Genomic DNA, 88,856 nt, shown 5'->3' on the forward strand with positions numbered 1-88,856 from the left:
TGAAAAAGGCGTTCAGAAAAACATTGGTTCCAAGAGCAATAAAAGTAAGCGCTGTGGCGATTTTAACTTTTTCTACGCTTTTGAAGGTGGCGCAGAAGGTCTGTGTTATGGACATGAAAATATAGGAGAAGCCAACCACGCGAAGGTATATGACGCCAGTTTCAATCAGGTTAGGATCAGAAGTAAAAATCTTCATTAAAAAATGGGGCGTAAACATGGCAGCCAGACCAAAAACTACGCCGACAGTCAAAGAAATTCTCAGGGCAATTCCTGTAAGGGTTCGGATTGAATCAAGATCCTTTTTTCCCCAGTACTGGGCGCAGAGCATTCCTAGTCCAGAAGAAAGGCCGACTGTAATCATAAAGAGGATAAAAACAATCTGTCCGGCCAGGGAACTTGCGGCAATTGCAGTCTGTCCGACAGAGCCCAGCATGATTACGTCCACGGAACTTACGGCAGCGGAGATAAGGTTTTGAATCGCAATCGGCGCAACAATTCTTGCCAGCGACTTATAAAAATCTTTTGCTTCTGTATTCATAAATATGATACCCTTTTTCTTCATTTTGATGTAAAATTAAAGTTATGACAATTGCTTTATTTTCAGACAGTTATTTACCCACAAAGTCAGGTATCGTTACAGTGGTTGTTCAGCTGAGAGAGCAGCTTATCAAAATGGGTCACCGCGTAATTCTGGTGACAGTAAACACTACAGAAGAATATTCTACAGATGACCCGGATATTTACCGCGTTCATTCGGTTCCGCTTGGACTTGGCACGGATCAGTTTCTGGCCCTTCCGGCAATGCATCCTCTTGTTCATTATTTGAAAGCGCAGAATGTAGAAATCATTCACTGCCATACTGAATTCGGAGTTGGAAAGGCTGGCCTGCGCGCTGCCCGCATCCTTAAAATTCCTGCAATCTGTACAACTCACACAATGTGGGTTGATTTCTATAAATACTATCTTCCTCATGTTCAGAAAATTATGCGTCCTTCCATGGTCGTAGGTTTTATGAATCACTTTTACAAGAAATTCCACGCCCTTATCGGTGTTTCTGTAAAAGCCAGAAATTACTACAAGCAGCCGGATATGATTCCTCAGGTGCCGTCAGTAATTATCCCGAATTCAATCGACAGCTCAAAGTTTATGGCAGAGCACGCAAGTGAAGAAGAAAAACTGGCCCTCCGCACACAGCTTGGCATTGAAAAAGACGACATTATGCTTTTGTTTGTCGGCCGCGTGGGAGAAGAAAAGCGCGTAATCGAACTTGTAAAGGTTTTCCAGCACGTAACGGCAAAAAATCCTAATATCAAGGCTGTGATTGTCGGATACGGCCCTGCCTACGAAGAGCTTGTTTACGCAGCCCGCAATGAAATCTTAGAGAAAAAAATCATCTTTACAGGCTTTGTTGACTGGCAGAAGGTTCACACCTACTACGAAACTGCAAATATTTTTGTTACCTGCTCGCTTTCTGAAATGCATTCCATGACAATTCTTGAAGCCCAGATGACAGGCCTTCCTCTTGTTCTCCGCCGCGACGACAGCTATCTTGATTCAGTTTACCAGGGACAAAACGGCTACCTTTGCGACAACGAGCGCGAAATGGAAAAGCACATCCTTGAACTTGCAAAAGACAAGCACAAGCGGGAACAGTTTTCACGCAGAAGCCTTGATATAACCAAAAAGTTTACTATTGAAACTCACGTAAAAAAGACAATCAAAGTTTACGAAGAAGTCATTAAGGCTTATCCGAAAAAAATTGACGAAAACAAAGTGATGAAGATGCTCGAAAAAATCTAGGTTATGAAACCCTTAGTAATCTGCACCACCCTTTTAGTAGAAAAATCTCCTCAGGCCCTGCCCCTTGGCGCCGCATGCATTGCTTCGGCAATTAAACAGAGCCAGCTTACCCGCGAACTCTGCGAAGTAAAGCTGACAGCCTTTTCCATGGAAGACAAGGTTTGCACAGCAGACTCAATTTATCGCATTTTAATAGAAGAAAAACCTGCGATTGTCTGCTTTTCGGTTTTCGTGTGGAACCGCCTGCTGCTGGAAGAAGTTTCTGAAAAACTGCGGGCAGAGGGCATAATCACAATTGCGGGCGGTCCCGAAATTACGGCTCACCCGGAAGTTTTTACAAGCTTTGACTACACCGTTTCCGGCGAGGGGGAAATTAAAGTTCCTGAACTTGTGGCAAAGCTGATAAGCGGGGCGGAAGATAAGACCAAGCCGGCCAAAGACGGCAATCCTCTATCATGTATCCTTACAACATCTCAAATCGACCTTGCAAGCCTCAGTTCCCCCTACCTGGACGGAACAATCGATCCTTCAGAATACGGCGGGGCCCTCTGGGAACTTGCCCGCGGCTGTCCCTTCAAATGCTCCTACTGTTACGAATCAAAGGGCTCAAAAACTGTCCGCCTTTTCCCAATGGAAAGAATCCGCGCCGAACTCGAACTTTTTGCCGCAAAAAAAATCCCTCAGGTTTTCGTGCTGGATCCAACCTACAATGCAAACAAGGAACGCGCCCTTCAAATCCTCAAGCTTATGGCGCAAAAAACACCCGATACCTTCTATTATTTTGAAGCCCGCGCCGAGTTCATCACACCGGAGCTTGCCCGCGCCTTTACGAAAATCCCCTGCGCCGTGCAGATTGGCCTTCAGAGCGCAAATCCCGACGTACTCGCTCTGGTTCACCGCCCCTTCAACAAGAAGCAGTTCACAAAAAATATCGCAATTCTCAACCGCGAAGGGGTAATTTTCGGTTTTGACCTGATTTACGGACTTCCCGGCGAAACCTTGCGGGGCTTTAAAGAGGGAATCGACTTTGCAATTTCCCTCTACCCTAACAATCTGGAGCTTTTCTGCCTTTCAGTGCTGCCCGGAACCGATCTTTTTGACCGCGCCGGCGACCTTCACCTGACTTTTGAGCCCCAACCGCCATACCACATCATCCACACAGATTTATTTTCAAAAGAAGATATTTCCCGCGCCGCATCGCTTTCCGCTGCCTGCGACCTTTTCTACAATCAGGGCCGGGCCGTTCCCTGGTTCAACACAATCTGCCATGCTGCAAAAATCCGCCCTTCTCAGTTTTTCGCCCAGTTTGCAGACCATCTCAACGCCAGCAATTCAGGCGCCGCGGGAAACGGCCCCCTTCCAAATCTTACAAATCTGCAGCATCCCCAGATAGAAAAACTGCAGCTGGACTTTATAAAAAAACTCTTCGACCGTGCCGGCCTTCAGCGCCTCTTCAGCGCGGCAAAAGACCTTATCAGTTTAAACGGCGCCCTGGCGCGTACCCAGGAAAGCGGCCGCCAGGAAACTCTCCGCCTCTCCTACAACGCCGAATACCTCTTCAGCGAATACGCCGGCGACCTCAAATTCTTCTGCCAGAACGTCAAACCCCAGCCCTGCAAAATCCAGACCTTCATGAACGGGCACCTAGCGGATTTCAGGGTTATAAAGTAAAAATCACACCTTATTTTCACATCTGATGATTTTCTGTATAATAGAACGCTATGAGTAACAATAACGAAAATAATAAGAAAGACCCTTTACTTTGCCACTGGGCTGATCAGATGGCTGACAAAATTATTCGTGAAAAGGGTGATTTGGATTCTTACACCTGCGCGTCGGGAATTACACCTTCGGGAACAGTTCACCTTGGAAACTTCCGCGAAATTATTACTGTAGATCTGGTTGTACGCGCACTTCGCGACCGCGGCAAGAAGGTTCGCTTTATTTATTCATGGGATGATTATGACGTATTCCGCAAGGTTCCTGCAAACATGCCGAACCCGGAAATCCTTGAAAAATACCTTCGCTATCCTATTACTGAAGTTCCTGATACAACTAAACGTAACGAAAACTACGCACGCCATCACGAGGTTGATATTGAACAGCAGCTTCCCCGCGTTGGTATTGCTCCGGAGTTCCTTTATCAGGCAAGCCGCTACCGTGCAAACCGCTATGCTGAAGGTATGCGCAAGGCTATGCAGAACCGAGACGTTATCAAGGCTTGTTTGAACGAATACCGTGATGACGCTCACAAAATGAAGGACAGCGATGTTTACTGGCCAGTTGCTATTTTCTGCGGTAAATGTTCTAAAGATACTACTGAGATTACCGGCTACGATGGAGAATACGGCATTTCTTACAAATGTGAATGCGGTAACTGCGAAACTGCTGATATCCGCACTTTTAAGGGTGCTAAGCTCGGCTGGCGTGTTGACTGGCCTATGCGCTGGAACGAAGAAAAAGTTGTATTCGAGCCGGGTGGAAAAGACCACATCAGCCCGGGCGGAAGCTACGACACAGCTAAACTTGTTTCTAAGAAAATTTACGGCTGGGACGCACCAATTACTATGCGTTACGACTTTGTAAACCTTAAGGGTGTTCCTGGAAAGATGTCTTCTTCTAAGGGTAAGGTTATTGCTTTGCCTGATGCTCTTGATGTTTATCAGGCTGAAGTTCTCCGCTACATTTTTGCGGGAACTCGTCCTAACACAGAATTTGCCATCAGTTTTGATATGGATGTTCTTAAGGTTTATGAGGACTACGACAAAACTGAACGCATTGTTTACGGAATTGACAAGGCTAAGAGCGAAGACCACTTTAACAAAGAAAAGCGCATTTACATGCTCAGCCAGATTGATGGAAAGATTCCTGAGACAATGCCTTACCAGATTACCTTCCGTATGCTGACAACCCTTCTTCAGATTTATTCTGGAGATGCTGATAAAGTTATTGCTTCTCTTGGTGATGTTAAACCTGAACAGGAAGAAAGACTTCGCCGCCGTATTGCATGTGCATGGTTCTGGATTAAACATTCTGCTCCGGACTGTGCTCCTGAATTCTGCTTTGAACTCCGTTCTGAAGGAAGTAAAACAAAACTTTCTATTCAGATGGCAGACGCAATTAAGCGCGTAAAGGAGCAGGTTCTTCCAAAGCTTTCTTCATTCCAGACTGATAAGGAGTGTCAGGAAGCAATTTATGCTGTTGCAACTGAACTTGGACTTGACGCAAAGGCTTTGTTCACTGCTTTGTACCAGGCTTTGATTGCAAAAGAGCAGGGGCCTCGTCTTGGAAGCTTTATGAGAATTATCGGTCAGGAACGTCTTGAAAAACTTTTGGGAAGTGTAGAAGGCGTAAGTGAAGAAGAGCTCAAAAAAGCTGCTTCAGAAAAGAAGCTTACTCCGGCAGAAATCGACAAGCTCCCGCTTGCAGAACGATTCAGCCGCCGTGTAATTCTTAAGGTCAGCAAAATTGAAAAAGTAGAGCAGCATCCGGGAGGAAGCTTCCTTTACATTCTGACTTTGAACTGCGGCGAAGAAGAGCCTCGCCAGATTGTAAGTTCAATTGTTAAGTTCTATAAGCCGGAAGAACTTTTGAACCGCAATATCGTTCTTGTTTACAACCTTAAGCCTGCAAACTTCCGCGGTGTACGCAGTAACGGTATGCTGCTTGCTGTAAGCGAAGGCGGAGCTGATGATCATGACACCTGCGAAGTTATTTTTGCTGATGATTTTGAAGTTGGAACAATTCTTGAACCGGAAGGATTTGATGTTCCAGCAGACGTTGCAGAAATGTGCTTTGTAAAACCAGAAAAGTTTGCTGAAATGTCTCTTTGTACAAAAGACGGTTTTGTAGAAATTGACGGCAAAAAGATTGGTGCTAACGGCAAATTTGTAAGCGTTGAAAAATATAAGAACGGCGCTATTCATTAATATTGCAAAGGTCGTAGTGCAAATTACAGTTTGCAGCGACACAAACCTTTGCTTAACATTTTGCTTTTAGCAAAATGTTGTGGCAATTTTTTCTAGCAACCATAACAAAAAGGGGAAGTTCTCAGCTTCCCCTTTTCTATTTAACCTTATAATTTTGGCTTACTTACCAGCGGCTTTATCCTGTTTAATCAGAATGCGCAGGGCCTCTACCGCGGTTTTAATGGCAAGCTCGGTGTCGTGGGCCTGCTTGTTTTCAAGGCCTTTTTTAGCGCGTTCCTGGTTGGCTACTACCAAGAAGCAGGAACCTACGCGAACGCGGAGGAAGCTTCCGGCTACGAAGAGGGCGGCACTTTCCATTTCGCTTGCAAGACAGCCCAAACGGAGCCAGGCTTCCCACTTATTCTGAAGTTCATAACTTACCGGCATAATTTCCGGCTCGTGCTGACCAAAGAAAGAATCTTTACACTGAACAACTCCTGCGTGATTGCGGATTCCAAGATTTTTTGCAGCCTGAACCAGGGCATTTGTAACGTCCAGATTTGGAACGGCAGGAAATTCAATCGGAGCAAACTCGCGGCTTGTTCCTTCCATACGGATAGCACCGGTTGCAATAACAATGTCACCGCCCATTACATCTTCCTGCATACCGCCGCAGGTTCCAACTCGGATAAAAGTCTTAGCACCACATTTAGCAAGCTCATCAATCGCGATTGAAGCTGAAGGGCCACCGATACCTGTAGAAGTTACGCTTACCTTAACTCCGTCCAGCGTTCCTGTGTATGTGACGTATTCGCGTACATCTGCAACCAATTTTGCATTGTCAAAATGTTCTGCAATTTTTGCACAGCGTTTCGGGTCACCCGGCATAATTACATATTCGCCAATGTCAGCAGGCCCTACACCTGTGTGATACTGTTTTCCAGAACCTTCTGTATAATCTACCATAATTTTTTTCTCCTTGTGGTTTTCAAACTAAATATATTTTTCCAAAATCAGGCGTAAAAGTCCCTTACCGCGGCCGGTCTGGTCTTCGCGAACCTGATTAAGTATTATGCACAATGCTTTCATGGCTGCAGCATTTTTTGCCTTTTTCATAGAAGGCTTTTCTACTTCTACGACTACCGTCTTGTCTTCCGAACGTTCAACAATGCAGGTACAAGTCCAGAGTGATTTTTCAAGCTGACTACATTCGTATTTTGCACTCAAAATCCACTTATTCTGTCTGAGCGAATTCAGCTGGCTCACAGGATTTTCTATCCATTCTTCTGCCGGCTGATAAAGCCAGAACTTTTTGATAAAAAGATAAGCCGTTCTTGCAACACTCAGCTTAGCACCGATTTCCGTCTTTGCCTTCTGGCTGAATTTCTTTACATCACCGTCGCATTCAAGAGTCAGCTTTGAAGTATAGGTGTTATCCTTATTTGCGCTTATCTGAAAATTCGTAATCTGAATTGCATATTTTTTGCAGAGCTTTTTCAAAAGGATTATAAAACTTTCCTTTTCATAATCATTCTTTTCAAAATCAGAAGAAGGATTTAAAAGCGCGTCCACAACCTTCTGTATTGCTTCAACATTCCATTCCGAATCAACTGCAACAGCGCCAAGAATTGATTCAAGTAAATCACCTTCCCTCTTTCCGACAATTCTTTCAAAGGGAAGCTTTTTTGCAAATTTAGTAAATCCCGCAATTTCAATTTTTTCAGCAAGATTTTCATTCTTAATCAGCTCTGAATTTCGCTGGGTAAGGGAACATTCAGTTTCCCTGGAAGCCAGCTGCTTTTTCTTAATCTTACAGAAATATTCAGCAAATTCCTTGGCAAGAACAAAAGACAAAACCTTATCGCCAAAATATTCCAGAAGTTCATAATCCATATGCTCAGGATTTTTTCTTGAGAAAGCCTTTGTCGTAAAAGCCTGCTCAAGAAGTTTGGGATTTGAGAAAGTGTAATTAATCTTTTGCTGAATCAATTCCAGATCTGATTTTGTCATAAACTATTTCATTATATCACAGCGCGATAAAATGCACACTCAAATTTACAACAATATTTTTTTCACTTTTTCCGCCACCTCGTTTATAATTTTTCTATGGATAAGAACACTAACGTAAAAGAAATTTTGAACGGTCTGACTCTTAAAGAGAAAATCAGACTTTTGAACGGCGTTGGCGGCTGGTACACCTCTGACGCAAACGGAAAATTACCAAAAATCATGATGACAGACGGACCTCACGGACTTAGAAAGCAGGGTGCAGGTCAGGTTGATATTAACGACTCTATTCCTTCAACCTGCTTCCCTACCGCAAGCTGCGTTGCAAACTCCTGGGATCTTAATTTAATAAAAGAAATGGCCGGCGCAATTGCTGACCAGGCCTTACAGGAGGAAGTTGGCATTGTTCTTGGCTGCGGAATGAATATCAAACGCTCGCCAATGTGCGGACGAAACTTTGAATATTTTTCTGAAGACCCTCTTCTGGCAGGTTCTCTTGCAACTGCTTATGTTGACGCAATGCAAAAGAGAAACGTAGGAACTTCCATCAAGCATTTTGCCTGCAATAATCAGGAAACCCGCCGCCAGTCTTCGGATTCCATTGTTGACGAACGAGCCCTCCGAGAAATCTATCTGCGTCCTTTTGAGATTGCTGTCCGCAATGCCCAGCCTTCTACAATCATGGCTTCCTACAACAAAATCAACGGAAAGTACACCTGCCAGAATAAAAAGATTATCAAAGACATTCTGCGCGATGAATGGGGATTTAAAGGTGCCCTGATTTCTGACTGGGGTGCCGCCGTTGACTTCCCGGCCTGCATAAAAGCGGGATTAAATCTTGCAATGCCTGATTCTGGCGGCTATCAGCCTGGCCAGCTTGAAAAGGCATTTAAACGTGGTGAAATCACAGAAGAAGAAATTGACCGCGCATGCGAAAAGGTAATTGAAATCGTTCTTCGCTTTGCAAACAATCAGAAAATAAAGGCTGATTACAAAAAGGCTCATTTGACCGCAAAAAAAATTGCAGAAAACTCGGCAGTTCTTCTAAAAAATGACGGCGCCCTGCCTCTCAAGCCTCAGAAAATCATCATTCTGGGACAAATGGCAGAAGACATGCGTATTCAGGGAGGAGGTTCCAGCCATATCAACGCAACTCAAGGTCCGAATGTAATTGAATGCCTCAAGAACAAGGGCTTTGAAATTGAATACGAACCAGCATATCCGGCTGATGATAAGGTGGAAAGCACTTCTGACCAGGAACGAAAGGCTCTGGCAGAAAAAGCAGTAGCTCTTGCAAAAAAAGGCGCAGAAGAAAATATCCCTATTCTACTTTTCTGCGGTCTTACAAACCGAACAGAAGGAGAAGGCTTTGACCGCCACGATATGGCACTTCCTGACGAGCAGCTCAAAGTCATCAATAAGATTTTTACAGTTAACACAAAAGTGATTGCAGTTACCTTTGGCGGTTCGCCATTTGCCCTTCCTTTTTATGACGATTTGAGCGCCATCCTTCATATGGCACTGGCAGGCGAGTCTTGCGGAGAAGCCTGTGCGGCACTTCTTTCAGGAGAAGTTAATCCAGGTGGGAAACTTTCTGAAAGCTTCCCATATTCAGAAAGAGACGTTCCATCGCGCGCAACCTGGGGCAAAGAAGAAAGTGCAATTGAATACCGCGAAAGCATTTTCACAGGTTACCGCTATTACGACACTTTCAAAGTACCGGTTCGCTTTGATTTCGGCTTCGGACTTTCCTACACAAGCTTTGAATATTCAAATCTGAAAGTTTCTGCTTCTGACTTTGATGCCTCTGATGCTAACGAGGCAATTGGAAACGTAGGTGCCAGCTGCGGCTACGGTGACACAGCAAATGCTAAAAACAAGCTGACTGTAACTTTCAGCCTGAAAAACACAGGAAAGTTTGCCGGTTCAGAAGTTGTTCAGCTTTACGTAAAAAATCCTGAATGCGATTATCTTCGTGCAAACAAGGAACTTCGAGCCTTTACAAAAGTTTTCCTCGAAGCAGGCGAAGAAAAAGAAGTTAGCCTTGAACTTGACGCTAAAGCCTTCAGCCTCTTTGACGTTGAAAGCAAAAAATATATTGCGCCTTCGGGAGTTTACGAAATCCAGATTGCAGCATCACTGTCTGATGTAAAACTGTCTGAAAAAATCACCGTAAAGGGAATAGACTACAAGGCAAATGACAAAGAGCGCCTTCCTTCATACTTTAATGCCGTTGACGGCGAAATCTTCAGACACAAGGATTTTGCAAGCCTCTACAAAGAGCCTCTTCCGGACGACAGCGCCCCGGTTCCAGGAACCTTTACAATTTACAATTCCCTTGCCGAAGGAGCTACTATCAGTAAGTACTGTAAAAAGCAGCTTGATAAGATTGTAAACGGAATTATAGAAGACAACAAAAAAATGGGCCGCAACGAAAACGACCCAGCCGTAAAAATCGCCGTCTGCGGTATGAGTGAAAACCCGATTGAAAGCATCATCCTTCTGACCGCCTGTAAGTTCAAGCCAAAGTTCGCCAGGGCCCTGGTACACCTTGTAAACCGCAGGTTCTTAGCCGCATGCAGGGAACTTATATTTGGAAGGTAAAGTTAAAAAAAAATCAGCGCGAGTGAGCAGGGTGTGGGACAAAAACATTCTATTTTTGGTGCCGCGCTAGCGGCTGTTTGATAGTTTCAAACCAAAAATAGCCATGTAGCGAGGTACCGAGCGGTTTTGGCTCACACCCTGTGACCGGGAGCTGATTTTTTTTAGGAAGTTTATCTGCTCAACTTTCTATACTGCACGCGCTTAGGAACCCCGGCATCCTCACCAAACTGTTCCTTCTTCCATGCAGCGTATTCAGACCAGTTGCCTTCAAAGAAACGAACTTCTGAATTATTTTCAAATGCAAGAATATGAGTACAGATACGGTCCAGGAACCAGCGGTCATGGCTTACAACCATTGCACAACCGGCAAAGTCCTCAAGTGCTTCTTCAAGGGCACGAACTGTCTGAACATCAAGGTCGTTTGTAGGTTCGTCGAACAAAAGTACATTTCCACTCTCTTTGAGCATCATACCAAGGTTCAGGCGGTTCTTTTCTCCACCGGAAAGTACGCTTACCTTTTTGTTCTGGTCAGGTCCTGCAAAGTTAAACCAGCCGCAGTAGGCATGGGCATTTACTTCACGAACGCCGCCTTCAAGAGCGCGGCCTTTTTCATCAACAGCACCAAGTTTTACAAGGTCTCCGCCACCACCCAAAGTTTCGTAAACAGTCTTGTTTTCATCAAGACCAGTACGCATCTGATCAACGTAAACGAGTTTTACAGTCTGTCCAACCTTAATACTTCCTGCATCAGGCTTTTCTCCACCAGGAAGACCAGCAGCATCAGCAATCATCTTGAAAAGTGTTGTTTTACCGGCACCGTTAGGACCAACAATACCAACAATTGCACCGGCAGGAATATGAAGGTCAAGCTTTTCAAACAAGAGCTTATCGCCGAATGATTTAGAAACACCTTCAAAATCAATTACCTGACCGCCCAAGCGAGGACCAGCCGGAATAGAAATCTGTGTATCTTTAAGCTGTTTCTTGCTTTCCTGAGCCATAAGCTCGTTATAGCGTGTAATGTGTTCCTTATGCTTTGCCTGGCGGCCTTTTGCACCCATGTGGATCCATTCAAGCTCGCGCTGAATTTCCTTCTGTCGTGCAGATTCATTTTTATTTTCAAGAGCAAGGCGCTGATTTTTCTGTTCAAGCCAGCTTGAGTAGTTTCCTTTGAACGGATAACCTTCTCCGCGGTCAAGCTCAAGAATCCAGCCGGCAACTTCATCAAGGAAGTAGCGGTCATGAGTAATCGCAATTACAGTTCCAGGATAGTCGTGCAGATGTTTTTCTAGCCATGCAACAGTTTCGGCATCCAAGTGGTTTGTAGGTTCGTCCAAAAGAAGAATGTCCGGTTTCTGAAGCAGAAGTCGGCAAAGGGCAACTCGGCGGCGTTCACCACCGGAAAGTACGTCAACAACCTGATCTCCCGGCGGGCAGCGCAAAGCATCCATGGCAAGTTCAAGGTTGTTATCAAGATTCCATGCATCAAGCATATCAAGCTTTTCCTGAACCTCAGCCTGACGAGCCGCAAGCTTATCAAAATCAGCATCTGGGTCGCCGTAAGCTTCTCCAATCTTATCAAATTCTTCAAGAAGGTCAGTAATTTCCTTTACGCCCTCTCTTACAACTTCCATTACAGTTTTTCCAGGCTCAAGATAAGGCTCCTGTTCAAGATAGCCGATTGTATAGCCCGGTGCCAGAGTAGTCTCACCCGCAAAATCCTTATCAACACCGGCAAGAATCTTAAAAAGCGAAGATTTACCCGAACCGTTGGCACCAATTACGCCGATTTTTGCGCCATAGTAATATGAAATACTCACATCCTTCAGAACAACCTTAGTTCCGTAGCTGCGAGTAACTCTGTCCATAGTGTATATAATCTTCTTGTCATCAAAGGTCTTTGCCATCTTATACATCCTATCTAAAAATTTATGACTCACAAGCACAGCTTGTTCGGTACCCTTTTATCGATAATCCTAAAATGACCCTTTCGGCTCATTTTTTAACGGATTTTCGATTATCGGGCATCGAAAGTTTTAGCCATGAGTATAGAATATAGGAAATTGAATATTTTAGAAAGGGGGAAGCCTCCCCCTCGCTTCAGCCTGTTTGCTGCGCAAACAATCTTCCGCTACCCTCTCTGCGGGGACACCCCGCAACGCCCCCTTATGCAAGCACAGATTGACGAATCTCAGCATAATGTTCACCCGTAATGCCAAAATCCATCTCTTTGTAACTCCAGAGGGCGCGACCAATTCCATGCGCCGCAAGCGCCTTGTGAATATCCTTATACCAGCGGGCTGAATCTTCAGCAGGAGCGCGGTCAATTACGCCATACTCTCCGCAGTAAAGCGGAAGATCAAGCTTTTCAGCCTTTTTCAGGGCTGGAGCAAAAAGTGTGGTAAAGAAAGTATCATCAATCTTAAGTTTATCCATATTTTTTGCAAAAATTGCTCCGTGGCAGGCCTGAGGAATCTGACGGCTCTTTTCACGAATATATTCAATGGAAGTTCCCGGATATGAAACTTCAAAATCAGCAGGCATATCAATAACCCAAGGGGCCTTCTGATGAGTAAATACCAGAGGCTCATAGCAGTGGAAGGTCAGAACAGTCTTGGTGTCAAATGGAATTTCAATTCCCGGAACGGCAGAAACACTGTTGTAATCAACGCCGCCTACAATAATCCAGCTATCCGGTGCAATAGCGCGAACAGCCTTAAAGGCACGTGTTGCAATCTCATTCCATTCTTTTTCAAATTCAGGATTTACAATTTCATTCAAAAGTTCAAAGGCAACTCTATCAGAATATTTTCCATATCTGATTGCAAAAGTTTCCCAAATTCTCACAAAAGTATTCTGAAGATCCTTATCCTGAAAGAATGCATCCGGGTTAGGAACAGCATTTGTATCAAACATATAACCCGCAGTCTTGTGAAGGTCTAGAACCACATTCAAATCATTATTTTTTGCCCAGCTGATGCAGTTATCAATGTAAGAAAAACCTTCTTCCAGAAAATCACCCTGGTCGTTCATAAAAACATTGTAATCTACCGGAAGACGTACGTGGTCACAGCCCCAGCTTCTGATTGTTTTCAAATCACCTTCGCTGATAAAGCTGTCATAATGCGCTTTTGTATACTCGCGGCACTGTGAAATCCAGCCGCCCAAATTAATTCCCTTTTCAAATCCTGTAAATTTTCTCATAGCATTGTTATAGAACAGAAAACCAGAGATAAATATCATTTATTTATCTTTTATATCATAATTAAACTGATTTTATGCCTTATTGGTGCTACAATTTACCTATGGGAATAAAGGAAGAACTTGCCAAAACTGAATTTTATAACCGGGAATACTCGCTCAACCACATTCCTTACGATAAGGAAATGGCCTTTTACCAGAGTATCCGTAACGGAGATATGGAAGAAATGCACAGGCTTTTTACCCCCCTCTGCATTGAAGGCTTCGGAAAGCTTAGTGAAAATCCACTTCGAAACTTAAAATATCACCTTATAATTACAGTCGCCTTTATAACCCGCTACTGCATCGAGGGCGGTCTTGAAATGGAAAGCGCCTATAACCTCAGCGACGTTTACATCAGAAAAATCGACAGCTGCAATTCTGAGGAAGAAATCCATCAGATTCACAAGGAACTCTGCCAGGCCTATGTCCTCAGAATGCAGAAAGCCCGCCTGCCCTTCAGATATTCAAAGCCGGTCCAGCTTGCAATCGACTACATTTACGACAATCTTCACAATAAAATCTATCTGGCAGATATTGCAAAAGCTGCAGTCCTCAGCGAAACTTATCTTTCAAGGCTTTTTCATAAGGAAACAGGGACAAGCATTACAGACTACATTATCTCAAAACGAATTGATGCTGCAAAAAATCTTCTTATATTTACAGAATATTCCACTTCCGAAATATCAAACTTTTTGAACTTTTCAAGCGAAAGTCACTTTATCGCAACCTTCAAAAAACTGACAGGACTTACCCCTAAAAAATTCCGTCTTTATAATTTCAGAAACAAAGAAGGCTCTGCCGAATAAAAAAAGGCAGCCGCGGGCAATTTTTTTTCTAGGAGGATACCGGCAGCTGCCAAAATAAGGGAGGTTTTTATTCGCAGTCCGCTTGCGCGGACTTAACTTACATTATGCGAACGGATTCTGTCGCACGCTAACGCGTGCTACCAAACTCCGCTTGTGGCGGAGTTTGCACGTGCCCTTTATTAGTTAAAAGGATTTTCATCCTTGTACAAGGTTCCTTTAGGCTGGTTGTAAGCAATGTCTCCAATGTTGAGGTACTGGAAGATTGTGTACAATGCCTTTCCAACGTGACCGAATGCAACTGCACCGTGGTGTGGATAGTGCTTGCTGATCAATACGTGGCGGTAGAAGCGGCCCATTTCTGGGATTGCAAATACACCGATACCACCGAATGAGCGAGTTGCAACCGGGAGGATTTCACCCTGTGCAATGTATGCCTGAAGTTTTGTATCTGGAGTTGTCTGCAAGCGGAAGAATGTGATGTCGCCTGGCATAATGTCTCCTTCCAAAGTTCCGCGTGTGAAATCTGGAGTTCCACCGTTTTCAAGCAAGCGGTTCTGGATAAGCTGGAACTTAACAGCTGGCTTTGATTTTGGTGAAAGGCAGCAGAATGGAGTGTTTCCACAGTGGAATGCCATGAATGTATCCTGCAATGTATATGGATACTGGAATTTGCCCTTAATGCTCTGTTCGTACATATCAGCTGGAACAGAGTTGTTGATGTCGAGCAATGTTACTGGAGCACCAGTTACACAAGTTCCGATGTATTCAGAAAGTGCACCAAAGATATCTACTTCGCAGGCAACCGGAATACCACGGCTTGCAAGGCGACTGTTTACATAGCAAGGTTCAAAACCGAATTCCTTAGGGAATGCTGGCCAGCATTTGTCTGCCAATACAACGTATTTTTTGCTTCCTTTGTTTGCTTCAATCCAGTCAAGGAGAGTAAGTTCAAACTGAGCCATACGTGGAAGCATATCAGGGAACTGGTTTCCTTCTGTTCCAAGTTCAGCAGCCATGTCTTTTACAACATCAGCAATGCGTTTGTCATCCTTGTGTTTGCGGTATTCTACGAGCAAATCAAGCTCTGAGTTTTCCTGAATTTCAACACCAATGTCATAAAGACCCTTGATTGGTGCGTTACAAGCAAAGAAGTCTTGTGGACGTGGACCGAATGTGATGATTTTAAGGTTCTTAAGACCGATGATTGTGCGTGCAACTGGGATGAATTCTTCAATCATCTTAACGATGTCTTCTGCAGTTCCTACAGGATATTCTGGGATAACAGCAGGGATTTTGCGAAGGCTCAAGTTGTATGAACAGTTGAGCATACCACAGTAAGCGTCACCACGGCCGTTAATCAAGTCGTTCTGTGTTTCTTCTGCAGCTGCAACGAACATACAAGGACCGTCAAAGTTCTGTGCAATCTGAGTTTCTGGAGTTTCAGGACCAAAGTTTCCGAGGAATACAACCAGAGCGTTACAGCCGGCCTTCTTTACCTCTTCAACTGCCTTAAGCATGTCCTTTTCGTTTTCTACAGTGGTTTTTGCTTCGTAAAGCTCACCCTTTCCTGCAAATGCCTTAACAATTGCAGCCCGTCTTTTTTCTGAAAGCGAGATTACAAAACAGTCTCGGCTAACAGCGATAATTCCCAATTTTACGTCTGGAATGTTTTCAAATTTTGCCATTTTTTTCACCTCTTATTTAAACTATTACAGTTTCTATTTTGCTAAGTCAATATTCTTTCCGGTCAAGCCAACATAAGCTCCCTGGCCTGCTTCTGATGAAGAAGGATGTGCCAAAAGCCACTTGTTTCTGGCCCATAAAAGCTTGTCTTCAAAATCGCGCTCTTTAATCTCAGGTTTTGCAGTGTTAGTGTCTTTTGGCAAAACAATTGCCACGCGGAAACCTTCACTTACCTTACCGTCAGCCTTTACATCACAGCATGGTGCATAGTGCAAGGTTGTTCCATAAACCTGAACTACAACTCCTGCAGGAACACGGAATGCTTCAACTTTCTTTGTGCTGAGTTTTCCGTTTTCAATATCTGCTACGTTTGCTACAAGCAGAATAATATCTGTAGTAGGAATATTAAGTTCCATACCACGGTGATATTCAAGACAGTTGAGTTTTGTGTTATAGCCGTTGCAGTAACCAATCTGAATTGGCATTCCGCCGTAAGCGCCGTCAGCAAATTCCTGCATGATTGCAAGTTTTTCCAGTACAGGCTCACCAGGCTTGTAAACTGTTGCGTCAGTCGGGCAAGGAGTAGAATCATCCAATTTTTTTACCAGTTCAGAAACATCATAACCTTCCAGAACCTTACCGTACTTTGCAAACGATTTAGAAAAAACACTTTTAATTTTCATAGTTTCCTCGTTTTTTTCCTTTTTTAGATCTTTTTATAGCCTATTACAGATGCGCAAGCTTACCGTAGCTTTCTTTCAAAGCTGGATAAAGCTGTGTGTACATCTTGTAGAATTTTTCGTATTCCTTAGAATTTTCTGCAATCGGATTCTGAGCAGGATTTGTCTTGATAACCTGTTTACAGGCTTCCTGTACCGAACCGTAAATGCCGGTTCCAACGGCAGCCAGAATTGCAACACCAAGAGCAGGACCTTCCTTACTTACAACAGTCTTAACAGGACAGCCGTAAACATCAGCAAGCATCTGACGCCAGAGAGGACTTGTTCCGCCACCACCGCAGGCAAGCATATCGTTGATTTTTACGCCCATTCCACGAAGAACTTCAACAGAATCTCGCTGGCTGTAAACAACACCTTCCATTACAGCGCGGAGCATGTGCTGGCGGGTATGCATTGCAGAAAGACCGATGAAGGCGCCGCGGCAGTCAGGGTCAAGATGAGGAGTACGTTCACCCATCAAATATGGAAGATAGAGGAGACGTTCTGCACCGATTGGAATTCCTTCTGCCTGTTTATCCATAAGGTAGTAAGGATCTTTTCCCATTCCCTTCGCAGTTACCATTTCTGCATCGCAGAAGTTGTCTCTGAACCATTTAAGGGAAAGACCGGCAGCCTGAGTAACACCCATTACGTGCCATGCACCTGGAACGGCGCAGCAGAAGGTATGTACGCGGCCTTTAGGGTCAATTGAAAGTTTATCTGTGTGAGCAAATACAACACCACTTGTACCAAGAGTTGTAAATGCAATTCCATCCTGAACAGTACCAGTTCCTACAGCGGCAGCGGCATTGTCTCCTGCACCACCAACAACAGGAGTTCCCTCAGGCACACCGCAAAGTTCTGCAGCCTGCTTAGAAACTTTACCAGTTACTTCCGGCGATTCATAAACCTTTGCCAGAAGTGATTTATCAATTCCAAGCTTAGAAAGAACTTCGTCAGACCAGCAGCGGTTTGGAACATCCAGAAGCTGCATTCCCGAAGCATCGCTTACTTCAGTAGCGAACTCGCCTGTAAGCATGTAGCGGACATAGTCTTTTGGAAGAAGGATGTGAGCGCATTTTGCATAAACTTCAGGCTCGTGATTGCGAACCCATAAAATCTTACTTGCTGTAAAGCCAGTCAAAGCAGGGTTAGCAGTAAGCTCAATAAGACGGCCTGCGCCAACTTTTGATGTAATTTCTTCACATTCAGCGGCAGTACGCTGGTCACACCAGATAATAGAACGGCGGAGTACGTTTCCAGCCTTATCAAGCATTACAAGACCGTGCATCTGTCCGCTGATACCAATACCCTTAATGTCTTTTGGATTAATTCCGCTCTTAGCAATGACTTCTTTCATACTCTTGCTGGCAGCATTCCACCAGTCAAGCGGCTCCTGCTCTGCCCAACCGTTCTGAGGCTGGTAGAGAGGATATTCTATTGTCTTTGAAGCAATCGGTTGCCCGTCAGTTGAAAACAAAACGGTTTTTGTACCGCTTGTACCCAAGTCAACTCCAATTACATATTCCATCTTCTTTTTCCCCTATTTTTTAGATATATCAATTACAGAATCACGTTCAATAAATTCACAAGGCAGATGAATCAGTTTGTTTGGAACCGGTAAACCTACCATATGCTGCAAAAGCAAATCCGCTGCCAGAGACGCAATTCCTTCTGAATCCTGGCGGAAAGTTGTAAGGCGCGGTGTTGTATACTCAGAAACACGGTCATCATCAAAACCAAGAATCGATAAATCATCTGGAATCGAAAGACCGTTTTCCCTGGCATAACTCATCGCACCCATAGCAATCAAATCTGATACGGCAAAAATTGCTGTCATATCAGAATGACGCTGATACAGTTTTTTAAAAGCCTCTTTTCCGCTTGGAACAGTCCAGTATTCACTTTCCTCATAATAAGAATTATCAAAAGGAATGCCGGCTTCGGTTAAATACTGGCAGAAACCTTCAAGTCGTTCTTTTGAAGCCGGAAGATATTCGTCGTTTGGAGCCGAAAGAAAGCCGATTTTCTTATGTCCTTTTGACACAAGATATTCAGCAGCCTTGTAGCCCGCCTTTTTGTTGTCAGTTACAATTGTGCAGATTCCCGGAATGCTGGCGTTGGTAGAAACACAAGGAATACCAATCTCACTCAAAGCACTCATTTCCTTATTAAGTCTGGAATCTGCATTTATAATTGCAATGCCTTCTACATTACGGAATTTGGCATGCGCTTTATAGGAAAGTTTTGTATGGCATGACAAAAAAATGATATCGTAGCCGGCAGCTTCAACACTTTCGCGGAACTTGTTCAAAACACCCGAGAATACCGGGTGATTAAAACCACGCTGCATGCTAGGGTCATCATAAATAACTCCAATCAGGTAAGTCCGCTTTGTGGCAAGACTCCTTGCAGCGCTGTTCGGCTCGTAACCCATTTCCCGGGCTTTTTCAAGAATTGCAGAACGGGTCTTTTCAAGAAGATGTCCTGTATCATTCAAAGCCTTGGAAACAGTGGGTGCAGAGAAGCCTGTGGCTTTTGCAATATCATAAATTGTAACCATTACAATTCCTATTCTCTATCCATTCCGTGATAGTCAAAGTATTCAAAGTCGGCAGCCTTTTTATAGAACTCTGTATCAACACAGAACATTCCCACAAAAGCGCCTGTAAAGCCCATTCCACAATATTCATCAGAAAGCTTTGCAGGTTCGCAAATCGGTCTGATTTTATGGAATACTTTACCGTCCTGTGACCAGCTGAACCAGCCAATCTTGCCATCTACTTCCAGTCTCATCCATACAGGACCTTTTTTAAGTTCAATTTCCATGCCCTGCTGCCATGAAGCTAAACCAGTCTGAGGAGGCATGATTGTATTTACCTGAAGAATCTTTCCGCGGGTCTCGCTGTAACCAACTGAAAGAAGATACTGTGTCTCTTCATCATAGCGGTATACCATTCCTGCGTACTGCTGGAAATAATCAGGTTCAAAGTCGATTTTTGTTTCTGCTACAAATTTGAAATCTGTCTGGCGGCGGCAGAAAATGCTCTGCTCGTAGAATGACCAAGGTGACTGTCCACCATACATTCTGAGCCAGCCTTTGCGCTCTGTAGTTGAATAACGTCCTTCAGCAGGAGTTCGCAGGGTCTTAAAATCAACTGGAATGCCCTTTTCAAAGGTATAATGATTTTTACCCCAGCCAGGAGCTGACTGAACACCGTCATTATCTGCGCTTACAGGAACATCAACATAATCTGGCGGAACATTATCCAAAGTTCCATCAGGTTCTTTTACATATGGCCAGTCATCCTTCCATTCAATTTCTGCAAGGGCAGTTTCGCGTCCAAGAACGCAGTCTGTTGTACCAGGAAGAGGGCGTCCGCACAAATAAACAAGATATGTGCGTTTTCCGTCAATAGAAGGGCACCAGCTTCCGTGTCCAGCCTTGTGAATGGAAATGTGATCGTCATGTCCCCAGCCGGAAATTAACGGATTGTTCGGATGAACCTCGTAAGGGCCGGTTACTGAACGAGAACGTCCAACTGTAAGGGCATGAAGATAATCAGTTCCACCTTCCGCAGCTGCAATATAATACCAGCCGTTGCGTTTATAAAGATGAGGACCTTCAACACCACCGATATCAGTTCCCTTAAAAATCTTATGGCGCTCTGCTCCCAAAGTTTTAGTTTTTGGGTCATATTCGCGCATTACGATTCCAGAAAACTGGCGGTAACCTGTTTCGCGGTAGTCCCATTCCATGTTGATGTACCAGTGACGGCCGTCATCATCATGGAACATAGAAACGTCAAATCCGCTTGCATTAAGGAAAACAGGATCTGACCAAGGACCTTCAATAGAAGGCGCTGTTGTCAAATAGTTAGGGCAATCTTTATGAGGGCCGACATTCCAGTTGCGTACATTTGTATAAATCAACCAGAAAAGTCCGTCTGAATAAGAAAGACAAGGTGCCCAGATACCGCATGAGAATTTTTCGCCGTTCATATCAAGAAGGCGTTTTTCGCTGAGCGGAGAAGGCACAGAAGTCCAGTGAACTAAATCTTTAGAACGGCTGATTTCTACACCCGGATACCACTCAAAAGTAGAATTCGCAATAAAATATTCACCGTTAGCCATGCAGATAGATGGATCTGCATGAAATCCTGTAAGAATTGGATTACTAACGCGGACAATTTTTTCTTTTTCCATAGTTTTTTCCTAAAACGTATTCGTTTACTTACTCTTTTACAGAACCCATTGTCAAACCGCTGATGATGTAGCGAGACATGAATGCGTAGAAGATGATGATTGGAATAAGTGAAACTGCAATACCAACGTAGATTGCACCGTACTCTGTTCGGTAAATATCACCGCGGAGCATCTGTACAAGCATTGGAAGTGTATACATATCAGTTTTAGAAAGCAAAACGAATGGAGTCATGAAGTTGTTCCATGAACCAACGAAAGCAAAGATTGCCTGTGTTGCAAGAGCCGGCTTAAGAACAGGAAGAATGATTCTGTTGAAAATCATAAACTCGCCTGCACCGTCAATACGAGAAGCTTCAATCAATTCAAAAGAAAGAACTGAATCCATATACTGCTTCATAAAGAGAACTGTACCTGCAGATGCAATACTTGGAATGATAAGAGGAATAAAGTTATCACGCAAATGAAGCTGAGAGATGAACTGACAGAAACCGATGAATGACAAAGATGCAGGAAGCATAATCAACATCATGATAAGGTTCCAGAGAATTGCTCTTCCCTTAAAGCGGTATACGTGAATACCGTAAGCAACTAGAGATGAGAAATATACACAAAGAACTGTTACGCAGGCAGAAATTGTAAGAGAGTTTCTGAAACCTACGGCAATCTTAAATCCACGACCAGTAAGAATGTGCCAGTTGGCAATTGAATACTTACTTGGCAGCATAGAAATACCGGCATTAATTTCCGGAGTAGAACGTGTTGCGTTTACAAGCATCAGCCATACAGGAACGATAGCGATGAGTGTAAATACAATCATGAAAACATATATAATAGTACTTAAAATTACTTTCTGTGATTTGTAACTTGTTGTTTCCTTAGCCATTATTTTTTACCTCCGTTATAGATTTTTGGAGTACGTTCCTGAGTAATCTTGTTTATGAAGAGAGCAAGAATAATTGTGATGATGAACATTCCAATTGAAATTGCAGCGGCATAAGAGTAGTCGTTACGTCCCTGGAAGGCAATGTTGTACATGTAAACTGCAGTTGTTCGGATCTTGAAGTCCGGTTCACCGTGCATACCTGTAATAAGGAACGGAATATCAAACATCTGCATACCACCAACCATAGAAGTGATAAGGAGATAGAACATCATTGGGCGCAGCATAGGAACTGTAATTTTCCAGGTGCACTGCCATTCGTTAGCACCGTCGATAACGGCGGATTCATACAATGAAGGAGAAATAGCAGTAATAGCAGCCATCAAAAGAATCAATGTCTGTCCACACCACATCCACCACTGAATGAAGGCAACAATAAGACGAGAAGCTGGAACGCTACGGAAGAAGTTGAATGCTTCAGTAACAAGTCCGAACTTCAAAAGAAGCTGATTTACAGGTCCAACAGGATAAGCGAACAAACTGCGGTAAAGAATAGCTACAGATGTTGCTGTCAAAAGGTTTGGCATATAGAACAATGCACGGAAAGCGTTCTTTCCACGCAGGTTTAATTTCGTATTTGTAAGCCATACTGCAAAAAGCAGGGCAAGGCCGAGCTGAGGAGCGAAGTTCAATCCCCAGATGATAAAGGTGTTTCCTACAGCACCCCAGAAGTATTTATCAGAAAACAGTTTAGCAAAATTAGCAAAACCAATAATTTGAAAGTCTGATTTTAATCCTTTAAGGTTTCCAAAAGAAAGAAGGAAAGTATAAATTGTAGGCCAAAGATTAAAAATCAAAAATACAATTAGAAATGGCAATGTAAACAGATAACCATAAACAGAAAGTCTTTTTTGTGTTCCCGAATTATTCATTTTTAATTCTCCTCATAAAAAAGGGGCGTTTCCGACTTTTGCCGTAAATACCGCATAATCATCAGAAAGCGCCCCAGTTTTACGGTGCTACTGCACTAACAGATTAAATTAGTATTAGTATCCCATTGTTGAAGAAACCTGATCTTTGAAATCTTTCAAAGCCTGTTCCTTTGTCTTTTCACCGTTTGCATAAGCAGCTGTTGCTTCTGTGAACAAAGCTTCAATCTGCTGGTCAGAACCCTGGATCAAGCTACCGTCGATACCTTTAGCCATTTCACAGAATTCAGCATAGTGGTTCTGTCCTGCAAGGTAAGGATCAGCGAATGTATCCTTAAGTTTGTTCTGAACGTTCAAGTTACCAACTGTATCACCAGATGCTTTTGCATATGATTCAAGGAATGCATCATCTGTAGCAAGGTATTTGATCATTTCTTTAGCAGCGTTAGGGTTCTTAGTTCCCTTATAAGCAGCGATCCAGGTACCACCCCAGTAGTAGTTAGCAGGACCAGCACACATTGCCCAGTCACCAGCTGTATCTGGAGCGTTCTGTTTAAGAACATAGTGAAGACCCCATGTTGGGAGGAGGTAGCTGAATACTTCGATTGGGTTACCTTTTTCGTCTTTCAAAGAACCTTTCATACCAGCGAACCAACCTTCTGACCACTGTGCAACGCGGCCTTCCCAGTTGTTGTCGTGAAGGATCTTACACATATCCATGTATTTTTCCATAGCTGGGTCGATAACCAATTTGTCATTTACAACCCATGGAGATTTGCGGGCACCTTTGTAAGGCATGAACATATCACCTGTTGATGATACGATATCACATTTTCCGTTAGACTTGTCGCTCAAGAGCTTAGCTGTCTTAAGGAATGTATCCAGATCTTTTACGTATTCCTGTACTTTTGCTGGATCATCTGTTCCAAGATATTTTTTAGCAAGGCTTCTGCGGTAGAACAATGCACCAGGACATACCTGCCATGCCATACCGTATACGTGACCATTGTAAGAACCTATCTTCATTGGATAGTCAGCCATCTTTCCTTTAACTTCTGCGTAAACATCATCAAGTGGAAGAAGAAGGTCAGATTCAATGTACTTGCGTACGAATGCATTTTCCAAAGCGAAAACATCTGGAGTACCAGAACCGCTCTGAAGAACTGGGTCAAGTTTGTTAGGGAACTGATCAGTTGGAGTCATTGAGTACTCAACTGTCATATCTGGGTGAGCTGGTTTGTAGAAATCATTAATCATTCCTTCCAATTCATCTGTAAATGACCATACAACCAATTTTTTGCTTGCATCCTTTCCGCCTGCTTTAGCGCCTTCTTTTTTTCCACCACAGCTTGTAGAAAGCAAAGCAGCTGCACAAAGCAACGAACCTAAAACTACACTTTTTTTCATAAATCCTCCTAAATCGATTAGAAAAAAGCTTTTTTGATTATTTTCCTAGGTAACCGATTGCCTTTATCTTCTAAAAAAATATAGGCAATCGGTTACCTATATTTCTAGATTAAATCCACCTCTAAAAATTGTCAAGGAAATTCTTAGCAAATTCTACAACGTTTTCGTAAAATTCGGGGATATAACAAAAATTTACACTTAAATAAGGCTTGCGGTCGCGCCTCCGCCCTTTTTAGTATTAATTATTAGATTTCCAGGAATTTAAGAACTCAATCATAAACTGCTGAACATCGCTGAACCATTTTTTCTGGAAGCGGCAGGCTTCAACTCCAATATAGCGGAAATGCCAGCATTCCCAGCGGAAGCCGGTTACATCTTCATACCCCTGAGGAAAACTGAGGCTCCAGCCGTATTCTGCAGCGTGCTTGTAAACCCACTGACCGCCCGGAGTCTTGTCAAAAGCGTCGTCTACCGGCGCAAAGTCCAAAGCCATGCCCAGCTGATGCTGACTTGTTCCTTCGCGGGCACTTTCACGTTCAGCTTCTTCAAGACCGTCCACGCTTACCCAATACTGAAAAAGATTTTTCTGATATTCGTAAGAGCGGTAAGTTGAACTTACAGTCAAAGTTACGCCGTCATTTTTTGCAGCCTGTCCAAGCTTTTCAAGGGCAGCAAAGGCTTCCGGGCGCAGACTCAGATTATTTTTGTTGATTTCGTAATAGGGATTTTTTTCAAGATGAATAAGTCCTTTTGGAACGTAGTCGGCACCAACATAATGCTTTTTATCAATAAGATAGAAAGGACTTAAATCTGATGAAGAACATTCTTTTTCTGAGTCCAGAACCTTGTATAAATCTGCAAGGAATTCTTCTGCATCTCCGTTGGGAATTGCATCCTTGCATTTCTGACTCATGCCGGCAAGAACCCGGTTTAATTTTTCTATATCCGGGTTAGAATCCTTTTTTACAATTGATTTAGCACAGGCATTTCCAAACAATAAAGAAGTTAAAATCAAAGCGACAGTCAGTTTTTTCATAATACAATAGCTCCAGTTTCCAGAATTGTTTTTTGAGTTCCATCTTTATAGATCAAAGTAATTGTAGGATTTCTCACAACTCCGTCAAGATGAATAAGAGATGAAGCGTCATTATCATAATTTTCGCCGATTGCAAAGTGACAGGTATGGAAGGCTTTTTCATCTTCCAGCATATTTCCCGTAATGCGGGCAGCAGGATTCAAGCCGATTCCAAGTTCACCGATATTGCGGGCATTCTTTTTATAGATTACGCCCTGCCCTGCCTTCAGTTTTCCTTCCTTTTCCATCTGCAAGGCACGATTTTCTGCCTCTGTGATTGTTTTAACAAGACGTTCTGCCTCGGCGCCGCCTGTAATTTCCTTTACATAACCGCCGTCAACCTTACAGGTAATAGGAGTTTCAAGAATCGAATCTCCGTCACTGAAGGTCATGGAACCGTCGTAAACAATAACGCCCTGACAGCCTGAACTTGTCATCTGAGGCTCAAATTCATTTTTTCCAACCAGAGGACTGATAAATACTTCACCAGCCGGGATATTTCCGCCGCTTCCAGGCTTTGTAAAATCACCATCATCAAACATAAGGGCACGGCCTTCAACAGGAACCATTAAATCAGTTCCGCCCGGAGCAGTAACGTGTACAGTCACAGCCCCCTTAAAAAGGCCTTCCAGTTTTTTACAGCGGGCGCGAAGCTCTCCGTAATCAATATTTGCAGTGCGCTCCATCATGTCCACGGTAATTCCAGGAGTCCATACACCACGCATAGTCTTTTGGCCGTCCAGAAGGAAGTCAAAAATATGAGAATATTCCTGTCCGTCTTCAGTTTTGTAAGGCTTGGCAGTTGCTTCCGGGTCTTTTCCAAGCTTAATTCCCGAAATTGAAAAGCAGACATCAGGATTTGCTGCAATTGCCGCAAGTACTTCTTTGTTTGCATTGTCAAAGCTTGTTTTTTCACGCTGATAAATAAGGGAAGTCTGGGCACCGCAAGCCTCAGAAGCCTCATAAAAGTTCTGGGCAATTTCCGAAGTAGACGGATTTGCAATAATAAGAACACGCTCGTCTTTTTTTATTTTGCAGACATCCTCACAGACAACCGCATAAGGATTTCTTTCTTTTTTATTAAACATATTTCCCCCGCTTACACAAGCACAAGATTTCTTTCGCTGTCTTCAAGTCCCGGAACGTGCAGCTGGATAACCTTATATTCCGGCACCAGTTTTTTAATTCCTTCCATTTCAGCCCTAATATTTTCCATTTTTGCCTTGTAGGCCGCAAGAATACCACCGTCCTTACGAAGTCTCAGCAGTTTTTTTGTCATTTTCAAATCAAGCGGACGGAAGGCGCGGAAAGTTACCAGGTCAAAGCTCTTCTGAGGAACAAATTCTGCCTGCTCTTCAAGAACAGTAACATTAGAAAGCCCCAGAAGCGACGCTGTTTTTTCAAGAAAGCCGCAGCGCTTGCTCATGCGTTCAACAAGGGTAAAAGAATATTGGGGAAAAGCTGCCGCCAGAGGAATGCCCGGAAGCCCGCCGCCAGAACCGATGTCGCCGACGGTAACTGCACCGCTGCCGTCAGACGAAGTTTCAGTACCGTTAACTACACTCGCATCGCCGTCACCAACACTCGCAGCGCCGTTAACCGCCCCTTCAGCCCGCCCCTTCAAAAAATTCCGCACAGGAACATAAGCCGCCAGCGAATCCAGAATATGCCGCGTAACCAGCTCGTCGTGGTCACTCGTATTTGTAAGATTAAAAGCCGAATTACAAAGCGCAATTTCGGCGATGTATTTTTCCATTTTTTCAGCAAGGACAGGGATTTTTTCTTCTTCTATGCCAACTGCCTTTAAGCCGTCTTCCAAGAGTGCCATTATTTATCTCCGTCAATATCCAGAAGCAGATCCACGTTCAGGCTTCCGTCAGAAGAATGAAGAGCCACAAGATTTCCTGTTTTTTCAGCCCTAAGACCCTTCATTTCTGCAAAACGATAAACAAAGGAATTCTGATTTTCAAAATCCTGAACCACGCAAGGACGAACATCATAAGTTACGGCAGAACCGTTACCCCGGATTACCTTAAAAAGAATATAGAAGGTTTCGCTTCTGGCCTGATGATTTACGTAATAAGTGCGGTCGCCCGTAAGCATAAAAGTGCCGTCAGATTCCGAATCGCTGAAAAATGCCTTAGTAACAGAATCATTAATATTGTAGCCGTTAATCTTAAAGCGAAGGATTTTCGGTTCCCGCTTTTTAAAAGTCTGGGCATCAAGCTGATAATTTGAAAGTTCCTGCTTTTCTTCAGGAGTCAGATTTTTCTGAGCCTCTTTAAGCTCTTCAAGGCTTGCAAGAATTTTTTCAAGGATTGAAAGGGTTGCCGCATCACCAGAGCCTGTTGCCCCGGAAATATTTTTTACCCCCGCAAGAGAAGAAAGATTTCCGAAAAGTCCCGAATCATAAAGGGAAGAAATATCTCCGGCAGTCAAAAGCTCTTTTTTCAAAGCAGTCGCAAGATTTGTCTTTGCTTCCACCTCTGATTTTGCAGCCGAAGCCGTACTTTCACTTGTCCCAGTCTCGCCCGAAGAAGAATTTTTCTGCGACGCCGCAGGACTCTGAAAACTTGGAATATAAAAGCTGCCGCTTCCGTTTGGATTTACAGGAGTAGCAGGCATTGAAATACTTGGAGTGGTGACTGTAGTTGAAACCGACGGCATGGAAGGCCTTCGCGGCATGTCAGGCATAGGCGGCATTTGAAGGCCGGAAGATGCGCCAGTCTCCCCTGCCGGGCCGGAAACGGCACTGCCAGACTGGGAGTTTGCACTGCTACCACGGGAACTTGCACTGTCCCCCGCCTGAGAAAAAGCTGCAAAAACTGTAAACAAAACGGCAAAAACCGCTGCAATCCGCTTACATGCTCGCAAGACTTTCCTCCACCACTTCAAGCCGCTGAGTCAAAGAGGCAATTGTCTTTTCCAGACGCGACTTTTCCTTTTCAAGGCGGGATTTTTTATCATCAGTCTTAACCTGACCAGCCTTCTGCTTCATAAGCTCACGAACCGTTGCCGGGCTCTTTCCGCCGTCCAGGAAGTCTTTTTCAATTTCCGCGCGTGCGTCAGCCTTTTTCACAGAGGCAACAGTCTTCATATTTTCAAAACCGATAGCCGGGTTCACAGGCACAGCGCCCACCTTACGGATATCTTTTTCCGCATTGCGGGGCAGACAGAGAACTCGGTCGATATAATCTTCATAGCGAATATCAGCTTCCTTACAAAGTTCCCAGGCCCGGCTGAGTTTTTTGCCAAACTCTTGCATGAGCTGACCGTTTTTTGCAAGGTAGTTAGTCTTAATGTCTTCAGTAAGTTCCTTAAGTTCAGGATTATTTTCCCAGCCAAGCGAATAATAGCCCTTATCCTCAGCAATCTTCAAAAGCTCTCCAAAACGAGCCCAGAATTCCTGAGTGTGCACCTTTGAATTGCAGACATAAGCCGGATCCTCTTCCAGCTTGCGCTCAGTAATCAGGTGGTGAGTATATTCATGCACCGCAGTATAAACCAGCATGTTGTCCGATTTGAAATTCAAATTGTGCAAAAAAATCTCGTGGGTATCAGGCTTATAAAAACCGTTCACCCTCTTACTTTCTTTTCCAGTCTGAATCACGCTGAATTCAATCTGAGTTTCTGCAATATCTAAAAGTATATCCTTAATTTTCTGATTATCCATAATTCTTCCTATATTATACCAAGTTGAGACAAAATAATCGAACCTGCCACAGTGGCAGCCGTCTCAGTTCGTAAAATGCGCTCTCCCATTCCGCACAAGGTAAAGCCTTTTTCTTCCAAAAAGTCACGTTCCCTGTCCGTCCATCCGCGCTCGCTTCCTATGGCCGCCACTACAAAAGGATGAGATTCCGCACCCTCCATCAATTGCCCAAGGCTACAGACAGGTCGTCGGTTATCAAGGGCAGCCAGTAAAGGAGAAGGCTGGTCGGGTGCGGAACGGTCTTCTTCCAAAATTTTTGCCACGCATTCGTCCAGTGACTTATGCAAGAATAATTCCGGCACGTGAGTGCTTCCCGCCTGAACAGTGCCGTCCAAAAGCATTTTGTAGGCTGCACCCTTTTCTACCAGAGTCGACTGCATGTAGGATTTCTCACCAAGTTCAGTCCCGGTAAGGTGAACTTCGCATACGCCAAGCCCCGCAATATCACGTAAAAGTCTTTTGAGCTGAATAGGACGCGGAAATCCGATAATCATCTTAAGCTTTGTAAGAGGCTTTCCGTCAGCTTCAGGCTTAAAGTCAAAGAAAAGTCTGCCGCCTTCCTTAAAACTGCCTTCAATTTTTATAATGGTCGCAGTTCCGGCCTGGCCGCCAATTATTCCCGCAGTAAAAGTTTCACCTTCCTTTTTATGAAGGATTTTTACGATATGTTCGCCCCTCTCATCACGCAAATCAAGAGGCCTGGAAATTTCATCTTCGTTAAATAAACAGATATTCATTAAAAAATCCCGGCGTCTGGCCAGCCTTAGATAATACTGATTTTCAAAAGCATTTTAGAAAGCTGCTCTTTTTCAATCAAATCAATAGGGCGGCCTTCAATAAATTTATGGGCGCTTTCAGAAAAAGATCCAAGGGTTACGCAGATGGCCTTATCACATTTATCATCGCGCATTTTTCCATGGCATTCGCGGACAGAAATATCGCTCAATGCAGACTGGGTGCGGTAAAAACGGAAAAGCTGTTTTGCAGACCACTTCGGATGTTCAATTTCGCAGACAATATCAACACAGTCAGTTCCGACATTCTGGTCACCAACCTTAACAAAAGCATCCTTGTAAAAGCTGGAAATGAATTTACGGCAAAGAGCAATAAACTCACTTGTTCCCGCCATCATGTAAACCTGAAGGTTCTTGTTCTGATTAAGCTCAGAATAGCGGGCAATAAGGGCTTCAACATCCTTGTAATTTGCCTTAAGAGTCTGAATCTGCTTGAGCATTACAAGGGCCTGAGGAATGTTGTTCATTGCAATATAAGTAAGGGCTGCGCGGTACTTAATCTGAATCATAATTGCGTCAGGAACACTAGGAAGCTTGAGGGCAATTTCGTAATCGTGAATTGCAGAAGCATAATCCTTTACTTTTTCGTGCATCTTTCCCGCTTCAAGACAAGACTGAGGTCCAAAAAGCGGATCAGGACGAAGATGAATAAATACCTTAAGGGCCTTTTCTCCCATGCCGCATTCCAGCATTGCAAGCGCCATATTGTAAAGGATTTCCTTGTTGTCAGGAGTTTCTTCAAGGGCAGCCTTCAAAAACGGAAGACATTCGCGGTATTTCTGCAATTTAAATAAACTGAAGCCAAGCAGCTGATTTGCTTCACTGCTTTCCGGGCGGAGAGTTTTTACCTTTTTAAGGCAGACAATGGCCTTATCATAAATTTCCTTCTGATAAAGAGCCTTTCCCAAATAAAGGTTTGCTTCATAAGATTCCGGATTTTTCTTTACGGCAAGAATGAGGACGCTCAAAGCATCATCTATCTTTCCAAGATTATAGGCTGCAATTCCGGTTTTAAGTCCTGCTTCTGCAGCATTAATATCAATATGTGAAGTAGAAAGATCCAGCAGGGTTTTATAAACCGCATAGCCCTTTTCCCAGTTTTTGTCAGAAAAATAAATATTTCCAAGTTCGCGGAGTGCTGTTATATCATGCGGGTTATGAGAAAGCTTTTTCTGAGCTTCCTTAATAATCGCTGCCTTACCTTTTTTTTGAATTCTGCCGGAAACATCCTTTTTCGTATCTTTTTTCAGGCTGGAAACAGCCATAATAAGACCAACTAAAAGAGCAGCAAAAATTACAATTAACAAAAAAGCTATAAGCATTATATATAACAGACTCCCCTTAGAAAATTTATTTCTTTATCTCCTGCAAAAATTCTGCGATTTTTGCCATGGCAATCTTAATTTTATTTATGTCAGTTGCATAGCAGCAGCGGATAAAGCCTTCACCGGCATCACCAAAGGCAGTTCCAGGAACTACGGCAACCTTTTTCTTTTCAAGCAGGGCCTTTGCAAACTCTTCAGATTCCATTCCTGTGGAACGGATATCCGGGAACATGTAGAAGGCACCTTCCGGCTCAACACAAGGAAGTCCCATATCTAAGAAAGCCTTGTGCATAAGGTTACGGCGCTGCTGGTAGCTTACGCGCATTTTTTCAACTTCACTCCAGGCATTGCGAAGTCCTTCTGCGGCAGCATACTGGCTGAAAATTGGAGGACAGATTGAGTTGTAACCGTGAAGCTTACAGCAGTTCACAAGAAGGTCAGCAGGAGCGGCAATATAACCGATACGCCAGCCTGTCATTGCAAAGGCTTTTGAGAAACCGTTCAAAATGATTGCGTAATCCTTCATACCTGGGAAAGAACCGATTGAAACGTGCTTGCGGCCGTCGTAAATCAGTTCACAGTAGATTTCATCACTGATACACCAGATTTCGTGCTTTTTTACAACCTCTGCAATTTTTGCAAGCTCTTCTGCAGGAATTGTCTTTCCTGTAGGGTTACTTGGAGAGCAGATCATAATTGCCTTGGTTTTTGCTGTGATTACACTTTCAACAAGTTCAGCTGTCGGAATAAAGTTTGTCTTACTTGTATCAAGGTGAATTACTTTTGCATCACAAAGATCTGCAAGCGGCTGATAAGAAACATAGCAAGGTTCGCAGACAATAATTTCATCACCAGGATTAAGAATTGAGCGCAAAACCAAATCTACGGCTTCTGAAGCGCCGACTGTAGGCAGAATCTCGTTTTTAGGATTGTAATCCATTCCAAAGCGGGCAAGATACTTGCTTACTTCTTCGCGAAGTTCAATCAAGCCCCAGTTTGAAGTGTAGGAAGTGTGGCCTTTTTCCAGATGGTAAAAAGCTTCCTCGCGGATAATCCATGGAGTCGGAAAGTCAGGCTCACCTACACCCAAAGAAATAATATCATCATGTCCGATACAGAGTTCAAAAAACTTACGGATTTTTGAGCCCTGTGTATTCATTATTTTTGTAGAAAATTTATCTGTTCGACTGTTCATTGTTTATATCCATTTGGACGGTTTTCCCGCCCTCTTTATTAAGCTTGAATACCTTCTCTTCGGTCGCGCTCATCTTCAACATAAACAACGTCGTTTTCTTTATATTTTTTCAAAACAAAATTAGTCTTAGTCGAGCGAACGCCTTCCAAAGTAGAAAGCTTTTCTGAAACGAAGAGAGCAACGTCTTTCAAAGAGTCGCCTTCGATTGTAACGCGCAGATCGTAGCCGCCGCTCATAAGGTAAAGTGATTTTACCTGAGGGAAACGGTAAATGCGGTCAGCAATCATATCAAATCCGTGTTCGCGCTGAGGCTGAACCTGAATCTGAATTTCTGCAAGAACCTTGTCGCGGTTTTCCTTATCTTTTTCTGGATTTACAATGGCCGCGTATTTCAGAATAACTCCGTCATCTTCCAGTTTTTTGATAATCGCACAAACCTCTTCCTCTGTCTTTTTTGTGAGCGCGGCGATATCCGCGGCAGAAAGTCGTGCATTCTGGCGAAGTAAATCTAAAATTTCTTCCATAATAAAACCCCATAAATTAAAGATATACTATTCTATATATTTGCAATGGTTTTGTCATTACAGAAAATTAGCCACAGACGATTATACAACCTGCGCTTTAGCGCAGGTTAAGCAATGGTCCGGAGCATTCAGAAATTAACAGTTAGATTACGACCATTGCACATCTGTGTTTATCTGCGTCCCATCTGTGGCTATTTTTGCTATTTATTATAAACGACACTCTGTGGTTCAGTGCTGGCACCGATAAAATCTGTATGAACTTCAATTTTTACAGTGTTGGCGTGATATTTCATCCACCATTCAAGCTCTTCTGCATTTGTAGAAGCTTCCTGGGTCTTAAAGTCTTCATCAATAATCGTAATCAGATTTTTAAGGTTGATAACGGCATCCGCAATGCAAGGCTCAAAGTGCAGGCCTTTAGATCTTTCAAAAACTTCCATTGCTTCTTCAACCGGCATAGGATCTTTATAAAGACGCTGGCTTATAAGGGCATCAAGAACATCGGCAGCCGCCATAATTCTTGCGCACAAAGGAATTTCTTTTCCTTTCAAGCCGTTAGGATAGCCGCTTCCGTCCCATTTTTCGTGGTGACAATAAGCCATCTGTTTTGCAATTTCATTAAATGAACCGTCTTCAATCTGAGGAAGATATTCAAGCAGCTTTTTTCCCTCTTCCGGGTGAATCTTCATCAGCTGATATTCTTCCGGCGTAAACTTACCGATTTTATTAAGCACGCCTTCCGGGATATGAATCTTTCCAATATCATGCAGGAAAGCCGCAGTAGAATAAAGCTCGATATTTTCATCAGTCAGCTCTTTCTGATAGTAGCCGCCTTTTTTCAGCTCTTTTGAAATAATTTCTACATATTTACGGGTGTGCATAACGTGGCGGCCGGTAAACAAATCGTGGCTGCCCAAAACTTCAGAAACAAACTGAATGATTTTATACTGGGTATTCTTTAAATTATGGTTAGTTCCTTCTATTTCATTGTTAATCTTTACTATATAAGCATTGCGCTTTTTAAGTTCTTCTATTGCTTCGTTTCTTTCTTCAGAGCTTTTTATCATCCTGTCGAGAGTTTTGTTTGTACGCTTGGCAAGAGAAACAGTGATAAGATAAACAAAGATTGATTCAACAAGGGTTCCAAGTCCGTTTTCCAAAAACCAGGATTCAGAGCTCTGATTAGGACGGTCAAGCCAGATAAAACTTTCAAGAATAGTCTGAGAACGCAGCCAGCTTACAAATACAATAGAAAGAAAATTAACAAGATTTGTAATTCTGGTGAGTTTTACGTTGTAATAAAGACAGGTCAGAAAAGGGGCAAAACCATAAGAAATAGTAACGTTGATTACACTTTTGGCGCCAAGTAAATCTACAAAAACCATAGCGGCAAAAATGCTGGCATACATTGTAAGGCGCTGAAGGGCCGGGAACCTGTTAAAGATTTGAAGGAGAATACTGGCAAAAAGACAATAAATCAGCATTCCCACCGAATAAGTGTGAGGAACATTCCATACACCTACAACAGTGAAAACAATAAAGGAGGTTGGAACAATAGCCGTAAAAGCCATAATTTTCAAAATCATCGCATTTACGTTATTGATATTCTCATCAAAAATATGAGAGCGTGTAATGTTAATCAAAAAAATCCTCCAGAGCCCGCTTTTAAAAATCGAACTCTTTTGTTATTAATCACCCCACCTCAATAACTTTTTGATATATTTATTATAACTCACCTTCAAATAGAATGATAGAGAAGAATTTCAAAAATTCATGTTTTTTTTTATAAATTCCTGGGTTATAATTACATTATGAGCAACAAAATTTTCGTAATCGGAGCGGGAATTTCGGGCTTAAGCGCAGGTATCTACGCAGCCCGCAGCGGATTTGATGTAACAATTTACGAGCAGCACATGACTTTCGGTGGACTCAGCACAAGCTGGAGCCGCAAAGGTTACTATTTTGAAGGCGGTATGCACTGGCTTACCGGCTCATCTCCAAAAATGCCACTTTACCAGATCTGGAAAGAAACTGGCGCGCTTAAAGAAAATAATCCAATAGAAAATAGAGACCCATATTACGTTTATATCAACGGTGGCAAAAAACTCTGCATGTACCGTGATTTAGACAAGCTCTGCAATCAGCTGAGGGATTTTGCCCCTGAAGACAAAAAGATGATTGCTAAATTTTATAAGGACGTAAAGGCACTTATAAACGTACACCTTGTTGTAAATGACATAATGGGATTAAAGGCAAAAAATCCCCGTCATCCAAAGCTGGGAGAACTTTTGAAAATGGTTCCTGCCGGCTTGAAGTACAGCAAGCTTGTAAACATGAGTTACGAAGAGTATGTAAATCAGTTTAAGAATGAAGACATCCGCCATCTTTTGATGGGTTCAATCGGTTACCGCTACAATGCGATGAGTTTTATCTATACTATTGCAAGTTTTGCCAGCGGCGACTGCGGTTACCCGGAAGGCGGTTCAGTAACAATGGGACAGAACATGCTGGATACCTTCAAGTCTCTGGGCGGAAAAATTGAATTCAAAAAGAAGATTGAAAATATCGAACTTAATGTTAAAGGCAAAGTAACCGGAGTGAAGATTAACGGAGAAACTATCCCTTGCGATGGTGTTATCGTAACTCAGGATATGAGAAACGCAATCGACACCCTTTTTGACACAATGGTTGATAATCATGTTGCCAACAAGATGCGTAAAGACGTCGTTTCCGAGCAGAATGTCTTTATCTGCGCCGGAGTAAAGGCAGATTTAAGTCACCTTCCAAAGGCGATTGTATTTCCGCTTAAAAAGCCATTTGAAATTGCAGGCGTTAACTTCAATGAATTCAGAATCTACAACTACGCAAGCTTTAAGGGACGAGCCCCGGAAGGCGGAACAGCCCTTACAAGTCTTTTCCTGGGTCCAAGCTACTATTACTGGAAGCAGGCAAAGGAAGACGGCACTTACAAGCAGAAGAAGGAAGAGCTTGCAAACCGCTTTATAGAACTTCTGGAAGAATATATTCCTGAAACAAAAGGCAAGGTTGAAGTAACTGACGTTGCAACACCTTGCACTTACGAGCGCTACTGCTCAAGTTTTGAAGGTTCCTGGATGAGTGTCTGGGAAAAAGGCGGCAAGCAGACAAATTATCCGCAGAAGCTTCCGGGCATAGAAGGAGTTTATTTTGCAGGTCAGCGAACGATGATGCCGGGCGGACTTCCGATTGCTGTTTATTCAGGAAGAATTGCGGTCCAGCTTTTGTGCCGCGACACAAAAAGACTTTTTGTTTAAATATAACAAAAAATAAGTTTTTGCTTTTTAAAATGCTGTGATATAATTTAAAACAATAAGAAACGGAGTAAAAAAAATGGGAAAGAAAATATTTAATTCAAACATTATCTATTTTATCGGCATGGCTTTGGTTATTGTCGGACTTCTCTGCCCGATTGTAAAAATTCTGGGACAAACCCCAAATGCTTTCAAATTCATTGACTTAAAAAACTTTGGAACATCTACTGTAGGTATTCTTTTGGTTTGTATTGGCGCAGTTCTTGGAGTTCTTTTTTCACTTTTAGCAGGCTTTAATAAAACTCATAGACTTATTGCTCTTGCAATTACACTTGCAGGCGGAGTAATTCTTTTGCTTCTTTTGACTGGAGTTTTGAGCGACAGTTCATTTGGCGGAAAAATCTGGCGAGCTGTTGGTGAAAGCTTCATCAAACGCGCTTACATCGGATTTTATTTAATTCTTGCCGGCTGGCTTTGCGCTATTTTCGGCTGGTTAAAAGACTAATTTGATAATTCATTAGAAATCAGTGCTAGCTGTTTTCTTGGCGGACTAGTTCCGCGAATTAGGAGGTTTAGGCTGTCGGGTAATTCCCGATAGCCTTTTTTATTAGCCACAGATTTTCACAGATAATAAATTTCAATCTGTGTTTATCTGTGTGTATCTGTGGCTATTTATTTTGGATGCAGCCTCTAAAGTCGGCAAGAGACTTATAGCCCTTGCGTTTCATGAAGGCTGCAAGACCGTCAATAATTTCTACCATGGCGTATGGGTTGGCAAAGGTTGCAGTGCCAACTTGCAGCGCATGTGCCCCTGCCATAATAAACTCAACGGCATCCTGCCAGGTGGCAATTCCACCGATGGCAATTACAGGCACGCGTTCAGCTTCCGGCAGTTTATTGATTGCTTCTACCAGTTCGTAAACCAGTCGCACTGCAATAGGGCGAACGGCAGGACCGCCTACCCCGGCTTTTACCTTCTCAAAAACTGGAACTCCGCGTTCAATATCAACAGCAATGCCCTGGAAGGAATTACAAAGGCTGATTCCCTGTGCGCCAGATTTAATGCATTCCATTGCAACGCCAATTAAATCAGCTGCCTGAGGTGTAAGTTTTACAACAAGAGGCTTAGAAGTTGCGGCGCGAACGGCACGGACAACATCCCCGGCTGCAGAACAGGTCATGCCAAAAGCTGCGCCGCCGGCACTGACGTTAGGGCAGGAAATGTTCAACTCAATCATCGGAACATCTGTTTTATCAAGAAGCTTGGCTCCTTCTACATAAGTTTCCAGAGAAGACCCCGAAAGGTTTGCAATTGCAACAGGCTTAAGGGCCATCATCTGAGGAAGTTCTTCCTTTATAAAATGAGGAATTCCAGGATTCTGCAGTCCGATAGAATTCATCAAACCGCTCGGAGTTTCCCAAAGTCGGATTCCGTCGTTACCCTGGCGAGGCTCCAAAGTTAAGCCCTTGCTTGAAATGCCGCCAAGTCTGTTTACATCAAAAACCGACTGATATTCAGTTCCAAAACCAAAGGCGCCTGAACTTCCGATTACAGGATTTTCAAAATGCACGCCCGCAATATCTACGCTCAAATCAGGCTGAACATTGTCTGCAAGAGGTTCGCGGCGAGGCTGAATCTTTACACCGCCAACACTGTCCTTCTTTTCAAAAATCAGCTTGCTGCCTTCAAAAATAGGACCTTCCTTACAGCAGCGTTTTTTGCCCTCAGTCGTATCGATTACACAGCCAAGACAAACTCCCACACCGCAGGCCATGTGAGCTTCCATGCTCAACCAGCATTTTGTGCCACTTTCCGCGCAGACTTTCTGGATGTAGGCAAGCATTGGTGTCGGACCGCAGGCGTAAACTGCATCATATTTTTTTGACTGAAGAAGTTCTGCTGTAAATGCCACCGAAAGCATTCCCTTTTCCCCCACAGAACCGTCATCAGTTGTAATAGTGAGCTTTGCGGGTTTTATGTAATCCAGCGCGTAAGAGCCGCTCTTAAAGCTGGCAAAAAAGTCGTATGACGCTTCAGGAAGAGATTCTGCAAGGCCCGCTACCGGCGCCACACCAATTCCTCCGCCCACGATGCAGATTCTGCCACCCGCATTCACTTCAAAGCGGTTTCCGCAAGGGCCCAAAAGACTTACCAGGTCACCTGGCTGCAGGGATGTAAGTTCTACAGTTCCCTTTCCTTTAACTAAAATTAAAAACTGGATTTCGACGCTGCCGTCAGCCTTCTTTTCTGAATGATAAACGCTGATCGGGCGAGGCAAAAGAACGTCGCTTCGCTTTGCATGAAGCATGTAAAACTGCCCCGCAAGAGGAAGTTCAGAACCCGCCGGCAGGCTGATTTTAAGATTTTTTACAGAACCAGAAGGATTTGCTCCTTCAACCACACTTACATTAACAACTTTTCCATCCGCAAAAACTGGAAGCGGAACTCCCTGGCAATCTTTAATCATGGCGACATTTTAGCAGATTTTCAAAAACTGGACAAACAAATAAATTATAATATTTCTAAATCAAGGCTACCGGGGGAAGAGGGTGAGTCAAAACCGCTCGTTACCTCGCTACATGCTATTTTTGGTTGGAAACTATTGAACAGGCCGCTAGCGCGGCACCCAAAAATAGAATGTTTTTGCCTCACCCTCTTCCCCCTCCCGCCAGTTTTACCTGTATAATTTTATACTGCCCTGTGATTGAAACTTTTACTATTTTCTACTATTATTAAAACCACTTGCCGGGATGGCGGAACTGGTAGACGCCCAGGACTTAAAATCCTGTGTCAAGCAATTGACGTGCCGGTTCGACCCCGGTTCCCGGCAAGACGGACTTTTTCGGCAACGAAAAAGTCTTTTTTTTTATTTGGAGACCTTCTATGCAGTTTCATTCGTATTCATCTCAATGTGCATTTTCATCAATTGAAGATATAAAGGGCAAGCACGTAACCGTTATGGGACTGGGCTTGAACGGAGGCGGACTTGCGGCAGTGCGTTTCTTTTTGAAAAAGGGCGCTTACGTTATTTCTACCGACATGAAGACTGCCGAGCAGCTTAAGCCTTCTGTGGACGCGCTGATGGCGGACAAATCGCTGCCACTTAAAAACCTGACCTTCCACCTGGGCGAGCATCGCATTGAAGACTTTGAAAATGCCGACTGCGTTATTAAAAATCCGGGAATTAAATACGAGGGCAACAAATATCTGGCAGCGGCCCGCGCCATTGAAACTGATTTGAGCATTTTCCTGCGTTTTACAGACTGCCCGATTATTGCGGTTACCGGCAGCAAGGGAAAATCTTCTACTGTTAGCGCAATTCACTACGGTCTGACTCAGGCCGGCTACAAGAGTTTTTTGGGCGGAAACATCACCGTTAGCCCGCTGACTTTTATTGATGAAGTTTCCAGCGACACTCCGGTTGTAATTGAATTTTCTTCATGGCAGCTGGCTGACCTGCGGGGACGAGGAGTCCTGCGCCCTTATATTTCCGTAATTACAAAAATCGTGCCGGATCACCAGAACTGGTACGGTAATATGGAAGATTACGTTGCAGACAAGCGCCTGATTTACGCAAACCAGAGCCGGGGTGACTATTCGATTTTTGATTTTGGCGGCGATGAACCTGGAACAGGTCCTGCATGTGGCGGCACCTGGGGAAATCTTTTTGCAGGAGAAACAAAGGCCACCGTACTCCGCTACAGCGCAGAAAAACCAAAAGATTCAGATTCAAAGTTCTTCGGCGTATGGCAGGAAAAGGATGAAAGCGGACACTTTACTGGAAAGCTTTTCCTTCCACAGATGGAAAAGCCGGAAGTTATTTTGAGAGGTCTTTCAGTACCGGGCGAGCACATGCGCACCAACGTTTTGAACGCGGCTCTTGTAATGTACCTTATGCACGTGCCGGCAGAAAAAATCATTTCTATTCTTGGAAACTGGCAGGGAATTACCCACCGCCTTCAGTATTTTTATTCATGGAAGTGCGGTTCAAAAGAATACAAGTTCTACAACGATTCCTGCGCGACAGTTCCAGAGGCAGCCGCTGCAGCAACTCAGGCATTCGGAAAGCCGGTTACACTGGTTACAGGCGGAACCGACAAGGGCCTGGAGCTTGATCCGCTGGTAAAAGTCCTTGCAAAACCTGAAGAGGGCGAACACCCGGTAAAGGACATTTACTTTTTAAGCGGCACTGCAACAGACAAGATTTTGCCGGCCCTTGATGATAAAGGCAAAACTTATTACGGAGATTTTGATTCTCTGGAAGAACTTCTTACCTGCCTTAAAGCAAACCTTGTAAAACAGGCAGAAAAGGCCGCAAAAGCGGGAGCAGATTCTCCTTCTGATGCAACTTCCGAAGTAATCGTTTTCTCTCCGGGAGCAACATCATTCGGAATGTTCAACAACGAGTTTGACCGCGGCGAAAAGTTCATGGCTGCTGTAAAGAAATTATTTTAACATAATTGCAACACCATTCTGCTGAGCAGAATGGTTCAGGCGGTTACATGCACTGCAAATTTTTAAGAAAAATTTTTAACCGCCGCATTACTTACGTCGCTCAAAAGCAAGAGTATTTTCGCCCTCTTTTTCTATGATAATAAGAGGAACGCTAACTTCCTTATCGGTCAGGCCGCCACAAGCGCACATCTTTGACGGAGAATTTTCGTCCCAGATAAAGGCTTTATTACTTGTGGAAATGGCAATAAAATCACCAATTCCGGTAACGTTCTTATTAGGCTCTCCGTTACCGAAAAGATTTTTCTTTTCAATATCTTCCTTAGAATAAAGAATAAAATCGTTTCCGTATTTGTCTTCAAACTTCTGGCGGAAGGCATCCTTGCACTCAGGCTTTATATAAAAACTTACAGCGCGGCTTTCCATGGAAATCGGGAACTGCAGCATTTCTGCAATTTCGCTGTCTTTTGAAAGCATGATATTTTCAACATCCGAAATTCCGTGGGTAGAAGTAATCAAAACAAGAGAATCATTAAGACTGTTGCAGAGAACTTCCATTTTTTCATTCAGGATTTTTATCAGCTGAGTATTATCAGGATGATAGGCGCCCTTTTCCCTCATTGTGCAGAAAGGCTCATCACAGTAGGCAAAAGTAAAACTCTTCCACTTAGACTGGCAGACACGCTTTACCCTCGCGCTGATGCTGTCTATTTTTGCAAAAGGATTTTTTCCCATCGGAGAAATGCGGTTTACCTGCACCCTTCCGATTTTCGCAAGCTTTTCATCAAGCTTTTCATTTGGAAGATAATAGTCGGCAAGATAGAAGAAGCCTGCAGGTTCCGAAGAATCCTTAAGAGTGTTGTCAAAACAGTTTACGATTTTATATTCCTGGCGGAAGAACATTGTTTCACCAAGCCAGCCGTGTTCAATCGGCATCTGGGCAGTTTCAAATGAAGTAAGCCCCGGAGTTGTAGAAGACGGAAAAACTGAAGTAATTCCTGCCTTAAGGTTGCGGCGTAAAAAATCATCGGGCTGAAGATGATGATTTAAAGCATCCATTCCAAGCCCGTCAAGAATTATTACGACCACGTTTTTGTAGTTTTTAGAAAGAACACGGTCTACAGCCGTCATTGTAGAATGCCCAGGCTTTAGACCATAATATTTCAGGATAGAATTAGAGAAGTTTACAATACAATTGTTATAGTCTGGAGTTGTAATCATTCTTTAATTCTATCACTGGAATTCAAAATCTGCAAAAATATTTGCTAAAAGTTGAGGGCGCTTACCACAGCGGCAATACCGGCGCGGCCAACGTTAGAGCTCTTTCCTACACCCCATACCTGATTTCCGTCTTCCTTGGTAATCTGAACATAAGCAATAGCCTTTGTGTCAGAACCTTTACCAATAGAATGCTCGTGGAAGCTTGTGATGTTGAAACGAGGGGCAGGAGTCTGCTTCATGGCATTTACAAAGGCATCAAGAGGTCCGTTTCCATTAGCAGCGATTGCATAATTTTTGCCTTCCCAGGCAACAGTTGCCATACATGCTACCTGTTCATGCTCGTTATCACCGCGTTCACCTTCAATATGACGTTCTGAGATTTCGATAACGTTGAGAGGTGATTTTGTATTGAGCCAGCGGGCTGCAAACTCTGCGTAAAGTTCATCGGCCTTAAGTTCGCGCTGAGCCTTGTCTGCGGCAGTTTTGATAACTTCGCCGATTGCAGGGTGCATAGCCTTTGGCGCAACAATTCCAAAATCCTGTTCCAGAATGTAAGCAGCACCACCCTTTCCACTCTGACTGTTGATTCGGATAATACCTTCGTACTGGCGTCCGATGTCGTGCGGGTCAATAGGAAGATATGGAACATCCCAAACAGCATTGTCTTCCATCTTTGTGCGGGCAGCCATACCCTTGCGGATTGCATCCTGATGTGAACCAGAGAAAGCTGTAAATACAAGTTCACCGGCATAAGGAGTACGAGGGTGAATTGACATGCCTGTCAGGCGCATATAGTCATTTGCAATGTGTTCGATATTGCTGAAGTCCAGCTGAGGATCAACACCCTGTGTGTACATGTTCAAGGCAACAGTTACAATGTCCAGGTTTCCTGTGCGTTCACCGTTTCCAAAGAGACAGCCTTCCACGCGGTCAGCGCCGGCAAGAAGTCCAAGTTCACACTGAGCTACACCCTCGCCGCGGTCATTGTGGTTGTGAAGGGAAATAATGCAGGAGTTGCGGTCAGAAATCTTCTGGCAGAAGTATTCAATCTGGTCTGCAAACTGGTTAGGCAAAGCACATTCAACAGTTGTTGGCAGGTTCAAAATGATTTTATTTTCCGGACTTGCTCCCCATTCCTTCATTACAGCTTCGCACACTTCAACAGCGTAATCGATTTCTGTGTTAGAAAAACTTTCCGGCGAGTATTCCAGACGGATATCTGTGTCGCCGGCATCTTTCAGGCAGTTTTTTACGCATTTTACGCCGTCAATTGCAATCTGTTTGATTTCTTCTTTTGATTTATTAAAGGTGTACTTGCGCTGAGCCGGTGAAGTTGAATTATAAATATGGAAAATTGCCTTTTTTACGCCTTTAAGCGCTTCAAAAGTGCGGATTACAAGATGCTCGCGGGCCTGACAGAGAACCTGAAGGGTAACATCTTCCGGCACGTGATTTTCTTCGATAAGGCGGCGCATAAAATTAAACTCAGTATCAGAAGCAGAAGGGAAACCAACTTCGATTTCCTTAAAGCCAAGTTTTACAAGAATGTCAAAAAATTCAAGTTTCTGTTCAACGCCCATAGGGTTAATTAGAGCCTGGTTTCCGTCACGCAAATCTACAGACACCCAGGTTGGAGCCTTTGTGATTGTCTTTGCAGGCCAGGTTCTGTTTGTGATTGGAATCGGCTGGAATGGCTTGTACTTTTCAACATTTTTCATAAAACACCTCGCAGTTTAGTTTGAAAAAAAAAAGACCCGTCGCAAGGACAGGTCTTTGTTATTTGCAATTTAATCTGAATATGAATAAATCACACCACCTATCGCTTGCAGCAAAAAAGAGAAGATAGAGATAGTAGTAGCAATTTCTTATTCATGGCTCAAGAATATGATATTTATAAGTTTATGTCAATTGAAGTGGGACTAAAATCAGTAAAGTATTACTAAATATGGAAGTTCAGTTTAAGCCCTACGCTTATTATCATTCCCTGTGCACCCTCTCCGGCGAAAAGAGAGCCCAGCGGCAGATAAGTGTGGAATACAGGTCCCAGACGCAGATGAGGAACTAAATCATAAAGCCAGGAAGCGCCAAATGACAGATAGAGAAAGCGGGCATTATCCCAGAAGTACGAATTAATCTTATCCATATCAGAGCCGGCAGAACCAGTGTAGCCCGAATCAGTTTCCTTTACGCCGCCCGCAAGAATTCCAAATCGCATCAAAAAGGCAAGCCCAGTAGAAAACTGAAAGCGTGATTTTTCGTTAGGGTAAAGAGAAAAAACAGCCGGGATATCCAGCAAAAGGCTTACGGTCTGCGAAGTGCGGTTTTCTATTTCAGCAGGAAGAGCCTGCCCGTCGTACCAGAGGTGATACATAGTAAAAAAGCTGAGTGTCGGCTGAAGGGCAATCTTTGTATAATTAGGCCAGAGAAAGCCGATGCTTATCGGGTAGATAACAGGACTCGGAGCGCTTACAAGAGAACTTTCCGGGTTAACGTAAACCGCAGGAGAAAACTCCGCCGTTAAATCAGCAGAAGAAAAAAAGCCTTCTGCATGAAGAGAAAAAAGCGAAAAAGATAAAACTGTCAGAATAAAAAGTTTTTTCAAATGCACCGCATTCTATTATAACTTAGAATACAAACTTTTGTTCAAATTTATTTCAACAAATCCTGCGCGACCTGTTTTATAGAAGGAAGATTCTTCCCATGCCGCATACAAGGTTGTACCCGAAATTACAAAATCAGAGTAAACGTAATCCATAGGAAGCTTTGGAAGGCGGATTGCAACAGGCTTTCCGCCACGAAGGATATGCTTGCCAGGAAGAGCCCCCTCTAAAAAGAGAGTTCCGTCCTCAAATAAAGCAGCGGACCAGGTCTGTGCGATAATGGCCGTTGCGTAAAGTTCCTTGCCGGCGCCAGCACTTCCTGCATTTCCCTCAGTGCCGCCTGCCCCTCCCGCAGGAGCCCAGCCCGTCTGTGCTATGTTTTTATAATTTCTCCACGAAGAACCGCCCGAAGTTTTTACGTCAATTGAAAAATTAGTCTTCTTTGAAAAGCCAGCCAGCAGTTTTTTAATTCTCTCCGGCGCAAACTTATATTCCAGCTGCTCTTTTTTGGCGCGGAATTCGTCCTGTGAACTTTCCGTAACAGAAATATTTGAGTTGGCATTTACCGGGCTCAAAGTCAAAAGTGAAGGAACCGGCTTCCAGTTAATGTAGGTAAAATCAGTTTTTACGTCAGAAATGGTCTTAACGCAGCAGGTCCAGTTAATTCCGTCCCAGTAATAATCAATCACTTCAGAATTAGAAAGCTTTACCAGGTTATTGCAGTTGATAATTGGATATGAAATACGCGACTGAGGATCAAACTGAATCAAAAAAAGGTGCTGGGCATCTGCCGCAGAATATTTATAATCCTTAATCGTATCATTAAAAAAGGCGCTCTTAAAAACAGAAAAAATCGGAGTTTCATTCAAAAAAATAAGGTTTCCAGCAGTACGGTCAGTAAAAATATTTTCATCCTTTGAAAGCTGCTTTTCTTCGCCATTAAAGCTGATGATTCCCAGGCGATTCACCACTGCAAAGGCCTTATTTTCCCCCTCGCTGGTTGCGCAGTTGGCGCTGGAAATACGCACAGCCTCGGTCCAGGGAGTAAGAGGACTAAAAGGAACATTCTGAATCTTATCAATCGGCTTATAATCGGTTCGCGTAAAATAATACCAGGTGTGGCTTCCGTTTTTTGCCTTCATGGAAAGTTCTGGAATCTGACTTTCATTTTCATAAGGGCTAACCTTTTCCTTACAGCCAAAAAATCCCAGAGAAAGAATTACAAAAGTGATGCAAATAAATTTAGTCCGAATGCTCATAATCTTCTGTTAATATCGGCAAGTAGGACAAGTCGGCTGAGACCTTTTTTGCAGTGCTTGCAGAAAGCGTAACTGCATAAGTATTTTCTACTATATAAGCTTGAGCAGTATTTTTTTTCAGTGTAAGAAGATGATATTTCTGAATGATTTGATTTTCAGGAAGAAAAGATGAAAGAAGGTTTTTATCTTGCTGCAGTCCCACCAGTTCCTCTTCTACAGTAAAAACATAGGATGTATTCAAGTATCTGGATTCAAAAATCGCAGAGCTAAGCTTTTCCAAAAGAAGAGCGGAATCTATCTGCCAGGGATTATAAAATTTAGGCTTTGACTCACCCTGGCTTTCAAAAGAAAGAATTGACTGCTCAATATTCTGATTAATTTTTTCCTGCATCTTTTTCCAGTTAAACTGCATCAAAAATCTTTTCAGTTCTTCAGAAGAGAGGCCGTTTTCTTTTCTATTCCTGATGATTTTCTGCATCGCATCTGCAGTAAAGCCCCCTTCCCAGGAAATCCGGCAGCACACTTTTCCCGAATAAAAATCTCCTCCTGCAAAATAGGGATAAAGCGCCCCCGCCGGCTTAAAAAAAGAAACTTCCCCGCCGTCACTAAGGCGAGTAAGGGGAAAAGCCGTAAGAGAAAAAGGTTCGTTTAACTTCAGGGTAAATGAAAAAGATTTTTCTTCACCAGCAAGAAAAAAGACCTTTTCAAAATCGGCAGAACGGGCGCAGATTTTCCAGCGGGAAAGTTGCGGCAATTCTGCCCCAGCCTTCCATTCAGGCAGAATAAATTCAACTTCTTCTTCATCAGAAATCAAAGAATTCTGACAGCCTGCAAAAGTTGCAGACAGCCCCGCAAAAAGCCAGCAGAAAGCAAAAATCCGCATCAAAGTATAAATAATTCTTTTCATACTATAATATATCCGCAGACAATAAAAATTCGGAAACAATAGAGAAAAAAAAATTGCAAAATTGCTATAATCACCGCGGAGTTTGTTTATAGTTATGGGAGCCTCGCCTGACATGTAGCAATTAACGTATAAATATGATAAAATATTGCATATTTATACAAAATTAAGGACATAGATATGGAAAAACTTAAAATCCTTCTTGCAAAGGGAAGAATCTACGAATCAGTTTACTCACTTTTGAGCGACGTAGGAATTTCAATTTACCTTCCTGACCGCACTTATTTTCCAATCACAAATCAGGATGACCTTGCTTTTCAGGTTGTAAAGCCTCAGATTACAAGTGCCCTTCTGGCTCAGAACAAGGCAGATGTAGGCTTCAGCGGAAAAGACTGGGTTTACGAAAACGGAGTTCAGGACGACGTTGTAGAAATCATGGATCTTGGCTTTGACCCTGTCCGCATCGTTGCCGCTATCCCTGACACAGTTGATTACGACAAGCTTCTTAAAGGTCACGTTACAATCGCAACCGAATATCAGGCCCTTACAAAGAAATACATCGAAGACAAAAAAATCGACGGAACAATTTTCCGCACCTGGGGAACCAGCGAAGGCTTTGTTCAGGATAACGACGAAGCTCTTGCCCAGATTCTTGTAGACAACACTTCAACAGGCTCAAGCCTGCGCGCAAACCGCCTCAAGATTGTAGACACTCTGATGGAATCTTCTACCAGAATGTACGCTTCTAAAAAGGCAATGGAAGACCCGGAGAAAAAGCAGAAAATCATGGAGCTCAAAATGCTCTTTGAAACCGTTTTGAACGCCCGCAACCGCGTAATGCTCGAAATGAACTGCTCAAACGAAGATTTTGACACCCTCATCAAGGGAATCCCTTCAATGAAGAGCCCAACCGTTTCTCCTCTTTTCGGCGGCAACGGTTACGCTATCAAAATCGCCGTTAAAAAAAGCGAAGTACCGACCCTTCTGCCAAAACTCCAGAAGCTCGGTGCCACAGACATTGTAGAGTACGAACTTAGAAAGGTTATGTTGTAAGAGGTTACAGGTTATAGGAGTGGAGGGGAAAGCCTTCCCCTGGGTTCAGCCCTGCGGTCTTCACCCACCCCTTCGCCTAGGGGGACGCAAAGCTTACCCCCTAAAACCCCTATCACCTATCACCTAGAACCTAGAACCTAAAACCGGAGGTTAATATGCGAACTGCAACTATAACAAGAAAAACTGGCGAAACACAAATATCACTTACCCTGAACTTAGACGGCAGCGGTAAATGCGACGTAAAAAATCCAATCGGTTTTTTTGACCATATGCTTAAATCTTTCTGCAAGCACGGGCTTTTTGATTTGTCCGGCAGCATTTCTGGCGACCTTGAAGTTGACCAGCACCATACAATCGAAGATACAGGAATTGTTCTTGGTGAATGCTTTAAAAAGGCTCTGGGCGACTGCGCTGGCATTTTCCGCTCAGGATTTTTCATCTACCCTATGGACGAAAGTCTTGTTCAGGCAGCCGTAGACTTTGGCGGCCGTCCATACCTTGTAAATAACGCAAACCTCACAGGAATTCCTCTTGTTTCAGTTCAGAACGGCAAGGAAGGCACCTTCCAGACCGACTGCTTTGAAGACTTCTGGCAGGGCTTCGTAAACGCCGCTTGCTGCAACCTCCACATCGACGTAATCCGCGGCCGCAGCGACCACCACAAAATTGAAGGCGCTTTTAAGGCAGTTTCCCGCGCCATCCGCGCCGCAGTAGAAATCGACGAGCGCCGCGGCGGAACAGTACCTAGTACGAAAGGCGTAATTTAGATAAAATATTTTCATAATATATTACTTACAGGTAAAAAATGCTCCCGGTCAGTAAGTGAGGTTCAAAACCGCGCGATATCGCGCTACATGCTGTTTGTGGATAAGTAACTATAATAATTGCCGCTTTCGCGGCACTCCACAAACAGAATGTTTTTGCCCCTCGCTTCCTTCCCTCGCGCATTTTTTACAGGGAGTGTTACCAATGAAAATCTTAGTTATCGGTGACTCAATCTTAAAAGGCGCCGTAACCGGTACAGCCAGCGGCCATCTTTTTGATATTATAGAAGATTCCAGCCTGAACCTTGCCCAGAAGGCTCTGGGTTTTGAAATGGACAACCAGTCAGTTTTTGGCAACGTTATTTCCAAAGGTCAGCGCAAACTCAACAAAATGCTTGAACGTGGCGAAACTGCCGATTTTTGCATCGTAGAATTCTGCGGCAACGACAGCGATTACGACTGGGCTCTCGTCAGCGAAAATCCAAATGAAGCTCACCAGATGCGAACTCCCTTTGAAGATTACCTTCGCATCTACGACGAAATGATTAAAACACTCCGCGAGCACAAAATCACACCGGTAATTATGATTAGCCCTGCCTTGTGTGCAGAACGCTGGTTCAATCACATTACAAACGGACACAACAAAGAAAACATTCTCAACTTCCTTGGCGGCGACATCGAAAAGCCTTTCAAAAATCAGAAGAGTTACGATGATGCCCTTGCGGAATACGCAAAAAAGAACAATGTTCAGACAGTAAATATGCGTGAGCCTATGCTTGCCACAGGTCATTTTGACGACCTCATGTGTCAGGACGGAATCCATCCGAATGAAGAGGGCTACCGCTTTATGTCAGAAATCTGGATTAAAGAAATCCCAAATCTCAAAAAAGAATTCTAGGAAAATTAAATGAACGAAATCGTAATTTATACAGATGGCGGCTGCCATGGAAACCCAGGACCTGGCGGCTGGGGAATCGTCGTTATTGCTGACGGCGTAGCAAAACAGCTGAGCGGCGGCGAAAAGCTTACCACAAACAACCGCATGGAACTCTGCGCCGCAATCGCAGCGCTTAGCGTCGTAAAAAACACACCGACCTTTGCAGGCCGCCCGATAACCGTAAACATCGACAGCCAGTATGTAAAAAACGGCATCACTACCTGGATAAAATCCTGGAAGGCAAAGGGCTGGAAAACGGCAGACAAAAAGCCTGTAAAAAATCAGGACTTATGGGAGCAGCTGGACGCCCTTAATTCCCAGCTGACAGTCACCTGGAACTGGGTAAAAGGCCACGCAGGCATCCAGTACAACGAAGTCTGCGATCAGCTCTGCCAGTCAGAAATCGCAAAATTCGAGTAAATTATAAGGCAGAGCTTTTGCTTTACAAGTCAGTCTTGGCCTTGAGTAAGTCTTCCTTACTGAAAAGGCTGGCTCTTACAGCTGCTTCAACAATGTCTTCCATTGTAAGTTTTCCTGCATCGCGGGCAGAAGCAATTTTTTCATCCTTTTTCCATGCGCACAAAATACCGCGGGAAGAGTTTACAGCGCCGCCTGCCTTATCAAGAAGGGTTGCCGCAATACGTGCAGCGCCGCCCTGTGCTCCGTAACCTGGAATCAAGAAGAAAATCTCCGGGTACTTATCGCGAATCCATCTTGCATCGCTTTCCTGGGTAGCGCCGACTACAGCACCCATTACACCACAGGTCTGGTCTGGATAGAAAGCCTTAAACTCATCACTTATTCTGGCAAGTTCATCACCTACTCTTTCAAGCAAAAGTCCGCCTTCACTAAGCTTCTGATGTTCAATATCAACCATACCAGGGTTAGAAGTACACAATAAAACAAATCCGCCTTTTCCACCTTTTTCCGGACTGCACCATTCAGTAAAAGGCTTAAGGGTATCAAAGCCCATATAAGGGTTTACAGTAATCAAATCAGTTTCAAAATCACCAGAAAAATGAGCGCGGGCATAAGCACCGGCAGTAGCCGCAATGTCACCGCGTTTAATATCAGAAATGGCAGCAAGACCAGACTGGCGGACAGCCTTCAAAGTCTCTGAGAAAACCTTCATTCCCTCAATTCCCATTGCCTCATAATATGCAATCTGAACCTTAAAGCAGCAGGCAGCATTTTCTTCTGCCACGCGTTTAATCAAAGCCTTGTTGAAAGCAAGAACAGCCGAGGCCGGCGAATCATACTGACTAAGGATATTTTCCGGAATGTAAGAAGGATCGGTATCCAGACCAACGCAAAGTGGACCATTTTTAAGCGCAAGTTCCTGAAGGCGCTGCATATTGTGTTTATTCATGCGCTAAATATATCAATTATATAGAAAAAATTGAATAGAAAAATTTCTTCAGGCCGATAATATAAAATATGAACTTTAAGAAAATCAGAAAGCCTTTAATAATCACGCTGAGCGTAATTTTAGTATTAAATATCCTTCTTCAGCTTTTATGCGTCTACTTTACTCATACAGCCTTCCGCCAGCTTCCGCCGGAAAATGCGCCTGATTCTCCTCTTTTTGTGCAGGAACGTCATCCGCCTTACACTGGAACTAACCAGGCAGAAATATTAAATCAGAAAGAAAAAGACCGCTGCTATCCTCTTTTAAAGGCGGTTTCGGAAGTGGTGGAAATTACAAGCTTTGACGGCCTGCAGCTAAAAGCCTATCTTGCACTAAAAGAAAACAATCATAACTACGCAATTCTCATGCACGGCTTTAAAGACAGCCCAAAATGTGTATCTCCATATGCAGAGCACTTTTATAAAAATGGCTTCAACACTCTTGTTCCAGGTCAGCGCGGCCACGGATGGAGCCAGGGCAATTTTATTGATATGTCTGCCTTTACACCACAGGATGTAAAAAGCTGGATTGAATATATCTGCAAGCTGGACAGCCAGGCCAGAATTGTCTTGTGGGGCATTTCCATGGGCGGCTCAACTGTTATGAGGGCAACAGGCCTTGATTTACCTGAGAACGTAATCTGCTGTATTGAAGACTGCGGTTTTTCTTCTGCCTGGGATGAATTTGTCTATCAGATGAATACCTTTTACAAACTGCCGGGTAAGCTTTTGATGCCTTACTTCAATCTTTACATAAAAAGAAAGCTGGGTTTTGACTGCCGCAAGGTTTCTGCAAAAGATGATTTGAAAAATTCTTCTATTCCAACCCTCTTTATTCACGGGCAGGCTGATACTTACGTGCCTTACTATATGCTGGATGTGGTTTATAAAACTGCTGCCTGCCCGAAAGAAGCGCTTGCAGTTGAAGAGGCCCAGCACGCAAGGGCAGCTTTTACAGCCCCACTTGCCTACTGGCTTACAGTTGATAATTTTCTGAAAAAATATTTCCTTTAAATTTTTCTGACAGTTTCGTGTTCTTCAAGGGAAAGGTCACAGACAATTCGTTTTTCTGTAATTTCTTCCTTTTTAATTGCCTTGAGCAAAAGCTCAACCGCAGCCCTTCCTTTGTGAGAAATATCCTGAGAAATTGTAGTCAGACGTGGAGAAACGAAACGGCACAAGGAAAGATTATCAAAGCCCACAACAGATAAATCCTGAGGAACAGAAAGTCCGCCCTGTCTGGCGCCTTCCACCAGCCCCAATGCAAACAAATCGGCAGTTGCAAAGACAGCAGTAAGGTCCATTTCCTTTCTGGCAAGAGCCGCTCCCCATGAAATTCCATCTTCATAGCCGGTAGCGGTCTGAATCTGCTTTATGAATTTCTTGAGCCCCGATTCCTGCATGGCCTTTACATAGCCCTTATAGCGTTCCTTGATAACAGAATCCTTCTGGTCCAGAAAGCCTGCAAAGCCGATTTTCTTGTGCCCGTTTTCAATCAAATATTTTGTGGCAAGATAGCCGCCCTTTTTGTCATCGATTTCAACAGTCATATAATCGGCGCCGGAAGTATTCATGCTGTCAATAAAAACCAGCGGGCACTGGCAGTATTCCGTGTAATACTTCATGTCATCAATGTTCTGATCCGAAATAAAAATTGCCCCGTCTGCCTGCCAGTTCTGCAGCAGATTTATTGCATGCTGGCGGTCATCGACTGTCTGAATAATTGTATAGTAGCCGTTTTCGTGAATTGCGCTTTCAATTTCACCAAAAAGGTCGCTGACATAAGGGTCTTTGAATACATTTTCTGCGGAAACATAAGTACTCACAAAAACTGCAATCAGGCGGGATTCGTGCTTGGCAAGGGAACGCGCGTTGAGGTTTGGTGTGTAATGCATATCCTTAATGATTTTCTGAACGCGCTCTATTGTCTCTTTTGAAACCTTTGATTTTTTTCCGTTGATGACGTTAGAAACCGTCATAACACTTACGCCGGCTTCCTTTGCAATGTCTTTGAGAGTGAGCATACTTTTTCCTTAGTTTATCGTTACATTTAATTGTAAACGTAATATTGCAAAAAGTAAAATAATTTTTTTTTAACTATTTCCGATTTTGACTTCCGAATTTTCACAGTCGGCGACTATATTATACGTGGGCTAAAAAAGATTTTTACAATGTAAATTTCCCTAGCCCACTAGCACTCTTTGCAAGGCAAAGAGTATTTTAAGAATATTTTGAGAGGAAAAATGAAGCGGATTTATTTTGGACTTTTTATATGGATGACGTTTATTTCATGCGGATTGAATGAATGCGATGAGGGGAAGAGGGCGGCGACAGGCGGCAGTGAAGCAAGATTTTCCATTGTAAACTGGAATGTTCAGACCTTTTTTGACGGCAAGACGGACGGAAACGAATACAAGGAATATAAATCTTCAGAAAAATGGTCAAACGACAAATATATTGCAAGACTTACAAGACTCTGCGATGTTCTTACCAGCATAAATGCAGACATCTGTGTACTGGAAGAAATTGAAAACGAAGGCGTGATTTATGACATTTCAAATCAGCTGGCAGGAAAATCCTGGGATTCCCGTAATAACTGGACCTACAGCTGTTTTTCAAAAGAAGAAGAAAGTGCAATAGGCTGTGCAGTTCTTTCACGTTTTCCCCTCTTCGGAATTAAAAGTCATTCAATCGATATCAGAAGTCAGAGTAAAAAGCAGCCTTCCGTCCGCCCCCTTATGGAAGTTTCCGCTGATATTAACGGGCAGGAAGTTACGATTTTTGTAAACCACTGGAAATCAAAATCTGGCGGGGAATATGAATCTGAAATCTGGCGGGACTGGCAGGAATCTGTACTTGCAGGCAGGCTTGAAGTCCTGAGGGCTCGCGGCGGCAGGGCTGTAATCTGCGGAGATTTTAACCGAAATGCAGATGAGTTCATTCTGGATTTTTCAGGAGGCAAAGACAGCGCCAATACAATTTTCAGAAATGCCAGTCTTTCAGGCTCCCCTTCCCACGTAAAAGCCCGCTCTCCCTGGTTCAAAGCGGACGGCGGCTACGCGACACCAATCGGAAGCTATTTTTACAAAGGCAGCTGGGGGAGAATCGATCATATTTTCACTTTGGGTCAGGCAAGGTTTATAAGTTTCGCCCCGAAAGCAGAAGAGCCCTGGGCAGACCAGGACAAAATACCTGTCGCCTATAAAATCTACAGTGGCAGCGGCTACTCAGACCATCTTCCGGTCCTAGCAAATATTCTTCTTTATTAAAAAGAGGTATTCCTTTACGTGAATATCGCGGGCTTTAAGGTTGCGGCTGCCCCGGAAAGTATTGTAGTCAGATTCCAGCACGCGAACAGAACCGCACTGATTCATCAGCTCAATCATTTCGTCACGGCCGATAAAGCCCTCTGAATTAAAGGAAATGAGCACATAGCGGGCGCGGACATTTTTTACCAGCTCCAGGAAGGCCTGGGCAACCTGACGCTTTTTATTGTAAGACGAACGGTTCCAGCCGGAAGGAATTCCAGAAACCCGGCTGATGCAGTCTGTATCTGGTTCCTTGTAAGAGGCAACCAAATTAAGCATAAAATAATTGGAGCCGTAAGGATGCTGATTATATGGCGGATCAAAATAGGCAAGATCAAAAGTGCCGTCAAAATTACCGCTTGCCCCAGCCTCATAGAGTTCCGGCAGTGTCACCAGTTCATTTGCATTCATGTTAAAAACACGGGACGGACACTCAAACTCGCTGAAGACAGGAAGCTTTAATTCAATATCGCCAAGAATGCGGGAAAGGGCGTTTTTTCCGTTTCCACCAAACTGTCCGATTCCTGTCTTTGAGTTTTTGTAAAAGCCCTTAAAAACGCCCGAAGTATTTGCGTGAATGCTGGCCTCAGAAAGCAGGGGCGCAATAAAAAAGTGGCGGACATCCTCTGGCACCTCAGAGTCTATCAGCTGGCGGGCAAGGTCCAGATAATTTGCATTCCGGGTTGTATAAAAACAGCGGTCATTCTTCTGAATGTTGTTTTCGTCCGCAGGGGAATAGAGCCTTGTAATAAAGCCTGGCACAGGATGATTTCCTGCCGCCCGCATCCCCTGGAGCCTTGCAAGTTCTGACTCAAGTTTTTGGGTCAAGCCGTCATGTATTTGAGCCAATCGGGCGGCAGGAACTTCAGATTTATCAGCTAAATAACATCGGTTAATGATGCAGGAATAATTTTCAAGGTCATTAACCGCAATATAACTTGCAAACTGCTTCAAATAACGGGCAACAATTCCGCTGCCTGAAAAAAGGTCAAGGCAGGAAAGCTTCTTGCGGCCAAGCTCACTCTGAACAATAGAAATGCCCTGCCCGATAAAAGGCAGAAGGGCACGCTTGTTTCCAAGGTATGTGATAAGCTGTTCTGTAAGGTAAGCCTGGCTTTCAGCCTTATTTTCCGACATTAGAGAACCTTAAAGCCTGCACCAATTGAATTCATAACTTCAAAGAAGCCTGGGAAGGAAACACTGCAGCATTCAGCATCGTTGATGATTACACTTTCGCCGGCAGGGAGCCCCAGTCCAAGACAGGCAAGGCTCATTGCAATACGGTGATCTTTAAATGATTCAACTTCTCCGCCGTGAAGTCCTTTTCCGCCTTCGTGGCCGTGAATAATCAGACAGTCCTCGCCTTCTTCCACGTCAGCGCCAAGCTTGCGGAGTTCAGTCTTCATTGCTTCAATGCGGTCAGTTTCCTTTTTGCGGCAGATTTCAACGTCAGTGATAATAGTAGTGCCTTCTATAAAGCAGGCAATTACCGCAAGGGCGCAGATTGCATCCGGGAATGGAGAAATTGTAACGCGGAACTGGCCGTTCGGGCAGTTCTTTGTAGATAAAACTTTTCCGCCCTGCTTTCCGCGAACTGTAAGAGTGCAGTCTTTTTTATTCCATTCAATGTCAGCCCCAATCTGCTGCAAAACTTCTACGATTTTGTCGTCACCCTGGCTGCCAGAACCGTCAATTTCTTCAATTACAATTTCGCTTCCGCTGATAAGGGCAGCTACCAGAGGAAAGGCAACGGCTTCCCAATCAGATGGAACAGTTTTATCAAAAGCCTTAATATCAACAGGGCCGGTAACTGTGATTTTCTTGAAATCCTCGCTGATTGTACAAGGCACTCCGACGCTTTCAAGCCACATTTTTGTCATTGTAAGGTAAGGAGTTTCTTTCGGGTCAGTCAAATTAATATGAAGAGTGCCTTTCAAGCGGCTTGTTGCCATCATAAAACCGCTGATGTACTGGGAAAGTTTTCCGTCAGTTGTAAGAGTTTTGTTCACATCAATCGGACCTGCAAACTTAAAGGGAGGAGTTACCGAGCCCGGCTGCAGGCAGGCTGCATTTCCTCCAAGCTGATTAAGGGCGTCAATCAGATGATTTACAGGACGCTTGCAGATTGATTCGTCTCCGGTAAAAGTACAGTCACCGGCCAAGGTTGATAAAACAGGACACAAAAAATACATAAGGGAGCCTGAGTTGCCGACATCAATCACATCTTTTGGCAGATGAAGATTTTTTCCGGCTCCGCGTACAGTCCAGACAGCAGGCTGACTTGATTTATTGTCCGATGCTTCAGGAACTATAACTTCGGCACCGATCTGCTTTACGGCCTGTACGGTAGAAAGGCAGTCATTACTTGGAAGTGGATTTTTAATATGCGAAGTGCCGTCTGCCAGAGTTGCCAGAATCAAGGCACGGATTGTATGACTTTTTGAACCAGGAACGCTTACGTGTCCTGAAAGAGACGATTTTTGAGAACTAATTTTCATAGTGCCCATTGTAACAAAAACTTTCAAAATTTCCTATTATTTGATAGAATTATTACATGACAAAAAGAGCATTAATTCACGTGGAAGACACTGACGGTATTGTAGAATTTGCACAGTATCTTGCTGCGTCCGGCTGGACAATTATGACTGCCAATAAAACTGAGGAACTGCTCAGAAAAAACCACATCCCGGTAACACGTGAAATGGCGCTTTCGGCTGATATTGCCTATGCTCACGACATTTCAAAAGTAATCACAAACATTGTAAGTACAAGCCTTGATTCAGACACTGCAATTAACCAGCAGACAGATATGAACGAAAACAACATCTACATTGTCTGCATCAACATGGAACCTTTCTATTATATGGGCGCCCAGCGTTTTGACATCAAAACCTGTGATTACCGCATTTCTTCTATATTAAGATATGCCTTTTACAACCACGAAAACGTTCTTGTTCTTACAGATCCTGCCGACTACAAGGAAGCAATGATTCAGCTCAAAACTGACAACATCACTTCAGACTTCAGAGCTTATATTGCACAGAAGGCCTTGAATCTTGTTGCTGCTTACGATTCGGGAGTTGCAGGCTCTCTTATGCATAACACCAAGCATAAAAAATCCTTCCCTATGTATGCCTGCTACCCGCTTAAGTTCCAGGCCCTTTTGAAACACGGAACCAACAGACAGCAGGCCGCCGCTTTTTACAAACTTCCGGAAGAAAAAGAATATTCAAGCTTTGCAAACTGTAATTTCCCGGACCTGGATTACGCGCTTTTCAAGGACATTTCTTTAAGCTGGGAAATTCTTAATAACCTTTATTCAAATCTTAAAACTCAGTTTACAGTTCCTTCTACCAACGTTGATAATTATGATTTTACAACTCAGTTTACCCCTCTTGCGGGAACTGTCTTTACCTTTGCAATAAAATTCGGAAACATTCTGGGCGCTTCAATTGCTACAAACATAATTGATTCTTATGCCAAAACTTACATTTACGATACCCAGCATGTTGAAGACGCAATTTTGGGCTGTTCGGCAGTCATCGATCAGAATGCCGCAACAAAAATTATGGAAGGCAAATTCATAGCCATAGTTGCCCCTGATTTTACAGATGACGCAAAAAAGATTTTTGCACAGAATAAAAATCTGAAATTAATCTATTCTACAAAACAGAACCGTTCAGATTTTGAGGCGCGTTTCGTTTTCGGAGGATTTTTGATTCAGACAAACGAAAGCTCACTTTTTGACCACTGGTATATCAAAACTAAAAACCGACCTTCTCAAATTAAATCTGATGAACTGGCTTTTGGTATGCTGCTGGCTCTTAAAACACGTTCCTACAGTGCAATTCTTATCAAGCAGAATGCTGTTGTTGGTATTTCGCAGGGTTGTCCTTCAATGGAAAAGGCGCTGGGAGAAGTTCATTACCACGTTACATCTACAACAATCATGCACAACGGTAATGCAGACTTTAATCCGACAGACAACCCTATTGCGGACGTTCTGGTTTGTGATGAAAAAATCCGTTTTGGAGAAGAGATTATCCGACTTGTAAATCTTGGACTTTCTACAATCATAGAAACCGGCGGTTCTGTTGATGACAAAGAACTGATTGATTTCTGTGAAGAACATAATGTTTCCCTGATTTTTACAGGAATGTCTCACATAAGTATATAATTCAATTTCTTAATTTTTTATAGAAGGTTTTTTATGTTTTATTATTTGGGTCAGTATTTAAAAGAATTTTTTGGACCGGCAAGACTTTTTACATCCTACACAGTCCTGATTGTTCTTGCGCTTTACCTGGGATTCTTTCTTTCGATGACTCTCATTCCGCATTTTTACAATATTCTGCCGCACGATCGCGGACGTGAATTCACAATCAAGGAAAATGCAGAAGCCGCAAAGGGAAAACCGACTGGGGCCGGCAGCGTATTCATTACAATTTTTGTTATCCTTTGCTTCCTTCTTATTCCTATGTCCTTTGCCCAGACAGCAATAATTCTTTTGACCTGGCTTACAATGCTTACAGGTTTCCTGGATGACAGAAGCATTTCTTCCTGGGGTGAATATCTTAAGGGTGCCCTTGATTTGGTAATTGGTATTGCAGCTTCACTTGTAATTTATGATGCTCTCAAGCTTACAAGTCAGGACGGCATTGTACGCTTCTGGCTTCCTTTCCTGACAAATCAGGTTGCAGTAAACAAAGTTGTATTTGTAATTGTTTCAACAGTTCTTATCTGGGCTTCCATCAACACTACAAACTGTACGGACGGAATTGACGGTCTTTCCGGAACTCTTGTTCTTACAGCCCTTTTGACCTTAGGCTGCGTTTTCTACTTTGTTCTTGGACACAAGGATATTGCAGATTACCTTCTGGTTCCTCACTTTGCCTTTGGCGCACGCTGGGCTGTTATGATTTTTGCCCTTGCAGGTGTTGTAATGGGCTATCTCTGGCACAATGCCTTCCCAAGTCAGTGCCTTATGGGTGATGCAGGAAGCCGCGCTTTAGGCTTCTTTATCGGCGCCTGCGTTATGGCAAGCTGCAATCCTTTCCTGATTCTTGCAACTTCTTTCATCATCTTCATAAATGGCGGTATGGGACTTTTAAAAGTATTCCTTCTCCGCTTCTTTAAGATTAAGATTTTCTCTACAATCCGCTTCCCTCTTCACGACCACATGAGAAAGAATCACGGCTGGTCACCGACCCAGGTTCTCCTGAAATTCATGATGATGCAGATACTTATTTCTATTATCTTATTAGGAATGTTCTTTAAGATCAGGTAGTAGAAAAGAACTTAGTGGGAAACTCTGTTTTGTGCAGCATAGAAACGCTAGCAGAACGTTACCCATAAAAAAAACGCGGTAACGAATAAGGCTTTCTTATTCATACCGCGTCCCTGCATTTCTCGGCGGAACAAAACAGAGTTCCCCACGAAAGCATTTTTATTTTACCTACCTGAACATTTCTACCAGTGTCATTGCATCTGCCAGCAGATTTTCAACCTTGCAGTATTCATTAGGCTGATGTGCCTGATCATCAAGGGTACTCCAAACGGCAGCGTCAATTCCTTCGCGGCGAAGTTCAGCCGCAACTGTTCCGCCACCAATACCGATGCACTTGGCATCAATTCCGTGAACCTTTTTAAGGGCTTCAGAAAGTTTCTTTACGACAGGAGCATCAGAAGAAGTTGCCGGAGATTCTGATTTCTGAGGAACTTCGTATTCCACTCTTACACCATATTTCTTTTCAACTTCAGAACAGATTTCATCTACCTTTTCCTTTACCTGGGCAAGTGTGTAACATGGCAGGATTCGGCAGTCAAAACAGCTTACGTCTTCACCCGGAATGATGTTGATGCCGTCTACATTCTTAAGGCGCATTGTAGGCTGGAAGGTTGAATATGGCGGCTCAAAAAGAGGATCGCGTTTATCAAAAACCTTTTCAAGACCGTTAATTTTGAGTGCAAGTTCACTTGCAGCAAGGCAGGCATTTGCACCGCTGTCAGGACGTGAACCGTGAGTCTGTTTTCCCAGAACGTGAACGCGCAGCCACATAAGGTTCTTTTCTGCAATTTCGATTGTTTCACCTTTAGGGTCACCGCCATCAGGAATCAAAATCAAATCCTGCTTTTTGAAGAGGTCTGTATTTTTCAAAAGCCAAACCATACCAAGGTCGCTTCCGCACTCTTCATCAGCGGCAAAAAGAAGTTTTACTGTATAAGCCGGAGTAATTTTATTCTGAATAAAATAAAGGGCAGCAAGAACGCCAGACACTAATCCCTGCTGATTATCTTCTACACCGCGTCCGTACAAAACTCCGTCTTTTTCAACACATTCCCAAGGATTTGTATTCCAGAGTTTAAGGTCGCCTGTAGGAACAACGTCCATGTGGGCAATAGACCATACAGTGTGTTCGTCGCTCTGACCTGGAATTGTTGCAACAAGGTTAGGACGAACGCCCGAAGTTACGCGGCTGTCAGGAGCGTCAAACTGTTCAAGATGCTCAAAGCCGTGTAAAAAGAGCCATTTTTTCAGGGCAGCGCATTTTTCACTTTCGCCGTCACCACCATTCTGTGGAGCCATTGCTTTAATAGAAGTAAGAAGTTTTTCAAGTTCAATCGCGAGACCGCGGTTTTCATTCATAAAAGTACGTATGTCTGTCATTAATATCCCTTCATTTTAAGTATTTTCAAAACACTCTCGTTAAGTCTTTTCTCCGAAATTCTACCGTCTTTTGCAGCTGCTACCATACCGTCCCAGGCATTGTAGAAGTCAGCCGGCATAAGGATAACGTCGTTTCCGGCATTAAAGGCCATTATAGCAGCACTGGCAGAACCATAATGCTTCTTAATTGCACCCATTCCCAAAGCATCAGTAAGAATGAGTCCTTTATAGCCAAGTTCATTGCGAAGTTTTCCTGTAATCATCTCTTTAGAAAGTGATGCAGGAACTTCTTCACCAGAAACGGCAGGAACCGTAACGTGAGCAATCATTACGCTGTCAGCATTTTTAAATGTATTTACAAATGGAATAAGTTCACACTTTTTAAGTTCTTCCCAGTTTTTGGCAACATAAACAAAATCTTCGTGAGTATCATCCTTTGTGTCGCCGTGTCCCGGGAAATGTTTAATGCAGCCCATAACATTATGAGCGTGAAGTCCTTCAAGATAGGCATTTGCCATGTCAACAACAAGTTTGGGGTCGCTTCCAAATGCCCGGTTTCCTATTACCCGGTTTTCAGGATTTGTATTTACGTCAGTTACAGGAGCATAATCCCAGTTAAAACCGTATTCACTAAGGTAACTTCCGATATATTCGCCAGCCTGATAGGCTTTTTTTACATCGCCTGTGGCACCGATATCTTCCATGGAAGGAAGTCTTTTGAGCCCCAGAGCCTTAGTATTTCCAAGACGGGCAACACGTCCGCCTTCTTCATCAACTGCCATAAAAGGAGTGATTTTGCAGGCAGCCTTAAGCTGAGCATTCAGGGCTTTCAGCTGTTTTTCTGATTTAATATTCATTCCAAAAATGATAAAGCCGCCGACAGGATATTTCTTAAGATTTTTTTTCTGTGATGATGGTAAAGATTTCCAGTATTTATATGCCTTTACGTTACCGAATTTCAAATCCAGCTGATCGGGCTGAATCACAAAAAGCTGACCAACTTTTTCTTCCAGAGTCATTTCTGAAAGAAGCTGCTCAGCTTTTTTTGTAATTTTTGTATCTGAGGAATTTTCTATGTCTGTTTTTAAGGTTGCACAAGCGGTAAAAAAGAAAAGAACAGAAGATATAAGAAGAACTATATGTTTTTTCATATATGCTTTCTATTAATATCCTTCTTTTTTAGTGATTTTATTTTCAGGAATCTTATCAAGACCAATCTGGGCTAATTTTTTGTAAGCGCCGGGAAGATTTCCCTGTGAATATCCGTAAATATCCAGAAGTTCTGTAAAGGTATCATAAGCCTGCTGATATCTCTTTGACTTGTAATAAACATTACCAAGCTCATATTTTGCTTCTACATAAACAGCAGCATCTGTTCCAAAGCGTTCAAGAACTGTCATGTAACAAAGTTCTGATGATTTATAATCACCTGTATCAAGATAATTCTGGCCCTTCTGAATAATCTGAGCTGCAGTTAAATCCTGTGGAACACTTTTAAGTGATGCGCATGAAAATAAAACAAAAAGTGATGCAATGCATGTAACGATAAATATTTTTTTCATAATTTCAGTCTACCCTAAATTTAAACTTTTTTAAACTGTTATGGTTACAGAATTAAAATTATCGGTAACACTTTTGAGGATAGTATGGTGCAATTTTGAGTTTTATCTAAAATCGCATTAACAAGTCATTTTTTGTATGTTATTATAAAAGCGATGAAAAAATATATTGCTGCTACATTGATTTTACTTAGCCTGACTTTACTTGGCTGTGCTTCTACGACTGGTACTACAAAATCATCAGAAGCAAATTCCAAAAGCGAAAAGCCTGTAAAAAACACAGCCCGATTTGATGACTGGAAGTACAAGGGCTTTGGAATGCCATTACCTGAATGGGTAGAAGCAGCAATTGACGGCAAAACAGAAAAGCTTTCCAAGGCATTCGGGCGCTCAGCAGACCAGCTTGAAGTTCTTACTGGCAGCGGAATAAATGTTGACCACTCGGAAGAACAATTGAAATCAAAAATTCCGGAAGGAAAAGATTTAATAGAAGGATTCTGGGTTCGTTTGAACACAGAAGTAAAAAAGACTAACGAGCCGTATATTACGGTTTTGATATATGAGAAATAAGGTAAAGCTAAAAAATTGCTGCATCGCAATTTTTTTTCACAAGGAGGCATAATAATGAAAGTTTTGGTAATTGGTGGCGCAGGTTACATCGGAAGCCACGTTGTAAAAGAGTTGATGGCTGCAGGCCACAAGGTAACAGTATTTGATAACCTTTCTTCAGGATTGCGAGTAAATCTTTTCCCTGAAAATGACTTTATTTATGGAAACATTTTGATTCCGTCAGATCTGGATGCCGCATTTGCACGCGGATTTGACGCTTTTGTTCACCTTGCCGCATTTAAGGCTGCCGGTGAATCTATGGTTGCTCCGGAAAAATATTCTGTAAACAACATCACAGGTACTTTGAACATCATGAATGCCGCTGTTGCCCACAACTGTAAAAAGATGATTTTCTCTTCTTCTGCGGCAACCTTCGGTGAACCACAGTATCTTCCAATGGATGAAAATCATCCTCAGAATCCAATCAACTACTACGGATTCACAAAACTCGAAATTGAACGCTTTATGGGCTGGTATGATCAGCTTAAGGGAATGCGCTTTGCAGCCCTCCGCTACTTCAATGCCGCTGGTTATGATCCTGAAGGAAAAATCCGCGGTCTTGAACAGAAGCCAGAAAACCTTCTTCCACGCATTATGGAAGCAGCTCTTGGACAGCGCGAACTCAAGGTATTCGGAACTGACTACGACACACGCGACGGAACCTGTATCCGTGACTATGTTCATGTAACAGACCTTGCACGTGCCCACGTAATGGCTTTGGACTACATTGCAAAGAATGACAAGAGCCTTAAGCTCAACCTGGGAACTGAAAAGGGAACAACAGTAAAAGAGCTTTTGGACGCTGCACGCAAAATCACAGGAAAGCCAATTCCTGCAGAAGACGCTCCACGCCGCCCTGGTGACCCTGCAAGCCTTTACGCTACTTCAAAGCTTGCAAAAGAGCTTCTCGGCTGGGAACCAAAATACAGCGACGTAGATACTCTCGTAAAAACAACTTGGGAAGTATACAAATAGTATAAACTTTAACTAAAAGTTAGCTCCCGGACAGATAGCATGTGGCAAAACCGCTCGGTACCTCGCTACATGCTATTTTTGTTATGAAACTATTGAAGGCGCCGCTAGCGCGGCAGACAAAAATAGAATGTTTTTGCCCCACGCTATCTGCCCTCGCGCCAGTTTCATCTAAACTTTCTAATTCGACGGCAACAGAATTGTATGCACCTTGATACCTTTCTTTTCTGCCACACCCATTACATATTCCTTGGAATACTTGCCGCTCATTCTAGGGTAAGGATGCGGTTCGGCATCACCAATCAAAAGAATCTGACGGTCTGAGTCAGGTCTCCATTCAAAGAATTCTGCGCTGGCATAAAGCGCCTCATAAACAGCTTCAGGAACATCTCCGCCTTCGCGGCCGTTCATGCTGATAGACTTCAAGTTGGCGCTGAAGTTTTCATAATTCTGAGTAAAGGCAAAAAGCTTTACAGGAAGATTCATATACTTGTAGTTGTCTCCGTAGTCGCGGTAGAAAAGGAGACCAAAGCGGGCATCAGGGCTTTCACCAAAAACCTTGCGTAGTTCAGGTTCAAGACGAGCCTTAAGCTCATCAATATCATCTTTCATACTTCCTGTCGCATCAACTGCAAGAACCAAATCAAGAGGCTTTGTTTTATCAAATCCATCGATAACGCCCATAATGTCTTCAACAATTGTCGCAGGTCCCTTAGAATAAATCATTCCGTTATCAATTTCCTTAAATGCCTCACTGGCAACAGGGTTGTAATCATTTGTAAGGATAACTTCCGGTTCCGGCTCAGGTTCAGGAAGAGGAGCCGGCTTTGGACGCTTTTTGGTAACAAGGTCAAACATATAAGGGTTATCCATATAATCACCGGTGTAATCGGCATAAGGTTTTTCGTAGGTACGAATATTGATGAAAGTGCCCTTTCCAATTTCAACTTCCCCGTGACGAGACCAGGGGTATCCGTAAACGATTTTTGGCGGAATATAGATATGGAAAGCCTGCCCAAAGAAATCTGTCTCTTCCGGAGTGGAATCTACAAGACTGTAGCGGGCATAATCTGTATCAAGCTTTTTGCCGTCCAGAATACGGATTTCATCACCATTTACAGGATTATATTCAGGAGCTCGGTAAGCATAGTTATCAATTTTTCCTGTCGGATCCTTTGTAGTTTCCGTAAGCAAAATTGAACCTACGAAAGGAGACGCTTTGACGTAAAGATGGAAGCCGCCTTTTGTTTCATCAGCTTCTTTTATAAGCCTGATATTTTCCGGAGAAAGCATCAGCTGCTGCTGTCGTTCCGTGTAAATAATTTTCTGACCGTCACCAAGATTCTGAGCAGAAAGAGCGGTCACTGAAAATCCAACTGAAATAAACAGACAAAATAACAATTTCTTTATCATCATATATATTTTATCGGTTGAAAATCCTAAAAAATGATTTATAATTTATAATAAGCGTTAATAAATACTTATTTTATTAAATCTACTTTAAAAAACACTGATATTTGACTAAAATAATAGTCTATCGTTAAAGATATGGAAGAGTTAAACGCTCAGGAATTTGAGCAGGTAGACATAAGTTCATTTTTCGACTCAGAAGCTGAAGTCAGCCAGGAAGACTCCAAGGTCGTCATTTTTACTAAAAAGCAGAATGACCTTGTAAATGAAATTATACCTATCGTACAGAAAAACAACAAAACCACCGCAGAAAGCTTTATCAACCGAATTGTCGATCTGGAAGCGCTTGCTTCGGCAATTAACCGCTTCCCTTCCCTGCTCGAACGCCACTCAATAATTGGTGACGTAAGAACACCAACTTCGCTGATTGACTCTTTGATTGACCACATGAACAACGGTGACTCAACTCTTCAGCTTCCTTCAAAGGCAAACCTTGGAAAAGGACTTTTGATTGCAAAAATGCATACACTTTCCCGCCTGGGCCGTGAAGCAAAATTCCTGGGCGAAGAAAAGCTTGCAAAAGAACTTGAAACGGAAACAATTTCGTCCATGTTCTCGCTTCTGGTAGAAGACGTTTACTTGAACCTTATAAACGACACAAGCCAGCCGCTTGAATTCCGCCGCGAATGGGCCATGTCACTTCTTCTGCTTTGGGAACACTGGAGCGACCAGAATATCGAAGACGTTGCTCCCGTTTTGCAGGCAGTTTGGACAGCCCGCCGCCGACTTGCGCCAGCCTTTGGTACAATGATGGGAACCAGTGAGCTTATGATGATTTCCATGCAGATGGACGATCAGTGGATTCACTTTATTAAAGAAAAAATGGGAGATCCGGGCGTTACCCAGGCAATGGAAGAATTCCTCTTTGGAATTTCTTACGAGCAGATTAAAACGCTTAAAAATACACTTAAAACACAGGGAATTTCGGCAATCGGACGAGATGAAGTTTCAAAATTTCTTGGCGAACACGTAAAAGCCGATGCCGGACTGGACTACCGAGACTTCTACTCTCTGTATACAGTACGCCGCGATAATGCGCGCTCACGTGCACGATTTAAGGTAGAAGGCCCTTATAAAACTCTGGAAGACTATTATATCCAGTTTGTAACAGAACAGAACAAGGAGAAACAGAAAAATGACACCTTTGCAAAATGATGTAAACACAGACAATTCACTTCACCCAAAAAAGGTGCCCTATCACTTTGGCGAAAAACTCCGCCAGGTGCGCGAACACAAGGGCTACACCCTCAAGGTGGTTGCACAGCAGGCCGGCGTAAGCGAAAGCCTTGTTTCACAGATTGAACGCAACCACGTTTCACCGGCAATTGATACTTTGCTTGCTCTGGCAGACGTTCTGGACATCAATCTGGAATTTTTGTTTGAAGAATACCGCAAGGAGCGCCCTGTAAAAATTATCCGCAGCGGCGAACGCCCTACTCTGAACGAAGAAGAAATTATTTACGAAGAAATTTCCAAGCCGGATGACGTAGACAAGCAGAACTCTTTTGAATCTTACATGGTCCGCATTCCTGCAAAGTCACACACTCACCGCGGTTCTTACGGTCATATCGGAAAGGAAATGGGTTACATTCTTCACGGAAAGGCAAAACTCACCTACGAAAACAAGGAATACATTCTTGATGAAGGCGACAGCGCAACATTCTCTTCCGGGGTTCCACACACTCTGGAAAACATCGGCGAAGACGAACTCAAGGCCATCTGGATTGTTACACCGCCACAGCGTTTCGTAAACTAAAATGTCATCATCGGGCCTGACCCAATAATCTAAGACAGTAATTCAAGTTCTTCATCACTAAGCTTCCGGTACTCGCCGGGAGCTAATTTTTTATCTAACAGCAGCTGCCCCATGGCAAGACGTTTAAGGAAGACGACCTTATTTCCCGCAGCAGTAAACATTCTTTTTACCTGGTGGTACTTTCCTTCATAAATAGTAAGAATTGCAAAGCGGGCAGGACGACGCAGCATTTCAGCGTCACCTTCCCAGAGGCGGTCGCAGACTTCACCCACAGAAGATTTTTCTAAAGCAGCATCAATTTCTTCCTGAGAAGGAAATCGCACGCGGGCAGGCTCGCAGGTAAAGCCCGGATCGTTGTCATCAGGCCCGACCGCAATACCTTCTTCAAAGCGGCGGCTTACATCAGCCTGCTCCTGCTCGGAAAACTCCCGCTCCAGCATTACAAAATAAGTTTTATCAATATGAGATTTTGGTGAAATAAGGCGGTGAGTAAGGGCGCCGTCGGTAGTAAATAGAAGGAGACCTTCGGTATCCATATCCAGGCGGCCTACAAGGTGCAGCTTGTCCTGCAAATAAGGTGTACGATATTCAGGCGCCAGCAGGTCAAATACAGTCTGGTGCTCGCCATCCTTGTTGGCGCTGACAGTGTGGGCAATCTTATTCATCATAAGAGTTATGTTTTTTACGATTGTCACAGGCTCGCCGTCAACGCTGAGTTCGTCGCTGTCAGGGTCAATTCCCAGGCTTGGGTCATAAATGCGTTTGCCGTTCAAAAGCACCTCTGCCGAGCGGAGGAGACGTTTTATGTCCTTACGGGAACCAAAGCCCTGGTGAGAAAGAAGCTTGTCTATACGTTCTTTTGGCATAAGTTAAAATTAATTCAAAAAATGCAAATAGCAAAAATGTCTTCCGGTCGCATAGCGGTAGCCAAAACCGCGCGATATCGCGCTACACGCTGATTGTTGCAAAGGAACTATAGAATTGACCGCTCACGCGGTCACAACAATCAGAGTGTTTTTGTCCACCGCTATACTCCCTCACGGCATTTTTGCCCTAAGTAAATTCACATTACTTTTTACTTTGATAAAAGTCTAGCCTCGCTCTGCAATAGGCACAAAAGGACGTTCTTCTGAAACGTTCTTGTATGCAGGACGGTAGATTCGGCCTCCGCTGACAACTTCCTCAATACGGTGAGCAGACCATCCGGCAATTCGCGAAATTGCGAAAATCGGAGTAAAGAGCTCGCGAGGAATATTGAGCATTGAATATACAAAACCAGAATAAAGGTCGACGTTAGCGCAAACCTTCTTGTCTGAATGATGAACGTCACAGATAATGCCGGGAGCCACACGTTCGATGATGTCGTAAAGTCCGAACTCATCCATACAGCCCTTTTCTTTAGCCAGCTGTTTAGCCTTTGCCTTCAAAAGCTTTTCACGAGGGTCGCTGATTGTATAAACTGCGTGTCCCATACCGTAAATCAAACCGCTGTGGTCAAAAGCGTCCTTCTGGGCAATTTTTCTAAGGTAAGCAGAAACTTCCTGCTCACTGCCCCAGTCTTTTACGTTTGCCTTGATTTCGTCCATCATCTCAACTACGCGGATGTTGGCACCACCATGACGGCTTCCCTTCAAGGAACCGATTGCGGCTGCCATTGAAGAATAAGTATCTGTATCGGCAGAAGAAACAACGTGAACTGTCAAAGAAGAGTTGTTACCACCACCATGCTCTGCGTGAATGATAAGGGCAAGGTCAAGAACCTGAGCCTCAAGCGCGCTGAATTCCTTATTTGAACGGATAAGACGGAGGAAGTTTTCTGCAGTAGAAAGCTCCGGCTTTGGATTGTGGATATACATACTTTCACCGTCGTAATAGCGGCGCTTTGCCTGATAACCGTAAGCGGCAAAAGTAGAAAAGCGTGCAATCAGCTGAACGCTCTGCTTGATGATATTTCCAAGGCTGCGGTTTTCAGGATCTTCATCATAAGAATAGCTTGCGAGTACACAACGAGCCATCTTATTCATGATGTCCTTAGAAGGCGCCTTCATAATCATATCTTCTGTAAAGCTTGGAGGAAGGTTTCGGATTTCACCGATGTAGTTTGCAAAACGGTCAAGCTGCTCCTGACTTGGAAGCTCACCAAAAAGAAGAAGGTAAGCGCACTGCTCATATCCAAACTGATGATTTTTTTCAGCATCGGCAATCAGGTCTTCAACGTTGTAGCCGCGGTAAACAAGACGGCCAGGAACTGCAACCTTTTCGCCGTCACGCATTTCATAACCGACTACATCACCAATGCGGGTAAGACCTACAAGTACACCAGTACCGTTTGCATTACGGAGACCGCGTTTGACATCAAACTTAGAATATAAATCCGGGTTAATCGGGTCATTGTGAACAGCAAGACTTTCGAACTTTTTCAGGATTTCTGATTCGTCTTTGTAATCAATCATTTTGCGCTCCGTAAACTTTTAATGTGCTTTTATGCCACAATTTTGCATAAATATACAATTTCTTTGATTAGAAATTACATAATTATACAGATTTTACCCTTCGTGTGCAATTATTACGGGAAAATTTAGTTTACAAACTGATTTTTATATTCTCGTGGAGAAAGTCCTGTTGTCTTTTTGAAGATAAAACTGAAGTAATGAGGATCTCCAAAGCCGCATTCGTAGGCGATGTCGGAGCCCTTCATATCTGTTTCTTTAAGGAATTTTTTTGCGGCCTCAACGCGGACATTTGTCAAAAATTCAATGAAGGTTATGCCGCATTCCTGAGAGAAAATTGTACTGAAGTGGTTAGGGCTGAGGTGAACTTCATCTGCAACGGTGGAAAGACAGGTATCCTGGCTGGCGTAGTTCTTTTCGATGTAGGCCTTTGCCTTGATGATAACATCGCCGTAACGGCCCTGAATGCGGGAATCGCGGTAGTCCAGAAGTCTTGTAAGAATATCGCGGACATTTTCTATGAAAATTCCTTCGTTCTGCACGGATTTTTCTACAAAGCTTCGCTGCAGGATTTCCGGCATAATTTCCTTTACATCGCCGTCCAGCTCTTCAATCAGCTTTGTAACGGCCATGATTACGTCTACCAGCAGGTAAGATGCAATTACCGTAAAGCTCTGAGAGTTGTCATTCAAAATGTCGCAGTAATGAGTGATGATTGTATCAATTTCGTTTTTGCCCGCATACTTTAAGTTGTCTACAAGCGGATCCTTATCCTGAAGGGAAATCTGACCGTCGCTGGAATTTTTAACGTCGTCAGAGCTCAAAATGCGGCTCTTGTTCCAGATTCGGGTCATCTGCAAAATCTTGTCTGCATCGTTGTAGCATTCCGGCAGCTGAGAAAAATGATCAACAGTTTTACTGATGGAAGAAATTACGTTGCAGTCCAGACGCTGGCTTACAATGTGTTCGATGGCCTCTGCATAATCAAAGCTTGTGTTATCAATATCGTCGATTGAATTGCCCTTAAGAATACAAACGTTCCTTTCCGGCCCGATAAAGAAGGAAATCACGTCCGTCCAGTTTTTTACCAGGGAAATAAGACGGCCCTTGGCTTCCTGAATGGCGTTTCTGTTTTGATTTTCACTTCTAAGTTCGTTAATGATTATCTTGTAGTAATGGGAAATAAAATCCAGCCCCAGAGTTTCTGCCTTCTGCATTGCAGCGGCGTGAGGAAGGTTTCCGAGCACAAGGTCTGACAAAAACTTATTTTTCAAAAGCGCCGCGTTCGACTCCAGCTCTTCCTTAAGCTGAGAAATATCCGAAAGCTGCTTCTTTTCCTTATCCAGATTTGCCGCAACCTTATTAAGGCTCTTTAATAAATCATCGTGAGTAAATGGCTTTAGGATATAATCTTCTACACCAATAGAAATGGCGGCCTTAGCATATTCAAATTCATCGTGTCCTGAAAGAATAATTATGCGTATCCAGGGCTGAATTTTCTTCAAAATCCGGGCAAGTTCCAGACCATCCATAAAAGGCATTTTGATGTCAGTAATCAGGATATCCGGCTTCATTTCGTGAATCATGGAAAGGGCAAGCTCTCCGTCACTAGCCTCGCCCGCAAAGGTAAACTGCGAATTTTCCCAATCGATTGTACTTCTTATTCCTTCAAGAACAATATGCTCGTCATCAACAATAAAAACGCTGTACATGGGTTTCTTAGTTCTCCTTTACATCAACCAGGCAGGGAATTGTAAAACTGACATTTGTGCCCTGCATTTTTTCGCTTGAAATCTCAAGACCGCAGCTTTTATCATTATAATACAGAATCAATCTTTTATTAACATTATAAAGGCCATAAACTGAAGCAAGATTTTGTCCTTTTTCCTTAGAAAGCTCTTCGCGAACCTGTTCCAGTCTTTCCGGGGTAAAGCCGGCGCCGTCATCAATTACGCAGATGCGGATTTTTGTGTGACTTTCATCGCTGAACTGAGCCGTAATATTAATATGACCGCGTCCCCGCTTGTTTTTAATTCCATGGTAAATTGCGTTTTCAATCAGAGGCTGAAGACTGAGCTTGAGAATCATGTAATTATTGAGCCGCTCGTCCACAGTAAACTGATAGTTCAAAATTTCGCCGTAACGAAGCTTCTGGATTGTAAGGTAGTTCTTTACGTGCTCAATTTCCTGTTCAAGGGTAATCCAGTCGTGGCCGCGGCTTAGGGAAATGCGCATGAAGTTGGAAAAAGCCCGGGTAATCTGAATAACGTCGTCTTTTTTTCCGGCTTCTGCCAGCCAGATGATTGTATCAAATGTGTTGTACAAAAAGTGAGGAGTAATCTGAGCCTGAAGCTTTGAAAGCTCCTCCTTCTGAAGGTTTATCTGCTCTTCAATATTCTGCTTCATCAAAAGGTCAATCTGCCGCGCCATGGAGTTGAGGTTTTCTACAAGGTGGTTGAACTCTGTAATTTTTGGCGAATCGATATGTGCCTGCAGGTTTCCGGCCGCCAGCTGGGTAGAAAAGTCTTCCATTTTGGAAATCGGCACACGGATTTTTTTTGAAAGAGTCTTGAAGTTTGTAAAAATAAGGGCCGCAACTCCAATAAAAATAAGGGCCATAAAAGAGAAGATGAAGACCGGCGAGTTTTGAATGTAATTGTTGGTACGCTCAGCCGATTCAATTTCCGAAAGGATATAATCCTGCATAATCTGGGCAAAAAGATTTGCAATACTCCGGATTTCGTCCAGCATATGCTCTGTCTGTTCTACATCTGCGGTGCTCTGGGCAATCTGCAGCTCAAAAAATCCTATGTTTCTGGAAAGAGTCTGGCAGGTGCGGTAAGCAAGTTCCAGCTTGGCAGTAGAATTATAATCATCACTTTTCTGAATGAGTTCCAGAACGCTGTCATTTATAATAGAAAGAAATACCTTATGACGGCTCTGATTTACATTGTTTCGTCCAGATACGATGCTCCAGAGTTCATCAGGAATATCGTCGCGGGCAATTTTCATGATTGCATTGGCATGACTTACGTTTTTGATGATATTGTTGTAGCGGGAACGGTTGTACTGCCACATAATCATTGTGTAAATTGTCGGAATCATCATAATCAAGATGATTACGGCATAGGAACGCATGATATAATGATAGAGACTTTCTTTCCCGAAGCGTTTTTTGAGTTTGGAAATCATTTAAAAGCCCTTGCCTGCAAATTTAGTAAAGCTGTCGAACTCTGTGAAAACTTCGCCGTCAACATAAGTAATAGGCGGAATAGGCTTTCCTTCATGCAGCATTTTTACAAGCTCACAGAGTTTTGGACCTGTATTGGGGTTGCATTCTACAACGCAGTTGATGGCGCCGTAAGTCAGAGCTTCAATAGATTTACGTTCGCCGTCAATAGTAACAATTGTAACGGTAGTTGCATGGATATTATTTTCCCGCAGGGCATCCAGAACGCCCCAGGTCATGGCATCGTTGTGTGAAAAAATAATGTCGATTGGATTCTGTCCGATTGAAAGGCCGCCGTTAAAAGAAATGATTTTACTTGCAATTTCGTGGCCTTTTGAACGCAAGAAATCACCGCTTTCAGAATGAATTATGCGGAATTTTGGTTCTTTTTGAATTACACTCCTGAAGCCGCGGGCCCGCTCATAAGCAGGAGAAGAATTTTCCGTACCGGAAATCTCCAGAATGTTCAGAGGTTCATCAGGTTTTGAAGAATTATATTTTTTTACAAGGAATTCTGCCGCTTTTCTTCCTTCTGTAAAACTGTCCTCACCAATCAAGCCTGCGTAAAGTGATTTATCTGCAGTTTTAATCATACGGTCAACGACAATTACAGGAATTCCTGCGTCCTTTGCTTCCTGCAAAACGTTATCCCAGCCGGTTTCTACAATTGGAACAAAAGCAATTACATCAACCTGGGAAATTATGAATGAATGAATGGCCTGAAGCTGATTTTCCTGTTTCTGACGGGCATTTTCATAAAGAATCTGGATTCCGTTTTCTGCCGCCGCCTCAAGGATGGACTCGGTGTTACGAATTCTCCACTCACTTTCAGCCCCAATCTGAGAAAAGCCCAGAATAATCTGACTGTTATCTTCTTCTGCTTCTGCCTTTTTTTTACAGCCTGCAAGACTAGTGCAAAGTACAGCCGACACAAGGATTATTTTGCCTAACTTTTTTATGCGAGGTCGTTCACTCATTCTTTTATTATAAACCGCATCTGTTAAAACTGCCAAGAATGTATTGTTATAGAGACAAAAAAAGGCTGCCGTAAAAACGGCAGCCGGAAGAAGGTTTATGAAAAAATTACATTAGTTTCTGTTACGATTCTTAATGATTACGAATACACTCTGCAATACGATGAAGAAACAAAGGATTGCAGAAAGTACGATTCTTGCCCACCAGCTTGAAAGTGTACCCTGGAAGCGGATCAAACTTTCGATGGTTGCCTTAATCAGAACACCGAATACAGTTCCCACTACAGTACCAACACCGCCGGTAAGCATGGTTCCACCTATGACGGCGGACGAAATTGCTTCCATTTCAAAGCCTCGTGCCTGCTCAACGAAGCCCGAAGTTGTGTTCAGACAGAATACAAGTCCACCAAGTGATGCAAGGAAGCCTTCCAGCATGTAAGCAATGAACTTAGTCTTTTTAACGTTGATACCCATCAAAAGTGCCGACTGTTCGTTTCCACCGATAGCAAAAAGGTTACGGCCGAATCTTGTATATTTAAGCATCCACCAGATAATCACAACTGTAATCAAAGCGATGATTACACTTGGGTGAACAAACGGGAACATCAAAACGCCGCGCTTGTTGTGGTAAGGCGCAAACAATACACGAATATCTTTGTTGGCAAGACCAAGGAAGAACTTACTCTTTGTAATGGCAATCTGCTGTGAGCTGATAATAGCTGTCAAACCACGGCAGAAGAAGAGTCCTGCAAGAGTGATTACGAAAGGCTGCAATTCCATGTATGAAATAAGCCATCCCTGAGCGGCGCCAAAAAGAACTCCGAATGCAAGAACAATCAGAATTGCAATGCCGGCAGGCATACCCATTTTTTCCATGTAATAAGCCAGAATCATACAGTCAAGACCAACTACAGAACCAACCGAAATATCAATACCACCGGTAATCATTACGACAGTCATACCTGAAGCAACAATCAAAAGACCTGCGTTATCAATAAGCATGTTAAGGAAAGTCTGCATCTTATTAAAGCCCTGTTCGCTGTAAAGAATAAGACCAACGATATACATAAGGGCAAAAAGACCGATAGTTACCATCAAAAGGAAGTTACTTGAATCAATCTTAAATCGTTTCTTAAAAGAAGCTGCAAATCCGCTTTTTTCAATTTTGTTTTCCATTTCTCCCCTCCTTATTTAGCAGTAACAGTACCCATAGCTGTGTTTGCAGCCTTGAGTTTTCTCTGAGCCATCCATTTTTTGAATGCCGGAGACTGGAATACAACAATCAGAACAACAACTACGGCCTTGTAAACCGGAAGCTGGTCTGCGCTAACACCTACTGCATACAAACTTGTTGTAAGAGCCTGAATTGTAATCGCACCGATTACAGAACCTGCAAGATTAAACTTACCGCCGCCAAGGCTGTTTCCACCAAGGGCAACCGCAAGGATAGCATCAAGTTCCATGTTCAAACCGATGTTGTTAGCATCACAAGAATAGATACGGCTTGAAGCAATCAAACCAGTTACACCAGAACAAAGTCCTGAGAATACATAACAGAAGAAAATAACCATTACAGAATTGATACCAACAAGGCGTCCTGCCTTAGGGTTAATTCCGACTGTCTGAATGTAAGTACTCATGGCAGTTTTTGTTGTAACAAGATAAGTAATTGCAACAAAGGCAACCGCAATAAAGATTGGGGTTGGGATAATACATCCAGGGATAAATCCACCGATGTATTTGTATGATTCCATACGAACATACAGAATTACACCAGTTGCAAGCTCAGTAGAAGAGATAAGCTGGGCAATACCACGACCTGCAGTATACATAATCAAGGTTGCAACCATTGGCTGAATGTTGAGGCCTGCTACAAGGAAACCGTTTACGGCACCACAAGCAACGCCCAAAAGCAAACCAAAGAAGATTGCCAGAGCAGGATTCATCAAATATCCGTCATAGCTTGAACCAAGAAGGCGTACAATCAATGCAGCTGAAACTGCGGCTATTGTACCAACCGAAATATCGGTACCTCGAGAGCTGGCAGCAACAAAGGTCATACCAACTGCAAGGATAATAAGTTCGCTTGAACGGTTCAGAATATCAATCAAGAAGCCGTACAAAACGCCGTTATTAATAGAAATCTTAAAAAATCCCGGAGTAATGATTGCGTTAATTATCAGCATTAAAATCAACGCAGTAATCGGCAGCATAAGCTGACTTTTTCGGGCTTTATTCCACAACTGATACAAATTAGCCATTTGCTTTTCCTCCCGCAATTGCAACCATTACATCCTGCTGAGTAAGATTGTCGTTCTTAAGTTCTCCAACCTTTTCACCATCACGCATTACGCAAAGACGGTTTACAGTACGGAGCATTTCATCAATTTCAGAACTGATGAAGACAACAGTCAAACCTTCTTTTGCAAGCTGAATTACAAGCTTCTGGATTTCTGTCTTAGTACCAACGTCAATACCGCGGGTAGGTTCGTCCAGAATCAGGAATTCAGGGTTGGTTACGAGCCAGCGTCCGATAATAACCTTCTGCTGGTTTCCGCCCGAAAGCGCCTTAATAGGAGTTTCCATAGAAACAGTCTTTACATTCAAAGCCTTGATGTATTTTTCAGTAAGCTCAATCTGCTTAGACATAGGAAGCTTTTTGAAAACACCAGTCTTTGCCTGCAGTGCAATCATCATATTATCGCGGATAGAAAGATCAGCAATGATACTTTCAGCCTTGCGGTCTTCCGGAAGATATGCCATACCGCGTTTAATAGAATCAAGCGGAGAAAGCGCATTAAGAGGCTTTCCGTTGAATTCCAGGGTACCAGCATCAGGGTGGTCAGCGCCATAAAGTGTACGAACAAGTTCAGAACGACCTGAACCGAGCAAACCTGTCAAACCGATAACCTCACCTTTTTTAATGGTAAGTTCAAACGGCTTGATTGTACCTTTGTGAGTAAGACCAACGGCCTTCAAAATTACAGGAACATCGTCGCGCTCTTCAATAGAGTTATCAGCATGCAGGTTATCAAGTTCTGCAACTTCATGACCAAGCATGGCCTGAACAAGCTCAAGACGAGGAAGTTCATCAACAGTGTACTGACCTTCAAGCTCACCGTTTCGCAAAACAGTAATCTTATCGCAGACAGCATAAACCTGTTCAAGGAAGTGAGTAACGAAGATAATACCAACGCCCTTAGACTTAAGGCGGTTCATTACCTTAAAGAGTTCTTCAACTTCCTTATCATCCAAAGAAGATGTAGGTTCATCAAGAATAAGAACCTTACAGTTAAAGTTTACGGCTCGCGCAATGGCAACCATCTGCTGAATGGCAACTGAATAGTCACCAAGACTCTTTGTTACATCTATATCGCCAAGACCTACTTCGCTAAGTACAACCTTGGCCTGTTCATTCATTAATTTCCAGTCAATTGCAAAATGTCTTTTCGGCTCGTGACCTGCAAAAATATTTTCTGCAACAGAAATATTCGGACACAAGTTTACTTCCTGATACACAGTACTGATTCCGTTCAGCTGTGATTCCTCAGGCGAATGGTTATTGATTTCCTTTCCTTCAAGAAAAATCTCACCAGAATCTCTGGTATGAATACCAGTCAAAACTTTAATCAATGTTGATTTTCCGGCACCGTTTTCACCCATCAAAGCATGAATTTCACCCTTACAAAGAGTAAAATCAACGTTCTGAAGCGCTTTTACACCCGGAAATATCATTGTAATGTTTTTCATTTGAAGCAAAACATCATTTGCCATTTTCTTTTTTCCCTAAGTAAAAAAATTCTTAAAAAAAAGGCTGGAGAGTGCAGGTTTAATTTCTAACCCTGTGCAAGTCCAGCCTTTCCAGCTAAATTACTAACTTATAATTAGTATTTACGTGTTGGAAGTTTTGCAGCAGCATTTTCCTGATCAAATACTTCCTCTACAACGTACTGTTTCTTGTCTTTAACTTTCTTTCCAGCTTCCAAAGTCTTGATGATTTCATCAACACGTGGACCGTGAAGTGGGTTACATTCAACAGCACAGTTGATTTCGCCAGCCATCATCTTGTTGAATGTTTCGTGTACAGCATCGAAACAGATGATGATGATGTCTTTTCCAGGTTTTTTACCAGCAGCTTTGATAGCGTCGATTGCACCCCAAGCCATGTTGTCGTTTTCTGCAAATACTACATCGATTTTTGGAGTAGATTTGAGGATAGACTCCATAACTTCCTGTCCTTTAGACTGTGTGAATTCACCTGTCTGCTGAGCAACAAGTTTCCAGTTTTTGTGAGCAGCAATACCTTCTTCGATACCCTGTGTACGTCCGATCTGAGCAGAAGCACCAATTGTACCCTGGAGGTCTACGATATTGATTTCGTCCTTATCACGGCCGATCTTCTTAAGGTAAGATTCAAGCCATTTAACGCCGTCGCGTCCTTCCTGAAGGAAGTTACCGCCTACCCAGCAGAGATACAAATCATCTACACCAGTCATCAAGCGGTCAGAAAGAATTACAGGAATACCAGCTTTTTTAGCTTCCTGAAGAACTGTTTCCCAACCTGTTTCTACTACAGGAGCTACTACGATGTAGTCAACATCCTGCTGAATAAAGCTGCGGATAGCCTTGATCTGATTTTCCTGCTTCTGCTGAGCATCATCAAAAATCAATTTGTAGCCGTTAGCTTCTGTGAATGTCTCTTTGAAAGAAGTTGTGTTAGCAAGACGCCAGTCAGATTCAGCACCTACCTGTGCATAACCAACTGTAATGAGCTTCTTAGCTGGAGCCTTCTTTTTTGCTGCGAACATACTGCTTGCAGCTGCAACCATAAGACCTGCGGCAATCAAAGTCTTAACTGTTTTTTTCATATCCATTTCCTCCTAACGATTTGGACAAGTTTTTATGATAGTTTAATACTACCCCCGCCAATGTCAGAAGTACATAGATTTTTTTACGGAGTTTGTTCAATTTTTTGGGTATTTTATTTGAAAAAAGGAAGGAATAATTGAACTTTCGCCAGAAAAGTTAAGGTTTTTTCTGACGAAAGTTAAGATTTTTTACTACAAACTGAATCTCAAGCTGAAAGCGCCGCCCCAGATGTTAGAGCCAAGGTCGTAGCTTCCGCTGAATGTAAGGTCAATAACTGCAAAGTCGAATGCAAATCCACCCTGTACAACCGGACGAACTTTAAATCCTTCTGCAGTACCGCCAAAACTTCTTGGGAAGAGACCATCACGAATAGCGTTCTGCATATCATCATTGCTATCATTAAGAATCTTTGTCCAGTCAAGATTTCTTACGCCCCATTCAACCTTAGAGTTTGTAAACATAAGTCTAAAGCCTGCAAATGGTCTGAAGAAGAGAAGCTTAGCAGAAATCTGAGTATTCAAAGTAAAGTTAGTAGATTTGTAATCAAGGTTTGCGCTTACATTGTCACCGTCATTAGAGCCGATTTTTCCAGAAGTATAATAGAAGCCTGCTCCTACAATAAATTTTGTATCAAGAACCTTTGGCTTCCAGAGACAGTAACGAACGTCAAATCCAATAGAAAAGAGGTCAAAATAAACAGGTTTAATAAGCTTATCAAGACCAAACATTTTTGATGAATCAAGAGTACAGAGTGTAAAACCAATATCAAATGGAAGTTCAAAATCATTTACTTTTACACCACCAAGACGGGCATCAAAAGTAATTGTAGGAAGGGCAAGTTGATTTGGAACACTGCCCAAATCCATTTTAAATGCATTTGACATGTCTTTAAGAGGTGTAAGATCCATTTTAGCAGCGCCAAGATTAACGCCAAAACCAAAACGAGGACAGAATTTTCCGTTTCCAACCTGAACAAGGTGTCCAATCCAGGAATTAGCCCATACATTCTGCTGAATCTGAGTATTTGGAACTGTATCTTTTAAACCGTCACAAAATCCATTAAGACCGTCCATAGCTGTTGAATATGGATTTTTGATATCAAGCTTATTAAGGGCATTTGTTGCTTCATTAACATAGGTTGTAAAATCAGCTTCTGAAACATTGTTGTCATGAAGTGCTTTTGAAATTGTATCCATGTTTTCATTAACAAGTCTTGCAATATCCGCCGGCACATCAACAGTAGGATAGCCAGGTACAGTAACAGGTACTGCAAACACCGGTGCTGTCATTATCATCAGAGCTGCAAAAAGCCCTAAAACAATTTTCTTCATAAATAGTTTCCTCCGAATTCCATAATTCTCTGTTATCTTAAAATGTTCTTAGATTATACCTTCGCCGCAATATCTAGTCAAACACAATCCGTTGAAAGAAGCTCTTATTTACTATAAAATGCATACATGACAGATATTGAAATTGCACAGAAAAATGTAATGATTCCTATCAAGGATGTGGCTGCAAAAATCGGAATTGCAGAAGACAAGCTTGAACTCTACGGACCATACAAAGCAAAAATCACTTTTGAAGAATTAAAAACCTTGCAGAAAAAGGCTTCCGAAAAACCAGGAAAGCTTATTCTTGTAACTGCAATCACTCCTACCCCGGCAGGCGAAGGAAAATCAACAGTTAGCATCGGACTTGCAGACGGACTTAATAAAATCGGAAAGAAAACCGTAGTAGCCCTTCGCGAGCCAAGCCTTGGACCTTGCTTCGGTGTAAAAGGCGGTGCCTGTGGCGGCGGCTATGCCCAGATTGTCCCGATGGAAGACATCAACCTGCACTTTACAGGCGACATTCACGCAATCTCAATTGCAAACAACCTTATTGCAACCTTAATCGATAACCATATTCAGCAGGGAAATCAGCTGGGAATTGACCCGCGCACAATCAGCTGGAAACGCTGTATGGATTTGAACGACCGTTCTTTGCGCAACATTATCGTTGGACTTGGCGGACGTCTTCAGGGAGTTCCTCGAGAAGACCACTTTACAATCGCAGTTGCCTCAGAAATCATGGCAATCATCTGTCTTTCAAAAACAATCAGCGAGCTTAAAGAGCGCATTGACCGCATTGTAATCGGTCAGAACTACGCACGAGAGAACGTAACCTTCGGACAGCTTAAATGCACAGGCGCTGTTGCAGCTCTTCTAAAAGACGTAATCAAACCAAACCTTGTTCAGACTTTGGAAAAGAATCCTGCATTTGTTCACGGCGGACCTTTTGCCAACATAGCCCACGGCTGTAACAGCGTAAACGCAACAATGTGTGCCCTTGCAACCGGCGACTACGTAGTTACAGAAGCTGGCTTTGCAGCCGACCTGGGTGCAGAAAAGTTCTTAGACATTAAATGCCGCTCGGCAGGACTTAAACCGGATGCAGTTGTAATTGTTGCAACTATCCGCGCCCTCAAAATGCACGGTGGCGTAGCAAAAACTGACCTGGCTCAACCAAATACAGCAGCACTGGAAAAAGGCTTTGAAAACCTTAAGACTCATATAGAAAACATTGCAAAATTCGGACTTCCAAGCGTTGTTGCCGTAAACAAATTCATTACAGACAGCGACGAAGAAATTAAACTTTTACAGGATTTGTGCGAAAGGTTTGGTGCAAAAGCCGTACTCAGCGAAGGCTGGGAAAAAGGCGGAAACGGAACTCAGGAGCTTGCAAAAGCAGTCGCAGAACTTGCAGACAGCGGAAAGGCAGCCTTCAAGCACCTTTACCAGGATGATCTTCCTCTCACAAAGAAGATTGAAACAATTGCAAAAGAGATTTACCGCGCAGAACGCGTAGATTTTGACTCCGCCGCATTGAAAAAGCTCAAGACTTTCGAAGAACAGGGCTACGGAAAGCTTCCGGTCTGCATTGCAAAAACTCAGAACTCAATCAGCCACGACCCGACATTAATCGGAGCGCCAAAAGGCTTTGTTTTCCCGGTCCGCGACGTTCAGCTCTACGCCGGCGCAGGCTTCGTAGTAGCGTTGGCAGGTGACATCATGACAATGCCAGGCTTACCAAAAGCCCCAGCTGCCCTCAACATCGACGTTGATGACGACGGAAAAATTACAGGATTGTTCTAATTAAATAAGATTAGTTTAAAATTAAAAAAACAGCTTCCAGTCGAGTTGTTGATTCCAAAACCGCGCGATATCGCGCTACACGCTATTTGTGGTAAAGTAACTATTGAACCTGCCGCTCACGCGGCAGCCACAAATAGAGTGTTTTTGTAATCCACAACTCTCCCTCGCGCTGTTTTTTTTATTGAAAGTCTATCTTACTTCTTAAAAATCTCTTTGAACTTTCCAAGAAGTACATCAGTTTCAATAGAAGCATCCAAATCTGTGATTGCTCCCTTGTCGCGGTAGAACTTAATAAGAGGTTCTGTCTGCTCGCGGTAAACGTCCATACGGTGAAGGATAGATTCCTGTTTGTCGTCATCGCGCTGGTAGAGTTCGCCGCCACACTTGTCGCAAACGCCTTCTACTTTTGGTGGAAGAGTAAGAACGTTGAAGTTAGCGCCACAAGCCTTACATACACGGCGTGTAGAAAGACGGCGGATAACGATTTCGTCCTTAATTTCAAAGTTTACAACCTTTACATCGTCACAAATCTTTGTGAACATTTCTGCCTGAGGAATTGTGCGAGGGAAACCGTCAAGAATATATCCGTTCTTGCAGTCAGGCTGAGAAAGGCGATCCTTTACAAGTTCGCAAGTCAAATCATCACTTACCAAAGAACCTGAATCGATGATAGCCTTAACCTTTACTCCAAGAGGAGTCTGATTTTTAATATTTGCACGGAAAATATCGCCAGTAGAAATATGTGGGATTTTGTAGTCTTCTGCAACTTTTACAGCCAACGAGCCTTTACCAGCTCCCGGTGGGCCTAAAAAAATGAAATTGTTCATTTATGTCTCCTATATATTTAATTATATTATTATATAGTTAAAACTGAAAATTTGGAAGAAAAAATGCGTAGCAGGCTTCGTGATTTGTGTAGCACTGCAGAGCAAGCAAAGCTTGCGGCGAGCGTTCTCGGCGGAACAAATCACGGTTTCTGCGAGAGCATTTTTGTTGCCTTTTTTAGGTTTTCTTATTATTTTAATAGTAATATAAAAAACAACTTAATTTTTTGGAGATATATAGAAAATGAAAGTTAAACCTTTAGCAGATCGCGTTCTTGTTAAAAACGACAAGGCAGAAACAAAAACAGCAAGTGGACTTATCATTCCTGAGGCTGCTCAGGAAAAAACTCAGACTGCAACTGTAGTTGAAGTTGGTCCAGGTACTGATGATGTAAAAATCACAGTAAAAGCTGGAGACCGCATCATGTATGATAAATATTCTGGAACACAGGTAAAAATCGACGGAGAAGATCACCTCATCCTCAAGATGAGCGACATCATCGCTGTAATCGAATAAGATTATCGGGTCAAGCCCGATAATGACATAACTTTATTGCATGACACGCAGTTTCGTGCGTAAAAGAAGTGCCCTTTCGTTTTCGTTATCTATGCTGTAAGCGTAGTCAGCCGAACGGAGGGCATTTTTATTATCCCCTTCCGAAACATAAATATTTGCCAGCCTGAAAAATATATCACTTCTAAGCTTATTGTTTACTTCACGTCCTGCAGTCTTTCCATATAAATCCATTGCCCTCTGCTTTTCGCCGTTAGCAAAGTACATGTCACTGAGGTTCATGCAGGCAGCAGTGCCAACCCGGGTAGAAATCTGCCCGTCAGAGGTAATTCCGCCGCTTTCATACACGCAGAATTCGTAGATTCTCAGTGCCTCAGAAAAATTCTTAGTCAGACAGCTGAAATATCCGCCGAACTCCGCCATTGGAAGATTGATTTCCTTTACGCGCTCGGCAAACTGAACAAAAAATCCTTCCTTATCGTTAAAGCCATACCTGTCGTAAATGTATTTGTCAAAAAGATTATAGGCATCTTCTGTCTGCTTGGTTCTCAGCAAAAAGTTCAGCGCATACTGAACCAGAAGTTCCTTGTATTTTTCACCTTCAACATAATTGCGTTCAAGAATTGTCCACAAATCTCGGGTCTTTTCTTTTTCAGTTATATTTCGGTTTGCCTTATATTCAAGGTCAAGTTTTTCCATTTCAAGATAAGGCTCAGGCCCTTTTGTCAGGCACAAATCAATTCTATAAAGGGCATCGCTCAAAGGAATCTTTCTGCGGTTATCATACTTTTCCATTGCAAGAGAAGATATTCCTGCCCTTCTTAAAGCCTTAACTTCATCATCTTCTTCCCGCTCAAGACTTGATTCATAGGCAAAATCTGCATACAAAATCAAGCCAGGCACAAAATCCGGGTAATTGGTAACAATATCAAAAAGAAGGTCAGCCTCTGCATCAGCATCCTTTAATCCCTGAGCCCATAAAGCACTGTTTACCATAATAACAGGAATAAGGCTGTCATCGCCCTCTTTTTTAGGAAGGTCAAAAATTGTCGGAATAATTTCCTGCCGGATATTTTCCGCTCCTTCAAAATCAGAAAGAGCCATAAAGGAATCAGATTCAAGGGCAATCTGAGCAATCTGGCTTACACGATAAAGGTTACTGTTCTGGTAGTCACGCAAAAACTGCTTTGATTTTTCAACGGCATTGATAGAATCGTAATATTCTCCGCCGTCGTACAAAACTGTAGCCCAAAAGTAAGCGTCGTCAGCATCTGCATAAAATTCCGGATTTAATGAAGCAGCCTTTTTAAGTTCACCAGTATAAAGCATGTGAACGGCACAGTTTTTCAGCCACAAGGGATTTTTACTTCCGTTATATGCATCAAAGAAAATCTGAAAGAAAGGCTGATCTATAAAATAAGTAAAGGCATCTTCCGAAGTATTTTTCTGCAAAGCCTTGCGCAGATAAATCTCCGAATAAACAGAGCCGTATTTTGTATTCTTTAATTTTTCCGCCAGCTTTTCAGCTTCATCATAGCGACCGTTATTAATCAGATATTTGGAATAAACAGCCAGAAGCTCAGGATTGTTTGAATGGCGCTTAACAGCCTTTTTAATCAGTTTTTCAGCCGGCTCATTCTGGGCAATCTGAAGATAGCGCTTGTAGACACCAAGATAAGACCAGGAATCCACAGCTTTTTTCTGAACCTTTTTCAGCTCTTTAAAAGCCTGTTTTTTCTGATTTTGCGCGATTAAAGAATCAATAATTTCTAAACGGTAGGTTAAAGACTTTTGTTCTGCCTTCATGCGGCAGGCACTCAGACAGAACAAAATTAAAAAGAGAATTAAAAGATTGAAAACAGATTTAATCTTTTTTAGAAGCTTCATCTTTTCCTATTTTATCAAGCACAGCGTTAATAAATTTATAGGAATCGTCAGTGCCAAAATCCTTTGCAATCTTAACCGCTTCATCAATAACAATCTGCGGTGTTGAACCAGTCTGGAACTTCATTTCGTAAATGCTTGTTCGCAGGATTGCAAGAGTTACCTTATTAATGCGCTCAAGCGACCAGTCCTTAGTAAGATGAGCTTTAATCATCTCATCAATTTCTGAAATATGATCTACAGTTCCAGATGCAATCAGGCTTGCAAAAGTCTGCTCTTCTTTGGAACTTTCCTTTACCTCTGCAACAGCAGCTTCAGTTTCAGGATTTGCAGTAAATTCAGAATCCTTCTGAAGCCATGAAAAATTCAGTAAATCATCCAAAGAACTTTTTGTAGCTTCCCAGGAAAACAAAACCTGGAAAGCAAGTATTCTTCCTTTTCTTCTGGACACTCTAGTTCTCCCAAGAAAGAAGCTTATCCAAAGCAGCGTCTTTCTTTTTCATATCTACATTTTCAGGGGTATTTAAAGAATTTGCAAGCTGCTGTGCAGCCATCTGAACAAACTGCATCTGCTTCTGCTGTCCAAGGTTACCGCGGATATAATCGTAAACTGTGATTGTTGTATCAGGCTGAACTACATCGCCGATACCAAGCATTTTAGCATCATATTTTTTACCGATTTTGAAGAAGCGGAAATCCTGAGCTGTTTCTTTAATGTCTGTAATGAAGCCTTCTTTCTGGCCGAAAAGGTCACGAAGGTCAGCAAATGAATAACCAAGACGAGCTGCAATAGCTTCTGTCTTCTGCAAGAGCAAATCTCCAGCCTGGAAACCAGAGTTTTCTTCCTTAGATTTTGCTACAAGCTGTTCATTTGTGATTTTTCCGTCTTTAAGCTGATTTCTCAAATCATTTGCCTTCTGACGTGAAGCGTCAATATTATCACCCTTCTGAACGATTACGAGGAAAGACTTCATCATATCATTCCATACAAAAGAAGCCTTGTTGCTGTCATAGAAAGCGCGGATTTCTTCATCAGTTGGAGCAACAGCCTGAATTTCAGCCTGCTTTGCCTTTACAACATACTGCTGAATCATAAGCTGATTTTTAAGAGTTGCCTTATAATCAACTTTGTTCATTCCAACCTGCTTCTGCAAAAGTTCATCAAGGCTCATACCCTGAGTCTGTTTAACGATGTCATCAAGTTCTTTTTCGGAAACGTTTACGCCAAGCTGCTGGCTCATTCCCTGAACAAAATACTGATCTACAGCGCTGTCTGGAATTGAAATGCCATCCTGAACAGCTGCCTGAAGCATCAATTTTTCTTCAATAATAGTGTTCAAAACCTGCTTGCGCTCATCAACAGTAAGCTTGCGGCCAAGCTGCTTTTCGTAAGGAAGAACACGAGATTTTACCTGTTTTACAGTAACAGTCTCACTCTTATTTTTATTAAGTTTTACAATTGCCAGAGGCTGCAAATCTGACTGAGCAAAAGCAGCGCCAAAGGCAGAAAGCATCATAAAACAAACTAGGGCTAATTTTTTCATTTATTTTTCCTTATTATAGTTTTATACTTTTTTAACATTTTTACAGGTAAAAAGTTACAAGCTATGCTTGCCTTGCCGACTTATTTATCCAACGGCAATCCGCCAGAAATTACCGCACGGATACGGCGAACGCCAGCTGAGCTTGACTGTTCCTTCTGAATCTTGAAGTCACCAATCTGAGCTGTGTGCTGAACATGAGGTCCACCACAAACTTCCTTGCTGAACCAGTCATTGTGAACGTCGCGGCCGATTGTGTAAACCTTAACGTCTTCACCATACTTGTTGGTAAAGAGAGCGCGGGCACCTTCAGCCTTAGCCTTATCCAGAGGCATAACTTCCATAGTAACAGGCAGGTCTTCCTTAATCTTTTCGTTTACGATGTCTTCAACCTTCTGAATTTCTTCCTTAGTCATAGGACGCTCGAAAGTAAAGTCAAAGCGCATACGCTCGTTGTTGATATTTGAACCTTTCTGAGCAACCTGGTCTCCAAGAACGTTTACCAGAGCCTGCTGCAAAAGGTGTGTTGCAGTGTGATATTTTGTTGTAACTTCAGACTGTTCAGCAAGACCACCCTTAGCAGCTCCTGCGTCTACAGTTTTAGAAGCTTCCTGATGCTTGCGTTCAGCTTCCTTAAAGCCTTCAACGTCAACAGTAAATCCGTTTTCTGCACCAAGCTCCTGTGTAAGCTCAAGAGGATATCCGTATGTTTCGTAAAGATTGTAAGCAACTTTACCGCTGATGATTTTCTTAGGGTTCTTCATCAGGTTTGGAAGAAGTTTCTGGAATTCTGCTTCACCCTTCTTAAGAGTAAGACGGAATTTAGCTTCCTCTGCAGTAAGCTCGCGGTAAACCTTTTCCTTATTCTGTTCAAGTTCAGGATAAGCTTCCTTAAAGTTTCCGATTACAGTTGCAGCAACTTCTGCCATAAAGTCTTTTTCAATTCCAAGCTTCATTCCGTGGCGAACTGCACGGCGGATAAGACGGCGAAGAACGTAACCAGCACCTACGCGGTCTGGAGTTACACCACGCTGGTCTCCCAAAATGAATACAGAAGAGCGTGTGTGGTCAGCAATAATGCGGACAGACTTATCTTTTTCTTCGTCAGTGCCGTATGTATAGCCGGAAAGCATTTCAATAGTATGAATGATTGGCTGGAAAACTTCTGTCAAATAAACCGAAGTCTTTCCCTGCAGGATACAGTTTGTACGCTCAAGTCCCATACCTGTATCTACGTTTTTCTTTTCAAGAGGCAGCAAAGTTTTTTCGTCTACGCGGTTGTACTGCATGAATACATTATTCCAGATTTCCATCCAGTTTGCGCTGTCTGTACCCTTGTTAGAGCCAACAGGAGGAAGACCTTCGCCAACCCAGTAGAAAATTTCTGTATCAGGACCGCAAGGACCAGTTGGACCTGCTGCCCACCAGTTATCAGAAGCTGGAAGATAAGCAATTTTATCCTCTGGCATTCCGTTTTCTTTCCAGTAACCAGCAGCCTCTTCATCGCGAGGAGCATTTTCGTCACCTGCAAAAACAGTTACAGAAATCTTTTTAGGATCAAGCCCCAGCCATTTTGGGCTTGTCAAAAATTCGTAAGAAAATGCGATTGATTCCTTCTTGAAATAATCGCCCAAAGACCAGTTACCCAGCATTTCAAAACAGGTAAGATGAGCAGGGTCACCTACTTCTTCAATATCGCCGGTACGGATACATTTCTGGTAGTCAGTAAGACGGGTTCCCGCAGGGTGCTTTTCACCAAGAAGATAAGGAACAAGCGGATGCATTCCCGCCATTGTAAACAAAACTGAAGGGTCGTTTTCAGGAATCAAAGACTGTCCTGAAATTTCAACATGATTTTTACTTTTAAAAAACTCAATATACTTTGAGCGTAACTCGTTAGCGTTCATAAGGGGTAATTATATTGAATTCTTCTATAAATGTTAATTACCCTGCCTTTTTCGTAAAAACTTCCGCTTTTGCGGAAGTTAGGCGACTCGTCATTTCACTTACATATTTAATAAATATAGGAGCGAGTCGCCGCTCCTAGTCGCAACTGAACTGAACCCCAAAAGTTGGACACTTTTGGAGGAAAAATGCAAAGAAAATTCGATGTAAATTTCAAATTATCTGTAGTTCAGATGTATTTAAAACATGATGAAGAACTACATGTAATAGCAGAAAGGATGGGTATTCATTCCTCAGTAATTTTGGATTGGGTAAAACTTTACCAATATCACGGAGAGGCAGGTCTGAAAACCAGAAGTTCTCATTCGAAATACGAAACAGCCTTCAAGGAAAAGGTTAAGGCAGAAATAAGAAAAAAAGCCTCAATAAATTCCCTTAGCATGAAATATCACATATCCCCTTCCACAGTTAAGAGATGGAAGGTAG

General features: G+C 43.0%; 75 protein-coding genes, 1 tRNA gene and 1 pseudogene (1 of these 77 only partly in view). 25 read left to right on the plus strand and 52 right to left on the minus strand.

Annotated features, from left to right (window positions below):
- On the minus strand, positions 1-538 hold the 5' portion of the coding sequence (locus T530_RS0108780) for an MATE family efflux transporter (RefSeq protein WP_027728687.1). It extends 806 nt beyond the left edge of the window; only the first 538 of its 1,344 coding nucleotides appear in the window; the start codon lies at positions 536-538; the stop codon falls past the left edge of the window.
- A gap of 44 nt (positions 539-582) precedes the next feature.
- On the opposite strand from T530_RS0108780, the gene T530_RS0108785 reads away from it, so the two are divergent.
- The 4 genes and pseudogenes from T530_RS0108785 (at position 583) to T530_RS15240 (ending at position 5,729) form a co-directional block, all read left to right on the plus strand.
- Positions 583-1,800 carry a glycosyltransferase gene (locus tag T530_RS0108785; RefSeq protein ID WP_027728688.1) on the plus strand — a complete coding sequence of 406 codons (1,218 nt, stop codon included), beginning with the start codon at positions 583-585 and terminating at the stop codon, positions 1,798-1,800.
- Between the two features lie 3 nt (positions 1,801-1,803).
- A complete protein-coding gene (locus T530_RS13995; RefSeq protein ID WP_051537912.1) occupies positions 1,804-3,471 on the plus strand; it encodes a B12-binding domain-containing radical SAM protein in 1,668 nt (555 codons plus the stop codon).
- Between the two features lie 50 nt (positions 3,472-3,521).
- Positions 3,522-5,132 (plus strand): annotated as a pseudogene (gene lysS / locus T530_RS14000) (lysine--tRNA ligase); the annotation flags it as partial.
- Positions 5,133-5,729: a hypothetical protein gene (locus T530_RS15240; RefSeq protein WP_252507362.1), complete on the plus strand. Its 597-nt coding sequence runs from the start codon at positions 5,133-5,135 to the stop codon at positions 5,727-5,729.
- Positions 5,730-5,888: 159 nt separating this feature from the next.
- Here T530_RS15240 and udp read toward each other — a convergent pair whose 3' ends face one another.
- Both udp and T530_RS0108805 read right to left on the minus strand, forming a co-directional pair.
- The gene (gene udp / locus T530_RS0108800) at positions 5,889-6,674 is read right to left on the minus strand and encodes a uridine phosphorylase (protein WP_009103268.1); all 786 of its coding nucleotides are present in this window, start codon (positions 6,672-6,674) and stop codon (positions 5,889-5,891) included.
- 27 nt (positions 6,675-6,701) lie between these two features.
- Positions 6,702-7,718 (minus strand): putative dsRNA-binding protein, encoded by a 1,017-nt coding sequence (locus tag T530_RS0108805; RefSeq protein ID WP_027728689.1) that lies wholly within the window; start codon positions 7,716-7,718, stop codon positions 6,702-6,704.
- A 96-nt stretch (positions 7,719-7,814) separates the two neighbouring features.
- Between T530_RS0108805 and T530_RS14005 the strand changes: the two genes are divergently transcribed.
- Complete coding sequence (locus T530_RS14005; RefSeq protein ID WP_051537913.1) at positions 7,815-10,319, plus strand: glycoside hydrolase family 3 C-terminal domain-containing protein; 2,505 nt, start codon at positions 7,815-7,817, stop codon at positions 10,317-10,319.
- 170 nt (positions 10,320-10,489) lie between these two features.
- On the opposite strand, the gene ettA is transcribed toward T530_RS14005, so the two are convergent.
- Both ettA and T530_RS0108820 read right to left on the minus strand, forming a co-directional pair.
- Complete coding sequence (ettA, locus tag T530_RS0108815) at positions 10,490-12,226, minus strand: energy-dependent translational throttle protein EttA (protein WP_027728690.1); 1,737 nt, start codon at positions 12,224-12,226, stop codon at positions 10,490-10,492.
- Positions 12,227-12,485: 259 nt separating this feature from the next.
- The gene (locus T530_RS0108820; RefSeq protein WP_027728691.1) at positions 12,486-13,523 is read right to left on the minus strand and encodes a glycoside hydrolase family 5 protein; all 1,038 of its coding nucleotides are present in this window, start codon (positions 13,521-13,523) and stop codon (positions 12,486-12,488) included.
- Positions 13,524-13,624: 101 nt separating this feature from the next.
- Here T530_RS0108820 and T530_RS0108825 point away from each other — a divergent pair, with 101 nt between their 5' ends.
- A complete protein-coding gene (locus tag T530_RS0108825; protein WP_038074229.1) occupies positions 13,625-14,368 on the plus strand; it encodes a helix-turn-helix domain-containing protein in 744 nt (247 codons plus the stop codon).
- A gap of 179 nt (positions 14,369-14,547) precedes the next feature.
- On the opposite strand, the gene T530_RS0108830 is transcribed toward T530_RS0108825, so the two are convergent.
- The 18 genes from T530_RS0108830 to T530_RS14805 form a co-directional block, all read right to left on the minus strand.
- Positions 14,548-16,053 carry an L-fucose/L-arabinose isomerase family protein gene (locus tag T530_RS0108830; protein WP_027728693.1) on the minus strand — a complete coding sequence of 502 codons (1,506 nt, stop codon included), beginning with the start codon at positions 16,051-16,053 and terminating at the stop codon, positions 14,548-14,550.
- A gap of 33 nt (positions 16,054-16,086) precedes the next feature.
- Positions 16,087-16,734 carry a DUF4867 family protein gene (locus T530_RS0108835; RefSeq protein ID WP_027728694.1) on the minus strand — a complete coding sequence of 216 codons (648 nt, stop codon included), beginning with the start codon at positions 16,732-16,734 and terminating at the stop codon, positions 16,087-16,089.
- A 43-nt stretch (positions 16,735-16,777) separates the two neighbouring features.
- Positions 16,778-18,301: a xylulokinase gene (gene xylB, locus T530_RS0108840; RefSeq protein ID WP_027728695.1), complete on the minus strand. Its 1,524-nt coding sequence runs from the start codon at positions 18,299-18,301 to the stop codon at positions 16,778-16,780.
- Between the two features lie 12 nt (positions 18,302-18,313).
- Complete coding sequence (locus T530_RS0108845) at positions 18,314-19,333, minus strand: LacI family DNA-binding transcriptional regulator (RefSeq protein ID WP_027728696.1); 1,020 nt, start codon at positions 19,331-19,333, stop codon at positions 18,314-18,316.
- A gap of 8 nt (positions 19,334-19,341) precedes the next feature.
- The gene (locus T530_RS0108850; RefSeq protein WP_027728697.1) at positions 19,342-20,976 is read right to left on the minus strand and encodes a glycoside hydrolase family 43 protein; all 1,635 of its coding nucleotides are present in this window, start codon (positions 20,974-20,976) and stop codon (positions 19,342-19,344) included.
- A gap of 28 nt (positions 20,977-21,004) precedes the next feature.
- On the minus strand, positions 21,005-21,859 hold the full coding sequence (locus T530_RS0108855; protein ID WP_027728698.1) for a carbohydrate ABC transporter permease: 855 nt from the start codon (positions 21,857-21,859) through the stop codon (positions 21,005-21,007).
- A complete protein-coding gene (locus T530_RS0108860; RefSeq protein ID WP_027728699.1) occupies positions 21,859-22,788 on the minus strand; it encodes a carbohydrate ABC transporter permease in 930 nt (309 codons plus the stop codon). Before T530_RS0108860 ends, T530_RS0108855 begins: the two co-directional genes overlap by 1 nt.
- Before the next feature lie 114 nt (positions 22,789-22,902).
- Positions 22,903-24,192, minus strand: a complete 1,290-nt coding sequence (locus T530_RS0108865) for an ABC transporter substrate-binding protein (RefSeq protein ID WP_027728700.1) — start codon at positions 24,190-24,192, stop codon at positions 22,903-22,905.
- Between the two features lie 238 nt (positions 24,193-24,430).
- The gene (locus T530_RS0108870) at positions 24,431-25,228 is read right to left on the minus strand and encodes a M15 family metallopeptidase (RefSeq protein ID WP_027728701.1); all 798 of its coding nucleotides are present in this window, start codon (positions 25,226-25,228) and stop codon (positions 24,431-24,433) included.
- A complete protein-coding gene (locus tag T530_RS0108875; RefSeq protein WP_027728702.1) occupies positions 25,225-26,355 on the minus strand; it encodes an aminopeptidase in 1,131 nt (376 codons plus the stop codon). Before T530_RS0108875 ends, T530_RS0108870 begins: the two co-directional genes overlap by 4 nt.
- A gap of 11 nt (positions 26,356-26,366) precedes the next feature.
- Positions 26,367-27,095: a 16S rRNA (guanine(527)-N(7))-methyltransferase RsmG gene (locus tag T530_RS0108880; RefSeq protein WP_027728703.1), complete on the minus strand. Its 729-nt coding sequence runs from the start codon at positions 27,093-27,095 to the stop codon at positions 26,367-26,369.
- Positions 27,095-28,141 (minus strand): hypothetical protein, encoded by a 1,047-nt coding sequence (locus T530_RS0108885; protein WP_027728704.1) that lies wholly within the window; start codon positions 28,139-28,141, stop codon positions 27,095-27,097. Before T530_RS0108885 ends, T530_RS0108880 begins: the two co-directional genes overlap by 1 nt.
- Complete coding sequence (locus tag T530_RS0108890; RefSeq protein WP_027728705.1) at positions 28,128-28,940, minus strand: hypothetical protein; 813 nt, start codon at positions 28,938-28,940, stop codon at positions 28,128-28,130. The genes T530_RS0108885 and T530_RS0108890 overlap by 14 nt, the downstream gene beginning before the upstream one ends.
- An 8-nt stretch (positions 28,941-28,948) precedes the next feature.
- Positions 28,949-29,716, minus strand: coding sequence for an RsmE family RNA methyltransferase (locus tag T530_RS0108895; protein ID WP_027728706.1), 768 nt, complete (start codon positions 29,714-29,716; stop codon positions 28,949-28,951).
- Positions 29,717-29,742: 26 nt separating this feature from the next.
- Positions 29,743-31,080, minus strand: a complete 1,338-nt coding sequence (locus T530_RS14010) for a tetratricopeptide repeat protein (RefSeq protein WP_197018262.1) — start codon at positions 31,078-31,080, stop codon at positions 29,743-29,745.
- 43 nt (positions 31,081-31,123) lie between these two features.
- Positions 31,124-32,293, minus strand: a complete 1,170-nt coding sequence (locus tag T530_RS0108905; RefSeq protein ID WP_027728707.1) for a pyridoxal phosphate-dependent aminotransferase — start codon at positions 32,291-32,293, stop codon at positions 31,124-31,126.
- Positions 32,294-32,331: 38 nt separating this feature from the next.
- On the minus strand, positions 32,332-32,817 hold the full coding sequence (locus T530_RS0108910) for an Lrp/AsnC family transcriptional regulator (RefSeq protein WP_009104113.1): 486 nt from the start codon (positions 32,815-32,817) through the stop codon (positions 32,332-32,334).
- A gap of 200 nt (positions 32,818-33,017) precedes the next feature.
- Positions 33,018-34,460, minus strand: a complete 1,443-nt coding sequence (locus T530_RS14805) for an HD-GYP domain-containing protein (RefSeq protein ID WP_051537915.1) — start codon at positions 34,458-34,460, stop codon at positions 33,018-33,020.
- Between the two features lie 168 nt (positions 34,461-34,628).
- On the opposite strand from T530_RS14805, the gene T530_RS0108920 reads away from it, so the two are divergent.
- Together T530_RS0108920 and T530_RS0108925 are read left to right on the plus strand one after the other, a co-directional pair.
- Positions 34,629-36,110 carry an NAD(P)/FAD-dependent oxidoreductase gene (locus T530_RS0108920; protein ID WP_027728708.1) on the plus strand — a complete coding sequence of 494 codons (1,482 nt, stop codon included), beginning with the start codon at positions 34,629-34,631 and terminating at the stop codon, positions 36,108-36,110.
- Positions 36,111-36,186: 76 nt separating this feature from the next.
- On the plus strand, positions 36,187-36,612 hold the full coding sequence (locus tag T530_RS0108925) for a hypothetical protein (protein ID WP_027728709.1): 426 nt from the start codon (positions 36,187-36,189) through the stop codon (positions 36,610-36,612).
- A gap of 163 nt (positions 36,613-36,775) precedes the next feature.
- Here the strand turns inward: T530_RS0108925 and T530_RS14020 are convergent, their stop codons facing one another.
- Positions 36,776-38,575, minus strand: a complete 1,800-nt coding sequence (locus T530_RS14020) for a dihydroorotate dehydrogenase (RefSeq protein ID WP_038074237.1) — start codon at positions 38,573-38,575, stop codon at positions 36,776-36,778.
- Positions 38,576-38,852: 277 nt separating this feature from the next.
- On the opposite strand from T530_RS14020, the gene T530_RS0108935 reads away from it, so the two are divergent.
- Positions 38,853-38,938, plus strand: a tRNA-Leu gene (locus T530_RS0108935).
- A gap of 53 nt (positions 38,939-38,991) precedes the next feature.
- On the plus strand, positions 38,992-40,563 hold the full coding sequence (murD, locus tag T530_RS0108940) for a UDP-N-acetylmuramoyl-L-alanine--D-glutamate ligase (RefSeq protein WP_051537916.1): 1,572 nt from the start codon (positions 38,992-38,994) through the stop codon (positions 40,561-40,563).
- Between the two features lie 87 nt (positions 40,564-40,650).
- Here murD and T530_RS0108945 read toward each other — a convergent pair whose 3' ends face one another.
- The 5 genes from T530_RS0108945 to T530_RS0108965 form a co-directional block, all read right to left on the minus strand.
- Positions 40,651-41,781, minus strand: a complete 1,131-nt coding sequence (locus tag T530_RS0108945; RefSeq protein ID WP_027728711.1) for an alkaline phosphatase family protein — start codon at positions 41,779-41,781, stop codon at positions 40,651-40,653.
- A gap of 44 nt (positions 41,782-41,825) precedes the next feature.
- A complete protein-coding gene (leuA, locus tag T530_RS0108950) occupies positions 41,826-43,499 on the minus strand; it encodes a 2-isopropylmalate synthase (RefSeq protein WP_027728712.1) in 1,674 nt (557 codons plus the stop codon).
- Positions 43,500-43,720: 221 nt separating this feature from the next.
- Positions 43,721-44,383, minus strand: a complete 663-nt coding sequence (locus T530_RS0108955; RefSeq protein WP_027728713.1) for a hypothetical protein — start codon at positions 44,381-44,383, stop codon at positions 43,721-43,723.
- A gap of 15 nt (positions 44,384-44,398) precedes the next feature.
- A complete protein-coding gene (locus T530_RS0108960) occupies positions 44,399-45,640 on the minus strand; it encodes a hypothetical protein (RefSeq protein WP_027728714.1) in 1,242 nt (413 codons plus the stop codon).
- Complete coding sequence (locus tag T530_RS0108965; RefSeq protein WP_027728715.1) at positions 45,624-46,547, minus strand: hypothetical protein; 924 nt, start codon at positions 46,545-46,547, stop codon at positions 45,624-45,626. Before T530_RS0108965 ends, T530_RS0108960 begins: the two co-directional genes overlap by 17 nt.
- Positions 46,548-46,724: 177 nt before the next feature.
- Here T530_RS0108965 and hisG point away from each other — a divergent pair, with 177 nt between their 5' ends.
- The 4 genes from hisG to rnhA all read left to right on the plus strand — a co-directional run bounded on the left by hisG (position 46,725) and on the right by rnhA (position 49,718).
- Positions 46,725-47,597: an ATP phosphoribosyltransferase gene (hisG, locus tag T530_RS0108970; protein ID WP_027728716.1), complete on the plus strand. Its 873-nt coding sequence runs from the start codon at positions 46,725-46,727 to the stop codon at positions 47,595-47,597.
- Positions 47,598-47,752: 155 nt separating this feature from the next.
- The gene (gene hisB / locus T530_RS0108975) at positions 47,753-48,364 is read left to right on the plus strand and encodes an imidazoleglycerol-phosphate dehydratase HisB (protein WP_027728717.1); all 612 of its coding nucleotides are present in this window, start codon (positions 47,753-47,755) and stop codon (positions 48,362-48,364) included.
- Positions 48,365-48,566: 202 nt separating this feature from the next.
- On the plus strand, positions 48,567-49,259 hold the full coding sequence (locus T530_RS0108980; protein ID WP_027728718.1) for an SGNH/GDSL hydrolase family protein: 693 nt from the start codon (positions 48,567-48,569) through the stop codon (positions 49,257-49,259).
- A 9-nt stretch (positions 49,260-49,268) separates the two neighbouring features.
- A complete protein-coding gene (rnhA, locus tag T530_RS0108985; protein ID WP_027728719.1) occupies positions 49,269-49,718 on the plus strand; it encodes a ribonuclease HI in 450 nt (149 codons plus the stop codon).
- 22 nt (positions 49,719-49,740) lie between these two features.
- On the opposite strand, the gene pyrF is transcribed toward rnhA, so the two are convergent.
- A complete protein-coding gene (pyrF, locus tag T530_RS0108990) occupies positions 49,741-50,667 on the minus strand; it encodes an orotidine-5'-phosphate decarboxylase (protein ID WP_027728720.1) in 927 nt (308 codons plus the stop codon).
- Between the two features lie 68 nt (positions 50,668-50,735).
- Between pyrF and T530_RS14025 the strand changes: the two genes are divergently transcribed.
- Complete coding sequence (locus tag T530_RS14025; protein ID WP_051537917.1) at positions 50,736-51,719, plus strand: alpha/beta hydrolase; 984 nt, start codon at positions 50,736-50,738, stop codon at positions 51,717-51,719.
- Here T530_RS14025 and T530_RS0109000 read toward each other — a convergent pair.
- Positions 51,716-52,729, minus strand: coding sequence for a LacI family DNA-binding transcriptional regulator (locus T530_RS0109000; protein WP_027728721.1), 1,014 nt, complete (start codon positions 52,727-52,729; stop codon positions 51,716-51,718). The two genes, T530_RS14025 and T530_RS0109000, sit on opposite strands and share 4 nt — an antisense overlap.
- 219 nt (positions 52,730-52,948) lie before the next feature.
- On the opposite strand from T530_RS0109000, the gene T530_RS0109005 reads away from it, so the two are divergent.
- Complete coding sequence (locus tag T530_RS0109005; protein ID WP_027728722.1) at positions 52,949-53,974, plus strand: endonuclease/exonuclease/phosphatase family protein; 1,026 nt, start codon at positions 52,949-52,951, stop codon at positions 53,972-53,974.
- Here the strand turns inward: T530_RS0109005 and T530_RS0109010 are convergent.
- Both T530_RS0109010 and aroA read right to left on the minus strand, forming a co-directional pair.
- Positions 53,951-55,150 (minus strand): DNA adenine methylase, encoded by a 1,200-nt coding sequence (locus tag T530_RS0109010; protein ID WP_027728723.1) that lies wholly within the window; start codon positions 55,148-55,150, stop codon positions 53,951-53,953. The genes T530_RS0109005 and T530_RS0109010 overlap by 24 nt on opposite strands.
- Positions 55,150-56,511 (minus strand): 3-phosphoshikimate 1-carboxyvinyltransferase, encoded by a 1,362-nt coding sequence (gene aroA / locus T530_RS0109015; RefSeq protein WP_027728724.1) that lies wholly within the window; start codon positions 56,509-56,511, stop codon positions 55,150-55,152. The genes T530_RS0109010 and aroA overlap by 1 nt, the downstream gene beginning before the upstream one ends.
- A 56-nt stretch (positions 56,512-56,567) precedes the next feature.
- On the opposite strand from aroA, the gene T530_RS0109020 reads away from it, so the two are divergent.
- Both T530_RS0109020 and T530_RS0109025 read left to right on the plus strand, forming a co-directional pair.
- Entirely contained in the window at positions 56,568-58,190 is a 1,623-nt protein-coding gene (locus T530_RS0109020; protein ID WP_027728725.1) for a hypothetical protein, read from the plus strand.
- Between the two features lie 33 nt (positions 58,191-58,223).
- Positions 58,224-59,300 carry a phospho-N-acetylmuramoyl-pentapeptide-transferase gene (locus T530_RS0109025; protein WP_027728726.1) on the plus strand — a complete coding sequence of 359 codons (1,077 nt, stop codon included), beginning with the start codon at positions 58,224-58,226 and terminating at the stop codon, positions 59,298-59,300.
- A gap of 168 nt (positions 59,301-59,468) precedes the next feature.
- On the opposite strand, the gene T530_RS0109030 is transcribed toward T530_RS0109025, so the two are convergent.
- Genes T530_RS0109030 through T530_RS14035 form a run of 3 tightly spaced genes read right to left on the minus strand, consistent with a single transcriptional unit; the run spans position 59,469 to position 62,242 of the window.
- Entirely contained in the window at positions 59,469-60,680 is a 1,212-nt protein-coding gene (locus T530_RS0109030) for a M20 family metallo-hydrolase (protein WP_038074241.1), read from the minus strand.
- On the minus strand, positions 60,680-61,831 hold the full coding sequence (locus tag T530_RS14030) for a glycoside hydrolase family 3 protein (protein ID WP_038074245.1): 1,152 nt from the start codon (positions 61,829-61,831) through the stop codon (positions 60,680-60,682). Before T530_RS14030 ends, T530_RS0109030 begins: the two co-directional genes overlap by 1 nt.
- 12 nt (positions 61,832-61,843) lie before the next feature.
- Positions 61,844-62,242, minus strand: a complete 399-nt coding sequence (locus tag T530_RS14035; protein ID WP_038074248.1) for a tetratricopeptide repeat protein — start codon at positions 62,240-62,242, stop codon at positions 61,844-61,846.
- A 153-nt stretch (positions 62,243-62,395) separates the two neighbouring features.
- Here T530_RS14035 and T530_RS0109045 point away from each other — a divergent pair, with 153 nt between their 5' ends.
- Together T530_RS0109045 and galE are read left to right on the plus strand one after the other, a co-directional pair.
- Positions 62,396-62,809 (plus strand): hypothetical protein, encoded by a 414-nt coding sequence (locus T530_RS0109045; RefSeq protein ID WP_027728728.1) that lies wholly within the window; start codon positions 62,396-62,398, stop codon positions 62,807-62,809.
- Between the two features lie 54 nt (positions 62,810-62,863).
- Positions 62,864-63,823 carry a UDP-glucose 4-epimerase GalE gene (gene galE / locus T530_RS0109050; RefSeq protein WP_027728729.1) on the plus strand — a complete coding sequence of 320 codons (960 nt, stop codon included), beginning with the start codon at positions 62,864-62,866 and terminating at the stop codon, positions 63,821-63,823.
- Positions 63,824-64,000: 177 nt separating this feature from the next.
- On the opposite strand, the gene T530_RS14040 is transcribed toward galE, so the two are convergent.
- Complete coding sequence (locus T530_RS14040; protein ID WP_051537918.1) at positions 64,001-65,236, minus strand: vWA domain-containing protein; 1,236 nt, start codon at positions 65,234-65,236, stop codon at positions 64,001-64,003.
- 132 nt (positions 65,237-65,368) lie between these two features.
- Between T530_RS14040 and T530_RS0109060 the strand changes: the two genes are divergently transcribed.
- Together T530_RS0109060 and T530_RS0109065 are read left to right on the plus strand one after the other, a co-directional pair.
- Positions 65,369-66,445 carry a hypothetical protein gene (locus tag T530_RS0109060; protein ID WP_027728730.1) on the plus strand — a complete coding sequence of 359 codons (1,077 nt, stop codon included), beginning with the start codon at positions 65,369-65,371 and terminating at the stop codon, positions 66,443-66,445.
- Complete coding sequence (locus tag T530_RS0109065; RefSeq protein ID WP_051537919.1) at positions 66,426-67,046, plus strand: helix-turn-helix domain-containing protein; 621 nt, start codon at positions 66,426-66,428, stop codon at positions 67,044-67,046. The genes T530_RS0109060 and T530_RS0109065 overlap by 20 nt, the downstream gene beginning before the upstream one ends.
- A gap of 29 nt (positions 67,047-67,075) precedes the next feature.
- Here the strand turns inward: T530_RS0109065 and T530_RS0109070 are convergent, their stop codons facing one another.
- From T530_RS0109070 to T530_RS0109115, 10 genes are all read right to left on the minus strand, one after another.
- Positions 67,076-67,912 carry a pseudouridine synthase gene (locus T530_RS0109070; RefSeq protein ID WP_027728732.1) on the minus strand — a complete coding sequence of 279 codons (837 nt, stop codon included), beginning with the start codon at positions 67,910-67,912 and terminating at the stop codon, positions 67,076-67,078.
- Between the two features lie 225 nt (positions 67,913-68,137).
- Positions 68,138-69,499 carry a citrate/2-methylcitrate synthase gene (locus T530_RS0109075; protein WP_027728733.1) on the minus strand — a complete coding sequence of 454 codons (1,362 nt, stop codon included), beginning with the start codon at positions 69,497-69,499 and terminating at the stop codon, positions 68,138-68,140.
- A 125-nt stretch (positions 69,500-69,624) separates the two neighbouring features.
- Positions 69,625-71,208: a response regulator gene (locus tag T530_RS0109080; protein WP_027728734.1), complete on the minus strand. Its 1,584-nt coding sequence runs from the start codon at positions 71,206-71,208 to the stop codon at positions 69,625-69,627.
- Positions 71,209-71,215: 7 nt separating this feature from the next.
- A complete protein-coding gene (locus tag T530_RS0109085) occupies positions 71,216-72,688 on the minus strand; it encodes a sensor histidine kinase (protein WP_027728735.1) in 1,473 nt (490 codons plus the stop codon).
- Positions 72,689-73,702 (minus strand): ABC transporter substrate-binding protein, encoded by a 1,014-nt coding sequence (locus T530_RS0109090; protein WP_027728736.1) that lies wholly within the window; start codon positions 73,700-73,702, stop codon positions 72,689-72,691. It lies immediately after the preceding gene.
- A 111-nt stretch (positions 73,703-73,813) separates the two neighbouring features.
- Positions 73,814-74,875, minus strand: coding sequence for an ABC transporter permease (locus T530_RS0109095; RefSeq protein ID WP_027728737.1), 1,062 nt, complete (start codon positions 74,873-74,875; stop codon positions 73,814-73,816).
- A gap of 11 nt (positions 74,876-74,886) precedes the next feature.
- On the minus strand, positions 74,887-75,960 hold the full coding sequence (locus T530_RS0109100; protein ID WP_051537920.1) for an ABC transporter permease: 1,074 nt from the start codon (positions 75,958-75,960) through the stop codon (positions 74,887-74,889).
- Complete coding sequence (locus T530_RS0109105; protein WP_027728739.1) at positions 75,953-77,473, minus strand: sugar ABC transporter ATP-binding protein; 1,521 nt, start codon at positions 77,471-77,473, stop codon at positions 75,953-75,955. The genes T530_RS0109100 and T530_RS0109105 overlap by 8 nt, the downstream gene beginning before the upstream one ends.
- 110 nt (positions 77,474-77,583) lie before the next feature.
- Positions 77,584-78,567 carry an ABC transporter substrate-binding protein gene (locus tag T530_RS0109110; protein WP_027728740.1) on the minus strand — a complete coding sequence of 328 codons (984 nt, stop codon included), beginning with the start codon at positions 78,565-78,567 and terminating at the stop codon, positions 77,584-77,586.
- 192 nt (positions 78,568-78,759) lie between these two features.
- Positions 78,760-79,899: a hypothetical protein gene (locus T530_RS0109115; protein WP_027728741.1), complete on the minus strand. Its 1,140-nt coding sequence runs from the start codon at positions 79,897-79,899 to the stop codon at positions 78,760-78,762.
- Positions 79,900-80,025: 126 nt separating this feature from the next.
- On the opposite strand from T530_RS0109115, the gene T530_RS0109120 reads away from it, so the two are divergent.
- Positions 80,026-81,702, plus strand: coding sequence for a formate--tetrahydrofolate ligase (locus T530_RS0109120; protein WP_027728742.1), 1,677 nt, complete (start codon positions 80,026-80,028; stop codon positions 81,700-81,702).
- A gap of 194 nt (positions 81,703-81,896) precedes the next feature.
- Here the strand turns inward: T530_RS0109120 and T530_RS0109125 are convergent, their stop codons facing one another.
- Positions 81,897-82,529, minus strand: a complete 633-nt coding sequence (locus T530_RS0109125) for an adenylate kinase (protein ID WP_027728743.1) — start codon at positions 82,527-82,529, stop codon at positions 81,897-81,899.
- A gap of 241 nt (positions 82,530-82,770) precedes the next feature.
- Between T530_RS0109125 and T530_RS0109135 the strand changes: the two genes are divergently transcribed.
- Positions 82,771-83,043: a co-chaperone GroES gene (locus T530_RS0109135; RefSeq protein ID WP_027728745.1), complete on the plus strand. Its 273-nt coding sequence runs from the start codon at positions 82,771-82,773 to the stop codon at positions 83,041-83,043.
- Between the two features lie 33 nt (positions 83,044-83,076).
- Here the strand turns inward: T530_RS0109135 and T530_RS0109140 are convergent, their stop codons facing one another.
- The 4 genes from T530_RS0109140 to T530_RS0109155 all read right to left on the minus strand — a co-directional run bounded on the left by T530_RS0109140 (position 83,077) and on the right by T530_RS0109155 (position 88,372).
- Positions 83,077-84,927, minus strand: a complete 1,851-nt coding sequence (locus T530_RS0109140) for a hypothetical protein (RefSeq protein WP_027728746.1) — start codon at positions 84,925-84,927, stop codon at positions 83,077-83,079.
- Entirely contained in the window at positions 84,905-85,375 is a 471-nt protein-coding gene (gene nusB / locus T530_RS0109145) for a transcription antitermination factor NusB (RefSeq protein ID WP_027728747.1), read from the minus strand. Before nusB ends, T530_RS0109140 begins: the two co-directional genes overlap by 23 nt.
- Position 85,376: 1 nt before the next feature.
- Entirely contained in the window at positions 85,377-86,468 is a 1,092-nt protein-coding gene (locus T530_RS0109150) for a peptidyl-prolyl cis-trans isomerase (protein ID WP_027728748.1), read from the minus strand.
- A gap of 80 nt (positions 86,469-86,548) precedes the next feature.
- Positions 86,549-88,372 (minus strand): alanine--tRNA ligase, encoded by a 1,824-nt coding sequence (locus T530_RS0109155; protein ID WP_027728749.1) that lies wholly within the window; start codon positions 88,370-88,372, stop codon positions 86,549-86,551.
- Positions 88,373-88,558: 186 nt separating this feature from the next.
- Here T530_RS0109155 and T530_RS14045 point away from each other — a divergent pair.
- Positions 88,559-88,856 (plus strand): helix-turn-helix domain-containing protein (locus tag T530_RS14045; RefSeq protein ID WP_156011600.1); only part of this gene is annotated, 298 nt, incomplete at its 3' end.

This window comes from Treponema sp. C6A8 (assembly GCF_000619925.1).
Taxonomy (GTDB): domain Bacteria; phylum Spirochaetota; class Spirochaetia; order Treponematales; family Treponemataceae; genus Treponema_D.

Coding starts and splice junctions, on each gene's coding strand:
- T530_RS0108965 (WP_027728715.1), bottom strand. CDS start 46,547: ATGAAAAGAATTATTTATACTTTGATGCGGATTTTTGCTTTCTGCTGG.
- T530_RS0109115 (WP_027728741.1), bottom strand. CDS start 79,899: ATGAAGAAAATTGTTTTAGGGCTTTTTGCAGCTCTGATGATAATGACA.
- T530_RS14040 (WP_051537918.1), bottom strand. CDS start 65,236: ATGATGATAAAGAAATTGTTATTTTGTCTGTTTATTTCAGTTGGATTT.
- T530_RS0109070 (WP_027728732.1), bottom strand. CDS start 67,912: ATGCCAAAAGAACGTATAGACAAGCTTCTTTCTCACCAGGGCTTTGGT.
- T530_RS0109135 (WP_027728745.1), top strand. CDS start 82,771: ATGAAAGTTAAACCTTTAGCAGATCGCGTTCTTGTTAAAAACGACAAG.
- T530_RS0109090 (WP_027728736.1), bottom strand. CDS start 73,702: ATGAGTGAACGACCTCGCATAAAAAAGTTAGGCAAAATAATCCTTGTG.
- T530_RS0109045 (WP_027728728.1), top strand. CDS start 62,396: ATGAAAAAATATATTGCTGCTACATTGATTTTACTTAGCCTGACTTTA.
- T530_RS0108925 (WP_027728709.1), top strand. CDS start 36,187: ATGGGAAAGAAAATATTTAATTCAAACATTATCTATTTTATCGGCATG.
- murD (WP_051537916.1), top strand. CDS start 38,992: ATGCAGTTTCATTCGTATTCATCTCAATGTGCATTTTCATCAATTGAA.
- T530_RS0109000 (WP_027728721.1), bottom strand. CDS start 52,729: ATGCTCACTCTCAAAGACATTGCAAAGGAAGCCGGCGTAAGTGTTATG.
- T530_RS0108880 (WP_027728703.1), bottom strand. CDS start 27,095: ATGGCACTCTTGGAAGACGGCTTAAAGGCAGTTGGCATAGAAGAAGAA.
- T530_RS0108910 (WP_009104113.1), bottom strand. CDS start 32,817: ATGGAAGAAATTTTAGATTTACTTCGCCAGAATGCACGACTTTCTGCC.
- udp (WP_009103268.1), bottom strand. CDS start 6,674: ATGGTAGATTATACAGAAGGTTCTGGAAAACAGTATCACACAGGTGTA.
- T530_RS13995 (WP_051537912.1), top strand. CDS start 1,804: ATGAAACCCTTAGTAATCTGCACCACCCTTTTAGTAGAAAAATCTCCT.
- T530_RS0109150 (WP_027728748.1), bottom strand. CDS start 86,468: ATGAAAAAATTAGCCCTAGTTTGTTTTATGATGCTTTCTGCCTTTGGC.
- T530_RS0108785 (WP_027728688.1), top strand. CDS start 583: ATGACAATTGCTTTATTTTCAGACAGTTATTTACCCACAAAGTCAGGT.
- T530_RS0109100 (WP_051537920.1), bottom strand. CDS start 75,960: ATGGCTAATTTGTATCAGTTGTGGAATAAAGCCCGAAAAAGTCAGCTT.
- T530_RS0109025 (WP_027728726.1), top strand. CDS start 58,224: ATGTTTTATTATTTGGGTCAGTATTTAAAAGAATTTTTTGGACCGGCA.
- T530_RS0109030 (WP_038074241.1), bottom strand. CDS start 60,680: ATGACAGACATACGTACTTTTATGAATGAAAACCGCGGTCTCGCGATT.
- T530_RS0108845 (WP_027728696.1), bottom strand. CDS start 19,333: ATGGTTACAATTTATGATATTGCAAAAGCCACAGGCTTCTCTGCACCC.
- T530_RS0109065 (WP_051537919.1), top strand. CDS start 66,426: ATGACACCTTTGCAAAATGATGTAAACACAGACAATTCACTTCACCCA.
- hisB (WP_027728717.1), top strand. CDS start 47,753: ATGCGAACTGCAACTATAACAAGAAAAACTGGCGAAACACAAATATCA.
- T530_RS0109105 (WP_027728739.1), bottom strand. CDS start 77,473: ATGGCAAATGATGTTTTGCTTCAAATGAAAAACATTACAATGATATTT.
- T530_RS0109120 (WP_027728742.1), top strand. CDS start 80,026: ATGACAGATATTGAAATTGCACAGAAAAATGTAATGATTCCTATCAAG.
- T530_RS0108905 (WP_027728707.1), bottom strand. CDS start 32,293: ATGAACAGTCGAACAGATAAATTTTCTACAAAAATAATGAATACACAG.
- T530_RS0108850 (WP_027728697.1), bottom strand. CDS start 20,976: ATGGAAAAAGAAAAAATTGTCCGCGTTAGTAATCCAATTCTTACAGGA.
- pyrF (WP_027728720.1), bottom strand. CDS start 50,667: ATGAATAAACACAATATGCAGCGCCTTCAGGAACTTGCGCTTAAAAAT.
- T530_RS14035 (WP_038074248.1), bottom strand. CDS start 62,242: ATGAAAAAAATATTTATCGTTACATGCATTGCATCACTTTTTGTTTTA.
- T530_RS0108980 (WP_027728718.1), top strand. CDS start 48,567: ATGAAAATCTTAGTTATCGGTGACTCAATCTTAAAAGGCGCCGTAACC.
- T530_RS0108890 (WP_027728705.1), bottom strand. CDS start 28,940: ATGGATAATCAGAAAATTAAGGATATACTTTTAGATATTGCAGAAACT.
- T530_RS0108895 (WP_027728706.1), bottom strand. CDS start 29,716: ATGAATATCTGTTTATTTAACGAAGATGAAATTTCCAGGCCTCTTGAT.
- T530_RS0108875 (WP_027728702.1), bottom strand. CDS start 26,355: ATGTTTAATAAAAAAGAAAGAAATCCTTATGCGGTTGTCTGTGAGGAT.
- T530_RS0109005 (WP_027728722.1), top strand. CDS start 52,949: ATGAAGCGGATTTATTTTGGACTTTTTATATGGATGACGTTTATTTCA.
- T530_RS0108945 (WP_027728711.1), bottom strand. CDS start 41,781: ATGATTACAACTCCAGACTATAACAATTGTATTGTAAACTTCTCTAAT.
- T530_RS0109095 (WP_027728737.1), bottom strand. CDS start 74,875: ATGGAAAACAAAATTGAAAAAAGCGGATTTGCAGCTTCTTTTAAGAAA.
- galE (WP_027728729.1), top strand. CDS start 62,864: ATGAAAGTTTTGGTAATTGGTGGCGCAGGTTACATCGGAAGCCACGTT.
- T530_RS14005 (WP_051537913.1), top strand. CDS start 7,815: ATGGATAAGAACACTAACGTAAAAGAAATTTTGAACGGTCTGACTCTT.
- T530_RS0109010 (WP_027728723.1), bottom strand. CDS start 55,150: ATGTCGGAAAATAAGGCTGAAAGCCAGGCTTACCTTACAGAACAGCTT.
- T530_RS0108860 (WP_027728699.1), bottom strand. CDS start 22,788: ATGAATAATTCGGGAACACAAAAAAGACTTTCTGTTTATGGTTATCTG.
- rnhA (WP_027728719.1), top strand. CDS start 49,269: ATGAACGAAATCGTAATTTATACAGATGGCGGCTGCCATGGAAACCCA.
- T530_RS0108920 (WP_027728708.1), top strand. CDS start 34,629: ATGAGCAACAAAATTTTCGTAATCGGAGCGGGAATTTCGGGCTTAAGC.
- T530_RS0109080 (WP_027728734.1), bottom strand. CDS start 71,208: ATGTACAGCGTTTTTATTGTTGATGACGAGCATATTGTTCTTGAAGGA.
- T530_RS0108855 (WP_027728698.1), bottom strand. CDS start 21,859: ATGGCTAAGGAAACAACAAGTTACAAATCACAGAAAGTAATTTTAAGT.
- T530_RS0109020 (WP_027728725.1), top strand. CDS start 56,568: ATGACAAAAAGAGCATTAATTCACGTGGAAGACACTGACGGTATTGTA.
- aroA (WP_027728724.1), bottom strand. CDS start 56,511: ATGAAAATTAGTTCTCAAAAATCGTCTCTTTCAGGACACGTAAGCGTT.
- hisG (WP_027728716.1), top strand. CDS start 46,725: ATGGAAAAACTTAAAATCCTTCTTGCAAAGGGAAGAATCTACGAATCA.
- leuA (WP_027728712.1), bottom strand. CDS start 43,499: ATGAAAAATGTTGAAAAGTACAAGCCATTCCAGCCGATTCCAATCACA.
- T530_RS0109085 (WP_027728735.1), bottom strand. CDS start 72,688: ATGATTTCCAAACTCAAAAAACGCTTCGGGAAAGAAAGTCTCTATCAT.
- T530_RS0108825 (WP_038074229.1), top strand. CDS start 13,625: ATGGGAATAAAGGAAGAACTTGCCAAAACTGAATTTTATAACCGGGAA.
- T530_RS0109075 (WP_027728733.1), bottom strand. CDS start 69,499: ATGATTGATTACAAAGACGAATCAGAAATCCTGAAAAAGTTCGAAAGT.
- ettA (WP_027728690.1), bottom strand. CDS start 12,226: ATGGCAAAGACCTTTGATGACAAGAAGATTATATACACTATGGACAGA.
- T530_RS0108805 (WP_027728689.1), bottom strand. CDS start 7,718: ATGACAAAATCAGATCTGGAATTGATTCAGCAAAAGATTAATTACACT.
- T530_RS14020 (WP_038074237.1), bottom strand. CDS start 38,575: ATGATTAAAGATTGCCAGGGAGTTCCGCTTCCAGTTTTTGCGGATGGA.
- T530_RS14025 (WP_051537917.1), top strand. CDS start 50,736: ATGAACTTTAAGAAAATCAGAAAGCCTTTAATAATCACGCTGAGCGTA.
- T530_RS0108820 (WP_027728691.1), bottom strand. CDS start 13,523: ATGAGAAAATTTACAGGATTTGAAAAGGGAATTAATTTGGGCGGCTGG.
- T530_RS0109140 (WP_027728746.1), bottom strand. CDS start 84,927: ATGAAGCTTCTAAAAAAGATTAAATCTGTTTTCAATCTTTTAATTCTC.
- T530_RS14030 (WP_038074245.1), bottom strand. CDS start 61,831: ATGAAAAAACATATAGTTCTTCTTATATCTTCTGTTCTTTTCTTTTTT.
- T530_RS0108835 (WP_027728694.1), bottom strand. CDS start 16,734: ATGAAAATTAAAAGTGTTTTTTCTAAATCGTTTGCAAAGTACGGTAAG.
- T530_RS0109125 (WP_027728743.1), bottom strand. CDS start 82,529: ATGAACAATTTCATTTTTTTAGGCCCACCGGGAGCTGGTAAAGGCTCG.
- xylB (WP_027728695.1), bottom strand. CDS start 18,301: ATGGAATATGTAATTGGAGTTGACTTGGGTACAAGCGGTACAAAAACC.
- T530_RS0108870 (WP_027728701.1), bottom strand. CDS start 25,228: ATGAAAAAACTGACTGTCGCTTTGATTTTAACTTCTTTATTGTTTGGA.
- T530_RS0108865 (WP_027728700.1), bottom strand. CDS start 24,192: ATGAAAAAAAGTGTAGTTTTAGGTTCGTTGCTTTGTGCAGCTGCTTTG.
- T530_RS0108830 (WP_027728693.1), bottom strand. CDS start 16,053: ATGGCAAAATTTGAAAACATTCCAGACGTAAAATTGGGAATTATCGCT.
- T530_RS0109110 (WP_027728740.1), bottom strand. CDS start 78,567: ATGAAAAAAACAGTTAAGACTTTGATTGCCGCAGGTCTTATGGTTGCA.
- T530_RS0109155 (WP_027728749.1), bottom strand. CDS start 88,372: ATGAACGCTAACGAGTTACGCTCAAAGTATATTGAGTTTTTTAAAAGT.
- T530_RS0108960 (WP_027728714.1), bottom strand. CDS start 45,640: ATGAGCATTCGGACTAAATTTATTTGCATCACTTTTGTAATTCTTTCT.
- T530_RS0109060 (WP_027728730.1), top strand. CDS start 65,369: ATGGAAGAGTTAAACGCTCAGGAATTTGAGCAGGTAGACATAAGTTCA.